The 115,343-nt window shown below is 58.4% G+C and carries 103 protein-coding genes, 1 tRNA gene and 1 pseudogene (2 of these 105 cut by a window edge); 45 read left to right on the top strand and 60 right to left on the bottom strand.

The genetic code is table 11. The features are described from left to right. The 3 genes in view from CLM58_RS02960 to cysQ are tightly spaced (each overlapping or abutting the next) and all read right to left on the bottom strand, a layout consistent with a single transcriptional unit that may run on beyond the window. Positions 1-13: the 5' end (the start) of a glycosyltransferase family 2 protein gene (locus CLM58_RS02960; protein WP_095594404.1), read on the bottom strand. It extends 1,163 nt beyond the left edge of the window; the window shows 13 of its 1,176 coding nt (coding positions 1-13); it begins with the start codon at positions 11-13; the stop codon falls past the left edge of the window. Beyond that, positions 10-810 carry a 3-deoxy-manno-octulosonate cytidylyltransferase family protein gene (locus tag CLM58_RS02955; protein ID WP_095594403.1) on the bottom strand — a complete coding sequence of 267 codons (801 nt, stop codon included), beginning with the start codon at positions 808-810 and terminating at the stop codon, positions 10-12. The genes CLM58_RS02960 and CLM58_RS02955 overlap by 4 nt, the downstream gene beginning before the upstream one ends. After that, positions 810-1,607 carry a 3'(2'),5'-bisphosphate nucleotidase CysQ gene (cysQ, locus tag CLM58_RS02950; RefSeq protein WP_095594402.1) on the bottom strand — a complete coding sequence of 266 codons (798 nt, stop codon included), beginning with the start codon at positions 1,605-1,607 and terminating at the stop codon, positions 810-812. Before cysQ ends, CLM58_RS02955 begins: the two co-directional genes overlap by 1 nt. Positions 1,608-1,724: 117 nt before the next feature. On the opposite strand from cysQ, the gene CLM58_RS02945 reads away from it, so the two are divergent. After that, the gene (locus CLM58_RS02945) at positions 1,725-2,570 is read left to right on the top strand and encodes an ABC transporter permease (RefSeq protein ID WP_095594401.1); all 846 of its coding nucleotides are present in this window, start codon (positions 1,725-1,727) and stop codon (positions 2,568-2,570) included. On the opposite strand, the gene CLM58_RS02940 is transcribed toward CLM58_RS02945, so the two are convergent. Beyond that, positions 2,571-3,164, bottom strand: coding sequence for an alpha-ketoglutarate-dependent dioxygenase AlkB family protein (locus tag CLM58_RS02940; RefSeq protein WP_373286813.1), 594 nt, complete (start codon positions 3,162-3,164; stop codon positions 2,571-2,573). 210 nt (positions 3,165-3,374) lie between these two features. Here CLM58_RS02940 and dnaK point away from each other — a divergent pair, with 210 nt between their 5' ends. The 3 genes from dnaK (at position 3,375) to radC (ending at position 7,311) form a co-directional block, all read left to right on the top strand. After that, on the top strand, positions 3,375-5,297 hold the full coding sequence (dnaK, locus tag CLM58_RS02935; protein WP_095594400.1) for a molecular chaperone DnaK: 1,923 nt from the start codon (positions 3,375-3,377) through the stop codon (positions 5,295-5,297). Positions 5,298-5,367: 70 nt separating this feature from the next. Next, positions 5,368-6,507, top strand: coding sequence for a molecular chaperone DnaJ (dnaJ, locus tag CLM58_RS02930; RefSeq protein WP_095594399.1), 1,140 nt, complete (start codon positions 5,368-5,370; stop codon positions 6,505-6,507). 42 nt (positions 6,508-6,549) lie between these two features. Continuing rightward, positions 6,550-7,311, top strand: coding sequence for a RadC family protein (gene radC / locus CLM58_RS02925; RefSeq protein ID WP_095594398.1), 762 nt, complete (start codon positions 6,550-6,552; stop codon positions 7,309-7,311). 6 nt (positions 7,312-7,317) lie between these two features. On the opposite strand, the gene CLM58_RS02920 is transcribed toward radC, so the two are convergent. After that, positions 7,318-8,166 (bottom strand): sulfotransferase domain-containing protein, encoded by an 849-nt coding sequence (locus tag CLM58_RS02920; protein WP_095594397.1) that lies wholly within the window; start codon positions 8,164-8,166, stop codon positions 7,318-7,320. Between the two features lie 69 nt (positions 8,167-8,235). Then, positions 8,236-10,896 (bottom strand): preprotein translocase subunit SecA, encoded by a 2,661-nt coding sequence (secA, locus tag CLM58_RS02915; protein WP_095594396.1) that lies wholly within the window; start codon positions 10,894-10,896, stop codon positions 8,236-8,238. Positions 10,897-11,084: 188 nt separating this feature from the next. On the opposite strand from secA, the gene CLM58_RS02910 reads away from it, so the two are divergent. From CLM58_RS02910 to mutT, 3 genes are read left to right on the top strand one after another with little or no spacing between them, the layout of a single operon-like run. Continuing rightward, positions 11,085-11,954: a peptidylprolyl isomerase gene (locus CLM58_RS02910; RefSeq protein WP_095594395.1), complete on the top strand. Its 870-nt coding sequence runs from the start codon at positions 11,085-11,087 to the stop codon at positions 11,952-11,954. Between the two features lie 15 nt (positions 11,955-11,969). Then, positions 11,970-13,316 (top strand): bifunctional glutamate N-acetyltransferase/amino-acid acetyltransferase ArgJ, encoded by a 1,347-nt coding sequence (argJ, locus tag CLM58_RS02905; protein WP_095594394.1) that lies wholly within the window; start codon positions 11,970-11,972, stop codon positions 13,314-13,316. Next, positions 13,313-13,711 carry an 8-oxo-dGTP diphosphatase MutT gene (gene mutT / locus CLM58_RS02900; protein WP_095594393.1) on the top strand — a complete coding sequence of 133 codons (399 nt, stop codon included), beginning with the start codon at positions 13,313-13,315 and terminating at the stop codon, positions 13,709-13,711. Before argJ ends, mutT begins: the two co-directional genes overlap by 4 nt. On the opposite strand, the gene CLM58_RS02895 is transcribed toward mutT, so the two are convergent. Next, positions 13,706-14,689, bottom strand: coding sequence for an AraC family transcriptional regulator (locus CLM58_RS02895; RefSeq protein ID WP_095594392.1), 984 nt, complete (start codon positions 14,687-14,689; stop codon positions 13,706-13,708). The genes mutT and CLM58_RS02895 overlap by 6 nt on opposite strands. A 107-nt stretch (positions 14,690-14,796) precedes the next feature. Here CLM58_RS02895 and CLM58_RS02890 point away from each other — a divergent pair, with 107 nt between their 5' ends. The 3 genes from CLM58_RS02890 to CLM58_RS02880 all read left to right on the top strand — a co-directional run bounded on the left by CLM58_RS02890 (position 14,797) and on the right by CLM58_RS02880 (position 18,157). Beyond that, positions 14,797-15,546: a 3-hydroxyacyl-CoA dehydrogenase gene (locus tag CLM58_RS02890; protein ID WP_095594391.1), complete on the top strand. Its 750-nt coding sequence runs from the start codon at positions 14,797-14,799 to the stop codon at positions 15,544-15,546. A gap of 14 nt (positions 15,547-15,560) precedes the next feature. After that, complete coding sequence (locus CLM58_RS02885) at positions 15,561-16,748, top strand: acetyl-CoA C-acyltransferase (RefSeq protein ID WP_095594390.1); 1,188 nt, start codon at positions 15,561-15,563, stop codon at positions 16,746-16,748. A 344-nt stretch (positions 16,749-17,092) separates the two neighbouring features. Then, the gene (locus CLM58_RS02880) at positions 17,093-18,157 is read left to right on the top strand and encodes an NAD-dependent epimerase/dehydratase family protein (protein ID WP_095594389.1); all 1,065 of its coding nucleotides are present in this window, start codon (positions 17,093-17,095) and stop codon (positions 18,155-18,157) included. Here the strand turns inward: CLM58_RS02880 and CLM58_RS02875 are convergent, their stop codons facing one another. Beyond that, positions 18,158-19,351 carry a TIGR03862 family flavoprotein gene (locus CLM58_RS02875; RefSeq protein WP_095594388.1) on the bottom strand — a complete coding sequence of 398 codons (1,194 nt, stop codon included), beginning with the start codon at positions 19,349-19,351 and terminating at the stop codon, positions 18,158-18,160. Next, positions 19,348-20,670, bottom strand: coding sequence for a mechanosensitive ion channel family protein (locus CLM58_RS02870; RefSeq protein WP_095594387.1), 1,323 nt, complete (start codon positions 20,668-20,670; stop codon positions 19,348-19,350). The genes CLM58_RS02875 and CLM58_RS02870 overlap by 4 nt, the downstream gene beginning before the upstream one ends. A gap of 93 nt (positions 20,671-20,763) precedes the next feature. Here CLM58_RS02870 and CLM58_RS02865 point away from each other — a divergent pair, with 93 nt between their 5' ends. Beyond that, on the top strand, positions 20,764-21,066 hold the full coding sequence (locus CLM58_RS02865) for an HNH endonuclease (RefSeq protein ID WP_095594386.1): 303 nt from the start codon (positions 20,764-20,766) through the stop codon (positions 21,064-21,066). Positions 21,067-21,125: 59 nt separating this feature from the next. Continuing rightward, positions 21,126-21,491 (top strand): SpoIIAA family protein, encoded by a 366-nt coding sequence (locus CLM58_RS02860; protein ID WP_095594385.1) that lies wholly within the window; start codon positions 21,126-21,128, stop codon positions 21,489-21,491. Here CLM58_RS02860 and CLM58_RS02855 read toward each other — a convergent pair. Beyond that, positions 21,488-22,117, bottom strand: coding sequence for an enoyl-CoA hydratase/isomerase family protein (locus CLM58_RS02855; protein WP_095594384.1), 630 nt, complete (start codon positions 22,115-22,117; stop codon positions 21,488-21,490). The two genes, CLM58_RS02860 and CLM58_RS02855, sit on opposite strands and share 4 nt — an antisense overlap. After that, positions 22,114-22,869 carry an SDR family oxidoreductase gene (locus tag CLM58_RS02850; RefSeq protein WP_095594383.1) on the bottom strand — a complete coding sequence of 252 codons (756 nt, stop codon included), beginning with the start codon at positions 22,867-22,869 and terminating at the stop codon, positions 22,114-22,116. Before CLM58_RS02850 ends, CLM58_RS02855 begins: the two co-directional genes overlap by 4 nt. A gap of 129 nt (positions 22,870-22,998) precedes the next feature. On the opposite strand from CLM58_RS02850, the gene CLM58_RS02845 reads away from it, so the two are divergent. The 6 genes from CLM58_RS02845 to lpxK all read left to right on the top strand — a co-directional run bounded on the left by CLM58_RS02845 (position 22,999) and on the right by lpxK (position 29,259). Then, positions 22,999-24,504: a DUF2125 domain-containing protein gene (locus CLM58_RS02845; protein WP_095594382.1), complete on the top strand. Its 1,506-nt coding sequence runs from the start codon at positions 22,999-23,001 to the stop codon at positions 24,502-24,504. A gap of 94 nt (positions 24,505-24,598) precedes the next feature. Next, complete coding sequence (locus CLM58_RS02840; protein WP_095594381.1) at positions 24,599-25,945, top strand: TldD/PmbA family protein; 1,347 nt, start codon at positions 24,599-24,601, stop codon at positions 25,943-25,945. After that, positions 25,932-26,702 (top strand): 3'(2'),5'-bisphosphate nucleotidase CysQ, encoded by a 771-nt coding sequence (locus tag CLM58_RS02835; RefSeq protein ID WP_095594380.1) that lies wholly within the window; start codon positions 25,932-25,934, stop codon positions 26,700-26,702. Before CLM58_RS02840 ends, CLM58_RS02835 begins: the two co-directional genes overlap by 14 nt. Positions 26,703-26,771: 69 nt before the next feature. Continuing rightward, positions 26,772-27,014 carry a DUF4170 domain-containing protein gene (locus CLM58_RS02830; protein WP_095594379.1) on the top strand — a complete coding sequence of 81 codons (243 nt, stop codon included), beginning with the start codon at positions 26,772-26,774 and terminating at the stop codon, positions 27,012-27,014. Between the two features lie 62 nt (positions 27,015-27,076). After that, a complete protein-coding gene (locus tag CLM58_RS02825; protein WP_158221837.1) occupies positions 27,077-28,255 on the top strand; it encodes a 3-deoxy-D-manno-octulosonic acid transferase in 1,179 nt (392 codons plus the stop codon). Next, the gene (gene lpxK / locus CLM58_RS02820; RefSeq protein ID WP_095594377.1) at positions 28,255-29,259 is read left to right on the top strand and encodes a tetraacyldisaccharide 4'-kinase; all 1,005 of its coding nucleotides are present in this window, start codon (positions 28,255-28,257) and stop codon (positions 29,257-29,259) included. Before CLM58_RS02825 ends, lpxK begins: the two co-directional genes overlap by 1 nt. A 126-nt stretch (positions 29,260-29,385) precedes the next feature. On the opposite strand, the gene CLM58_RS02815 is transcribed toward lpxK, so the two are convergent. From CLM58_RS02815 to CLM58_RS02800, 4 genes are all read right to left on the bottom strand, one after another. Next, positions 29,386-29,820, bottom strand: coding sequence for a lipocalin-like domain-containing protein (locus tag CLM58_RS02815; protein ID WP_158221836.1), 435 nt, complete (start codon positions 29,818-29,820; stop codon positions 29,386-29,388). Between the two features lie 106 nt (positions 29,821-29,926). Beyond that, entirely contained in the window at positions 29,927-30,817 is an 891-nt protein-coding gene (locus tag CLM58_RS02810) for an alpha/beta fold hydrolase (RefSeq protein ID WP_095594375.1), read from the bottom strand. Further along, complete coding sequence (locus CLM58_RS02805; protein WP_095594374.1) at positions 30,818-31,897, bottom strand: tartrate dehydrogenase; 1,080 nt, start codon at positions 31,895-31,897, stop codon at positions 30,818-30,820. Between the two features lie 342 nt (positions 31,898-32,239). Beyond that, positions 32,240-32,665, bottom strand: a complete 426-nt coding sequence (locus CLM58_RS02800; RefSeq protein WP_095594373.1) for a hypothetical protein — start codon at positions 32,663-32,665, stop codon at positions 32,240-32,242. Between the two features lie 163 nt (positions 32,666-32,828). Between CLM58_RS02800 and CLM58_RS02795 the strand changes: the two genes are divergently transcribed. Next, positions 32,829-33,464 (top strand): cation transporter, encoded by a 636-nt coding sequence (locus CLM58_RS02795; protein WP_095594372.1) that lies wholly within the window; start codon positions 32,829-32,831, stop codon positions 33,462-33,464. A 129-nt stretch (positions 33,465-33,593) separates the two neighbouring features. On the opposite strand, the gene CLM58_RS02790 is transcribed toward CLM58_RS02795, so the two are convergent. Together CLM58_RS02790 and CLM58_RS02785 are read right to left on the bottom strand one after the other, a co-directional pair. Beyond that, the gene (locus CLM58_RS02790) at positions 33,594-34,202 is read right to left on the bottom strand and encodes a thioredoxin domain-containing protein (protein WP_095594371.1); all 609 of its coding nucleotides are present in this window, start codon (positions 34,200-34,202) and stop codon (positions 33,594-33,596) included. Between the two features lie 11 nt (positions 34,203-34,213). Beyond that, positions 34,214-34,735, bottom strand: a complete 522-nt coding sequence (locus CLM58_RS02785; RefSeq protein WP_095594808.1) for a DUF721 domain-containing protein — start codon at positions 34,733-34,735, stop codon at positions 34,214-34,216. A gap of 83 nt (positions 34,736-34,818) precedes the next feature. Here CLM58_RS02785 and mutY point away from each other — a divergent pair, with 83 nt between their 5' ends. Genes mutY through CLM58_RS02770 form a run of 3 tightly spaced genes read left to right on the top strand, consistent with a single transcriptional unit; the run spans position 34,819 to position 37,941 of the window. Then, positions 34,819-35,871: an A/G-specific adenine glycosylase gene (gene mutY / locus CLM58_RS02780; RefSeq protein ID WP_095594370.1), complete on the top strand. Its 1,053-nt coding sequence runs from the start codon at positions 34,819-34,821 to the stop codon at positions 35,869-35,871. Positions 35,872-35,874: 3 nt separating this feature from the next. Beyond that, a complete protein-coding gene (locus CLM58_RS02775; protein WP_095594369.1) occupies positions 35,875-36,999 on the top strand; it encodes an alkane 1-monooxygenase in 1,125 nt (374 codons plus the stop codon). A 36-nt stretch (positions 37,000-37,035) separates the two neighbouring features. Then, positions 37,036-37,941, top strand: coding sequence for a glycosyltransferase (locus CLM58_RS02770; RefSeq protein WP_095594368.1), 906 nt, complete (start codon positions 37,036-37,038; stop codon positions 37,939-37,941). Here the strand turns inward: CLM58_RS02770 and CLM58_RS02765 are convergent. The 14 genes from CLM58_RS02765 to CLM58_RS02700 all read right to left on the bottom strand — a co-directional run bounded on the left by CLM58_RS02765 (position 37,911) and on the right by CLM58_RS02700 (position 54,562). After that, the gene (locus tag CLM58_RS02765) at positions 37,911-38,375 is read right to left on the bottom strand and encodes an RNA pyrophosphohydrolase (protein WP_373286812.1); all 465 of its coding nucleotides are present in this window, start codon (positions 38,373-38,375) and stop codon (positions 37,911-37,913) included. The two genes, CLM58_RS02770 and CLM58_RS02765, sit on opposite strands and share 31 nt — an antisense overlap. An 8-nt stretch (positions 38,376-38,383) precedes the next feature. Next, complete coding sequence (locus CLM58_RS02760; RefSeq protein WP_095594366.1) at positions 38,384-39,715, bottom strand: S41 family peptidase; 1,332 nt, start codon at positions 39,713-39,715, stop codon at positions 38,384-38,386. 6 nt (positions 39,716-39,721) lie between these two features. Next, positions 39,722-40,858, bottom strand: a complete 1,137-nt coding sequence (locus CLM58_RS02755; protein ID WP_095594365.1) for a murein hydrolase activator EnvC family protein — start codon at positions 40,856-40,858, stop codon at positions 39,722-39,724. After that, positions 40,855-42,375 (bottom strand): 2,3-bisphosphoglycerate-independent phosphoglycerate mutase, encoded by a 1,521-nt coding sequence (gpmI, locus tag CLM58_RS02750; protein ID WP_095594364.1) that lies wholly within the window; start codon positions 42,373-42,375, stop codon positions 40,855-40,857. Before gpmI ends, CLM58_RS02755 begins: the two co-directional genes overlap by 4 nt. A 167-nt stretch (positions 42,376-42,542) precedes the next feature. Beyond that, the gene (locus tag CLM58_RS02745) at positions 42,543-43,616 is read right to left on the bottom strand and encodes a BMP family ABC transporter substrate-binding protein (protein WP_095594363.1); all 1,074 of its coding nucleotides are present in this window, start codon (positions 43,614-43,616) and stop codon (positions 42,543-42,545) included. A gap of 32 nt (positions 43,617-43,648) precedes the next feature. Next, positions 43,649-44,581, bottom strand: coding sequence for an ABC transporter permease (locus CLM58_RS02740; RefSeq protein ID WP_095594362.1), 933 nt, complete (start codon positions 44,579-44,581; stop codon positions 43,649-43,651). Beyond that, positions 44,581-45,666, bottom strand: a complete 1,086-nt coding sequence (locus CLM58_RS02735; protein WP_095594361.1) for an ABC transporter permease — start codon at positions 45,664-45,666, stop codon at positions 44,581-44,583. The genes CLM58_RS02740 and CLM58_RS02735 overlap by 1 nt, the downstream gene beginning before the upstream one ends. Continuing rightward, complete coding sequence (locus tag CLM58_RS02730; protein WP_229666182.1) at positions 45,663-47,174, bottom strand: ABC transporter ATP-binding protein; 1,512 nt, start codon at positions 47,172-47,174, stop codon at positions 45,663-45,665. The genes CLM58_RS02735 and CLM58_RS02730 overlap by 4 nt, the downstream gene beginning before the upstream one ends. Continuing rightward, positions 47,152-48,111, bottom strand: a complete 960-nt coding sequence (gene xdhC / locus CLM58_RS02725; protein WP_095594360.1) for a xanthine dehydrogenase accessory protein XdhC — start codon at positions 48,109-48,111, stop codon at positions 47,152-47,154. Before xdhC ends, CLM58_RS02730 begins: the two co-directional genes overlap by 23 nt. After that, the gene (xdhB, locus tag CLM58_RS02720) at positions 48,108-50,381 is read right to left on the bottom strand and encodes a xanthine dehydrogenase molybdopterin binding subunit (protein WP_095594359.1); all 2,274 of its coding nucleotides are present in this window, start codon (positions 50,379-50,381) and stop codon (positions 48,108-48,110) included. The genes xdhC and xdhB overlap by 4 nt, the downstream gene beginning before the upstream one ends. Then, a complete protein-coding gene (xdhA, locus tag CLM58_RS02715; RefSeq protein WP_095594358.1) occupies positions 50,378-51,763 on the bottom strand; it encodes a xanthine dehydrogenase small subunit in 1,386 nt (461 codons plus the stop codon). Before xdhA ends, xdhB begins: the two co-directional genes overlap by 4 nt. Positions 51,764-51,976: 213 nt before the next feature. Beyond that, on the bottom strand, positions 51,977-52,741 hold the full coding sequence (locus CLM58_RS02710; protein WP_095594357.1) for an ABC transporter permease: 765 nt from the start codon (positions 52,739-52,741) through the stop codon (positions 51,977-51,979). Next, positions 52,741-53,547: an ABC transporter ATP-binding protein gene (locus tag CLM58_RS02705; protein WP_095594356.1), complete on the bottom strand. Its 807-nt coding sequence runs from the start codon at positions 53,545-53,547 to the stop codon at positions 52,741-52,743. The genes CLM58_RS02710 and CLM58_RS02705 overlap by 1 nt, the downstream gene beginning before the upstream one ends. A gap of 43 nt (positions 53,548-53,590) precedes the next feature. Next, a complete protein-coding gene (locus CLM58_RS02700) occupies positions 53,591-54,562 on the bottom strand; it encodes an ABC transporter substrate-binding protein (RefSeq protein ID WP_095594806.1) in 972 nt (323 codons plus the stop codon). 453 nt (positions 54,563-55,015) lie between these two features. Between CLM58_RS02700 and CLM58_RS02695 the strand changes: the two genes are divergently transcribed. Beyond that, positions 55,016-57,166 carry a malate synthase G gene (locus CLM58_RS02695; RefSeq protein WP_095594355.1) on the top strand — a complete coding sequence of 717 codons (2,151 nt, stop codon included), beginning with the start codon at positions 55,016-55,018 and terminating at the stop codon, positions 57,164-57,166. Here the strand turns inward: CLM58_RS02695 and CLM58_RS02690 are convergent. Next, a complete protein-coding gene (locus CLM58_RS02690) occupies positions 57,163-58,422 on the bottom strand; it encodes a urate hydroxylase PuuD (RefSeq protein ID WP_095594354.1) in 1,260 nt (419 codons plus the stop codon). The genes CLM58_RS02695 and CLM58_RS02690 overlap by 4 nt on opposite strands. A 102-nt stretch (positions 58,423-58,524) precedes the next feature. Here CLM58_RS02690 and CLM58_RS02685 point away from each other — a divergent pair, with 102 nt between their 5' ends. Continuing rightward, positions 58,525-59,427: a LysR family transcriptional regulator gene (locus CLM58_RS02685; RefSeq protein WP_095594353.1), complete on the top strand. Its 903-nt coding sequence runs from the start codon at positions 58,525-58,527 to the stop codon at positions 59,425-59,427. Here CLM58_RS02685 and uraH read toward each other — a convergent pair. Next, positions 59,424-59,777: a hydroxyisourate hydrolase gene (gene uraH, locus CLM58_RS02680; RefSeq protein ID WP_095594352.1), complete on the bottom strand. Its 354-nt coding sequence runs from the start codon at positions 59,775-59,777 to the stop codon at positions 59,424-59,426. The genes CLM58_RS02685 and uraH overlap by 4 nt on opposite strands. A gap of 148 nt (positions 59,778-59,925) precedes the next feature. On the opposite strand from uraH, the gene puuE reads away from it, so the two are divergent. Both puuE and CLM58_RS02670 read left to right on the top strand, forming a co-directional pair. Further along, a complete protein-coding gene (gene puuE, locus CLM58_RS02675; RefSeq protein ID WP_095594351.1) occupies positions 59,926-61,341 on the top strand; it encodes an allantoinase PuuE in 1,416 nt (471 codons plus the stop codon). Then, entirely contained in the window at positions 61,338-61,823 is a 486-nt protein-coding gene (locus tag CLM58_RS02670) for an ureidoglycolate lyase (RefSeq protein ID WP_095594350.1), read from the top strand. Before puuE ends, CLM58_RS02670 begins: the two co-directional genes overlap by 4 nt. Here the strand turns inward: CLM58_RS02670 and CLM58_RS02665 are convergent. From CLM58_RS02665 to katG, 9 genes and pseudogenes are all read right to left on the bottom strand, one after another. Continuing rightward, complete coding sequence (locus CLM58_RS02665) at positions 61,807-62,652, bottom strand: bifunctional allantoicase/(S)-ureidoglycine aminohydrolase (protein WP_095594349.1); 846 nt, start codon at positions 62,650-62,652, stop codon at positions 61,807-61,809. The two genes, CLM58_RS02670 and CLM58_RS02665, sit on opposite strands and share 17 nt — an antisense overlap. Positions 62,653-62,769: 117 nt before the next feature. Continuing rightward, entirely contained in the window at positions 62,770-64,104 is a 1,335-nt protein-coding gene (locus CLM58_RS02660) for an 8-oxoguanine deaminase (RefSeq protein WP_095594348.1), read from the bottom strand. Positions 64,105-64,269: 165 nt separating this feature from the next. Continuing rightward, positions 64,270-64,956: an ABC transporter ATP-binding protein gene (locus CLM58_RS02655; protein WP_095594347.1), complete on the bottom strand. Its 687-nt coding sequence runs from the start codon at positions 64,954-64,956 to the stop codon at positions 64,270-64,272. Continuing rightward, positions 64,953-65,084, bottom strand: coding sequence for an ABC transporter ATP-binding protein C-terminal domain-containing protein (locus CLM58_RS17460; protein WP_408608214.1), 132 nt, complete (start codon positions 65,082-65,084; stop codon positions 64,953-64,955). The genes CLM58_RS02655 and CLM58_RS17460 overlap by 4 nt, the downstream gene beginning before the upstream one ends. Positions 65,085-65,183: 99 nt before the next feature. Next, a pseudogene (locus CLM58_RS02650) lies at positions 65,184-65,702 on the bottom strand (ABC transporter ATP-binding protein); the annotation flags it as partial. Further along, positions 65,695-66,678 (bottom strand): branched-chain amino acid ABC transporter permease, encoded by a 984-nt coding sequence (locus CLM58_RS02645; RefSeq protein ID WP_095594345.1) that lies wholly within the window; start codon positions 66,676-66,678, stop codon positions 65,695-65,697. The pseudogene CLM58_RS02650 and the gene CLM58_RS02645, both read right to left, overlap by 8 nt. Next, positions 66,675-67,595, bottom strand: a complete 921-nt coding sequence (locus CLM58_RS02640) for a branched-chain amino acid ABC transporter permease (protein WP_095594344.1) — start codon at positions 67,593-67,595, stop codon at positions 66,675-66,677. The genes CLM58_RS02645 and CLM58_RS02640 overlap by 4 nt, the downstream gene beginning before the upstream one ends. A gap of 54 nt (positions 67,596-67,649) precedes the next feature. Further along, positions 67,650-68,780: an ABC transporter substrate-binding protein gene (locus CLM58_RS02635; protein ID WP_095594343.1), complete on the bottom strand. Its 1,131-nt coding sequence runs from the start codon at positions 68,778-68,780 to the stop codon at positions 67,650-67,652. 422 nt (positions 68,781-69,202) lie between these two features. Further along, complete coding sequence (katG, locus tag CLM58_RS02630) at positions 69,203-71,380, bottom strand: catalase/peroxidase HPI (protein ID WP_095594342.1); 2,178 nt, start codon at positions 71,378-71,380, stop codon at positions 69,203-69,205. Between the two features lie 119 nt (positions 71,381-71,499). Between katG and CLM58_RS02625 the strand changes: the two genes are divergently transcribed. Together CLM58_RS02625 and CLM58_RS02620 are read left to right on the top strand one after the other, a co-directional pair. Next, positions 71,500-72,411 (top strand): hydrogen peroxide-inducible genes activator, encoded by a 912-nt coding sequence (locus CLM58_RS02625; RefSeq protein WP_095594341.1) that lies wholly within the window; start codon positions 71,500-71,502, stop codon positions 72,409-72,411. Positions 72,412-73,096: 685 nt separating this feature from the next. After that, on the top strand, positions 73,097-76,510 hold the full coding sequence (locus tag CLM58_RS02620) for a DEAD/DEAH box helicase (protein ID WP_095594340.1): 3,414 nt from the start codon (positions 73,097-73,099) through the stop codon (positions 76,508-76,510). Between the two features lie 225 nt (positions 76,511-76,735). Here the strand turns inward: CLM58_RS02620 and CLM58_RS02615 are convergent, their stop codons facing one another. The 8 genes from CLM58_RS02615 to CLM58_RS02580 are packed head-to-tail and all read right to left on the bottom strand — an operon-like array spanning position 76,736 to position 87,038. Then, positions 76,736-78,109 (bottom strand): HEPN domain-containing protein, encoded by a 1,374-nt coding sequence (locus tag CLM58_RS02615; RefSeq protein WP_143226506.1) that lies wholly within the window; start codon positions 78,107-78,109, stop codon positions 76,736-76,738. A 10-nt stretch (positions 78,110-78,119) separates the two neighbouring features. Further along, positions 78,120-78,860: a M48 family metallopeptidase gene (locus tag CLM58_RS02610; protein WP_095594338.1), complete on the bottom strand. Its 741-nt coding sequence runs from the start codon at positions 78,858-78,860 to the stop codon at positions 78,120-78,122. Next, a complete protein-coding gene (locus CLM58_RS02605; protein ID WP_095594337.1) occupies positions 78,853-82,134 on the bottom strand; it encodes a type I restriction endonuclease subunit R in 3,282 nt (1,093 codons plus the stop codon). Before CLM58_RS02605 ends, CLM58_RS02610 begins: the two co-directional genes overlap by 8 nt. Next, positions 82,135-83,205 carry a serine/threonine-protein kinase gene (locus CLM58_RS02600; protein WP_095594336.1) on the bottom strand — a complete coding sequence of 357 codons (1,071 nt, stop codon included), beginning with the start codon at positions 83,203-83,205 and terminating at the stop codon, positions 82,135-82,137. A 3-nt stretch (positions 83,206-83,208) separates the two neighbouring features. After that, entirely contained in the window at positions 83,209-83,670 is a 462-nt protein-coding gene (locus CLM58_RS02595; RefSeq protein WP_143226505.1) for a hypothetical protein, read from the bottom strand. A gap of 1 nt (position 83,671) precedes the next feature. After that, positions 83,672-84,925 carry a restriction endonuclease subunit S gene (locus tag CLM58_RS02590; RefSeq protein WP_095594334.1) on the bottom strand — a complete coding sequence of 418 codons (1,254 nt, stop codon included), beginning with the start codon at positions 84,923-84,925 and terminating at the stop codon, positions 83,672-83,674. Then, positions 84,922-86,445 carry a type I restriction-modification system subunit M gene (locus CLM58_RS02585; RefSeq protein ID WP_095594333.1) on the bottom strand — a complete coding sequence of 508 codons (1,524 nt, stop codon included), beginning with the start codon at positions 86,443-86,445 and terminating at the stop codon, positions 84,922-84,924. Before CLM58_RS02585 ends, CLM58_RS02590 begins: the two co-directional genes overlap by 4 nt. Then, on the bottom strand, positions 86,442-87,038 hold the full coding sequence (locus tag CLM58_RS02580) for a restriction endonuclease subunit S (RefSeq protein ID WP_095594332.1): 597 nt from the start codon (positions 87,036-87,038) through the stop codon (positions 86,442-86,444). The genes CLM58_RS02585 and CLM58_RS02580 overlap by 4 nt, the downstream gene beginning before the upstream one ends. Positions 87,039-87,290: 252 nt before the next feature. Between CLM58_RS02580 and CLM58_RS02575 the strand changes: the two genes are divergently transcribed. The 4 genes from CLM58_RS02575 (at position 87,291) to CLM58_RS02555 (ending at position 92,871) form a co-directional block, all read left to right on the top strand. Continuing rightward, a complete protein-coding gene (locus CLM58_RS02575; RefSeq protein WP_095594331.1) occupies positions 87,291-88,457 on the top strand; it encodes a tyrosine-type recombinase/integrase in 1,167 nt (388 codons plus the stop codon). Between the two features lie 728 nt (positions 88,458-89,185). Then, entirely contained in the window at positions 89,186-91,477 is a 2,292-nt protein-coding gene (locus tag CLM58_RS02565; protein WP_095594329.1) for a VapE domain-containing protein, read from the top strand. Between the two features lie 315 nt (positions 91,478-91,792). Further along, positions 91,793-92,134, top strand: a complete 342-nt coding sequence (locus CLM58_RS02560) for a hypothetical protein (protein ID WP_095594328.1) — start codon at positions 91,793-91,795, stop codon at positions 92,132-92,134. Positions 92,135-92,310: 176 nt separating this feature from the next. Then, complete coding sequence (locus tag CLM58_RS02555) at positions 92,311-92,871, top strand: hypothetical protein (RefSeq protein ID WP_095594327.1); 561 nt, start codon at positions 92,311-92,313, stop codon at positions 92,869-92,871. A 326-nt stretch (positions 92,872-93,197) separates the two neighbouring features. On the opposite strand, the gene CLM58_RS02550 is transcribed toward CLM58_RS02555, so the two are convergent. The 4 genes from CLM58_RS02550 to CLM58_RS02535 all read right to left on the bottom strand — a co-directional run bounded on the left by CLM58_RS02550 (position 93,198) and on the right by CLM58_RS02535 (position 97,090). Then, positions 93,198-93,273 (bottom strand) — tRNA-Thr (locus CLM58_RS02550). A gap of 168 nt (positions 93,274-93,441) precedes the next feature. Next, positions 93,442-94,971 (bottom strand): heme biosynthesis protein HemY, encoded by a 1,530-nt coding sequence (locus tag CLM58_RS02545; RefSeq protein WP_095594326.1) that lies wholly within the window; start codon positions 94,969-94,971, stop codon positions 93,442-93,444. Between the two features lie 10 nt (positions 94,972-94,981). Further along, a complete protein-coding gene (locus CLM58_RS02540; protein WP_143226504.1) occupies positions 94,982-96,274 on the bottom strand; it encodes a COG4223 family protein in 1,293 nt (430 codons plus the stop codon). A 51-nt stretch (positions 96,275-96,325) separates the two neighbouring features. Beyond that, positions 96,326-97,090, bottom strand: coding sequence for a uroporphyrinogen-III synthase (locus CLM58_RS02535; protein ID WP_095594324.1), 765 nt, complete (start codon positions 97,088-97,090; stop codon positions 96,326-96,328). A 25-nt stretch (positions 97,091-97,115) separates the two neighbouring features. Here CLM58_RS02535 and tsaD point away from each other — a divergent pair, with 25 nt between their 5' ends. From tsaD to CLM58_RS02510, 5 genes are read left to right on the top strand one after another with little or no spacing between them, the layout of a single operon-like run. Then, the gene (gene tsaD / locus CLM58_RS02530; protein ID WP_095594323.1) at positions 97,116-98,210 is read left to right on the top strand and encodes a tRNA (adenosine(37)-N6)-threonylcarbamoyltransferase complex transferase subunit TsaD; all 1,095 of its coding nucleotides are present in this window, start codon (positions 97,116-97,118) and stop codon (positions 98,208-98,210) included. After that, entirely contained in the window at positions 98,207-99,166 is a 960-nt protein-coding gene (locus CLM58_RS02525; protein WP_095594322.1) for an NAD(P)H-dependent glycerol-3-phosphate dehydrogenase, read from the top strand. Before tsaD ends, CLM58_RS02525 begins: the two co-directional genes overlap by 4 nt. A 3-nt stretch (positions 99,167-99,169) precedes the next feature. Further along, positions 99,170-99,442 carry a YciI family protein gene (locus CLM58_RS02520; RefSeq protein ID WP_095594321.1) on the top strand — a complete coding sequence of 91 codons (273 nt, stop codon included), beginning with the start codon at positions 99,170-99,172 and terminating at the stop codon, positions 99,440-99,442. Further along, positions 99,442-99,861 carry an EVE domain-containing protein gene (locus CLM58_RS02515; protein ID WP_095594805.1) on the top strand — a complete coding sequence of 140 codons (420 nt, stop codon included), beginning with the start codon at positions 99,442-99,444 and terminating at the stop codon, positions 99,859-99,861. The genes CLM58_RS02520 and CLM58_RS02515 overlap by 1 nt, the downstream gene beginning before the upstream one ends. Before the next feature lie 47 nt (positions 99,862-99,908). After that, positions 99,909-100,304: a DUF1761 domain-containing protein gene (locus CLM58_RS02510; protein ID WP_095594320.1), complete on the top strand. Its 396-nt coding sequence runs from the start codon at positions 99,909-99,911 to the stop codon at positions 100,302-100,304. A gap of 51 nt (positions 100,305-100,355) precedes the next feature. Here the strand turns inward: CLM58_RS02510 and CLM58_RS02505 are convergent, their stop codons facing one another. The 3 genes from CLM58_RS02505 to ahcY all read right to left on the bottom strand — a co-directional run bounded on the left by CLM58_RS02505 (position 100,356) and on the right by ahcY (position 103,571). Further along, the gene (locus CLM58_RS02505; RefSeq protein WP_095594319.1) at positions 100,356-100,697 is read right to left on the bottom strand and encodes a DUF2853 family protein; all 342 of its coding nucleotides are present in this window, start codon (positions 100,695-100,697) and stop codon (positions 100,356-100,358) included. A gap of 151 nt (positions 100,698-100,848) precedes the next feature. Beyond that, on the bottom strand, positions 100,849-102,036 hold the full coding sequence (locus tag CLM58_RS02500; protein WP_095594318.1) for an amino acid aminotransferase: 1,188 nt from the start codon (positions 102,034-102,036) through the stop codon (positions 100,849-100,851). Between the two features lie 152 nt (positions 102,037-102,188). Then, the gene (gene ahcY, locus CLM58_RS02495; protein WP_095594317.1) at positions 102,189-103,571 is read right to left on the bottom strand and encodes an adenosylhomocysteinase; all 1,383 of its coding nucleotides are present in this window, start codon (positions 103,569-103,571) and stop codon (positions 102,189-102,191) included. Between the two features lie 173 nt (positions 103,572-103,744). Here ahcY and CLM58_RS02490 point away from each other — a divergent pair, with 173 nt between their 5' ends. After that, positions 103,745-104,341: an HD domain-containing protein gene (locus tag CLM58_RS02490; protein WP_095594316.1), complete on the top strand. Its 597-nt coding sequence runs from the start codon at positions 103,745-103,747 to the stop codon at positions 104,339-104,341. Here the strand turns inward: CLM58_RS02490 and CLM58_RS02485 are convergent. The 3 genes from CLM58_RS02485 to CLM58_RS02475 form a co-directional block, all read right to left on the bottom strand. Further along, the gene (locus CLM58_RS02485; protein WP_095594315.1) at positions 104,338-105,519 is read right to left on the bottom strand and encodes a glycosyltransferase family 61 protein; all 1,182 of its coding nucleotides are present in this window, start codon (positions 105,517-105,519) and stop codon (positions 104,338-104,340) included. The two genes, CLM58_RS02490 and CLM58_RS02485, sit on opposite strands and share 4 nt — an antisense overlap. A 7-nt stretch (positions 105,520-105,526) precedes the next feature. Further along, positions 105,527-106,078, bottom strand: a complete 552-nt coding sequence (locus CLM58_RS02480) for an ActR/PrrA/RegA family redox response regulator transcription factor (protein WP_095594804.1) — start codon at positions 106,076-106,078, stop codon at positions 105,527-105,529. A 72-nt stretch (positions 106,079-106,150) separates the two neighbouring features. Beyond that, positions 106,151-106,756 (bottom strand): SCO family protein, encoded by a 606-nt coding sequence (locus CLM58_RS02475; protein WP_095594803.1) that lies wholly within the window; start codon positions 106,754-106,756, stop codon positions 106,151-106,153. Positions 106,757-106,851: 95 nt separating this feature from the next. Between CLM58_RS02475 and regB the strand changes: the two genes are divergently transcribed. The 7 genes from regB to addA all read left to right on the top strand — a co-directional run. Then, positions 106,852-108,249 carry a sensor histidine kinase RegB gene (regB, locus tag CLM58_RS02470; protein WP_143226502.1) on the top strand — a complete coding sequence of 466 codons (1,398 nt, stop codon included), beginning with the start codon at positions 106,852-106,854 and terminating at the stop codon, positions 108,247-108,249. 98 nt (positions 108,250-108,347) lie between these two features. After that, positions 108,348-109,907 carry a PAS-domain containing protein gene (locus tag CLM58_RS02465; protein WP_095594314.1) on the top strand — a complete coding sequence of 520 codons (1,560 nt, stop codon included), beginning with the start codon at positions 108,348-108,350 and terminating at the stop codon, positions 109,905-109,907. 41 nt (positions 109,908-109,948) lie between these two features. Beyond that, positions 109,949-110,440, top strand: a complete 492-nt coding sequence (gene tsaE, locus CLM58_RS02460; protein ID WP_095594313.1) for a tRNA (adenosine(37)-N6)-threonylcarbamoyltransferase complex ATPase subunit type 1 TsaE — start codon at positions 109,949-109,951, stop codon at positions 110,438-110,440. Next, positions 110,440-111,447 carry an aminoglycoside phosphotransferase family protein gene (locus CLM58_RS02455; RefSeq protein ID WP_095594312.1) on the top strand — a complete coding sequence of 336 codons (1,008 nt, stop codon included), beginning with the start codon at positions 110,440-110,442 and terminating at the stop codon, positions 111,445-111,447. Before tsaE ends, CLM58_RS02455 begins: the two co-directional genes overlap by 1 nt. Further along, entirely contained in the window at positions 111,423-112,121 is a 699-nt protein-coding gene (locus CLM58_RS02450) for a nucleotidyltransferase family protein (protein WP_095594311.1), read from the top strand. The genes CLM58_RS02455 and CLM58_RS02450 overlap by 25 nt, the downstream gene beginning before the upstream one ends. Further along, positions 112,114-115,071 carry a double-strand break repair protein AddB gene (gene addB / locus CLM58_RS02445; RefSeq protein ID WP_095594310.1) on the top strand — a complete coding sequence of 986 codons (2,958 nt, stop codon included), beginning with the start codon at positions 112,114-112,116 and terminating at the stop codon, positions 115,069-115,071. The genes CLM58_RS02450 and addB overlap by 8 nt, the downstream gene beginning before the upstream one ends. After that, positions 115,068-115,343: the 5' end (the start) of a double-strand break repair helicase AddA gene (addA, locus tag CLM58_RS02440; RefSeq protein ID WP_095594309.1), read on the top strand. It continues 3,087 nt past the right edge of the window; the window shows 276 of its 3,363 coding nt (coding positions 1-276); it begins with the start codon at positions 115,068-115,070; the stop codon falls past the right edge of the window. The genes addB and addA overlap by 4 nt, the downstream gene beginning before the upstream one ends.

Below are 115,343 nucleotides of genomic sequence, written 5' to 3'. Positions count from 1 at the left end.
GCGTGTCGTTCATTCCAATCCCATCTCGGCCAGCATGGCCTCGATCCGTGGGACGTCTTCGGGGTTGTTCAGCTCCCAGAACTGGCGACCCCGTGCTTCGACCTCGACGCACAGAACCGGGCGCTCACGCTCCAGAAAGCGCAACTGCTCCAGCCCTTCCAATTGCTCCAGCGGGCCACTGTCCCAACGGGGATAGGCGGCAAGCGCCGACGGGCGGTAAGCATAGACGCCAACGTGGTGGAACACCGGCGTCGGCTCGTCATCGGCATAGTTTTTGCCGGTGTAAGGGATAACCTCTTTCGAGAAATACAGCGCCTTGCGATCATACCCGAAGACGGCCGTCGTTCCGCCCACGCGGCCCGCGCGGCGGTCGGCAAGAAGGGCCGTCAGCATTTCGCCTTCACACCGCAGAACCGGGGTCGCGACCTCGGCCACGGCATCATTGCGCAGGCCTTCGACAAGGTCTTCGACGAACCAAGCGGGCGTCAGTGGGGCATCCCCTTGCAGGTTGACCACAACATCGAAACCACCGCCCAGCTTGTCGAACGCTTCGGCGCAACGCTCTGTACCGTTCGCACATTCGGTAGAGGTCATCACGACCTCGGCCCCGAACGCCTCTGCCGCGTCCTTGATCCGATCATCATCCGTCGCAACCACCACGCGCGGGTTTCCGGCGACCTCTAAGGCGGCGCGCCAGGACCGTTCGATCAGGCTCATGGTTTTGCCGGTCGCGCCAGTCAGATCAACCAAGGGCTTGCCCGGATAGCGGGTCGAGGCGAAACGGGCGGGGATGACAATCAGGAAGGACATCAGGCCTCTTTCAGTTCCACACCGGGGGCGGTGACAATGAAGAACGGGTTTTCGTAGATCGGCTTGCCGTAGGTCAGTGGCGTGTGGTCGTCAAACCGCAAGACCTGACCACCAGCCCCCAGAACCACGGCGTGGCCTGCGGCGGTGTCCCATTCCATCGTGCGGCCCAGTCGCGGATAGAAATCGGCCTCACCCGTCGCAACCAGACAGAACTTCAGCGACGAGCCCGCGCTGATCGATTCCTTGGTCGCATACTGGTTTATATAGTCTTCCGTCGCCTGATCGCGGTGCGACTTCGACGCGACGATGGTCAGTGCGGAATTGTCCGGGGTCGAAACGTTGATCGGGGTGGTTTCTCCGACGGTCTCTAACGCCAGATCGCCGCTTTCCTCGACAGAAGACCCGTCAGCCAGCGTATAGAACAGGCGATCCTTGGCAGGGGCATAGACCACACCGCGCGTCGGCGTGCCGTTTTCGACATAGGCGATGTTCACCGTAAACTCGCCGCGGCGTTTTACGAATTCCTTTGTTCCGTCTAGCGGGTCCACAATCAGGAAGGTGTCAGCCTGCTGAGAATGGCTGTCAGCTTGTTCCTCTGTCACGATCAGCGTGTCGGGGAACGCCGCCTTCAACGCGGCAGAGATCAACGCGTCGGCGGCCTCGTCGGCTTCGGTCACAGGGCTTTCGTCAGACTTGGTTTTCACCTCGAAATCGTCGGAGTTGTAGATCTCCATGATCTTTGCGCCTGCCTCCAGCGCCGTGCGGCGCATGACCGTGGCCAGTTTGTCGTAGTCCAAATCGATCTCCTTCGCAGCGCGTGGCTGACATTGTAAGACTTCAGCAATGCTCTTATGCTTTGCTGAATGTCATACAGCAAGACGTGTCACAGGCAACCGGGATACACATTTAGGTAGATGATCGAGCACGACGCACAACCTAAGACGAAGCTTGGCGGAGCTTTCAATACGCTGCGGCTGATCCATGTCACGACCGCGCAGGCCGTTCGCGCCAAGTATCACCACCCGGCGACCGGGATCATTATATCAATGATCCAGACCCTGATTATGATCTTGCTTTTCGTGTTCGTCATCTCTGCCCTGCGGGGCAAAGGGGGCGGTCTGGATCGAACCTCTCCGGTAAATGGGGGTGACATCATCACCTTTGTTATGTCTGGGGTATTTCTGTTCCGCGCGCACAACAGTGCAATTCAGGCGATCTTCAGTTCACCCGGGGTGAACTCTCCACTGACAAATCACCAACCGATCAATTCGACGATCCTACTGATCAGTGCCGGATTGGGGGAGTTGTATACCCAACTTCTGGGGATGAGCTTTATTCTGGCGGTCTATCACTGCGCTTGGAAGCCGCTGAACTTCGATAACTTCATCGGGTTTTTCATATTCTTCCTGTTGGGATGGTTTGCTGGCGTCGGCATCGGATTGTTTGCCAAGGCGATGCAACCTTGGGCACCACGGATCATCGGGATTGCCCAGACACTGTATCAACGGATCAACATGTTCAGTTCCGGTAAGATGTTTCTGGCAAATTCGCTGCCCGGCGACCGGCGGGCGCTTTTTGATTGGAACCCACTGTTCCATGCCATTGATCAGGCACGCGGAGAGGCGTTTTTAAACTACACACCGCGCTATACCAACTGGGAATACCCGCTGATACTGGCGCTGGTGATGCTGACCATCGGCTTTATCGGAGAGTTCTACACCCGACAGCAGGTGTCACTCAGCTGGGGTGCCACGCGCTGATTACCGAACAACGCGAAGTGTCAGGTTGATGCGGCCACCCTTGGGCAGCAGGGTAGAGCTTTGCGGCCGGATGCGATCGACACCGTGATAGATCAGACGGGCATCACCGCCCATCACCACCACGTCGCCAGATTTCAGCCAGACGCTCTCGGTGGATCCGCCTCGGGTCACGTTGCCGATCCTGAACATCCCTTCATCACCCAACGAAACCGAGACAACCGGATAGTCGAAGCTGGCCTCATCCTTATCCTGATGCAGCCCCATGCGGGCGCCTTCCTGATAAAAGTTGATCAGGCAGCAATCGGGCTGGGTTTCTGTTCCCGAAACCAAATCCCAGATTGCCAGAACAGAAGCGGGGATCGGCGGCCAGCCCACGCCGCTTGGATGGCGCGGCTCGTACCGATATCCGGACCTGTCCGAAACCCACCCGCAGCTTCCGGCCGAGGTCATACGAACGCTCATCGGCTTGCCATAGGGCGTCATGGGCGAAAACAGTGGTGCGGCCCGAATGACCTCGCGCAGATCAGCCACCAGCGCCTCTTGCGCCGGGCGATTCAGCAACTGCTGGTACAGTTCTACCCCTCTGATCGTCAGATCAGGTGCCGTTTCCGTTTCTTTCCCTGATTTTTTCAACCCGAAACCTCATTTTCCTTCCGGAGTCCAACTTGCAGCCTCGTGGACCCCTCCTTATATACGCCGAGAAGCATTGCCGGGGAGGCCTCCGGCGCAAATTTTGGGATCGGTATCTGGCACGCCTTATCAGGGTCTGGATGCCACATCATCGCCGAAGAAGAGGTAAGTATTATGGCCAAAGTCATCGGGATCGACCTGGGGACCACCAACTCTTGTGTTGCAATCATGGACGGCTCGCAGCCCCGCGTTATCGAGAACGCGGAAGGTGCGCGTACCACGCCGTCGATCGTCGCCTTCAAGGATGAAGAGCGTCTGGTCGGCCAGCCTGCAAAACGTCAGGCGGTCACCAACCCTGAAAACACCATTTTCGCTGTGAAGCGTCTGATCGGCCGTCGTGCTGACGATCCGGCAGTCGAGAAGGATAAGAAGATCGTCCCTTACGCCATCGTAGACGGCGGTAACGGCGACGCATGGGTCGAAGTGAAGGGTGAGAAGTACTCCCCTGCTCAGATCTCTGCCTTCACCCTGCAGAAGATGAAAGAAACCGCCGAGTCCTATCTTGGCGAAGACGTGACCCAAGCGGTCATCACCGTTCCGGCCTATTTCAACGACGCACAGCGTCAGGCGACCAAAGACGCCGGTAAGATTGCTGGTCTGGAAGTTCTGCGGATCATCAACGAACCGACCGCTGCGGCGCTGGCCTATGGTCTGGACAAGCAAGAAACCCAAACCATCGCGGTCTATGACCTTGGTGGTGGTACTTTCGACGTGACCATTCTGGAAATCGACGACGGCCTGTTCGAAGTAAAGTCGACCAACGGCGACACCTTCCTGGGTGGCGAAGACTTCGACATGCGCATCGTTCAGTATCTGGCTGACGAGTTCAAGAAAGAGAACGGCGTCGACCTGACCGCTGACAAGATGGCTTTGCAGCGTCTGAAAGAAGCCGCCGAGAAAGCCAAGATCGAGCTGTCCTCGAGCCAGCAGACCGAGATCAACCAGCCGTTCATCGCCATGGACCCCAACAGCGGCACGCCGCTGCACATGGTCATGAAGCTGACCCGCGCCAAGCTGGAAAGCCTGGTAAGCGACCTGATCAAGCGTTCGATCAAACCGTGCCAAGCGGCGCTGAAAGACGCAGGCGTTTCGACCGACGAGATCGACGAAGTTGTTCTGGTTGGCGGCATGACCCGTATGCCGAAGGTCATCGAAGAAGTAACCAAGTTCTTCGGTAAAGAGCCGAACAAAGGCGTGAACCCGGACGAAGTTGTTGCCATGGGTGCAGCCATTCAGGCCGGCGTTCTGCAGGGCGACGTCAAAGACGTTGTTCTTCTGGACGTGACCCCGCTGTCCCTGGGTATCGAAACCCTGGGCGGTGTCTTCACTCGCCTGATCGACCGCAACACCACCATCCCGACCAAGAAGTCTCAGGTCTTCTCGACCGCCGAAGACAACCAGAACGCCGTGACCCTGCGCGTGTTCCAGGGTGAGCGCGAGATGGCAGCCGACAACAAACTGCTTGGTCAGTTCAACCTTGAAGAAATCCCGCCAGCACCGCGCGGCCTGCCGCAGATCGAGGTCACCTTCGACATCGACGCCAATGGCATCGTTTCGGTTGCGGCCAAGGATAAAGGCACCGGCAAAGAACAGTCGATCACCATCCAAGCCTCTGGCGGTCTGTCCGAGGAAGAGATCGAACAGATGGTCAACGAAGCCGAAGCCAACGCCGAGGCCGACAAAGAGCGTAAAGAGCTGGTCGAAGCCAAGAACCAAGCGGAAAGCCTGATCCACTCGACCGAGAAGTCGATGGAAGAGCATTCCGACAAGGTCGACCCGACCACCATCGAAGCCATCGAACTGGCTATCGCGGCTCTGAAAGACGATCTGGAGAAAGACGACGCCGGCAAGATCAAAGGCGGCATCCAGAACGTAATGGAAGCCTCGATGAAGCTGGGCGAAGCCATCTACAAGTCGCAGCAGGAAGCCACCGGTCAAACCGATCCTGAGTTCGACGGCGAAGAAGGCCCGCAGGGCGTGGACGATGACATCGTCGATGCCGACTTCGAGGACCTGGACGACGCTGACAAGCGTTAAGCGCAACCTTAACCAAGGGGCCGGTCCGATCACAGGATCGGCCCTTTGCGTTCTTACCTAGGGAGACCCCATGGCAAAGCGCGATTATTACGAGGTTCTGGGTGCCAGTAAGGGCGCGACGGCGGATGAGCTGAAGAAAGCCTATCGCCGCAAGGCCAAGGAACTCCATCCCGACCGGAACTCGGACAACCCGGATGCTGAAGCCCAGTTCAAAGAAGTGAACGAGGCTTATGACATCCTGAAGGACGAAGAAAAGAAAGCGGCCTATGACCGTTTCGGCCATGCCGCGTTCGAAGGCGGTACAGGCGCGGGCGCTGGTCGTGGCCATGGTCACGGCGACTTTGGCTCTGCCTTCTCGGACGTTTTCGACGATCTCTTCGGTGACTTCATGGGCGGCGGTCGCGGTGGCGGGCGTCAACGCGCGCAGCGCGGCTCAGACCTGCGCTATAACCTGCGCGTGACCTTGGAAGAGGCGTTCAACGGCGCCCAAAAGACCATCTCGGTCCCCGGCTCATCGCCCTGCGACAGCTGCAACGGCAGCGGGTCTGAAAGCGGTTCGGAACCATCGACCTGTCCGACATGTTCGGGCATGGGCAAGGTCCGTGCGCAGCAAGGCTTTTTCACCGTCGAACGCACCTGCCCAACCTGTTCAGGCATCGGCCACATCATCCAGAACCCCTGTAAGTCCTGCGGTGGTGAGGGGCGTGTACACAAGGAACGCTCGCTGTCCGTCAACATCCCGGCGGGTGTTGAAACCGGTACACGTATCCGTCTGGCGGGCGAAGGCGAGGCTGGTATGCGCGGTGGCCCGCAAGGCGACCTGTACATCTTCGTCAATGTCTCGGATCACCAGATCTTTGAACGGGACGGTGTGAACCTGTTCTGCCGCGTCCCTGTTTCGATGGTCAGCGCCACCCTTGGCGGCGACATCGAGGTCCCGACGATCGACGGCGGTCGCAGCCGGGTCAAGGTGCCCGGTGGCAGCCAATCCGGCAAACAGATGCGCTTGCGTGGCAAGGGCATGCCTGCCCTGCGTGGTGGCGGCGTCGGCGATATGTATATCGAACTGGCCGTGGAAACCCCGGTCAACCTGACCGGCAAACAGAAAGAGCTGCTGCGCGAGTTCGAAGCGCTCAGCGAAAACAACAGCCCCGAAAGCTCTAACTTCTTCTCGAAGGTCAAAAGCTTCTGGGACGGGATGACCAGCTGATCGGTTAACCCCCTGTTCACCATGATTTGCAAGGGTCGGCCTATGAGCCGGCCCGATGCATTTTCAGACCAGCCTTTACCACTTTTCGAAGGCGAAATTGCCGCCCCCAAACTGAAGCAGGGGGAGCGGCTTCCCTCTTACATCCGCGATCACCGCAAAAGACTGCGCCAGCGTTTCATGGAAGGTGGCGCACAGGCGATGCCGGATTACGAGATGTTGGAACTGGTCTTGTTCCGCGCCATCCCCCGGCAAGATGTGAAACCTTTGACACGGCTACTTCTGGACCGGTTCGGCGACTTCAACCGGGTGCTCTCGGCCCCCGAACACCGGTTGAAAGAGGTCAAAGGCGTCGGTGACACGGTGATATGCGAGCTGAAGATCGTCGAGGCCGCAGCGCAACGTCTGGCGCGGTCCAAGGTGTTGCAGCGCCACGTGGTATCAGGCTGGGACGCGCTGCTGGATTATTGCCACACCACCATGGCCCACCGAGAGACAGAGCAATTCCGGGTCCTGTACCTTGACCGCAAGAACGTGCTGATCGCCGATGAAGAACAGGCTCAGGGCACCGTTGATCACGTGCCGGTCTATCCCCGCGAAGTGGTGAAACGGGCGTTGGAACTGAACGCCTCGGCCATCATTCTGGTGCACAATCACCCGTCGGGCGATCCCACGCCGTCTGGTGCCGACATCGACATGACCCGCCAAATCGACGAGGCCGCGCAGGCGCTTGGGTTAACGCTGCACGACCACCTGATTATCGGGAAATCTCAGGAACTAAGCTTCCGCGCGGACGGCTACCTTTGAATCGAGTTAAGAAAGGTACTTCCAACCAGACCAATGGGTTCGGGTTTCAGGAAAATCTTTCTCAATAGCTTGATATGTCACCTTAAAATGCTGAGCGCACTCACAGAGCACCTCTTCACCAAGCGATAGCTTCTTCTTCGCGACGTTGGATCGAACTTTCACGAAATCCGGACGATCTGAAATCTCTAGAAAATCCTGAAGTCTTTGCTGTTCCGGTCGCGAAAAAAGCGTCTCATAAATGAAGACTGCCATCTGTTCCCGGTTAACTGCCATCTGCTCCCGGTTAAAAGACTCACGCATCGTGGATAACGTCTGCTCATAGCGGGTCCGAAAGGTGGCATGTGAAGAAACAAAGTAGTCGCGGAAGGCTTGGTCATGATCATCGTCACACAAGACTCCTTCTTGGCTCTTCCCCGCCCTCAGGCGTCCGTGGTTCATGTTGAACGCCGAGACACACCTGCTGACCGGGTCTCTCATTATGAAAATTGCTGAAAAATCGATCCCGCTGGCGGCAAACCGACTTTCAATATTCTTTAGTGTTTTCGAAGACAGGCCACTGTACGAGGGGGTAATATCTGCCGCCAACCCACCTTCCTGAAGTAAGGCGGAAAAGTAGTCAAAGTAGAACCCTTCGGTATTTTGCATCGACCAAAGCAGCCGATGCCGTCTTGAAGCGAAGAGTTTCTTTCTTACCAGACAATTGCGTTGCTCTGGAATCTCAAGGGCATCCCAAACATGAAGCTCCTTTTGGGTCAGCTTGCCAACTTTGTAATGCTCTTCAGCTCTCAGTCGCGCGGATAGCCACGATGTTCCCGCCTTCTGAGCTCCGATTCCCAAGACAAACTGCTTCTTCATTTCGGCCAACGACAAAAATGGGAACCTGCAGGAATCGCGCCGATGAGGCCGGGAAAGAACATCAGTTGACTAGATCTTGCCGTGGCAATGCTTGAACTTCTTGCCTGATCCGCAGGGGCAGACATCGTTCCGGCTTGGGTTGCCCCATGTCGTTTGGTCATTCTCGTCAAAGCCCGGGGCCGCGTCTCCTGCCGGAGCTGCGGTCGCCTGCGCCGCCATCTGTGCGACCATTGCTTGCTGTTCTTCCTCTGTCAGCATCCGCACCTGACCCAGCTTCTGGGTCACGTCAGTACGCAGGCTGTCCAGCATGCTTTCAAACAGGGCAAAGCTTTCCTGCTTGTACTCGTTCAGCGGATCGCGCTGTGCATAGCCACGGAACCCGATGACCGAACGCAGGTGTTCCAGCGTCAGCAGGTGCTCGCGCCATTTCTCGTCGATGATCTGCAGAAGGATCTGCTTCTCGACATTGCGCATCCGCTCGGAACCGAAATCGACAGCCTTCTTCGCCATCGCCTCATCCGACGCTTTGTACAGGCGCTCCGCGATGTCATCATCGTCGACCCCCTCTTCAGCGGCCCAGTCTTTCACGGCGGTTTCGATGTTCAGCTTTTCGCGGATCGCTTCATCCAGACCGTCGATATCCCACTGGTCTGCATAGGATTTCTCGGGGATGAACTGATCAACCAGATCGTCGATCACGTGGTGACGCATGTCGGTGACCATTTCCGAGACATCCTCGGATTCCATGATCTCGCGGCGTTGGCCAAAGACCACTTTCCGCTGGTCGTTCATCACGTCGTCGAACTTCAGCAGCTGTTTCCGGATGTCAAAGTTGCGGCCTTCGACCTTGGCTTGCGCGCGCTCCAGCGACTTGTTCACCCACGGGTGTTCGATGGATTCGCCCTCTTCCAGACCAAGCGTGGTCAGGACCTTTTCAAGACGGTCGGACCCGAAGATGCGCATCAGGTCGTCTTCGAGGCTTAGGAAGAAGACAGAGCGACCCGGGTCACCCTGACGGCCGGAACGGCCACGCAGCTGGTTGTCGATACGACGGGATTCGTGACGCTCTGTCGCCAGAACGAACAGGCCACCGGCCTCTAGCACTTTTTCCTTCTCGCCCGCGTGTTCGGCTTCGATCTTCTCGCGCAGCTCTTCGGGATCGGCTTCGGGGTCCGCGTTCAGCGCCTCCATCACCTTCATCTCGACGTTGCCGCCCAGCTGAATGTCGGTCCCGCGGCCCGCCATGTTGGTCGCGATGGTCACAGAGCCCAGACGACCGGCGTCTGCAACGATCTGCGCTTCCTGCTCGTGGTGACGGGCGTTCAGAACGTTATGCTTCACGCCAGCTTGTTTCAGCAGGTTGCTAAGCACTTCGGATTTCTCGATCGAGGTCGTACCCACAAGGATCGGCTGGCCGTTCTCGTTGGCATTTTTGATCTCTTCGACGATGGCCTGGTATTTTTCCTGCGCCGAGCGATAGACCTTGTCGTTCTGGTCTTCGCGCGCGATCGGGCGGTTGGTCGGCACTTCGACCACACCAAGACCATAGATTTCCTGGAATTCTTCCTGCTCGGTCAGGGCCGTCCCGGTCATACCAGCCAGCTTTTCATAAAGACGGAAGTAGTTCTGGAAAGTGACCGAGGCCAGCGTGACGTTCTCGGGCTTGATCGAAACGCGCTCTTTGGCTTCGATCGCCTGATGCAGGCCCTCGTTCAGGCGGCGCCCCGACATCATACGGCCGGTGAATTCGTCGATCAGAACAACTTCGTCATTCTTGACGATGTAGTCCTTGTCACGGGTGAACAGCTTGTGCGCACGCAGACCTTGGGTCGCGTGGTGCACGATCGTGGTGCTTTCGGGATCGTACAGCGACTGGCCCTCGGGCAGGATGCCAACCTCGTGCAGACGCGCCTCAAGGAAATCGTTGCCTTCCTCGGTGAAGGTCACGCTGCGGCTTTTCTCGTCCAGATCAAAGTGCTCTTCGGTGACTTCGGGGATGATCTGGTCGATCGCGATATACAGTTCCGACCGGTCGTCAGCAGGGCCAGAGATGATCAGCGGCGTCCGTGCCTCGTCAATCAGGATCGAATCGACCTCGTCCACGATCGCATAGTGATGCGGACGCTGCGCCATGTCGGCCAGCGACGAGCGCATGTTGTCGCGCAGATAGTCGAAGCCAAGCTCGTTGTTGGTCGCATAGGTGATGTCGGCCTGATAGGACGCCTTTTTTTCGTCCTCGGGCTGCTGCGGATAGATCACGCCAGTGGTCAGACCCAGCGCACCATAGACCTTACCCATCCAGTCGCTGTCACGCTTGGCCAGATAGTCGTTCACGGTAACGATGTGCACGCCCTTGCCGGTCAGCGCATTCAGATAGGCCGGGAAGGTCGCCACAAGGGTTTTACCCTCACCGGTTTTCATTTCCGAGATATTGCCCTCGTGCAGGAAGATCCCGCCCAGAAGCTGGGTATCAAAGGCACGCAGGCCCAGCGCCCGCTTCGCGGCCTCGCGGCAGTTTGCAAAGGCTTCGGGCAGCAGCGATTCAAGGCTTTCGCCACCCTTGGCGCGTTCCTGAAACTCGTGCGTCTTGGCAATGATGCCCTCGTCGCTCAGGGCTTCGAACTCTGGTTCCAGCGCGTTGATCTCGTCAACGATCTTACGGGTCGCTTTGACCTTGCGATCATTTGGGGTGCCAAAAACGGATTTGGCGAGTGTTCCTAGGCCCAGCATATTCTCTCCGATCGGACGCGACTGACGGCTTCTTTATCTGCGCTCTCTTGTCCTGATTCACGTGGACCCTTAGGTAGGTTCAGGAAAATAGTTCAAGCTCGGGCGCAAACTAACCCAAAGCGATGTAAGCGCCTGTCTATAGAGTGTCAACGCCGCCCCCCTGTCGGGCGGAAAAAGGAGTGGCCTATATGCCAAATCCCCTGAAATTCCTCGCTGTGCCTGCCGCGGTTTGCCTGATGGCCGTCCCTGCCTTGTCGCAGGACGCAGAAACGGCGACAGCCACACCTGATATCAGCATGGTCGTTGCCACTGTGGGTGAGACCGAAATCACCTTGGGCCACATGATCCTGTCCGCGGCGCAACTGCCGCAGAACTATCGCAACCTGCCAGATGACGTGCTGTACGAGGCGGTTCTGGACCAGTTGATCCGGGAAGAGGCCGTCGCCCAGACCTCGGCCGAGGATCTGTCGGTCGTCGCGCGTCTGGTGATTGAAAACCAAACCCGCGCGCTGCGCGCCGGTGAGGCCCTGTCGAAGGTCTCTGAGGGCATTGTCACCGACGAGAAAGTGCAGGCTCTTTATGATCAGCGCTTCGCCAACGTCGCGCCCGAGCCAGAGTTCAACGCCTCGCATATTCTGGTCGAAACCGAAGAAGAAGCCAAAGCACTGGTTGAAGAGCTGAGCGGCGGCGCCGATTTCGCAGAACTGGCAAAAGAGAAATCCACCGGCCCTTCTGGTCCGAATGGCGGCCAACTGGGTTGGTTCGGCAAAGGCATGATGGTTCAGCCGTTCGAAGCGGCCGTGATCGCGATGGAAAAAGACGCGATTTCTGCGCCGGTTCAGACCCAGTTCGGCTGGCACGTGATCAAGCTGAACGACACCCGCGATACCCCCGTGCCGACGCTGGACGAAATGCGCGACCAACTGGCTGCCGAGGTAGAGCAAGCCGCTGTCGAAGACGCGGTTGAAGACATCGCCGCCTCTGCGACTGTGACCCGAGTCTCTGCACAAGAGATTGACCCTGCCGCCATTCGTAATATGGAATTGCTGCAGAACTAATCAGGAGCGTCCCGCATGGCCAAGGACAGTGATACCCCGAAATCCGAGATCAAGAAGCTGAAGAAAAAGCTGCGCAAGTTGCGTGGCAAGCTGAAGGATCTGCGCAAGGAAACCTCGGCGAAACCGGCACCCCAAGTGTCGCCCTTGGCCCCGACAGAATTCCCGGAGCTTCCGCCACTGGCGGGGGTTCAGTTCAGCGCGCTTGCGGCAGGGGTGAAATACCAAGGCCGCAAAGATGTGATGCTGGCCAAACTGGATGCGGGCTCGACCGTCGCGGGCGTGTTCACACGCTCTGCCACGCGGTCTGCCAACGTTCTGGATTGCGAAGCCAAGATCGGGATCGACAGCAGCGAAGGCGCGGCGATCATCGTGAACTCTGGCAACTCGAACGCCTTTACGGGCAGTGCCGGAGACGGCTCTGTCGCCGCCATCTGCGAGGCCGTTGCCTCGGCCACCGGTCTTCCGGCAGAACGGGTCTTTACCTCTTCGACCGGTGTGATCGGCGTGCGTCTGCCGCATGATCGCATCACCTCGAAAGTGCAGGACTTGGTCGACACCCTGTCCCCTGACGGGATCATGGGCGCCGCAGAGGCGATCATGACCACCGACACTTTCGCCAAACTGTCGACAACAGAGGTCGATCTGGACGGCACCAAGGTGCGCATCAACGGCATCGCCAAAGGCTCTGGCATGATCGCGCCGGATATGGCGACAATGCTGGTCTATATCTTCACCGATGCCGCCGTGGACCGTGAACCGCTGCAGGCGATGCTGTCGCGCCTGACCGATGCGACCTTCAACTCGATCACCGTGGATGGCGATACTTCGACCTCTGACACGTTGCTGATGGCCGCAACAGGCCAAAGCGGGGCGACCCCGATCACCTCGCTTGACGACCCACACGCCGCCGCGTTCGAGGCCGGTCTGCGCACCGTCATGATGGACCTTGCGCATCTGGTGGTGAAAGACGGTGAAGGCGCCACGAAGTTCTTCGAGGTCTCGGTCACCGGGGCCGCAGACGATGCCGACGCCCGTCTTGTGGCGATGGCCACGGCAAACTCGCCTCTGGTGAAAACCGCGATCGCTGGCGAAGACCCGAACTGGGGCCGCATCGTCATGGCGATCGGCAAGTCCGGCGCCAAGGCAGACCGTGACGAGATCACCATCCGTTTCGGCGATATCCTTGTCGCCGAGAAGGGCTGGGTCGCGCAAAGCTATACCGAAGAGGCCGGTGCCGCCTACATGAAACAGCCGGAACTGGTCATCAACGTTGACCTTGGCCTTGGCGATGGCGCGGCAAAGGCATGGAGCTGTGACTTCACCAAACGCTACATCGAGATCAACGCGGACTATCGCTCATGAAAACGGTTCTGGTGTCAGCGGTTGCGCTGATCGACGTCGACGGGCGGGTGCTGTTGGCACAACGCCCCGAAGGCAAGTCGATGGCCGGCCTGTGGGAGTTTCCCGGTGGCAAGGTCGAGTTGGGCGAAACCCCCGAACACGCTCTGATCCGCGAGCTGCACGAAGAGCTGGGGATCGACACATGGCAAAGCTGCCTTGCGCCCCTGACCTTCGCCAGCCACAGCTATGACGACTTTCACCTGCTGATGCCGTTGTTTGCCTGCCGCAAGTGGGAGGGCACCCCCATGCCCAAGGAAGGGCAAACCCTGAAATGGGTCGCCCCCAAGGCGCTGCGTGACTATCCGATGCCGCCCGCCGATATCCCGCTGATCCCGATCCTGCGTGACTGGCTATAATCCACGCCGGAATTGGTCGGGCGTCTGTCCTGTCCATTTTCGGAAGGCCCTATAAAAGGCGCTCGGCTCGGAAAACCCCAACTCTGTTGCGATGTCTTCAACGGGTTGAGACGTCTCTTTCAGCAAGGCTCTGGCACGGCTGCGGCGCAAGGTATCCTTGATATCCTGATACGAGGTCCCCTGTTGCGCCAGATTGCGCCGCAGGGTCGGCACGCTGGTCTTCAACTGCGCGGCAAGTTCATGAAAGCGGGGCCAGTCCCGCGGAGGCGTGGCCCGTAAAATCCGTGTGACTTCCCCCTGAAAGCCGGTGTCATGCACATAGCCGACAAGGATGTTCGCAGGCGCTTTGCGCAGAAACCCCTTTAGCTCGCGTTCGGTCCGGGACAGGGCAATATCCAGATGTCGGGCATCAAACGCCAGCAGGCTTTGGCTTGCGTCGAACTGCACCGGAGCCCCGAAGAACTGGCGATAGTCCTCGTATTGCACGGGCTCTGGGCAGGCGAAATCGACCCGCAGCAGTGGCAACCTGCGCCCGGCCAGCCAGCAGGTCAGCCCATGCACGATGATCCAATAGGTACGATAGGCAAAGGCCGACCGATCCCGCGCATGGTCCGTCAATCGAATGACCGCCTGCCCGTCCTCGACCGTCAGACGCCCATAGGGTTCATCCAGCACCACGGCCATGAACTTCAGAATACGCTTCAGCGCGACCCGCAGGGTGGGGGCGCTAAGGGTGGATTGGCTCATTAACGCAAAGGCCCCGGGTCGCATCGGGCGGTCGCCCAGACAGAAGAACTCATCCCCCATCTCAACCGCCAAGGCCCGCCATAACTGCCCGAACTCTTCGGCGCTGTAATGACCCTTGGGCGGAAACCGCATTCCCACCGCGGCCATCAAAGCCGCCGTATCCACACCCGCCCGGACCGCGCAGCCCAACGCCTCGGTCACGAAATCGGCGGAGATGGGTTTCTTTGTCATGGGCCTGATACTTGCAAAATCGCTCATAGAATTGAGGCGAATTATCATCACTTGCAAGTCACTTCTGCCGTAGACTGATCCAAAATCACCGGTATCAAGGAGGCAACATGGATATCCGTGATCGCGTATTCATCGTGACAGGCGCAGCGTCAGGTTTGGGCGCAGCCGTAACAGAGGCTTTGGTGGCCGAGGGCGCTAAAGTCGTCATCGCCGACATCAACGCACCGGCCGAGATGGCAGAAAACACCGTTTTCCAGAAAACCGACGTCACGTCGGCCGAGGATGCACAGGCCTGTGTCGACGCGGCCGTGTCGACCTTTGGTGCCCTGCACGGTCTGGTCAACTGCGCCGGGATCGCGCCGGGTGAGAAGATCAACGGTCGCAAAGGCCCCCATGCGCTGGAAACCTTTGCCCGTGCGATCAACATCAACCTGGTCGGCACGTTCAACATGCTGCGCCTCGCGGCAGAGGCCATCGCCAAGAACGAACCGGGCGAGGACGAAGAGCGCGGCGTGATCATCAACACCGCCTCTATTGCCGCCTTTGACGGCCAGATCGGGCAAGCGGCCTATGCGGCCTCGAAAGGGGGCGTCGCCAGCCTGACCCTGCCGGCGGCCCGTGAGCTGGCCTCGTCCGGCATTCGCGTCATGACCATCGCGCCGGGCATCTTTGGCACACCGATGTTGGCTGGCCTGCCGCAAGAGGTTCAGGACAGCCTTGGCGCCAGCGTGCCCTTCCCGGCACGGCTTGGAAATCCTGCAGAATATGCTTCACTGGCCAAGCACATCATCACCAACCGCATGCTGAACGGCGAGGTCATCCGCGTCGACGGCGCCCTGCGCATGGCCCCCAAATAGGGAAAGGGACGAACATGTCTGCATCTGATCCGATTGTCATCGTTGGCTCTGCCCGTACGCCCATGGGCGGGTTCGACGGAGATTTCAAAACTGTCCCCGCCGCTGATCTGGGCGCCGCCGCGATTGCGGCTGCGGTGGATCGCGCGGGCCTTTCCCCCGACCAGATCGACGAGGTTGTCATGGGCTGCGTCCTCCCCGCAGGCCAAGGCCAGGCCCCGGCACGGCAGGCTTCGCTAGGTGCGGGCCTGCCGCTGTCGGCTGGCGCCACGACGATCAACAAGATGTGCGGCTCTGGCATGCGGGCGGCGATGTTCGCCCACGACATGATCCTTGCGGGGTCGACCGACATCATGGTCGCCGGCGGCATGGAAAGCATGACCCGAGCGCCTTACCTGCTGGACCGCGCGCGCGGCGGCTATCGTCTGGGCCACGGCAAGGTCATGGACCACATGTTCCTTGACGGGTTGGAGGACGCCTATGACCGCGGCCGCCTGATGGGCACCTTCGCCGAAGACTGCGCCGAAAGCTATCAGTTCACTCGCGAAGCGCAGGACGACTATGCCATCGCTTCGTTGGAACGCGCGTCGAAAGCGATCACCGACCGAACCTTCGAAGCCGAGATCGTGCCGGTAGAGGTCAAAACCCGCACGGCCCGCACTGTGGTTGACGATGAACAGCCCCTAAAGGCCCGTCTGGACAAGATCCGCCAGTTGAAGCCCGCCTTCCGCGATGGCGGCACGGTGACGCCTGCAAACTCTAGCTCGATTTCGGACGGCGGGGCGGCGCTGGTTCTGATGCGCGCTTCCGAGGCCGAAAAGCGGGGGCTGACACCCATCGCCCGCATCCTTGGCCACGCGACCCATGCGGATAAACCGAACCTGTTCCCGACAGCGCCCATCGGTTCTATCGAAAAACTAGAGCAGAAGATCGGCCTGTCGCGATCTGACTTTGACCTGTTCGAGATCAACGAGGCCTTCGCCGTCGTCGCCATGGCCGCGATGAAGTCGCTGGACCTGCCGCATGACAAGGTCAACGTCCACGGCGGCGCCTGTGCTCTTGGCCATCCCATCGGCGCGTCTGGCGCGCGGATCATGGTGACCCTGTTGGCAGCCCTTCAGAAATACGACCTGAAACGAGGCATGGCCTCGCTTTGCATCGGGGGTGGCGAGGCCACCGCCATTGCCGTTGAACTTATGAACTGATCCCTTTTCGGCGGGCGTTCAACGCGCCCGCCAGACCTTGTATTTCAGAATCCGGGCTCGTTCTATAGGGCCTTCCAAGGCTGTACCGGTCGCACCCCGGCAGACGTTCGCGACCAGTTGCTGAACTGATTCACCAGAAACACTCACCACAGCCTGGCGCCCTTCGATATACGGTTGGCACGATCCGCGCGTGAAATTCTCTGGGTTTGTCGTATAGTCCACTCAACGAAGGCGAAAAGAACAAGGATCAGGACCATAACCAACACCTCAGTGCTCCAACCGCGCGGCTTAAATCCTCGCGCATCTTTCCCTTCCCAAAACGTCTGCTTCTGAAGGATCCCGCTATGTTCACGATCGACACCTCAAAACCCGTCATGGTGACCGGGGCCACTGGTTATGTGGCTGGCTGGATCGTCAAAGGCCTGCTTGAAGCCGGGGCCACTGTTCACGCCCCTGTTCGCAACCCGGATGATGCCGCAAAGGTGAAACACCTGACCGAAATTGCAGAGGCCTCTTCTGGCACTTTGAAACTGTTCGCGGCTGATCTGCTGGCAGAGGGCTCGTACGCCGAAGCGATGGACGGCTGCGCAACTGTGTTCCACACAGCCTCGCCCTTTAACATCAACGTGAAGGACCCCCAGAAGGATCTGATTGAGCCTGCAGTCAAAGGCACCGAAAACATTCTGGAACAGGCCAACAAGACCCCGTCAGTCGAACGCGTAGTCCTGACCTCGTCCTGTGCCGCGATCTATGGCGACACGATCGACTGCGCCAATGCGCCGAGTGGTCGTTTGGACGAAAGCGTCTGGAACACCTCTTCATCGATCAATCACAACGCCTACAGCTATTCCAAAACGCTGGCCGAGAAGGCAGCGTGGAAAATCGCCGAAGCGCAAAGTCAGTGGAAACTGGTCGTCATCAACCCCAGCCTTGTAATCGGTCCGGCGCTGCAGGACAGGCCGACATCGGAAAGCTTTAATATATTGCGTCAGATGGGCGACGGCTCCATGAAAACGGGTGCGCCGAAATGGGGCATTGGCGTTGTCGATGTACGCGACCTTGCGCAGGCGCATCTGGCTGCTGGATTCCTCCCTCAGGCTAACGGGCGCAACATAATCTCGGCGCATGAGACAACCTTGTTCGACATGTCGCAAGAACTGCGTGACACCTTTGGCGCCGACTACCCTATCCCGACCCGCCCAATTCCCAAGTGGTTGGCCTGGCTGATCGGCCCAATGGTCGGCGACGGCGTCACCCGCAAAGCTGTCGAGCGCAATGTGAACGTGCCCTTCCGGGCCGACAATTCCAAAGCCTTGAAAGAGCTTGGCCTGTCCTATCGGCCCCTGCGTACATCAATGGAAGAGATGTTCCAGCAGATGATCGACTCAGGCCAGCTCAGGAAGGTCTGATCAGGAAACGGGCGTGCCGGGAACATCGGTTCCGGCCACCCTTGCGGCGGCGTGCTGCCCGGCCCAAAGGCCCGTCGCCAGACAGCCGGTCAGAAGGTACCCGCCGGTTGGCGCCTCCCAGTCCAGCATCTCTCCGGCGCAAAAGACACCGGGGCGGCTGGTCAACATCAGACCTGCGTCCAACCCGTCCCAAGACACACCGCCCGCGACCGAGATCGCCTCGTCCATCGGACGCGGTCCTTGCAGAGGGACAGGCAGGTGCTTCAGGCGCGCCACCAGGTCTTCGCCTTCTGGCAAAGGACGGGCGAATTCCTGCAACAGCGCAATGCGCACCGGATCAAGCCGCAAGGCCTTGCGCAGATGGTTCGACATGCTGGCCTTACCGCGCGGACGCGAAAGGCGGGCGGCAACTTGATCGGATGTCAGATCCGGCAACAGGTCCAGCGCCAGCGTCGCGCCTTCACGCAGGGGTTTCGAGATTGCGTAGATCCCGCCGCCCTCTAGCCCGCGTTCCGAGATGACAAACTCACCGCGATGGGCCTTGCCATCCACCAGCAGGGCTGCGGCTTTGACCGGCTGGCCAAAGTGTTTCTGCATGTGCGGGGACCAGTTGACCCGGAACCCCATGTTGGCCGATTGAAACTGCGCAATCGGCGCGCCCGCCAGATGATCGACCCAAACCCCGTCTGATCCCAACCGCGCCCAGCTTGCCCCGCCAAGCGCCAGCACTGTCACCTTCGGGCGCAGGGTCTGCCGACCGTCTGGCGTATCGAACAGGGCCTCGGCCCCATCCCAGCCCTGCCAACGCCAGCGGGTGTGCACCGTTACGCCAAGCCCATCCAGCCGACCCATCCACGCCCGCAGCAGGGGCGAGGCCTTCATCACCTTGGGAAAGACGCGGCCCGTGGATCCGGTAAACACCTCTTGCCCCAGATCGCGGGCCCAGTCCTGCACCTGCTTGGGGCCAAAAGCGTTTAGCATCGGAAGTAAAGGGCTTGCCGGATCAAACGCGGTGCAGAACGCATCGAAAGGCTCGTCCTTGGTCAGGTTCAGCCCTGATTTGCCCGCCATCAGGAACTTGCGACCGACCGAAGGCTTGGCCTCGGCCACGACGACCTTTCGGCCCGCTTTGGCCAAAGCCTCGGCCGCCATCAGCCCGGCGGGGCCTGCACCAATGACAAGCGCGTCGGTCAAGACGTTGCCTGCGGCGGCGTGCCTTTGAATTCGACCACGCGATGCGGATAGGGGATTTCGATATTGTTCTCTTTCAGGGCATTCCAGATGGCAAACAGCACTTTCGGCGTGAACTTGTTCTGGCCGTCGTCGATCCCTTCGACCCAGAACTCCACCGCAAAATCGATACCGCTGTCACCGAAGCCACGCAGTTCACAGTCGGGGCCATCAGGCTCTTGCAACACGAAATCCAGCTTGCCCACAGCGGTCTCGATGATCTCGGGAAGCTTGTTGATGTCGGTGTCATAGCTGACCGAGAACGGTGCCTCGTACCGGTTGGCACTGCCCGCATCGGAATAGTTCACGACACGCGTGGTGATGAAATCCTCGTTCGGGACGACGATCCACCGACCGTCGAAGGTCTCCAGAATGGTCGCGCGAGAGGTCATCTTCACGATCGTCCCGGCTTCGCCCCCGTCCAGCTCGACATAATCACCGACAGTGGCCTGCCCTTCCAGCAGCAGAATGATCCCCGAAATGAAGTTCGACGCGATCTTTTGCAGGCCAAAACCCAGACCAACACCAATCGCACCACCCAGAACCGCAAGGGTCGACAGGTTGATGCCCATGATGTTCATCAGCAACAGGAAGGCGACGCCGAAAATTGCGATCTCGCTGGCCTTGATCGCCAGTTCGCGCGTCGCGGGGCGCATCTGGTCCTGCGATTTGAGGTAAGAGGCGGATTGGTCGTTCGACCAGCGGCCCAGCCAGAACAGGATGCCACCCGCCACCGCGCCACGTATCAGCGCCATCAACGAAATGGTGATATTGCCCAAGGTGAACTTCAGCGAGTTCAGATAGGCGATCAACGGCTCCATCAGGCCAACGGCGTAGACAGCGGCCAAGGGCAACGCGACGTAGCGGCCCAAAAGCTTGAGGAATCCGTCGTTCAGGATGTCTTTGACCAGAATGCGGACCGCAAGGAACATGAACACCCGTTTGCCAAAGGCGATTACTGCACCTGTTTCAAAGATCGACCGGACAATCCCCTCACCGATCCCGGTGAAGACATAGGCCAGAAGCGGCATCAACAGGGGCAGGAACTGCAACAGGAACCGACGGCTGCGGGCAATGAAATGCGTCTGTTCTTCGGGCGGGGTCAGCCATTTGGAAATAATGGGCGAGGCCCGGCGCGTCAGCAAAAGTGCCGCGATGAACGCCACAACCAGCAACCCGAACTGCGACCAGGCGGCGGGGCTGGTCAGCCACTCTAGCGCGATCTCTTTACCTTGCTCGGCAAAGCCCAGCGCTTTCTGAATGATTTCAGGTTGGTTTTCCATCGAACAGAACCTCCTTGCCAGCCAGTGGGCCCACATCACTTATTAGGACGGGTGTTACACCCGAAACCGACTATCGCAAGAGTTCACCACCAGATGCCACAGGAAAACTTGCCTGCCTGCCCCCTTTGCGGCCGCCCGATTCCGCCCGAGGCCAAGCAAAGCCTGCATCACCTTATTCCGCGGCTGCGCGGCGGCAAGGGCGGGCCAACGGTCCTGCTGCACCAGATCTGCCACAACGAGATTCACGCCACCCTGACCGAAACGGAACTCGCCCGGGACTTTCATACGATCGAGGCGCTTCAAGCACATCCAAGGTTGGCCAAATTCATAAAGTGGGTGCAGAAACGCCCCCCGGCGTTTCATTCGAAAACCCCCGGGAAACGCCGCCAACGTTGAGCCAGATCACACCAGCCCAGAAAAATCCGCGCTAAGCTGACGGTCAGGAGGGCCGCAAAATGTCAGTCAGCTATACCGAGGACCACCCCAACAAGATGATCGCATTGATCGTCAGAGGATCGGTCACACGGCAGGATTTTGATGAGATTCTGCCCAAGTTCGAAGCCTTCATGGAAAGGCACGACAAGATACGCCTACTGGAGATCGTCGAATCCTTCGACGGGTTCGACCCCTCGATCATGTGGGACGGTATGATCTTCGACTTCAAAGCCATCCCGCACATCACCCACTGCGCTGTCGTGTCCGACATTCCGTGGATGAGCCCCATGGCCAAGGCCGCTGGGGCCATGACCCCGATCAAGATGAAGACCTTCAATCTGGATGAGGTCGAAGCCGCGCAGATCTGGCTGGCGAATGCTGTTTAGGTCAGTTCGGCTGCGCAAAGCGCCTTGATCCCGCGGCGGATATGCGGCTGACCGGCTGCACAGTCTGTGCACAGGTTCTGTACGCACTCTGCCAGCTCGTCTTTGGGGACCAGACGGTCGACAAGACCATAGGAAAGCGCCTCGTCCGCAGTCAGTTTCTGACCCGCCAAAAGCACCATCTTGGCGCGCGCCGGCCCGATCAGGGCCCGCATCCGCGCTGGATCAGATGGCTGCGGCAGGAACCCCAGCTTCATCACCGGATAGAAAAACTTGGCCTCGGGCACCGCGATACGCAGATCGCAGGCCAGCGCCATGCCAAAGGCCCCACCCGCCAGCGTCCCGTTCAGCGCGGCGATTGTCAGGGTTCCGTCAAGGCGGGCGATGGCACCCGAAAGACGCTCCCACACGTCATCGGTGGCCAGACCGGCGCGCGCCTCGTCCAGATCGGCCCCGGCGCTGAAGACCTTGCCCTCGCCGGTCAGGATCAGGGCGGCAATCTCGGCTTGCTGAGCCTCTTCTGCGATCACCGCCAATTCGGTGAGCATCGCCTTGGTCAAAGAGTTCGCCTTGTCCGGACGGTCGATGGTGACGGTCCAGATGTTGTCGGCCTTGTCCAAGCGGATCATGAGGTTACTCCCACACGGCTGCGAATGTCGGGGTCACGCAAAGAGATTTCCTGCCCCAGAAACTCGTCCGCCTCGGCACCACACATCCACAACAGCGCCTTCGCGGGCCATTCGGGCGGGATGTGATCAGACCATTCCAACTGGCTGACCGGGTTGATGCCACTGGCCTTGATTTCTTTCTGCATCTGGGTCGCGACGGTGCCCGGGGACAGGCCTATCGCGCGGATCCCGTTTTCACGCTCTTCCTTGTCGATGCAGCGGGTCAGCATCGCGGCCCCGGCTTTCGAAGAGCAATAGTGGCTCCAACCTTCGACCGGCCCATGCGCCGCGCCAGAGCTGACGCCCAGAAACGTCCCGCCCCCTTCGGCGCGCATCACTGGCAGGGCCGCGCGGACGCAGTTGAAAACACCCTTCAGGTTGATGTCGATGACATGGGCCCAGCCTTCGGGGTCAATGTCCTCTAGCCGCCCGATGGGTTCGACAACGCCTGCGTTGTTGATCACGATATCCAAGCGACCAAAGGTATCCAGCGTCGCCTGAACGGCGGCCTCGACTTCCCAGTAGCGGCTGACGTCGCAGGGAATGGCCAGCGCCGCATCGCCCAGCTCTCCGGCCAGCTCGATGATCGACTCTCGCGAGCGCGCCAAAAGCGCCACCTTCGCGCCAGCCTCTGCAAAAGTGCGGGCGGCGGCGGCACCGATCCCCCGGCTTGCGCCCGTGATCAGGGCTACTTTTCCTGTTAGGTCTGTCATAATTTCGTCCCCCTTACGCACCAATAATAACCGGCTGCGAAAACATGCTTAACACCGGAAACCACCCTTGACCATCTTGACCCGGACAGGGATGCTTTGACCCAGATTTAGAATTTATGAAGGTTCCTCATGACCAATCCAAAAACCCTTTTCACAAGCTCGGCTGCTATCGCGCTGTTGTCCGGGTCGGCCGCATTTGCCGACATTTCGGCCCAGGAAGCCTGGCAGAGTTTCCAGGATTTCGGCGCACGATACGGCCAGCGTGTAACGGGTGACGAAAGCATGAGCGGCGGCGTTCTGACCGTCTCGAATGTCGAGATGGCGATGACCGTTCCGGAGGCCGACATCAAAGCCACCATCGGTGACCTGATCTTCACAGAACAAGGCGACGGCACGGTCCTGATCGAAACCGGCCCCCAGATCACCTATAAGATGGACGTCGACCCGGAAGAGGGTGAATCCGTCTCGATGACGATTGTCGTGACGCAGGAAGGGATGAAAACCATCGCCTCTGCCGAGGGCGACAAAACCGCTTATGACTTTTCGGCTGACATGCTGACGATGGAATTCGTCGATTTCGATGTGGAAGGCGAAGAGGCAGAGCTGAACGGCTCTGTGACAATGTCCGGGCTGGACGGCAAATACGAGATGACCGACAGCGACATGGTCAACGGCCTCTCCGAGACCAACATCGAAGAGACCACCTATGCGGTCACCGTTATTGAGGATGGCGAGGGTGTGAACTTGTCGGGTTCGATCCAGAACCTGACCTCGGAAGCGGTCTTTGCTATCCCATCGACCATGGATCCGGCCGATTTCACCGCAATGCTGAAGGCAGGTCTGAATATTAAGGGCAGCTATGCCTACGACAGCTATGAATTAAACATGGATATCGAAAGCCCGACCGAGGCGGGCACCGTCGTCATGGGCGCGTCCAACGGTGCGCTGGATCTAGAGCTGAACGAACAGACCATCGACTATGGTGGAGCGGCCTCGGATGTAACCATGCAAATCTCGGGCATGCAGATTCCCTTCCCGCAGATCGACGTCGCGTTCGAGAAAGTCGGTGGTCGCTTCCAGATCCCCGTCGGCGCCGAAGAGGCAGGCGATTTCGCGATGAAGCTGGAACTGGTCGGCCTGACCGTCAGCGAACAGATCTGGGGCATGTTCGACCCCACCGCCGTTCTGCCGCGCGATCCGGCGACGCTGGTGATCGACACAACCGGCAAACTGCGCTGGCTGTTTGATCTCTTTGATCCCGAAGCCGCCGAGCTTGTCGAAGCCACCGGTGGTCAGCCCGCCGAGATCGAAGCGCTGGATATCAACGAACTGGTTCTGTCGCTTATCGGAGCAAACCTCACCGGCAACGGCAGCTTTACCTTCGACAATTCCGACACCACGACCTTCCCGGGCATGCCTGCGCCAAGCGGGTCGGTCTCGCTGAACTTGCAAGGCGCAAACGCCGTGATGGACAATCTGGTCAAGCTGGGCTTCGTACCACAGGATCAGGTCATGGGTGTCCGCATGATGCTGGGCATGTTCGCGCGTCCGGGTGCGGGTGCGGACGAACTGGTGTCTGAAATTCAGGTCACCAAAGATGGTCAGGTTCTTGCCAACGGCCAGCGTCTGCGCTGATCCTGCCTCAGTTTGAATGCTTCACGCCCCGCGCCACCTTGCGCGGGGCGTTTTGTTGACCTAGGTCCATTGGGACGCATTGAAGGGCCCCTTTATGACGCAATCGCTAGACACGCTTACCCAAACCCTGTTGGAAACCGCCAAACGCGCAGGTGCCGAGGCCGCCGATGTGCTGGCCGTACAGGGCACTGCGATTTCCATCGACGTGCGCGGCGGGGCGCTGGAACAGGCAGAGCGGTCAGAGGGGATTGATCTGGGTCTTCGGGTGCTGATCGGCAAACGTCAGGCCTGCGTGTCGGCCTCTGACACCAGCCTTGCCACGATGCAGGCGATGGCCGAACGCGCCGTGGCCATGGCGAAAGAAGCGCCCGAGGATCCCTATATCGGTCTGGCCGAGCCTGACCAACTGGCAAGCGACTGGGATGTCGCGGCGCTGGAACTGGCGGACCCGTCAGACGAACCCTCGCCCGCGGCCCTGCAGGATGACGCCCAACGGGTCGAGGCCGCGGCCCTTGCTGTTGATGGGATTTCGCAGGTCGAAGGCGCAAGCGCTGGCTATAGCCACCAGCAAATCCATCTGGCGACCAGCAACGGGTTTTCCGGCGGCTACGCCCGGACGGATCGGGGCATCTCTTGCTCTGCCATCACCGGCACCGGCGCGAATATGGAGCGTGACTTCGCCGGCGAGGCCCGCATCTATCAGAACGATCTGCCGTCGCCGGAATCGATCGGCCAGCAGGCCGCCGAACGCGCCCTGGCCCGCGCTAATGCGCGGCAACCGGCCACCGGCGCTTATCCGGTGCTGTTTGATGAACGTATCTCGACCTCGCTGATTGCGCATCTGACCTCGGCCATCAATGGCGTGTCGGTCGCGCGGGGATCATCGTGGCTGCTGGACGCGATGGGAGAGCAGGTACTGCCCAAAGGCATGTCGCTGACATCATCCCCGCATCGGGCACGGATCGCGGGATCAAAACCCTTCGACGGTGAAGGGCTGGCGACCCGCGAAGTAACATTTGTCGAAGACGGTATTCTGAAGAACTGGGTGCTGGATCTGGCCACGGCCCGCCAGCTTGGCCTGACCAGCAACGCGCATGCAGCACGCGGCACCACCGCCCCGCCCTCGCCCAGCGCGGGCAGCCTTAGCCTGACGCTTGGCGACAAGACGCGCGACGAGTTGATCGCCGAGATGGGCACGGGCCTTCTGGTGACCTCGATGATCGGGGCGACGATCAACCCGAATACCGGCGACTATTCCCGGGGCGCCGCTGGCTTCTGGGTTGAAAACGGCGAGATCACCCATGCCGTCAACGAATGCACCATCGCGGGCAACCTGCGCGACATGCTGAAGACGCTGATCCCCGGAAATGACGCGCGGATGCACCTGTCGCGCCCGATCCCCTCGCTTCTGGTCGAAGGTCTGACCCTTGCCGGAAAGTGACCTGCCCCTTCTGATCGAGGCTGCGAAAGAGGCCGGGCGCATTGCCACCCATTTTTGGGGGAACTCTCCGGAAGTCTGGGAGAAATCCGATGGCCAAGGCCCCGTATCCGAGGCCGATATCGCCGTGGACCGCGCCCTGCGTGAAATACTGACCGATGCCCGTCCGAACTATGGCTGGCTGTCCGAAGAAACCGAGGACGACCTTGCACGTCTGCAGGCCGATACGGTGTTCGTCGTGGATCCGATCGACGGGACCCGCGCGTTTCTGAATGGGGAACCAACCTTTGCGACCTCTATCGGCCTTGTCCAGAACGGGCGCGCCATCGCCGGGGTCGTTTACCTACCTGCGCTCGACAAGCTTTACACGGGCGCGATTGGGGCTGGCGCCGCGCTGAACGGAGCAGCTATCCAGACCTCGGACCGGGTCGCGCTGGACGGGGCCGACATTCTGGCCGCTAAACCCACGTTTCAGGCGCATCACTGGCGTGACATGCCGAACGTCCAACGCCATTTCCGCACCTCTCTGGCCTACCGTTTGTGCCTTGTGGCCGAGGGTCGCTTTGACGCGATGCTGACCCTGCGCGACACGTGGCATTGGGACATCGCCGCCGGGGCGGTGATTGTCGCCGAAGCTGGCGGGGCCGCCACCGACAAAACCGGGGCGGACCTGACTTTCAATTCGCCAGTTGCCCAATCTCAAGGCATCGTCGCCACGGCGGGGGCGCTTCACGCCGAAACCATCAAACGGCTGGCCTGACCCCTTTCCCCGGCCCGCCCCTTGGTCTAGGGTCCGCCGCGAAACGCGCCACCCGCGAGGAGTTAAAAAATGGCCCAACGACTGCACCTGGTCTTCGGCGGCGAACTGGTCGACCCGACCAAGTCTGTCTTCAAAGACGTGGACGATATTCACATCGTCGGCATCTTCCCGAACTATCAATCCGCCTATGATGCGTGGAAGGCCGAAGCTCAGCGCACCGTCGACAACGCCCATATGCGCTATTTCATTGCGCATCTGCACCGCCTGCGGGACGAAGAAGCCGCAGCCAGCTCGACCGAGGAACTCGGCTGAGCCTTCTAACCCGCATTCTGTCCAGCCTTGCGCTGCGACTGTCTCAGCTGCGCGCCCGACTGGTGCGCGGCCCCGACGCTCCTGCCCTGCAAGAGCGTCAGACCATCCTGTCCCCGGAAGAGGTTCTGGTCTGGATCCACGCACCAAAGGCCGGGGCAATTCCAGCGCAAGACGTCGCTGCGGATCTGATCAACGGCAACCCCGAACTGCCGGTTCTGCTGACCCACCCTGATGGGTTTGTGGCCGAAGATGCACCCCCAGACCTGCTGCGCCTCGATGCGCCCCTTGATGGCGCTCAGGCCATGCGCAATTTCCTGCGCGACTGGGAACCGCCGATCGCGCTGATCTTCGCCGAGCTGGCCGACCCCGGCCTGTTGCTGAAGCTGCGCGCCTCTGGGGCCTGCGTCCTGATCTACGCGCCGACCGAACAACCGGGCGATCACGGGTTTGGCGATGCCAGCCGCCTTGTGCTGCGTGGGTTGCTGCGGCAGGTGTCCACCGTTCTGACAGCGACGGACGCGCAGGCGCATACCCTGCATCTGGCGGGACTGCCCTCGGGGCGAAGCCTTGTCACCGGTTGTCTGCCCAACCGTCCGGCCCCCGACCCGGTCGATACCACCGCCAGTCAGGCCTTGGCCGCGCAACTGGCTGGCCGCCCAAGTTGGCTGGCATCTGATCTGAGCGAGGAAGAAGAAGACATCATCCTGACCGCCTATGAGCGCACTGCGCAAAAGGCACACCGCAGCCTTCTGGTTGTCCAGCAATCCTCGCCCGAGCGAGCCGCCGCGATGACCGAAAAAGCCCGAGCACAGGGTCGGCAGGTCGTTCAGCGCTCGACAGGTCAGAAAATCCAGTCCGAGACCCAGATCGTCATCGCCGATGTTCCGGCAGAGGACGCCCTTTGGGCGCGGATCGTCCCCCTGACCTTTATCGGCCAGACCCTGCGCGGCGTCGGTGGGTCCAGCGACCCGTTTGTCCCCGCGTCCCTTGGCGCCGCCATCCTGCACGGTCCCCGCTTTGGCACCTTTGCGTCCGACTACCAAGAGTTGGATCGGGCCGGTGCCGCGCGGGTGGTGCGCGACGTCGACCAGCTATCGCGCGTATTGATCGAGCTTCAGGCAGCTGACAAAGTGGCGCAGATGGCCCATGCCGCTTGGGATCTCGCCACCAAAAGCGCCGAGGCGACGGCGCTGATCTCTGACGTGATCCTGGCAGAGGTCGCCAAAAGGAAGGCATCGTGATGCAGCCGCCCCGGTTCTGGTACAAATCGCCGTCCTCTATCGACCCGCGTGCGCTGGCGCTGGCCCCATTGGGGGCGCTTTATGCGCGGGCAACGGCGCGGCGGCTTGCCAAGGGGACGCCGCTGAAGCTGTCGGTCCCCGTGATTTGCATCGGCAACCTGAATGCAGGCGGCACCGGCAAGACGCCCACTGCCATCTCGCTGGCCGAACGATTGATCGCGCAGGGCTACAACCCGCAGTTCCTGTCGCGTGGCTATGGCGGCAGTGTTGAAGGCCCAATCCAAGTCGACCCGCGCAGCCATACGGCGGCCGAGGTTGGTGACGAACCCTTGCTGCTGGCTGCTTTTGCACCGGTCTGGGTCGCCAAGGACCGCGCCGCCGGGGCTGTGAAGGCCGTAGAGGCCGGTGCCGACGTCATCCTGATGGACGACGGGTTCCAGAACCCCTTGGTTCACAAGGACCTTTCACTGATCGTGGTGGATGCGGCCAAGGGTTTTGGCAATGGCCGCTGCCTGCCCGCTGGCCCCCTGCGAGAGCCCGTCGCAGCCGGCATGGCGCGCGGCGATCTGGTTCTGTCGATCGGGCCAGACGATGCGCAGGACCGCTTTGCCGAAACATGGGGCTCGCAGATCGCATTGCCCCACCTGAAAGGTCAATTAAAACCGCTATTTACGGGGATGCCATGGGAAGGTCAGCGGGTTCTGGCCTTTGCTGGCATCGGCCACCCAGAGAAGTTCTTTGCCACCCTTCGCCTGATCGGCGCCGAGGTGCTGCACGCCGAGGCCCTGTCGGACCACCAACCCCTGACACCCGCCCTGATGCAGCGCCTGTCGAACGATGCGAAAACCCTTGGCGCACAACTGGTTACCACGGAAAAAGACGCCGTCCGCCTGCCCGATGCCTTTCGGATGAAAGTGCTGACCCTGCCCGTCCGACTAGACATTTCCAACCCCGACCCTCTGGATCAGGCGCTGGACCGGATCGGGCTGCCCACCAAGACCTGAGGCCCTGAAATCGACGTATGGAATGCGTACAAAACCTGTACAGAAACCGTACATACGATTTGGGTGGCGCCGGAAGTCCGGGGGCCTGAGAACCATGCGGGTCTGGTTTGTCGAGAACGCGGCCTGTTATCGCGCTGCCCGTTGCCAGTCCACGATCGCCGTAACTTGCTCTCCTTGAAAAAGCGCCCCTGACGCACTTAGCCTTAGGCCGTCGCCCCGGAACTCGACGTTGCGGCGTTGCTCTGTCCCAACCCAATTCGGGCAGGATGAATGGGTGACGCGGTGGATCACGTGGTCGCCAAAATATTCGAAAGGCCCGGCGTAAGTGATCTGTGACTTGATGGCAGCGGCGTCCTCGTCCGCGGTCCCCCCGAAAGGATCGTTCACAGCATAAGGCGTCCGTTTAGCCGCACTGAGGTGCACGAAGACAAACCCGTCGGGCGAATAACTTATGTAGCCCGTGGCGTATTCCCCCAGTGGATAAAGCCGTTTTCCGTCCGGTCTCTCATTATACCAAGCCACCAGCGCCCATGTTCCCGTCAGCGGAGTATGTACAGCCATTTTGCAGCCTTTCATTTGCGAACTTGGCCCAAAAACGTGACAGGCCCTTCGTCCACAATAGATCACCAGCGGCTGAAAACCGAATTCGGCACTGCCCAGAGCAGGTTCAGCCCGCTAGAAATCCAAGGATATGCTTGGCTAATTCTTCTGGTGCTTCTTCGGGGATCGCATGCCCACATGGCAGGCCGACACCCGAGACGTGGTTTGCTTTTTCCTGCCAAGTCGCCTTGACGTCATAAAGCTCTCCGACGACGCTTTGCTCGCCCCATATGGCCAACAGCGGCGCCTTGATGCGATTGGTCTGGGCTTCCCGGTCGTGCTTTAGATCAATGCTTGCGGAGGCGCGGTAGTCTTCGCAAATCGCATGGAGCGTGGCCGGATCACTGTAGCTGCGCAGGTATTCGGCGATCGCGGCCTCATCCACAGACCCTTCGATCTTCACTTGGCCCGAGATATGTCTGCGCAGGAAATATTCCGGGTCCGAGGCGATCATTTTCTCGGGCAGCCCATCTGGCTGTATCAAGAAAAACCACCAGAAATAGCGCGTGGCAAACTCCTGATTGGTGAGCGAATACATTGTCAGCGTCGGAGCGATATCTAGGACGACCAGCCGTTCGACCGCATCCGGGAAATCAAGCGCAAGGCGATGCGCGACGCGCCCCCCGCGATCATGACCAACAACCGAAAACGTTTCGTGGCCCAAGTGGTTCATCAAGGCGATCTGGTCGGCCGCCATCACCCTTTTGGAATAGGGGTAGTGCGACGGATCGCTATCAGGCTTGTCACTGTCACCATACCCCCTGAGGTCGGGCGCGATCACCTGATAGCCCGCCCCTACAAGGCGCGGGGCAACCTTGCGCCAGACAACATGGGTTTGCGGATGACCGTGCAACAGCAAGACCGGCGGCCCTGTTCCCGCACTGGCATAGTTGATGTCAAGATCGGGCAACTGGACCTTTTGGACCTCAAAGCCCTTCAGAAAGGCAGAGGCGGCCACTTACACCCCGTCCAGCACGGCGTCCGCGATGGCAGCGCCACAGGTTTTGGTGTCGGCCGCTCCGCCAAGGTCAGGCGTGCGCAAGGCCTCTTCTGACAAGACTTTTTCAATCGCAGAGACAATCGAGGTGCTGGCCTCTTGAGCGCCCAGATGTTCTAGCATCATGGCCGCTGCCCAAATCTGCCCGACCGGATTGGCGATGCCTTTTCCGGCGATATCCGGCGCGGACCCATGGACCGGCTCGAACAGCGAGGGGAACTTGCCTTCCGGGTTGATGTTTCCTGAAGGTGCGATCCCGATTGTGCCGGTGCAGGCGGGGCCAAGATCAGACAGGATGTCGCCAAACAGGTTGGACGCCACAACAACATCGAACCAGTCCGGGTGCAGGACGAACTGCGCCGTCAGAATATCGATATGGTATTTGTCGACCTTAATGTCGGGATATTTCGTCGCCATCTCTGCGACCCGCTCGTCCCAATAGGGCATCGTGATCGAAATGCCGTTGGATTTGGTCGCCGATGTCAGATGCTTGCCCCGTTTTGCGGCCAGATCGAATGCATATTTCAAGATGCGGTCGACGCCGACCCGGCTCATGACGGTTTCCTGCATGACGATCTCTCGATCGGTGCCGGGGAACATCTTGCCGCCGATGGACGAATATTCGCCCTCGGTATTCTCGCGCACAATCATCATGTCGATGTCACCCGGAGCGCGACCCGCCAGTGGCAGCGGAACGCCGGGCATGGCGCGCGCAGGGCGCAGGCTTACGTATTGATCGTATTCCCGGCGAAACTGGATCAGCGATCCCCAAAGCGAGATGTGATCAGGCACAACCTCGGGCCAACCAACGGCCCCGAAAAACAGGGCATCACTTCCGCTAAGCTGCTCCTTCCAGTCATCAGGCATCATTTGCCCGTGCTTTTGGTAGTAATCAGCAGAGGAAAAATCGTGATCGACAAAATCAAAGCCAAGATCGAACCGTTTCGACGCAGCCTCTAGAACGCGAACGCCTTCCGGGGTGGTTTCTTTCCCGATCCCGTCACCGGGGATGACGGCAATTTTCCAGCTGTTCTTTGGCATTGGCTTTGTCCTTATGTTCGCGCTCTGAGCACGCCAGTGTTGAGGTCAGGCATCAGAAGCACGGCGCAAATCTTTCGTGGACCTCAAGTGTTACGCGGTTGGACCGAAGAACTAAATGGAAAAGCGCCCTTGTGCTAAGTCGGTCCATTTTAAACCGCACAGAGTCTTTAGCTGCGGGCTACAATCGGCCATTTGCAAACTTTCCGCGAATTTATATCGAAGGTCGTAGCCACCGCGCACGGCTGGTTAGCAAGTTAATGGCTTAGAAATAAAAGATATTTGACCGATCCCGCGCCCTGCGGAGTCCGTCAGCAGACAAAAGAGCGCTCTCAACCGTTCGTGTCAGGAGTTCAGAAACGCTTCTACCTCGTCCATGCTATGACAGACTTTCGCGCGAATGCGTTCCCCGAATTTTGCAAGTGTGTTCGCCTCCCAATCGGTCACCCATGCAACGTCTTGTCCCGTCTCAGGCAAAGGTGGCAACAGAACAAATTTTCGCAACGTTGAGTTAATGATTTCTGATCGAAACTCATCTCCGCTGACCCATTGATAGTCGGTGTCAGATAACCCGCGTTGAGAAGTCGAAACATCCGCAACCCAGTGCTTGACGTTGTTGGTACGGACCCAGTTTAGAGCGGCCAGAACAGCCTCCCTTACACGCGTACCCTCATCATATTCATTGAACCACTTTAGATACACAGCCGCCAATTCCGGGCGGTAGGTGACGTCAACAAGATTTGGCGCTTGATGAATGAGCTCGCGATCCATGGTTCGTACCCTCTTGTCCTAAGGCCACACATTATTCCAGATTTGATAGTTTCGAACCAGAGTGCGCTAAGAAGGCCCGGCGATGGAAAAGGGGGATTGGCTATGAACTCTGGCCACTACAGACACGAGATTGTACTCAAGATGAAACTGAAGAGGTCTTGAGATGGCAGGATGCTGCGGAAATGACGCGAAGTTCGACGGAATGTCGGCCGAGTACAAGCGGCGGCTGTGGATCGTCATTGCCCTGAACGCCACCATGTTTTTGGTCGAGATGACGGCGGGCCACGTGGCCAAATCTCAGGCGCTTCAGGCAGATGCGCTTGATTTCCTTGGGGACGCGCTGACCTACGGTATCTCGCTTGCCGTTATCGGCGCTTCGATCCGCGCTCGGACAAACGCAGCACTGGCGAAGGGTATCAGCCTTTTCTTGATGGGCGCATGGGTTTTCGGCTCTACCGTCTACCGCGTTTTCTATGTCGGCGTACCCGAAGCCGAGATCATGGGCATCATTGGCGCACTGGCTTTGGCGACGAACGTCACAAGCGTCTTGCTTCTGATGAAATACAAGGACGGGGATGCAAATGTGCGCTCGGTCTGGCTCTGCTCTCGGAACGATGCGATTGGCAATGTCGCCGTCATGATCGCCGCTTTGGGCGTTTGGGGCACGGCATCGGGATGGCCTGATCTCATTGTTGCCGGGATAATGGCGAGCCTGTTCCTGTCGTCGTCCTTCCAGATCATCCGCCAAGCATTGGAAGAGCGGCGGATGGGAAATGCGCAGGAACATGAAGCTAACTGACTAGCAGGCGTTCGCTACAGCACGGTAGCAGGTATTGGTTCAGGCAACGAACCATCTGGACGAGTGCCGCCAAAAAACAACGGGCCCGAAGGCCCGTCATCCAAAGTTCGAATGCTAGGGCAGTCGCCCTTAGAGGTACCCGTCCAGCGTCTTGGCAAAATCGGCGTAGTTCATGTTGCCATGGGTATCGCCGTTGATGCGGAAGGTCGGGGTGCCTTCGATCTTGTCACGCTCGGCATTGGCTTTGTACCACTCGTGCAGGGCCTTGGCGCCCTCTTGGTCGGCAAGGCAGGCGTCCAGCTCTTCGTTGGTCAGGCCGGCGGTCAGGCCAATCGTGCGCAGGTTTGCAACAACATCCATTGGGGTGGCGCCGCTGACCCATTCCTTCTGCTTTTCATACAGCATGTCGTTGATGCCGAAGAAGCGCGACTCGCCACCGCAGCGGGCGACGATGCTGGCCCACAGGCCGTAACGGTCGAAATAGACCTCGCGGATGATGAACTTCACCTTACCGGTGTCGATGTAGTTCTTCTTGACGTCCTTGAAGACATTCTTGTGGAAATTGGCGCAGTGCGGGCAGGTGTAAGAGGCGTATTCGATCACAGTAAGCGGGGCGTTTTCGTCGCCCAGGAACATGTCTTTGATCTCGTGGCCCTCTTCGGCCCATGCGGTCAGGGGCATACCAGCGACGCCTGCGGTGGCGGCGGTGCTTGCCAGAAAGGTACGGCGATTGATCATATGTGCTCTCCTTAAGACTTAGAGCGGGTTAATACATGGCCCCCCAGACGCTCTAACGCCTGACGGAGGGTGTCGTCCTGGACCGAGCTTGCCAGCTTGGTCGCGTGTTCTTGTTCGGCCTGAGTGGGTTCGCGCCGTTTGGGGGCGGATTTGAACCCGGGCTTGTCCTCGGCAAAGCCCATGGCGGCGGTCTGGGTGAACCGTACGCGCGAGATCGCGGCATAGCCATAGCAGGCATTCACCTTGTCGCGGATCTGTTCCTTCTGCATCTCCAGCATTGGGCCCATGGCACCGGGGGTCAGCAGGGTCAGTGTCGCGCCAAAGCCTTCGCGGCTGTAGCTGACTTTGACGGGGCGGGCGTGGTCTGCAGTTTCCGGGCCGACGATCTCTTCCCAGTGGGTCAGAAGGCGAGACAGGGCAAAGCCGCGGGTTTCCCCGGCTTGCCGGATACGATCCGACAACAGGCCAGCGGCGCGCTCGAAGCCGCGCTTGCGCCGTTTGGGCGGCGAGTTCTGCTGTTCGGGTTTGCTCAAACCTGTCTTTTCCTTTTCTTCCACCTAACTTAGCTTGGCGACCGATTGGTAAAAAGGCCAGTGGGAATAGATAAAGATAAAGAATGCGTGAGAAGCCACAATCCGCTGATTTACTGCACTGGTATGACCGTCATGCGCGGAACCTGCCGTGGCGGGTGCCGCCCGGGGCCGAGGTCGATCCCGACCCCTATCGCGTGTGGCTGTCCGAGGTCATGTTGCAGCAAACCACTGTTGCGGCTGTAAAATCTTACTTTGAGCGGTTTACGACGCTTTGGCCCACGGTCTCTAATCTGGCCGATGCCGAGGATCAGGCCGTAATGGGGGAATGGGCCGGTCTGGGCTATTATGCCCGGGCGCGGAACCTGCTGAAATGTGCGCGGGTTGTGCGGGACGCACATGGCGGGCGTTTCCCAGATCAGCGCGAGGACTTGCTGAAACTGCCGGGAATCGGTCCCTATACGGCCTCGGCCATTGCGGCCATCGCCTTTGACCGGGCCGAGACTGTGGTCGATGGCAATGTCGAGCGGGTTATGGCGCGACTTTACGACATTCACACACCCTTGCCTGCAGCCAAGCCCGAACTCACAGAGAAAGCCGCCGGTCTGACGCCGGATTTGCGGCCCGGGGATTATGCGCAGGCCGTGATGGACCTTGGCGCCACGATCTGCACGCCTCGCAACCCGGCCTGCGGGATTTGCCCATGGTCGGCGGCTTGCATTGCCCGGGTCAACCGGACGGCCGCAGAACTGCCAAAGAAGACCCCAAAGAAACCCAAACCCATCCGCCACGGCATTGCCTATGTCGCCCGCCGGGAAGACGGCGCGTGGCTTCTGGAACAACGCCCCGACAAGGGCCTGCTGGGCGGCATGCTGGGATGGCCGGGCAGCGACTGGACCGAGGCCGATCCCCTCCCGGCGCCGCCGATTGAGGCCGACTGGCATGACCCAAACGCCGAGGTTCGCCATACCTTCACGCATTTCCACCTGCGTTTGACGTTACGTCTGGCCACCTTGCCGATGACGGCTGCGCCCGAACGTGGCACATTCCTTTCGCAAACCGAATTCCGTCCCGCCAACCTGCCGACCGTGATGCGCAAGGCTTTCGATCTGGCGCGGGACCCGTTGACCAAGGACTGACCCATGCCCTACCGGGCCGACCTTCCTGCTACTTTGCCCTTCTGGCTGTCGATTTTGACGGTGCCCCTTGCATGGGCCGGGGGTGCGAATGGCGGATTCTGGATCTGGATGCTGCCCATCTGCACGTGGGGCTTGTTCACCGTTTTGGACTTCGTCACCGGTCTTTACGAAGGCAATGCCGACCCTGAAACACCCGAACCCCAGCTGTTTTGGTATCGCGCGGTTACGCTGATCTGGTTCCCACTACAATTCATCACCCAATTCGGGCTGATCTGGTGGGTCACCCACAGCGACCGTCTTAGCACCGGAGAGGCCTGGGGCCTGTTCTTCGGCGTCGGCGTGATCTCTGGCACGATCGGGATCAACTACAGCCACGAGCTGATGCATCAGAAGAACCGCGGGGAACGGTGGCTGGGCGACCTGCTGCTGGCCTCGGTGCTGTACAGCCATTTCCGGTCCGAGCATCTGCGGGTCCATCACCTTTATGTCGGCACCCCACGCGACCCGGTCACCGCATTGTATAACGAGGGGTTCCACCGGTTCTTCCCACGTGTCTTGCTGGGATGTCTGCGCTCTGCCTTCCGGGCCGAGGCTGCGCTCTTGGCGCGAAAAAGCCTGCCGTGGTGGAACCGCGCCAACCCCTTCTGGCGCTATTGGACCTTGCAGGCCGGAATGGTCGCTTTGGCCATCGGGCTGGGCGGTTGGATGGGTCTGGGGCTATTCCTGTTTCAGGCCTTCGTCGCCGTATGGCAGTTGGAACTGGTGAACTACATCGAACACTACGGGTTGACCCGCAAACATCTGGGCGACGGGAAATACGAGCACGTGAAACCCCGTCACAGCTGGAATGCGGCGCAGCAGGCCTCTAACTGGCTTTTGATCAACCTGCAGCGCCATTCGGATCACCACTATAAGCCTGACCGTCGCTTCCCCGTCTTGCAGACCTATGACACGGACGAGGCGCCTTTGCTGCCTTATGGCTATCCGCTGATGACAATGGCCGCGATGGTTCCGCCCCTGTGGCGGCGGGTGATGAACCCGCGCGTCCGGGCGTGGCGGCGGCAATATTACCCCGAGATCGAGGACTGGGGTCCTTACAAAGCTGGGACCAACCCTCTGCCGCGCTGAACGAGTTGGTAACCAATTTTGCCCCAGTCTGGGGACATGACCCACGACTCGAAGTCCCATGTTACGATCCTGATGTGCACCCGCAACGGCGCACGGTTTCTGCCCTCTCAGCTGAACAGCTTTCTGGCCCAGTCCCATGAGGACTGGTCGCTGTGGGTCAGCGATGACGGGTCGGATGACGCAACGCTGAAGATTTTGCGCGAGTTTCGGGCGGCGCATCCATCCCGCATCGTGCGCCTGTTCCGGGGACCCAGACAGGGGATCGGCGCGAACTATCTGTCACTGATCTGCCGAAGCGACATTCCCAAGGGGATCGTTGCCCTGTCGGATCAGGACGATGTGTGGCTGCCCGCAAAACTGAAACGCGGGGTGCAGATGCTGGCCCGGCATGGGCACGGGCGGCCAACGCTCTATGCCAGTGGCTATCGACCGGTCGACCCGAACCTGATGCCGATCAAGATCACACAGCGTCCGGTTGGCCCGCTTGGGTTTCGCGCCGCGCTACAACGCAACCGGCTGTGCGGCGCGACGATGATGCTGCCGCCCCAGACCGTTGACCTTGCACGCCGGGCCGGGCCGCGGGCGGTGCCCTTTCACGACTGGTGGCTGAACTTGCTGGTGACGGGGGTGGGGGGCGACATCCTGTACGACACTCACCCAACGCTTCTGTACCGCCAGCACGAAAACAACGCATTGGGCCTGAACCACGGATTTCGCGCGTTCGGACAACGCGTCGGCATGGTCCTGCGAGGAGAGCACCGAAGCTGGCACCAGATCAACCAACGCGCCTTGGAAGAGATCTGGTACGAGCTGGACAGCCCCTGTTTTCAGCATCTGAAACAGGTGATGCGTGGGGCGCAGGGCTTCGCCAGCAACCCTCGTCGGACGCAGCACAAGACGCCGCTAGCGGATCAGGTCAGTTCCTTGACGACCGTCTCGTAAACCTCGCGCTTGAAGGGCACGATATTGGCGACCAGCTGATCGGCGGGCAGCCAGCACCATTCGGAAAACTCCGGGTGGTCTGTCTGAATATTGATCTGGTCGTCTGTGCCGGTGAAGCGCAGCCGGTACCAGATCTGCTTTTGCCCCCGATACTTGCCCTTCCAAACCTTACCCAACAGCTCTGGCGGCAGGTTGTAATAGACCCAGTCGCCGGTCTTGCCCTCGATCGTGACCAGATCGGCCGTGACGCCGGTTTCTTCCCACAACTCGCGCAGGGCGGCGGCCTCTGCCTCTTCGCCGTCATCGATCCCGCCTTGGGGCATCTGCCATGCGGCGACCTCGGAATCGCGGCGTTGGCCGACGAAGACATCCCCGTCGGCATTCACCAGCATCACCCCCACACAAGGGCGGTAGGGCAGGCTTTCAGGATTGATCGCCATGGTTAGTCAGCCGGGTCCAGCGCCGACAGGCCTTTCAGGATGTCGATGGCATAGGCCAGCTGGTAATCCTCTTCCCGCAGTTCGGCGGCCTCTTCGGCACGGGCGCGGTCTTCTTCGATCTGGCGACGCTCGTCCTCGGTCAGGCTGTCATTGTCGAGGCTACCGCGCAGGTCGGCCTCGGACCGCGAGTTGCGCGGTGTTTCTTCTTCGACCTCCTCGGTGACCGGAAGCGGCTGTTCGACGATGATATCGGGCGAAACGCCAAGCGCCTGGATCGAGCGGCCCGACGGCGTGTAGTAACGCGCGGTGGTCAGGCGCATCGCGCCATTGCCCCGCAGCGGCATCACGGTCTGGACCGAACCTTTACCAAAGCTCTTGGTGCCGACGATGATCGCGCGGCGGTGATCCTGCAGCGCACCCGCAACGATCTCAGAGGCCGAGGCAGACCCGCCGTTAATCAGCACGACAAGCGGCTTGCCCTCGGTCAGGTCGCCCTTGGTGGCGTTGAACCGGTCGCTGTCGCGCGGGTCGCGGCCACGGGTCGAGACGATCTCGCCCGCATCAAGGAAGGCGTCCGAAACGGCGATCGCCTCGGTCAGCAGACCACCGGGGTTGTTGCGCAGGTCGATGACAACGCCGTTGACATTGTCCAGACCGCCAAGCTCTTCCACGGCTTCGTTGAACTTCTCTTCAAGGTTGGGCGAGGTCTGGTCGTTGAACGTGGTAATCCGCAGAACGACGGTTTCACCCTGCACGCGCGAACGGACAGCGGTCAGCTTGATCGTGTCGCGGACGATGGTGACGTCAAAGGGTTCGTCCACGCCTTCGCGCACGACCGTGATCACGATCTCGGATCCGACCGGGCCGCGCATCTGTTCGACAGCTTCGTTCAGGGTCAGGCCCAGAACGCTTTCACCATCGACATGGGTGATGAAGTCGCCCGCCAGAATACCGGCCTCGTCCGCCGGGGTGTCGTCGATGGGCGAGACAACCTTTACAAAGCCCTCTTCCTGCGTGACCTCGATGCCAAGACCGCCAAATTCACCGCGGGTCTGAACCTGCATGTCGTCAAAGTCCTGCGGCGGCAGATAGCTGGAATGCGGGTCCAACGACTGCAGCATGCCATTGATCGCGGCCTCGATCAGCTCGCCGTCATCAACTTCTTCGACATACTGGGCACGGATGCGTTCGAAGATATCACCGAACAGGTCCAGCTGTTCGTAGACCGAGACCTCTTCCTTGGCTTCCTGCGCCAGCAGGGGGCCTGCGACCTGAGTGGTCATTACAGCCCCGGCGACGGTGCCGAGCATTGCGGCCATGACAAATTTCTTCATCTCATCCTAATCCTTGTTGAACCTGAACCACGCAGCCGGGTCCACGGGCATGTTGCCCTCTCTTACCTCAATATAAAGCGTCTCTGGGGTCGGGTTTCCACCATCTTGTTGTATTTTAGGGTCAAAACCCTGTGCATTTAGCGTGTCCTTGCTCATCAGACCCAGTGCATCGCCGGTTCTCAGAACCTGTCCGGTCTTCACGAAAACCTCTGCGATACCCGCCAGAACCACAAGATAGCTTTGTTCCGGCTCGACAATAATCACATTTCCGTAGTCCAGAAGCGGCCCGACATAGCGGATGGTTCCGCCCGAGGGGGCCGTGACCAGCGCTTGGGCCTCGGTCGACAGGATCACGCCCGGACGCGGGATACCCGCGGCATCCGCTTTGTTGAAACCGCGCAACAGGGTTCCACGGACGGGCAGCGGCAAGGTGCCTTTCAGCGCCTTGAAGGACAGGATCGGCCTGTCCCCGGCGGGCAGCGGGGTCGAAAGCAGACCGTCAGCAAAGCTTTGCATGGTGTCGCTGCTTTCCAGAAGCTGGCGCATGGCGGTGGGGTCGGCGGCGAAGCGCGGCGGCAGGTCCTTACGCTCGGCCACAGCAAAGGACAGGGCGGTGCGGGCCTCTTGCGCGCCGATTAGACCTTCGGTCAACTTGGCAGCGGCGGCCAATTGCACGGTGCGCAACTGCTGCAATTCCTGCATCTGGTCACGCAGCGCGGCCACGTCTGTCTGCAAGGCGGGCGCGGCCTGCGCCATCAGCATCCCCGCCCGGGCCGAGGCCACGGGACCAGCTGGATGCATCAAAACCATCGCCTCGGGCGAGGTTTGCTGGGCCTGAAGCGCGCCCAGAAGGCGGGACAGGCGAGCCTCTTCCTTGGACAAGGATTGGCTCAGCGCGGCTTCGCGCAGGGCGACCTGCCGCTGCCCTTCACGCAGGGCAGACAACCCGGCCTCATAGGCCTGAACCGTGCGGACCAGCGCCTTGACCCGGTCGCGCCCCTTTTGGGCCCGTGTCAGGGACAGGGCAGCAGCGTCCAGCTTTTCGGTGGCCAGACGCGCCTGCAAACCCGGATCATCCTGGGCAAGGCCTGCCCCCGCCGTCATTGCGGCAAGGGCAATGGTCAGGACCCAGCGCGCGATCATGCTTCGATCAGGCTTTCCCCGGTCATCTCGGCGGGTTTTTCCAGCCCCATCAACGCCAGAACAGTCGGCGCCAAGTCAGCCAGACGGCCCGTGCGCAGGCGGGCACCTTCGGGACCGCCGATCAGGGCGACAGGCACCGGGTTCAGCGTATGGGCGGTGTGTGGGCCGTTGGTCTCTTCGTCCCACATCAGCTCGCAGTTGCCATGGTCGGCGGTGACAACCATCGCGCCGCCAGCCGCTTTCAGCGCGGGCAGGACCCGGGCGAGCCCGGCGTCCACCGCCTCGCACGCCTTGATCGCCGCGTTCAGGTCGCCGGTGTGGCCAACCATGTCAGGGTTGGCATAGTTCACAACGATCAGGTCATAGCCTTTCTGAATGGCCTCGACGAACTTGTCCGTCACCTCGACCGAGGACATTTCCGGCTGCAGGTCATAGGTCGCGACCTTGGGCGATTTCGGCATGAAGCGGTCTTCGCCCGTCTCGGGGACCTCTTTGCCACCGTTCAGGAAGAAGGTGACATGGGGGTATTTCTCGGTCTCGGCCAGCCGGAACTGGGTCCGACCGTGTTTGGCCACCCACGCACCCAAAGTGTTCACGATCTCGCGCTTCGGGAAAGCCGTGGTCATATAGTCGTTATGGCCGTCCGAATATTCGACCATGCCCAAAAGCGCGGCAAGGTTCGGGCGGGGGCCGGTATTGAAATCGGTGAACCCCGGCTCGCCGATACCGCGCAGAATTTCGCGCGCGCGGTCAGCGCGGAAGTTCAGGCAGAAGATGCCGTCGCCGTCCTTCACGCCTGCAAAATCGCCAATCACGGTGGCGTTGATGAACTCGTCGCTTTCCTCACGAGCATAGGCCTCTGTCACGGCGGCGGTGGCCGAGCCTGCGCTAAGCCCCTCGCCCTTGATCATCGCGTCATAGGCTTGTTGAACGCGCTCCCACCGGTTGTCGCGGTCCATGGCATAATAGCGGCCAATTACCGTGGCGACGGTTGCGCCCTCGGGCAGTTTGGCGACCAGTTCGGGGATGAAGGCATCGGCCGATTTCGGGGCCACATCGCGGCCATCGGTGATCGCGTGAATGGAGACCGGTACACCCGCCGAGGTGATAACCTCTGCCGCGGCCAGAACGTGATTGATGTGGCCATGCACCCCACCATCCGAGATCACACCCATCAGGTGCGCGGTTCCATCGGTGGCCTTGAGCTTGGCAATGAAATCCTGCAGCGCCTCGTTTTTCGCGAAAGAGCCATCTTCGATCGCCAGATCAATCTGGCCCAGATCCATCGCAACAACGCGACCGGCACCAATGTTGGTGTGGCCGACCTCAGAATTGCCCATCTGGCCCGAAGGCAGCCCGGCATCCGGACCGTGGGTGATCAGCGTTGCACTGGGGCAATCGGCCATGATCGCGTCGAATGTCGGCGTATGGGCCTGAACCGGCGCGTTATACTCGGCCTCGCTCCGCGCGCCCCAGCCATCGAGAATACACAAAACAACAGGTTTGGGGGCGGCCATGTGGGGTCTCCTTCAAAGACGGCGTCGGCTTTCAGGGCTTGTTGACCCCATGTAAACTTGCGCTTGCCGCAGTTCAATCATTTGCGCCGACAATTCGCAGAACTGTCGCCCCTGAATCAAAAAAGGCCCGCACGACGGCGGGCCTTTCTATTGGGTCATCCGGAATATTAGTTCGGGATGTCGCCGGTCAGGCCTTCGACATAGAAGCTCATGCCGGCCAGAGTGCCGTCATCTGCTACTTCGCCGTCTGCAAGCCAGTCGCTGCCGTCCTGCTTTTTCAGCGGGCCGGTGAACGGGTGGTAATCGCCGGTGCGCATGGCTTCGATCATTGCCAGAGCTTCGGCTTTCACGTCGGCCGGAACCGCGTCGGTGATCTCACCGATTTCAACCATGCCGGTGGGGATACCGTCCCAGGTGTCGACGCTTTCCCAAGTGCCGTCCAGAACCGCTTGGGTCCGGGCAACATAGTAAGGCGCCCAGTTGTCGATGATCGAGCTGACGCGCGGGAACGGCGCGTATTCCGCCATATCCGAGGCCTGACCGAAGGTGACAACGCCGCCCGCCTGCTCTGCCGCGGCCTGAGGCGCGGTCGAGTCGGTGTGCTGCAGGATCACGTCGGCGCCCTGTTCGATCAGCGCTTTGGCTGCGTCAGCCTCTTTCGCCGGGTCGAACCATGTGTAGGCCCAAACGATCGAGAACTCGACATCGGGGTTCACTTTCTTGGCGTGGATATAGGCAGAGTTGATGCCACGGATAACTTCCGGGATCGGGAAGGAAGCGATGTAACCAATCTTGTTGGTCTTGGTCATCTTGCCTGCGATGTGGCCCTGAACCGCACGGCCTTCGTAGAAACGCGCCGAATAGGTCGAGACGTTGTCCGCGCGCTTATAGCCAGTGGCGTGCTCGAATTTCACATCGGGGAACTTGGCCGCAACGTTGATGGTCGGGTCCATGTAACCAAACGAGGTGGTGAAGATAAGCTTGGCGCCGGACAGGGCCATCTGGGTCATCACGCGTTCGGAGTCTGCACCTTCTGGGACGCTTTCCTGATAGATGGTTTCGACCTTGTCACCCAAGGCTTCTTCCACGGCCAGACGGCCTTGATCGTGTTCGTAGGTCCAGCCGCCGTCGCCGACGGGGCCCACATAGACAAAGCCCACTTTCAGTTTGTCTTGGGCAGCAGCAGCGCCTGCCAGACCAAGGGCAAGGGCGGCCCCTGTCAGAATGGTGGTGATTTTCATGGATTACTCCCAGGTTGGTTAAGCAGTTGCCCCTAGTTAGAGGCGTGGAAACTTCGGCCCAAAGACGCCGGGGCGTTTAGCGCAGCCCGACTCTTATCGGCAGAGATGATGACCAGAACGATTATAGTGATCAAGTAGGGCGACATCGACAGATATTCGACAGGAATTGCAACACCTGCGGCCTGTAGGTTCAGCTGCAATACCGTAATTCCGCCGAACAGATAGGCGCCAAGCAGGACGCGGCCCGCTTTCCAGCTGGCAAAAACCACCAGCGCCAGCGCGATCCAGCCAGCCCCTGCGGTCATGCCCTCGGTCCATTGCGGAACACGGATCAGGCTGAGGTATGCCCCGCCCAGCCCTGCGCAGGCCCCGCCAAAAGCAATCGCCATCAGGCGGATGCGCACAACCTTATAACCCAAAGCATGGGCCGCATCGTGGTTTTCCCCCACCGCGCGCAGGATCATCCCGGCGCGGGTATATTTCAGCCCGGCCCAGACCCCGGCGACCAGAGCCAGCGACAGATAGACCATCAGATCATGGGAAAACAGGATCGGCCCAAGGACCGGAATGTCAGAGATGACCGGGATATCCAGCCGAAATACCTCGGGTGCTTTGATCCCGATATAGCCCTGCCCCATCAGCGCCGACAGGCCCAGACCGAACAGGGTCAGACCCAGACCGGTGGCCACTTGGTTCGACAAAAGGAACTGGGTCAGCACACCAAAAAGCAACGACAAAAGCGCGCCGCCCAGGGCCGCGCAGATGAAGCCAAGCGTCGGGCTGCCGCTTTCCACCGCGACGATGAACCCACAGACCGCGCCGGTGATCATCATGCCTTCAACACCAAGGTTCAGGACACCGGCTTTCTCGACCACCATCTCGCCCAATGCGGCCAGAAGGATCGGGGTTGCCGCCACCATTAGTGAGGCAATCAGAAAGACGGGGTTGATCGAAGAAAGGTCCATCACGCGACCTCCGTTTTGCCGATGCGGATGCGATAATTGGACAGCACGTCCATCGCAAGCAGGAAGAACAACAGCATGCCTTGGAACAGCTGGATCGCGGCCGAGGGCAGGCCCAGCATCAGCTGTGCAAGCTCGCCGCCGATATAGGTCAGCGCCATCAGAAGACCCGCCAGCAGGATGCCGATCGGGTTCAAGCGACCTAGGAAGGCCACGATGATCGCGGTGAAGCCATAGCCAGAGCCGAAGTCGATGCTGATCTGACCGGCGGGGCCAGAGACCTCGAACAAGCCTGCCATCCCGGCCAGAGCACCCGAAAGGCCAAGGCAGATCAGGATCAGACGGGTCGGGTTCACACCAGCAAACCGTGCCGCACGCGGGCTTTCCCCGGTCAGGCGGATCTGGAAGCCAAGGATGTGGCGCGTCAGCATGACATAGGCGAAGATCACCACGATAAACGCGGTCACGACGCCCCAATGCATACCGGAATTCACGAAAATCTCGGTGTTGGCCGCGGCAGGCCACTGACCGAAGTTCCGGCTGCCGGGGAAGCCCATGCCATCGGGGTTTTGCAACAGACCAGAAGAAACCGAGGCCAAGATGTTCTCGGCCACATAGACCAGCATCAGCGAGACAAGGATTTCATTGGTCCCGAACTTGGTTTTCAAGACCGCCGGGATCATCGCCCAGGCCCAACCCCCAACGGCCCCTGCAACCACCATCAGCGGGAAGATCAGGAAGCTTTCCGACGGGTAAAAGGCCAGACCAGCCCCCGCGCCAAAGATGGCACCCATGATGTACTGACCCTCGGCCCCGATGTTCCAGATGCCAGCGCGAAAGCCCATCGACAAGCCGATGGCGATCAGGATCAGCGGCCCGGCTTTGACCAGAAGTTGTGGGCGGGAATAAGCGGCAAAGCTTTCATGGAACAGCGGGTCCCAGAAAATGGTGCGAATGGCTTCGAACGGGTTCTTGCCAAGGGCCGCGAACAGGATACCGCCCGCGATCATCGTCGCGATAACGGCCAGAACCGGGGTAGCTGCCGCCCAGAAGCGTGACGGCGAGGGGCGTTTTTCCAGACGGATCATGATGCCACCTCCATGTCATGGGCGCCGCCCATCATCAGGCCGATCTCTTCCATGGTCAGGCCGCGTGCCGGTTGCGGCTTAGACATGCGCCCTTCGTTCAGGGCCGCGAAACGGTCCGAGATTTCCATAAGCTCATCCAAATCCTGCGAGATTACGACGATCGCCGCGCCGGCCTCGGCCAGATCTAGGATCGACTGGCGGATCGCTGCAGCGGCAGAGGCGTCAACGCCCCACGTCGGCTGGTTCACCACCAGAACCTCGGGGCGCTGCAGGACCTCTCGTCCGATCACGAATTTCTGCAGGTTGCCGCCCGACAGGGACCGCGCCGCGTTTTCGGGGCCCGGCGTGCGAACGTCGAATTCCTTGATGATCAGTTCCGCAAAGGCGCGGGTATCGCCCCACTTCAGGAACCCGTTCTTGGTCAGACCCTGCCGGACTGCGCCGGTCAGCAAGGCATTTTCGGTCAGGCTCATCCCCGGCGCGGCAGCATGGCCAAGCCGTTCTTCGGGGGCGGCCAGAACCGCGATCTGGCGACGCTGGTTGGGGCCCATATGCCCGATCTCTTCCCCACCGATCTTAACCGCGTGGCGGGCGGCAGGGCTTTCACCCGACAGGGCCGACAGCAATTCGTCCTGCCCGTTGCCCGCAACACCACCGATGCCCAAAACCTCACCCGCGCGGACAGTAAAAGAGATATCCTTCAACGCCGTCCCAAATGCCGAATGCGAGGCCTGAGAGAGGTTCGAGACCTCTAGCACCACGTCACCCGGTTCATGGGCGTCGCGTATGGGCGGTTGCAGCTTGCTGCCCACCATCATCTCGGCCAATTCGGCGGCCGATTTCTCGCGCGGGTCGCAGCGGCCGACCACTTTGCCAAGCCGCAGAACCGTCGCACCATCACAAAGCGCGCGGATTTCTTCCAGCTTATGCGAGATATACAGGATAGAGGTGCCTTCGGACTGTAGCTTGCGCAGGGTTTGGAACAGGATTTCAACCTCTTGCGGGGTCAGAACACTGGTCGGTTCGTCCATGATCAGAAGCTTGGGGTCCTGCAGAAGGCAGCGAATGATCTCGACCCGCTGACGCTCGCCGGCGCTAAGGTCTCCAACGGTGCGATGCGGGTCCAGCGGCAGGCCGTAAGCCTCGCTAACCTCGCGGATACGGGCGGCCAGTTCGCGCTGCGACGGGGGGTTTTCCATCCCCAGGGCGACATTCTCAGCCACGTCCAGCGCCTCAAACAACGAGAAATGCTGGAACACCATCGCGACGCCGGTGGCCCGCGCCGCGCGTGGCTCGACCGGGGCGAAGGGCACGCCATCGAACTCCATCTGTCCACGGTCGGGTTTGACCAGCCCGTAGATCATTTTCACAAGGGTCGATTTGCCAGCGCCGTTCTCGCCCAGCAAGGCATGAACCTCGCCCTTACGAATCTCGAACGAGACATCGTCATTGGCCACGACACCGGGATAGGCTTTCGTCAGCCCTTCAAGTTTCAACAGCGCTGTCACCCGGCAATTCCCCTGTTGTTTGTTCTGGTTGACCTTTTAGTAACTCGGAGGTGACGCCGACGGCAATTGCCTGCGGGTGTTTTCCAAGCTCTGGTTGCCCAATTGGACAACAAATGCGTGAAATTTGGGCTTCAGAGTGGCCCAGATCACGCAGCCGTTTCCTAAAGCGCGCCCATTTGGTCGCCGAGCCGATGACTCCGGCGAAGGAAAAACCGTGGTGCAGCACCTGATGACACAGCTCTAGATCCAGCGGATGGCTGTAGGTCAGGATCAGGTGTTCGGCGTTTCGGGGGGCAAATCGGACCACATCAGCAGGCTTGGCGGCGACCAGTTGGTTCACTCCCTTAGGGATGTCCGCCGGGAAACGGTCTGCGCCGGTATCCACCCACGTCACCGCGAAATCCGGCAGTGGTGCCATGACCTGCACGATAGCTCGACCCACATGGCCCGCACCCCAAACCCATATCGGGCGAGAGGGGTTGGCCAAAGGCTCTACCATCCAACCATCCAGCAGTTGCGGGGCCAGCGGTGTGGTTCCGTTGCGCATCTGGGCCAGCAGCTTCTGAACCCGCAACGGCATCACCGTGTCGCCAGAAACGGATCGGGCGACAATCGCGCCGGTTTCGGCGAGCGCCGCCTCGTCATAGGCCTCGGACAACAGGCTGACCGATCCCCCACAGCATTGCCCGCGTGCCGGGCCAAGCGGGATCTTCTGCAAAGACTGCTTGCGGCCAGATTCCAGCATCGCCCGGGCCAAAGTGGCCGCTTCGAATTCAAGCGCGCCGCCGCCGATTGTGCCCGACTGACCGTCCGCCCAGACAACCATCGCTGCGCCGACCTCGCGTGGGGTGGAACCCGCAACTTGGGCCACAACCACGCGGACAACGGGGCCGTGAACTTGGATCAGGTCCAGCAGGGTGTCCCGATCGAAGCTCATCGCTGCGCCCTTCCGATGGCTGCCAACACCTGTTCGGCGGTGGCGGGGGCCTGCAGGTCTGGATAGGTGTCACCGCAGGCGCTGACCGCATCGCTTAACGCCATGAAGGCCGAGATGCCCAGCATGAAGGGCGGCTCACCCACAGCTTTTGACCGATAGATGGTTTCTTCGCGGTTCTCACGGTTCCAAAGATCGACGTTGAACAGATCGGGCCGGTCCGAACAGGCCGGGATCTTGTACGTCGAAGGCGCGTGGGTGCGCAGGCGACCGTCATTGTCCCAGACAAGCTCTTCGGTGGTCAGCCAGCCCGCGCCCTGCACATAGGCCCCTTCGACCTGCCCGATATCAAGGGCGGGATTCAAAGAGTTGCCCGCATCGTGCAGGATATCAGTGCGCAGGATGCGGTTTTCGCCGGTCAGCGTGTCGATGACCACCTCGGTCACGGCCGCGCCATAGGCGAAATAGAAGAACGGGCGGCCTTCGCCCTTGATCCGATCCCATGCCAGTTTCGGGGTCTTGTAGAACCCAGTAGCGCTAAGGCTGATACGCGCCTCATAGGCGCTTTTCGCGGCGTCGCTGAAGCTGATCGTGCGATCACCCACCCGAACCTGACCGTCAGCGAATTGCACCGTTGCAGGGTCGGCCTGATGGATCTCGGATAGATGCTCTGCAATCCGGGTGCGCAGGGTCTCACAGGCGATCTTGACCGCCATGCCGTTCAGATCGGCCCCGCTAGAGGCCGCTGTGGCCGAGGTATTCGGCACCTTGGCCGTATCTGTTGCGGTGATTTTCACGACGCTCGGGTCCACCCCGAACACACTGGCCGCGACCTGTGACACCTTCTGGAACAGGCCCTGCCCCATCTCTGTCCCACCGTGATTCATGTGGATCGAACCGTCCTGATAGACATGCACGAGGGCCCCCGCCTGGTTCAGGTGGGTCAGCGTAAAGCTGATCCCGAACTTCACCGGGCTAAAGCCGATCCCCTTCTTCAGAACCGGGTTCTTGGCGTTCCAATCCGCCACGGCCTGTTTTCGGGCGGCGTATTCGGAAGAGGCCAAAAGCGCCTCTGTTATCCCGTCGAGTTCAAAATCCTCAACCGTCTGACCATAGGGCGTTGTTGACCCTTCCGAGGAATAGTAATTCCGCTGCCGCACCTCGACCGGGTCGGCCCCCAGATGGTGGGCGATGTGGTCCATCACACGCTCGACACCGATCATCCCCTGCGGCCCGCCGAAGCCGCGAAAAGCGGTGGCGGATTGGGTGTGGGTCTTCATCCGGTGGCTTTCGATCCGGACATGCGGCAGCCAATAGGCATTGTCCGCATGCAGCATAGCGCGATCGGCAACCGGCAGTGACAGGTCCTGCGCCCAGCCGCATCGCGCCCAGTGCAGGAACTCTATCCCTTGCACACGGCCGTCATCGTCGAAACCAACGCGATACCCCAGCCGGAAGTCATGACGCTTACCGGTGATCATCATGTCGTCATCGCGGTCATAGCGCATCTTGCAGGGCTGGCCCGTGGCCCGCGCGGCCATCGCGCAGGCAATCGCCAGCGCGTTGCCCTGACTTTCCTTGCCGCCAAAGCCACCGCCCATACGGCGGGTTTCGACCCGGACCGCATGCATGGGAACCTCTAGCGCATGGGCCACCTTGTGCTGAATCTCGGTCGGGTGCTGGGTCGAGGAATGAACGAGCATATCGTCCCCCTCTTGCGGCAGGGCCATAGCGGCCTGACCTTCCAGATAGAAATGCTCTTGCCCGCCAATCTCTAGCTGACCTTCCAGCATATTCGGGGCCGAGGCGATAGCGGCCTCTGCATCCCCGCGTGCCCAGATGCGCGGGCCGTCTTCGAACCGGCTGTTCGCCGCAAGAGCGTCGTCGATCGTCAGGATGGCCGGGGCTTTTTCATAGCTGACCTTGGCCAGACGCGCCGCGCGCCGGGCTGCCAGATGGCTGGTTGCCGCGACGATGAACAGGGGTTGGCCGAGGTACTTGACCTCTGGCCCGCCAAGCAGCGGCTCGTCATGGATCGACGGCGAACAATCGGGCATCGGGATCAGATTGTCCGGGGACAGAACCAGCCGAACCCCCGGCGCGGATTTCACCGCAGAAAGGTCCATTTCGGTCACTCGGCCATGCGCGATCTCTGACAGGCCAAAGGCCAGATGCAGGCACCCGACGGGAACCGGAATGTCATCGACATAGCGGGCCGCACCCGTCACGTGCCCGCGCGCTGAATCGTGGGGAAGGGGTTTAGCGACGCTCATACCGACACCTCCAACACGTTTGTGGCTGTACCCTGATCCTCTAGGAAATACCGGCGCAGCATGTTCTGCGCGGTTTGCAGGCGATAGTCAGCCGAGGCCCGCATGTCAGACAGCGGCGTGTAGTCCTGAGCGAATTTCGGCAAGGCGGTACTCACAGTGGCCTCTGTCCAGTCCTGCCCGATCAAGGCAGCCTCGACAGCATTGGCCCGTTTGGGGGTGCCTGCCATGCCGCCAAAGGCGATGCGGGCGGCGGTGACCTTGCCACCCTCAACCGTGATATTGAAACAGCCGCAAACCGCCGAGATATCCTGATCGAAGCGCTTCGACAGCTTGTAGCATTTCAGGCGGTCAGGCTGGCGCGGGATAGAGATCGCCTCGACGAACTCTCCGGGTGCGCGATCCTGCTTGCCATAGTCGATGAAGAAATCTTCCAGCGCGATCTCGCGCCGGGTGTCGCCTTTGCGCAGATGCAGACGTGCACCAAGGGCGATCAACGCGGGTGGGCTGTCGCCGATGGGCGAGCCATTCGCGATATTCCCGCCAATCGTCGCGGTCGAACGGACCTGCTGGCTGGCAAACCGGTCCAGCATGTCGGCAAAGTGGGGGTGCGCCGTGGCGATATGGGTGCGCAGCTCTTCGATCGATACCATCGCGCCAAAGCGCATCTGGTCACCAGAGAAATCAAAGCGGTGCAGATCCCAGCATCGGGTCAGGAAGCAGGGCTTGGGCAGGTCGCGCAGACCTTTCGTGACCCACAGACCCACGTCGGTAGCCCCGGCGATCAGGGTGGCATCGGGGTTGGCCGCGTACCAATCGGCCAGCTCGTCCGACGATTCAGGGGCGCAGGCAATGGACCCGCCCAGGTCATCGGCGGGAAACTCGTGCAGCCACTTTGGGATGTCTCTTTCGGGATCATCGCCAACGCTTTCCGCCGCGCGGATGATCGGCGCATAGCCGGTGCAGCGGCACAGGTTGCCCGACAAGACACGGTCGAAACCGCGATCCCCCCGGATTTGCGCCGCGACAAGCGAATTCACAATGCCCGGCGTGCAGAACCCGCATTGCGAGCCATGCTCGTCAATCATCGCCTGCTGGATCGGATGAAGCGCCCCGTCAGGCCCGCTGACACCTTCGATGGTGCGTACGGCTAACCCATGAAGCTGCGGCAGGAAGGTAATACAGGCATTCACCGCCTGCGCACCCTTCTCGGTGCCGGGCGTATGAGTGACCACGACCGTACAGGCCCCGCAGTCGCCTTCGTTACACCCTTCCTTGGTGCCCTTCAGGCCGCGCTCTTCCCGCAGCCAATCCAGTAATGTGGTAGTAGGAGAGGCACCACTGACGCGCACCTCTTCGCCATTCAGAAGAAATATGATCTCCATGAACGAGACCCGCCGCTTTCTCTGCATTCAGCCCCGGCGCCCCCACCCGATGCGACGTAAAGCGGAGACGCGGCTGTCGCCCTATTTGACGGAGTATTTTGGCAAATCGCCACTCTCACCCGTCGGGCTGTGTTAATTTTATACCATTCGATCAAATATTAATCGACTGGTAAGTCGCCCTACCCACATCGCGGACAAGGCTGGAAGCTTTTCCTATTGATGCGGCCGTTCAGCCCAGCCCGCGAAGATGCGTTCCAGCGCGACCACGCAGTAGTACAACAGGATGCCAAGCACCGCCAAAGCGATCAAGACCGCGAACATCAGCGGATAGTTAGAGTTCGTCTGCCCCGACAGGAACAGCGCCCCCAAACCTTTGCCATGCGGCGAGATGATCTCGACCAGGTTGGTGCCGATGAAGGCCAGCGTGACCGAGACCTTAAGGGCCCCGAAGAACTCTGGCAGGGTCTTGGGCAGGGCGATCTTGCGGAAGATCGTGAAACGGCTGGCACCAAGAGAGGCCAGAATGTCCCTGTATTCAGGCTCTAGCGTCGACAGGCCGATGCCAACCGAAACCGCGATCGGGAAGAACGAGATCAGAAAGGCCATCAACACGGTGTTGAAGTTGTGCTCGCCAATGAACAGCAGGGCCAGAACCGGCACCAGCGTCGCCTTCGGGATGGCGTTGAAGCCGACCAGAAGCGGGTAAAGCCCGTCCCGCGCCACGCGCGAGAAGCCCATGATCATGCCCAGTAGCGTGCCAAAGAACACGGCCAGACCCAGCCCGGCGACGGTGCGCCACAGGGTTTGCCAGCTGCCCGACAGGAACAGGTTCCAGAACTTGCTATAGGCGGCAGGCAGGTCGGACGGCGATGCCATGACATAGTTGGGCCAGCCATTGAACCAGACGATGAACTCCCAAAATGCCACGAAAAGGCCGATGGCGATCATGGGAACAGCGATCTTTTGAACTGTCTTCATCACGCGGCCCCCGCTGCTGCAGGCACGCGGCCTTGGGCGATCTTGATCTGGTCCCGCAGGGTCGCCAGCATCTCGGCGCATTCAGGCGAGTACAGCCCGTCGAGCTTCCGTTCGCCGTCTTCCATTGGGTAATGCACGTCCAGCACGTATTGCGTTGTGGCGGGGCGGCCGGACAGGACGATGACCTGATCGCCCAGATAAACGCTTTCGCGAAGGTCATGCGTGATCAGCACGGCGGTAAAAGGTTCCTGCGCGCGCAGTTTGTGCATGGTCTGCCACAGATCCTCACGCGTGAAGGCATCAAGGGCACCAAACGGTTCGTCCATGATCAGCACGTCAGGCTTGTGCACGATGGACCGGCACAAAGAGGCCCGCTGGCGCATCCCGCCCGACAGTTCTGACGGGCGTTTGTCTTCGAAACCGGCAAGACCCACCAGTTCCAGCAATTCTTCGGCGCGGGCGATACGATCGGCGCGCGGCATAGAGGGGGCCACGATTTCCAGCGGCAGGATCACGTTGTCCAGAATGGTCCGCCATTCCAGCAGCACCGGGTTCTGGAAAGCCATCCCAACGGTTTTGCGCGGGGATTTCACCAGCTCGCCATGCAGCCAGACCTCACCCTCATCGGGTTTCATCAGCCCCGCAACAAGGCGGGTCAGGGTAGACTTGCCACAGCCCGAGGGGCCGACGACGGCAGCGAATTCGCCCTCTGGCACGGTCACGTTCAGATCGTCCAGAACCGGCAACAGGCCGTTCGGGGTCTTATAGGCGTGGGTGACGCCTTTTATTTCAATGAGATTTTCCATGTGGAGGAAGGACGCCGGCGACAAACGCCGGCGTCTGTCACCTTTACTTCAGCATACGCGCGTCAGCGGCAGGCAGATAGCTGTCGTCGAAATACTTCGACGCATCAGGCTCCGAGTTGAACTCGTAGACCGACTTGGTCTGTTCGATCGCGGTGGCCATGCGGTCCGCGTCGATCCCTCCCATACCGTTCGCCATGACATAGTCGGTCAGGACGTTGGCATCGATTGCCATCTGCAGGCGCTCGGTCTCCAGATCGGGATCCGCGGCCGGGTTGCGTTTGATCAGCGCTTCAACGGCGGCACCCGGGTTGGCGATCGCCTCTTTCCAGCCGGCAGCAACCGCTCCAAGGAAACCGGTGATCACCTCGGGATTGGCACTGGCAAAGTCGGTGTTCACGATGATCGCGTTACCATAAAGCGCAACGCCATAGTCAGCCATCAACAGAACGCTTTGATCGTCCATCGGCACGCCAAGACGCTTCAGGTTCAGGGTCGACGAGAACGAGAACCCGGTGACAGCGGCCACTTTGCCCTCGGCTAGCATCGGCTCGCGGGTTGGGAAGCCAACCGGCTCGACCGTGATCGCATCGACATTCAGGCCGTTTTCGGCGGCGAAGATCGGGAATTGCGCCCAGGCACCATCGGGGGGCGGAGCGCCCAGAACCTTGCCCTCAAGGTCTTTCGGGGCTTCAATGCCCAGCGATTTGCGGCCAACAACGGCAAATGGCGGCTTGTCATAGACCATCATGACGGCCTTCACCGGCGCGTCAGGGTTTTGATCCAAAAAGCGCATCAGGCTGTTGATATCCGCAAAGCCGATTGGGAACGCACCGGTCGCGACCTTCGGGATCGCGTCCAGCGACCCTTTGCCTTCCGAGATTTCCACATCCAGACCGGCAGCCCCGAACAGGCCCGCATCAACGGCGTGGAAATAGGGGGCGGATGGGCCTTCGAACTTCCAATCAAGGGCGAAGGGAACTTTGGTCTCTGCCGAAGCGGGCGCGGACACGCCCATGACAGCAACAGAGGCAGCGAAAGCTGCAGAGATGAAACGGTTGAACAAGTGGACCTCCTACGTTGGGTACGTTCAAATTCTTAGGGCTGCGGTTCCAGACAGTGGATAGGATTAACAATTTCCCGGTTCGATTGCTGTTCCGCGCTTATTTTTTCCCCAATGCGGGGCATTTTTGATGAATTTACGATCAGTTGCTAGCCAAACTTACGCGTGCTGCACGGTCCTTACTGTTGTCCGCCTATTTCGCACCCGGTCCCTTGCGCCCACCTCAAATCGCCGTTCAGGCGACAGCTTAATCCGCTTTCCGTAGGCGCGGTCTATCAAAAAAAGGCGAAAGACCTTTCGGAATAGCCTTATGCCAAAGGTGTTTCTGTGCGCCTACGTGGGGTGGACCAAGTCAAAGGCGCTTCTATATGGTGTTTTCACAATAATTCCGGAACTGCAGGGATAAAGATGGCGCTTCTAACGAAAAGTGGTCTGTCGGTTGCCGACGACCTTCATGAATTTGTCGAGACAGAGATGCTCGAAGGCACAGGAGTGTCTGCCGAGGCCTTCTGGGACGGTCTTGCGAAACTGGTTGCCGAGTTCGCTCCGCGCAACAAGGCATTGCTTGCCAAACGCGAGGACATTCAGTCCGCGATTTCGAACTGGCACAAGGACCCGTCGAATGGCGCGGACCCGGCGGCCTACGAAGAGTTCCTTCGTGAGATCGGGTATATCGAGCCCGAGGGCGGCGACTTTAAAATTTCTCCGGAAGGGGTCGATCCCGAGGTTGCCCAGATCTGCGGACCGCAGCTGGTGGTTCCGATCTCGAACGCGCGTTTTGCACTGAACGCAGCGAATGCGCGTTGGGGCAGCCTGTACGATAGCCTTTATGGGACCGACGCCATTAGCGGCACACCGAAAGCGGGCGGGTTCGACGCGGAACGCGGGGCCAAAGTCATCGCCTGGGTCCGCGCGTTTCTGGACGAGGCTGTTCCGCTGGCAGGCGCAAGCCATGCCGATGTCAGCAGCTACACTGTCGAAGACGGGCAGTTCGTCGCCACCGTGAATGGCGTATCGACTCCGCTGGCAACACCTGCCGCTTTCGCAGGCTACACTGGTGCGCCTGATGCTCCGCAGTCGCTGGTGCTGCAGAACAACGGGTTGCACATCATCATCGAGATCAACCCAGATCACACCATCGGGCAGATGGACAAGGCCGGCGTCAGTGACGTCAAGATGGAGGCCGCCCTGACCGCCATCATGGATTGCGAAGACAGTGTCGCCGCCGTTGATGGCGAAGACAAAACGCTTGTCTACCGCAACTGGCTGGGCCTGATGCGCGGCGATCTTTCGGTGTCGTTCAAGAAAGGTTCTCAGACCGTCGACCGCAAACTGGAAGACGATCTGCAGTTCACGACCCCCGACGGTGGCAGCGCCATCCTGAAGGGCCGCGCGCTGATGTTCGTGCGCAACGTGGGTCACCTGATGACGACCCCGGCGGTTCTGGACCCCGAGGGCAACGAAATTCCCGAAGGCATCATGGACGCGATGTTCACCGTCGCGATTGCGATGCACGACCTGAACGGCGCGCGTCTCAATTCTCCGGCTGGATCGGTCTATATCGTGAAGCCCAAGATGCATGGCTCGGCCGAGGTTACCTTTACCAACGAGCTGTTCGGCGCGGTCGAAGATATTCTTGGCCTGCCCCGCAACACCGTGAAAATGGGTGTGATGGACGAGGAGCGCCGGACCAGCGTGAACCTCAAAGAGTGTATCCGTGCCGCAAAACACCGGATCATCTTCGTCAACACCGGCTTCCTGGATCGGACCGGGGACGAGATTCACACTTCGATGGAAGCCGGGTTGATGGTGCCCAAGGCCGATATGAAATCCGCCAAGTGGCTGTCCACCTATGAGGATCGCAATGTCGATATCGCGCTATCCTGTGGCTTTGCCGGCAAGGCGCAGATCGGCAAGGGCATGTGGGCCATGCCCGACCTGATGGCCGACATGCTGGAGGCCAAGATCGGTCATCCGATGTCGGGCGCGAACTGCGCATGGGTGCCCTCGCCCACCGCCGCTGTCTTGCACGCGACGCACTATCACAAGGTGGACGTGGCCGCGCGGCAGGCTGAACTGGCCGCAGGCGGTCCGCGAGGCAGCCTAAGCGATCTGCTGACCTACCCGGTTCAGCGCGGGCGCAACCTGACCGATGAGGACATCCAGCAGGAACTGCGCAACAACGCGCAGGGCATTCTGGGCTATGTCGTGCGTTGGGTGAACCAAGGTGTTGGCTGTTCGAAAGTGCCCGATATCAATGATGTCGGCCAGATGGAGGACCGTGCAACCTGTCGGATCAGCGCCCAGCTTCTGGCCAACTGGCTGCATCACGGGCTGGTCTCAGAGGATGACATTCTTGCGGCCCTGCACGAGATGGCACAGGTCGTGGATCGTCAGAACGAAGGCGATCCGGGGTATATTCCAATGGGGGATGGCGAAGGGTCCTTTGCCTTTGCCGCCGCGCGTGATCTGGTGCTGCAAGGCGCCACCCAGCCGTCGGGCTATACCGAGCCGCTGCTGCATAGCTATCGCTTGAAGCTTAAGGCCGCCGCGACCTAGTTCGCGCTGATTCGGAAGGGAAGGTCTTTTGCGGCGTTGCGATACCAGTTGATGATCGCGCGCCGCTCATCCTCTTCCATGTAGGACACGTTGGCGGGCGGCATCGCGGTGCTGACGCCGGATTGCAAATAGATCAGCCGGGCGGCATGAGCGATGTCGGCCGGCGTTTCCAGCAAGATACCCTTTGGCGCACGGCGGATGCCATCATAGAAGGGTTCGCGCGCGTGACACATCGCGCAACGGCCGGGGACGATCGACGTGATGTCTTCAAACCCCTCGGCGCTTGCAAAGACCTGTTCGGTTTTGGTCAACTCACGCGCCTCGGATTCCTCGTAAGTGTCCTGTCGCAGTGGCAGGGTCGAAATCCACATCACCAGCAGGAACAGGATGACGGTGGCCAGCCACGTCCACGTCGGGTTTCCCGCGCGGGCGTGACGGGTGTTGAAGTAATGCCGGATCGTGACCCCCATCAGGAAGACCAACGCCGCAATGACCCAATTGTACTCTGTGCCAAAGGCCAGCGGATAGTGGTTCGATAGCATCAGGAACACGACCGGCAGGGTCAGATAGTTGTTATGAGTTGACCGCAGCTTGGCGATTTTGCCGTATTTGGCGTCGGGCGTGCGGCCCTCTTGCAGGTCTTTCACCACGATGCGCTGGTTCGGCATGATGATGAAGAACACGTTGGCCGTCATGATCGTGGCGGTGAACGCCCCCAGATGCAGCATGACGGCGCGGCCCGTGAAGATCTGGTTATAGCCATAGCCCATCGCCACCAGCAGCACGAACAGCAGCACCATCAGAACGGTTGGGTTCTCGGCCAGCCCCGATTTGCACAGCCGGTCATAGACGATCCAGCCCACGGTCAGCGACAGGGCCGAGATCAAAATCCCTTGCCAAAGCGCCAGATCAGCCTTGCTGGCGTCGATCAGATACAGCTCTCCGCCCGCCCAGTAGACGATCATCAACAGCGCCGCGCCTGACAACCAGGTCGAATAGCTTTCCCATTTAAACCAAGTCAGATGGTCGGGCATGTTCTCGGGCGCCACGAGGTATTTCTGAACGTGGTAGAACCCCCCGCCATGCACCTGCCATTCCTCGCCATGGGCACCAACCGGCAGGTTGGGCGTTTTGCGCAGACCCAGATCAAGCGCAATGAAGTAGAACGACGACCCGATCCACGCGATTGCAGTGATGACGTGCAGCCAGCGCACGGCAAATTCCAGCCAGTCCCAGATGATCAGAAGGTCTTGCATTGGCGGTCTCCGAAAACTCTTGCCCCTCTATAGCGTAGCCGGGGATTGTCTTGTATTTTGAAAAAGGACTCAGGTACTTCAAAAAAATCAGAAAAATCCCGCATGGCCTACCTTGATAACGTAAAAACCTTCGTGCGCGTCTTTGAGCTGCGGAATATGTCGGCAGCGGCGCGGGATTTGCGCATTTCGGCTGCGGTTGCCTCGTCCCGGATTTCGCAGCTGGAAGAGCATCTGGGCGTCCGCCTGTTTCAACGCACAACCCGTCAACTGAACCCAACAGAGCAAGGAAATACCTTCTACAAGGGCGCGACCAAAATTCTGGATGCAGTTCAGGATGCCGAGGCCGATATCAGCAATATCACCAGCGTTCCACGCGGGTCGCTGTATATCGCGGCGCCCTTGGGTCTGGGCCAGAAGATCATCGCGCCTTTCGTGCCAGAGTTTCACGCCGAATACCCCCATGTTCACATCCGTCTGCGGCTGTCGGACCGGCGGTTGGACTTGGCGGCAGAGGGTCTGGACGCCAGCTTTTTCCTTGGGGTGCCCGAGGACAGCACGCTGAAGCTGCGCAAGATCATGGATTGTCCGCGGCAGCTATATGCGTCGCCTGACTATCTTGCCAAACATGGGCAACCCGAAACCAGCGCCGATCTGAAAGGCAAACATGCCTGTCTGAACCTGCGCTATCCCGGCGCGCGAGAGTTTCAGTGGCCGCTGGAAACATCCGAGGGCGTCAAACGCGTCACCGTCACAGGGCCGTTTGAATCAGACCACGGCGAGGTTCTGACCAACTGGGCGCTAGAGGGTCACGGGATCATCCTGAAACCGATGTTCGAGGTCTCGGACCACGTGGCCTCGGGCGCTTTGGTCCCGGTGCTGGAGAACGAACCGCCCACGCCGATTCAGCTGGCCTGCCTGTTCATGCACCGACGCATGCAGGACCCCAAGGCGCGCCTGTTCATCGACTTCATGGTGAAGAAAATTCAGGACGCGCTTGCGCCCTAGCTGCCGCGATAGGTGGAATAGCCGAAGGGCGAAACCAGAAGCGGCACGTGGTAATGCGCGGCCTCAGACATGCCAAAGCGGATCGGGACCTGATCCAGAAAGCGCGGATCTTCGGGCGGCGTTCCGTTCGCGTCCAGATAGGCGCCGACATGGAACATCAACTCATAGGTGCCGGTCTGAAACTCTTCCGCAGGCAAGATCTGCTGATCAGTGCGCCCATCGTCGTTGGTCACCAACGACCGGATGTGTTCACGGCTGTCACCATCGACCCGGTAGAGGTCAATCTTCAACCCCTGCGCCGGGCAACCGCGCGCAGTATCCAGAACATGGGTGGTCAGGTAACCGGTCATTTCACGCTCCTAAATTCATCACACCCAGTTATGTCGGGGCTTTTGGCAGGAAAACAGAGCCTAGCACCAACTAGCTCTTTCAAAAATATATTAAAAGTTGGCAGAATTCATTTGATCTATAAGACGCAAAAAGACAGGAGCCGTCCGCTTGAATAGATATGCTCGCAACATGCGGGGCTATGGCCCTGACCGCCCCGATCCGAAATGGCCCGGCGGGGCCAAGGTCGCCGTGCAATTCGTCCTGAATTACGAAGAGGGCGGCGAGAACTGCCTGCTGCATGGCGATACCGCATCCGAGGCGTTTCTGTCGGACATTCCCGGCGCGGCCCCGTGGCAGAACCAGCGTCATTGGAACATGGAATCGATCTATGAATACGGCGCGCGCGCCGGGTTCTGGCGGCTGCACCGTCTGTTCACCGGAGCGGGTATTCCGCTGACGATCTACGGCGTCGCCTCGGCCCTTGCCCGCAACCCCGAGCAGGTTCAGGCGATGAAAGACGCCGGCTGGGAGATCGCCAGCCACGGTCTGAAGTGGGTCGAACACAAGGACATGTCCGAACGCGAAGAGCGCCACGCCATCGCCGAGGCAATCCGCCTGCATACCGAGGTGGTCGGCACCCCTCCACGCGGCTGGTACACGGGACGTTGCTCGGAAAACACGGTGCATCTGGCATCCGAGATTGGTGATCTCGACTATATCTCGGACACCTATGACGACGACCTTCCCTATTGGCTGGAGCTGGAAGACCATGACCAGTTGATTATCCCCTATACGCTGGAAGCCAATGACATGCGCTTCGCAACCGCCCCCGGTTGGGTCACGGGGCGCGATTTCGAAGACTATCTGACCGACGCGTTCGACACGCTTTATACTGAGGGTTCAGAGGGTCGCCCGGCCATGATGACTATCGGTCTGCACTGCCGCCTTGTGGGTCGCCCCGGCAAAATCGCCGGGCTGAAACGGTTCATCGACCATGTTCAGTCGCACGCAGATGTCTGGTGCCCGCGCCGCATCGATATCGCCGAACATTGGGCCGCGACACACCCGCCGAAACGGTTCGAACGCCCCAGCAAGATGAAGCGCGAAAGGTTCGTGGCGCTTTACGGCGGGATCTTTGAACACTCGCCATGGGTCGCAGATCGCGCGTGGGAATTGGAACTTGGACCCGCCCATGACTGTGCGGCCGGGGTTCACAATGCGCTTTGTCGGGTTTTCCGCACCGCGAGCCATGACAAACGTCTTGGTGTTCTCAACGCCCACCCGGACCTTGCCGGGAAACTAGCGGCGGCGGGTCAACTGACCGCGGAAAGCACATCCGAACAAGCCAGCGCCGGATTGGACTTTCTGACAGATGAGGAACGCGCGACCTTCACCCGCCTGAACAAAGCCTATGTTGAAAAACACGGCTTCCCCTTCATCATCGCCGTCCGCGACTACGACAAGGCCTCGATCCTTCAGGCCTTCCACCGCCGGATCGACCACACAACCGAGGTAGAGTTCGAAGAGGCCTGTCGCCAGGTCGAACGTATCGCGCAATTCCGCCTGCAGGACTTGTTGCCATGACCATCACCGCGAAACCCATCTCGGCGCAGGCCTTTGCACCCTACGGAGACCTGATTCAGGTCGATGGCACCCCCGACAAGCTGATCAATCAGGGGCTTTGCGGGCGGCACCATGACAAGGCGAGGCTTGATTTCGGGGATGGTCGTGCCGGGATCAGCCTGTTCGACGCACAGGCCCGGCAGTTTCCGCACATTGTCGATATGGTCGAACGCCACCCCGATGGAAGTCAGGCTTTTATCCCCGTCTCTGGCGTCCCGATGATCGTGGTCGTCGCGGATGATCAGGACGGCACGCCGGTCAACCTGCAAGCCTTCGTGACCGCGCCGGGGCAATCCATCAACCTGTTCCGCAACGTCTGGCACGGGGTGCTGGCCCCGCTTGGGTCAGGCGGCCAGTTCATCGTCGTCGATCGTATTGGGGACGGCCCGAATCTGCAGGAACATTGGTTCGAAACGCCCTATACGGTCACCGCCCCGGAATAGCCGTGGGCCCACCAAAGCCCATGTGCCGGTTGACGTCTTTATAAAGCAGATACCGAAACGGCCCCGGCCCCCCGGCATAGCAGGCCTGCGGGCAGAAAGCGCGCAGCCACATGAAATCGCCGGCCTCGACCTCGACCCAATCCTGATTCAGGCGATAGACCGCCTTACCTTCCAAGACATAAAGCCCGTGCTCCATCACATGGGTTTCCGGGAAGGGGATCACGCCACCGGGCTGGAAAGTTACGATGGTGACATGCATGTCGTGCCGCAGATCTTCGGGGTCGACAAACCGCGTCGTTGCCCAAACCCCGTCGGTGTCAGGCATCGGCGTTGGAGCGACGTCCTTTTCGTTGGTGATCAGCACATCGGGCAGTTCCAGCCCCTCGACCCGCTGAAACCGCTTTCGAACCCAATGAAACCGCGCCACCGCATCCGAAGTGTTGTGCACGGCATAGGGTTTATCCGGCGGCAGAAAGGCGTAGCCGCCCTCCTCCAGTTCATGGGTCGCGCCGTCGACGGTCACGGTGATCTGTCCCTCAACCACGAACAGCACCGCCTCGACATCGGGTTCGGTTTCGGGCCGGTCGCTACCGCCACCCGGCTGCACTTCGGCAATATATTGCGAGAACGTCTCAGCGAAACCGGACATGGGCCGCGCGATTACCCAGAACCGTGCCTTTTCCCAGAACGGCAGATAGCTGGTGACAATATCGCTGAACGTGCCTTTGGGGATCACCGCATAGGCATCGGTGAACATGGCGCGGTCGGTCAGCAACTGGCTTTGCGGTGGCAGACCGCCTTTCGGCGCGTAGTAAGAAGTCTTTGACATATCGGTCCTCTGCCTTTGGGAACCAATGCATTGAACCGCGATCCATTGGCTTTTCCAATGTCAAACCGGCGCTCAAAATCCTGAAAGATTAGCTTGGTTTTTTTGACAAAGACCGGGTTAGCCCTGAAGCCCGCGCGCCAGTTGGTTCTGCCGCTCGATCACCCGGGGCAGGTCGATCGTGGCCATGTGTCCGTCGCGGACAACCTGCCGTCCTTCAACAAACAGGTGCTTCACCCGCGTCGGCCCCGCCAAGAGCAGCGCGGCCGGATCCCAACTGCCCGCACTTTCAATACCGGTGACATCCCAAACCGCGATGTCGGCGCGTTTGCCCACGGCAATCTGCCCGCAATCGGGGCGGTTCAGCACCTCGGCCCCGCCGCGCGTCGCAATCTCTAACACTTCGCGGGCAGACATCGCATCGGCCCCCAGTGCGACCCGCTGCAACAGCATCGACTGGCGCGCCTCTAGGATCATGTTCCCGGCGTCGTTACTGGCCGAGCCGTCCACCCCCAGACCCACCTTAACCTTCGCGTCGCGCATCGCCCGAACCGGTGCAATTCCGCTGCCCAGTCGGCAATTCGAACAGGGGCAATGCGCGACCCCGGTCCGGCTTTTGGCAAAGAGGTCGATTTCCTGATCGTTCAGCTTCACGCAATGGGCGTGCCAGACGTCCGCACCGGTCCAGCCAAGATCCTCGGCATATTGACCCGGACGGCACCCGAATTTTTCCTGCGAATAGGCGATATCCTCGTCGTTTTCGGCCAGATGAGTGTGAAGCATCACACCTTTGTCACGCGCCAGAAGCGCGGACTGTTTCATCAGCTCTCGCGACACCGAGAAGGGCGAACAGGGGGCCAGACCAACCCGCACCATGGCCCCGTCAGTGGCATCGTGGAACCGGTCGATGACACGGATCGAGTCCTCAAGGATCGCGGCCTCTTGTTCGACCAGACTATCGGGCGGCAGACCCCCGTCACTTTCGCCAATGCTCATCGAGCCGCGCGTTGGATGAAAACGCAACCCAACCTCGGACGCAGCCGCGATCGTATCGTCCAGCGTGGATCCGTTTGGATACAGATACAGGTGATCTGAACTCAGCGTACAGCCCGACAAAGCCAGCTCTGACAAGCCGATCTGGGCCGAGACGAACATCTCTTCCGGACCAAACCGCGACCAGATCGGATAAAGCGTCTGTAACCAGCCGAACAGCAATGCATCCTGCCCGCCGGGGACGGCCCGGGTCAGCGACTGGTAGAGATGGTGGTGCGTGTTCACCAACCCTGGCGTCACTACGCAGCCCTTGGCGTCGTGCACTTCTGCCGATGCGGTCAGTTTGCGGCCAACTTTGGCGATGGCGCCATCCCGGATCAGGATGTCGGCCCCCGCCAGTTCTTGCCGGTCATCATCCATCGTCAGAATGGCATCGGCGTTTTTGATCAGGATTTCGGACATGGAACACCCCTATGTGACCCGCCTCAACAGAGTGTTCGAACCGGCGGAAAGCGGGGCAAAGAACCGGTCAGGACGGTTCTAGCGAGCCTGCTAGGACTAAGTCAACAATTGCCGAAAGCGCCATAAACCGTCTGAAAACACGCGTCACCCATCAGGCTGAGGCGCCTAAACCCCCACGAATTTTTCCGAGATTTCTTTCGTCAAATCAGTGATGTTTCCGCTCCACGCGGTTTTGCCACGCTCCAGAATGACCGCGCGGTCCGACACTTTGGAAAGCTCTTTCAGCGACTTGTCGACCAACAAAATCGCCACGCCAGAGTCCCGCTTGATGCGTTTGATCGCGGCCCAGATTTCCTGACGGATAATGGGCGCAAGGCCTTCGGTGGCCTCATCCAAGATCAGAAGCTTGGGATTGGTCATCAGGGCCCGTCCGATGGCCAGCATTTGCTGCTCGCCCCCGGATAGGGATCGCGCGCGCTGTTGGCGTCGTTCGGTCAGCCGGGGAAAGAGATCTCCGATCGTGTCTTCCGTCCATTCGCCCGGACGCGCCGAGGCGATCAGGTTCTCATAGACTGTCAGGTCCCGGAAACAGCGGCGGCCCTCGGGTACCAGCCCAATACCAAGACGTGCCACGCGATGGCTTGGCTGTGCATGAAGATCAGTGCCGCCGAAATTCAGCACGCCTTGCGATGCGATCATCCGGCAGATCGACTTGACCGTGGTGGACTTACCCATGCCATTGCGCCCCATCAGGGCGACGACCTGTCCTTCTTCGATGGACAGGTCCACCCCGAACAAGGCCTGGGACACGCCGTATGACGCCGTCAGGTTTTCAACGCTCAACAGGCTCATGCGTCTTCTCCAAGATAGGCTTCGCGCACCTCGGCGTTTGATCTGATCTCATCGACTGTGCCGGTGGCGATCAGGCGGCCATAGACCAATACGCTGATCCGGTCGGCCAATGCGAAAACGGCATCCATATCGTGTTCCACCAACAGGATCGGCGCCTCGGACCGAAGGCCATCAAGGAAGCGCGTCATGGTCAAGGACCCTTCCGCACCAAGGCCTGCCATGGGTTCGTCCATCACAAAGACCTTTGGGCGCAGGGTCAGGGCAACGGCGACCTCTAGCTGGCGGCGCTGTCCGTGGCTAAGTTCAGCCGTTCGCTGGTTGCGCGCGTCAAGCAGCCCGACACGGTCAAGCGCCTCTTCCGCGCGCGTGACAAGCTCTGCATCGCTTAACACCGGTTTCAGGAATCGCCAGACCGAACCAGAGGCGCCCAGGGCCCCCAGAACGGCATTCTGAAGTACCGTGTCTTCCATCGCCAGTTCAGAGATCTGAAAGGTGCGCCCCAAACCGGCCCGCGCGCGGGCGCGCGTGGTTTGCTGGGTCACGTCCGTGCCTGCCAGAAACACCTGCCCCGCATCCGGGCGCAGCTCTCCTGAGATCTGTTTGATCAGGGTCGATTTACCTGCCCCGTTCGGACCGATGATGGCGTGAATTTCACCCGGGCGCAGGTCAAAGTCGATGCTGTCGCTGGCTTTCAAAGCGCCAAAGCTTTTGGTGATCCCGCGGGTTTCCAGAACAAGGTCAGTCATGACCACCTCCTCGGCCGGAAAGCAGCCCAACGATACCACCACGGGCAAACAGCACGATGATCACTAGAATGACACCAAGGTAGATGTGCCAAAAATCTGTGATCTCTCCTAGGAAATGTTCCAGCGTCACGAAGATGACCGCACCAATCACGGGGCCGAACAGTCGCCCGACACCGCCCAGAATGATGAACAGCATGATCTCGCCCGAGAACTGCCAGCTGAACATGGTCGGGCTGACAAAGCGATTGAGGTCGGCAAAAAGCGCCCCGGCCAGCCCAGTGATTGCCCCTGAAATCACGAAGGCCACCAGTTTCAAGCGTGTCGGGTCAAGGCCAACGGTCTGCGTCCGCATCGGCGTTTGTCGCGCGGCGTTCAAGGCAAGGCCGAAGGGCGATTTCGCCAGCCGCGCATTTAAGAAGAGAACCGCGCAGAGAATGACGAAACAGATGCCGTAAAACTGGATCGGAACCAGAGTATTCAGGCCCGGGAACCCGTTTCGCACATAGATCGACAACCCGTCTTCACCGCCATAAGCGGCCCATGAGATGGTGAAGAAGAAGAACATCTGACCGAAGGCCAGCGTGATCATAATGAAATACACGCCGCTGGTACGAAGCGAGAGCATCCCGATGACCACCGCCACCAGCGATGACAAGATGATCGCCACAAGCCAGATGATCGGCATCGACTTTGTGCCTTCGATCGTGAACAGGCCCAAATCCAGCGCCGTATAGGTCTGTGCGTGATAGGCCAGCACCCCCATCGTATAGCCACCAATCCCGAAAAAGGTCGCGTGGCCAAAGCTGACAAGTCCGCCAAGCCCAAGGGCAAGGTTCAGGCCAACCGCGGCCAAGGCCAGAATGACAGCGCGTGTGGCCAAGGTGATGGTGAACAGCTCTTCCGTGGCCATTGCATAAAGCGGCACGGCGATCAGGCCGAACAGGACCAGCGCATTGAGATAGCGTTCCTGAATCATGGGCGCGCTCCGAACAGGCCGGTGGGTTTCCAGATCAACACGATGCTCATCAGGATGTAGATCGACATCGAGGCGACGGCCGATCCGGCGTTTGTGGCGGCGGATTGTTCCATGAACAGCTTGAAAAGCTGGGGCAGAAAGATGCCACCCAAAGTGTCTGTCAGCCCAACCAGAAGCGCGCCGACAAAGGCCCCTTTGATCGAGCCGATGCCACCAATGACGATGACCACGAATGCAAGGATCAGGACGGGCTCGCCCATGCCAACCTGCACCGACTGGATGGCACCAACCAGTGCGCCTGATAGCCCGGCCAAGGCCGCGCCAAGGGCGAAAACCAGCGTATAAAGCTTCGAGATATCCACGCCCAAGGCGGCAATCATCTCGCGGTCGTTCTCACCCGCGCGTATCTGGATGCCGACCCGCGTACGCTCGATCAACGCCCACAGTCCAAGGCCAACGGCAAGACCCGCACCAATCAAGGTCAGGCGATACAGCGGGTACTGGATGCCGCCGGGAAGGGTGACCGGGCCCGACAGATAACCGGGGATATCCAGAAACAGCGGGAATGAGCCGAAAATCCAGCGGGTTCCTTCGGAAAACACAAGGATCAGGGCAAAGGTCGCCAGAACCTGATCAAGGTGATCAGTGGCATAAAGCCGTCGGATCACGACCATTTCGACAATCGCCCCCGCCGCGGCCGCCGCGATCAGCGCCGCGATCAAGGCCAACAGGAACGACCCGGTCGCTGCGGCAACTGCTGCCGCTACGAACGCGCCAATCATGTAGAACGACCCGTGGGCAAGGTTGATCAACCCCATGACGCCAAAGATCAGCGTCAGCCCGGCCGCCATCAGGAACAGCATGACCCCGAATTGCAGACCGTTCAGGACCTGCTCGATGATGAGAACAGTAGACATGGAAAATATTGTGTCTGTCTGACCCGAAGACCTCGGGTCAGACAGGTTCAGTCATTACATTTTGCACTCGGCTGCATAGGCGTCAGAGTGGTTTTCCAAAGCAACGCCGATGATCTTGTTGGTAAAGACATCGCCTTCCTTGATGACCTCACGCGCATAGATCGTCTGAACCGGGTGGTTGTTCGGACCGAAGCTGAAGTCACCACGGGTGCTGTTGAAGTTTGCCGCAGACAAGGCTGCGCGGAAGGCGTCGCCATCATCCGGAGAAGCAGTTTCCAGCGCACTTAGCAGCAGGTTTGCAGTGTCAAAGCCCTGGCTTGCATAGAGCGAGGGAAGACGACCGTATTCCGCCTGGAAGCTTTCGACGAACGCCGCGTTGGTTGGGTTGTCGATGTCCTTGTTCCACTGCGAGGTGTTCACAACACCCAGCGCAGCACCGCCAACGGCCTGCAGGATACCTTGGTCAAAGCTAAACGCCGGACCGACAACCGGCAGATCAATACCGCTGTCCGCATATTGCTTCAGGAAAGAGATCCCCATGCCGCCCGGCAGGAAGAAGAACACGCTGTCCGCACCGCTGGCACGGATTTGCGCCAGTTCTGCCGCATAATCGGTCTGGCCAAGCTTGGTGTACAGCTCGCCCGCCAACTCGCCCTCGAAGAAGCGCTTGTAACCGGTCAAAGCATCTTTGCCCGCCGGATAGTTCGGCGCGAGGATGAAGCTGTTCTTGTAACCGGCCGAGTTTGCATAGGCACCCGCCGCTTCGTGCAGGTTATCGTTCTGCCATGCCACGTTGTAATAGTTCTTGTGGCATCCCTTGCCAGCCAGCGCAGATGGGCCGGCGTTTGGCGACAGATAGATCACATCCTGATTAACCGCTGCGGGCACAACCGCCATCGCAAGGTTGGACCAGATGATCCCCGTCAGAACGTCAACCTTTTCAGACTGGATCATCTTGTCGGACAGCTGCACGGCGATATCCGGTTTGCGTTGATCGTCTTCGATAACAACTTCTACATCAGTGCGACCCGATTGATTGATCGCCAGCATAAACCCGTCACGCACATCGATCCCAAGTCCGGCGCCACCGCCAGACAGGGTGGTGATAAGGCCGACTTTGACTTCCGCCATACCAGCCGAAGCGGCCATCGCAAGAGCCGCTGTTGTCGCCAAGATTTTCTTCATCTCTTTCTCCCTGGTTGAGAATTATTTGAACTCTTGTCCATTTTTATAGTTTCCCATTGGCACCTTTGCAGATTTTCAGCCGGTGTGAAGCTTTAGAGTTCATTTAACCGCATTCAATCAGATCGCGGTTGCCCTTTCAAAGCCTCGATGCTTGAACTGTCCAACTAATTGCCGCGCATCATTGTCGGCAACATTCGATAGGCGTCGGAATTGCAAAGGCTTGCGCATCTTCAGCCTGCCATGATGCAGAGTAAGGGCCGAAACCAAGTTAAATTTTGGAAGAGTAATCCCGTGGCGATCACGCAGTCTGCGCCGAAGCTTGGCCTGCACATCTGTGTGTCGGTCCGCCAATTTTTGCGGAGGGTGTAAGCCTTGCGGGAAAAAGAATGGGCGGCCCGTGAGGGGCCGCCCAAAAAGGTTTGTTATGCGACCAGGTCGAAGCGGTCCGCTTCCATGACCTTGGTCCAGGCGGCAACGAAGTCGCGTACGAACTTCTCTTTGTTGTCGTCCTGAGCATAGACCTCTGCGTAGGCGCGCAGGATCGAGTTCGATCCGAACACCAGGTCAGCGCTGGTTGCCGGCCATTTGACGTCACCCGTAGCGCGGTCGCGCAATTCGTAGGTGCCGTCGTCAAGCGGGTGCCAGCTGTAGGCCATGTCGGTCAGGTTCACGAAGAAGTCCGTGGTCAGTGCGCCAACATTGTCGGTGAACACGCCATAAGAGCTATCCCCATAGTTGGTACCCAGAACCCGCAGACCACCAACCAGCACTGTCATCTCAGCAGCGGTCAGTCCCAGCAGTTGCGCCCGATCCAGCATCATCTCTTCAGCAGAGACGGCATAGGCTTCTTTCTGCCAGTTGCGGAACCCGTCGGCGACCGGCTCCAGCACGCTGAAGCTGTCTGCGTCGGTCTGTTCGGCAGTCGCATCACCACGACCTGGCGTGAACGGCACCTCTACAGAATGGCCGCCTGCCTTGATGGCCTGTTCCAGACCTACGTTGCCTGCCAACACGATGACGTCAGCAACAGAGGCACCGGTTTCGGCTGCAATCGGCTCTAGGATGCCAAGCACTTTAGCCAGACGCTCAGGCTCGTTGCCGACCCAGTCCTTCTGCGGCGCAAGACGGATGCGCGCACCATTGGCGCCACCACGCTTGTCCGAGCCACGGAAGGTCCGTGCGCTGTCCCAAGCGGTGGCGATCAGCTCTGCCGAGGTTAGGCCGCTGTCTGCGATCTTGGCTTTCACTGCCGCAACATCGTAGTCGGTGTTGCCGGCCGGAACGACGTCCTGCCAGATCAGGTCTTCCGACGGGACATCCGGACCGTAGTAGTTGGCCTTCGGGCCCATATCGCGGTGGGTCAGCTTGAACCAAGCGCGCGCAAAGGTGTCGGCGAAATACTCGGGATCTGCGCGGAACTTCTGGCAGATCTCGTTGTAGATCGGGTCTACACGCATCGCCATGTCCGCATCGGTCATCATCGGCATCTGCCCTTTGGTCGGGTCAGACGGATCACGCGGCATTTCGGATTCCGGCATGTCGATCGGCTTCCACTGGTTCGCACCGGCGGGCGATTTGGTCAGTTCCCACTCCCAACCGAAGAGATAGTCGAAGTAACCCATGTCCCACTGGGTCGGGTTTTTCGTCCATGCACCTTCGATACCAGAGGTGAAGTTATCCGATGCCTTGTCAGACTGAGCCGGGTTCGCCCAGCCAAAGCCTTGCATGTGAACCGGGCAGCCTTCAGGCTCTGCGCCGATGTTGGCGTGATCGCCGCCACCATGCGCCTTGCCAACAGTGTGACCACCACAGGTCAGAGCCGCGGTTTCTTCGTCGTTCATCGCCATACGGGCAAAGGTCTCACGCACGTGTTGTGCAGTACGCGCGGGATCAGGATTGCCGTTCACGCCTTCGGGGTTCACATAGATCAGACCCATGTGGACAGCGGACAGCGGGTTTTCCAGCGTGCTTGCGTTATCCAGATCGTCGTACCGGTTTTCCGACGGCGCCAGCCATTCGTTCTCGGAACCCCAGTAGACGTCGGTTTCCGGACCCCAGATGTCTTCGCGGCCAAAGCCGAAGCCAAAGGTTTTCAGACCCATGGATTCATAGGCCATGTTGCCCGCCAGGATGATCAGGTCAGCCCAGGACAGGGCGTTGCCGTATTTCTTTTTCACCGGCCACAGCAGGCGACGCGCTTTATCAAGGCTTGCGTTATCCGGCCAAGAATTCAGCGGTGCGAAACGGATGTTGCCCGACCCGGCGCCCCCACGACCATCCTGCAGACGGTAAGAACCGGCAGAGTGCCACGCCAGACGGATCATCAGGCCACCATAGTGACCCCAGTCTGCTGGCCACCAATCCTGATTTTCGGTCATCAGCGCCTTAAGGTCTTCTTTGACCGCGTCATAGTCGAGGCCCTTAACCGCGTCGCGATGGTTATAATCTGTGTCCATCGGGTTGGTACGCGCACCGTGCTGGTGCAGGATGTCTAGGTTCAGTGCGTTGGGCCACCACTTGGTCACGGGTTTGTCCATCGACGTATTGCCACCGTGATTCACGGGGCAGCCGCCGAGACCTGGGAATTTGTTTCCGTCCATGGCTGGATCTCCTATCGGTTTAAAATGGGCCTTCGCCCAAGTTTATTATGATTCTAAACTAGCCGAGTCTCTCAATTAACTCTAATTGAATTTTCTAAAAGTTTTGATAACCTGAGGTTATGATAAATTTCACCTTGAAACACTTCCGCTATTTCGACGCCTTGGCCCGCATCGGCCATTTTGGGCGCGCGGCCGAGGCGTGTTCTATCTCGCAGCCGGCCTTGTCGGTGCAGATAAAAGAGCTGGAGACGATGCTTGGCTCCCCACTTGTAGAGCGCAACGCACGCCAAATCCGCCTCACGACCTTGGGTGAAGAGTTCCTTGTCCGGGCACGCAGGGTTCTTAACGAAGTCGAAGAGATGTCGGAGCTGGCCCGCAAGCCGGATGGCCCGCTACGGGGTAAGTTGCGCATGGGGATCATTCCGACCGTCGCCCCATATCTGCTGCCAGAGATCATCCGAAATCTGTCGGTCGCCTTGCCAGAGCTAGAGCTTCGCCCCCGCGAGTCGATCACTGAATCCCTGCTGGCCGATCTCATGAACACCCAGCTTGATTTCGTGATTGCAGCCCTTCCCGTTTCGGAGCCCAGCTTGCGTGAATTCGCATTGTTCGACGAAGAGTTTGTCCTGATCCGGCCGTCGGATGAGGCTGACCAACCTGTGCCAGAGCCCGAGCGCCTGCAGGAAATGAAGCTGCTGCTGCTGGAAGAGGGTCACTGCTTTCGCGATCAGGCGCTTTCGTTCTGCGACATCAAAAAGTCCGACCCCAGCTTGCTTATGGAAGGATCGTCGCTGGCAACGTTGGTGCAAATGGTCGACGCCGGTCTTGGTCTGACCCTCATTCCAGAGATGGCTGTCCCGCTGGAAACAAAGGGAACGACAGTTTCGATCTCGCGGTTCGAAAACACAAAACCAAAGCGCACCATCGGTATGGTCTGGAGAAAGACCAACCCGCTTGAGAAACAGCTGATGGGTCTTGGCGCGACGATACGCCAATTGGGCCAGGCACAAAGAGATAAGTTCGCCGCCTAGGACGCTCCAATGGGCCGATCAGAGTTGCCCAATGCTTCAAGCCAAAATGTGTTTGAACTGGTGCCGCTGAAGGGACTCGAACCCCCGACCCCATCATTACGAATTTTGAAGTCTGCTCTTTGGATAATGTTGGAGCATGCAGCTCATTGCTCCATAACCCCTTATGATTGCTTTATAAATATTGACGGTGATATTGGACGACGTCGGACAGAACCTACGAACGTTTGACGTACATCCCCTACTAATCCCCTACTAATAGTCAGATCAGCGCCCTACTAACAGACCCCACCCCATCGACGGGTCTCAAGACCCTCAGCGTACTAGCCATTCCCGCTCCGACGGAGTTGGAGAGCAATCTCATAGTTTCAAAGAAGAACAAAGGGGTCCTGCAGTCTTTATGGGGATGCTGACCTTCGTTACTGGTACGACCAATGCCCACTGTGCAGACTTTTTAAACCATCAGCCAACTGGCCGAATGGTCGCGACCGGACGAATCTGTTGAAAAACTTCGGTTTCGGGCATGATCGTCAAACCTGCCATTCGCTGCGCACGCGAGGCTCATGCTCTGCCGGAAGCTGGTTTGCTAAATCTTTTGAAACTGCCTTTGGCGATGAAGGCGATGTCATTGACTTCTAAATAGCGATCGGATTGCCTTTTAGGTGGCCCTTACTACTGCAATAATAAAGTGCTACGCCTTCAACTAGCGGGCGAGCTAAAGCGTATCGCTGTTGCGTATCTGGATAAGAAATTGAACTTAAGAAACCTTATTGCTGACGGGCGAACTACATTGCGTGAGGATGTGATTGACGCACAAGCGTTCTGTCAGGACATCCGACGGCTACAATCTTACGGCTTTTGGGAAGCGGCGGAAGGTGCCCCTGGTCTTTGGGAACATCAGCAAGCAGCCATCGCGACAGTGGTCGCTTATCTAAACGGTGATAAAACTATTCCTGAGCGTGCCGAGCAAATTGAAGCCGCTCTTCTAAAGTTACCAACCGGAACAGGGAAATCTGGGATTGTTGCTGTCTTGGCGCGCTGCTTACCAAACGTGCGGCGCGTACTTGTTCTAACGCCTCGCACAGCACTCACAAAACAATTGATCGCCGATATCCGCCATCGCTTTTGGAAGCACATGGGTTACGAAGTTGATGGAACGGCCCTCTTTACCGGTGATGCACAAACCATGGGCGCGGAACTCGACGATGTTTATGTTGAGCAACTTCTACCAAGCAGTGCCCGGCAAATTGTTCATAATCTTTGTGAGGATGATGTCGATAGGGCCATTCTGGTTGGCACGCATCATGCCCTCGGGGCCATTCGAAAAGCGGCGTTCGATCCCGATGTGCCTGACTCAGATGATTGCCAACGTATTCTTGCAGAAATAAGCAAAAACTTCGATTTGGTCGTTGTAGATGAAGGCCACTACGAACCTGCAGTATCATGGTCTCGTGGTGTTCGGGATTTCAACTTGCCGACGCTTCTTCTAAGTGCCACACCCTATAGAAATGACTACAAGTCGTTCAGGGTGCGCGGTCGCTATCTCTTTAACTTTCCGCATGCACAAGCCATTGAGCGAAACATCATACGTCCTGCCGAAGTAATTCTTCCAGATGTCGAACCTGAGGGCGACCGGCAAGCTGCAGTAGCACAGTTTGTCGAAATCTTACATCAAGAACTTCCCAACAGGCTCGCCGCCGCAAGAAACTGGTTTCGCGATGCCACTAAACCGAAAGTCATGGTTCGTGGCGATGACCTTGATACGCTGTATATGCTTCAGTCCGAGGTTAACCGCGTCTTTGAAACTCGGTCAGTAGTGATTCACGACCGCGCGCAAAAGATACCTCAAAACCAGGACCGTTTTACCAGTGTAGCATCTGCCCAGCACAATCGTTCTGATGCCACTTTTTGGATTCATCAGTACAAGTTGATGGAAGGCATCGATGATCCCACATTTGTTGCCGTGGGCATCTTTGATCTCATGGGTAACGCGCGTCAACTTGTGCAGCAGATTGGCAGAGCCACAAGGCATTCAAAGGGCGATGCGCGCTTTCGGCAAACGGGCTGGGTTCTTGGCTCCCCGGCAAACGCCTCACGAATTCACACGGCCTGGGAACGCTATAAGGGCTATGAAGACTATGCCGCACGAAATACTGAGCACATTGTTAGCAACGAAGTGACGCTGCCTGACCGTTTGCTCGAATACATGGCCGAGTACCAATATATCAGCGGTGAGTTTCGAGGGCGATTTGAGTTTGAGAAACCGCTTGCAGCAGCAGATATCCAGCTTCCCCAAACCGCCGCTGTTCTAAAAACAATAGAGCCCTTATCTAATATTCAGGCCTTTGGATCGGTTATCGAAGAAGCGATCATGGATAAGGATCGTTTCAAGATTACGCCCGTAGACGGCATGCCGGATAATGTTTTGGGGTTCTCTTACTACGCTTGGCGCAATTCACCGTATCTGATTGACCGTTTCTTCTCCGAATGGAAGCTCGGGATATTTGTAGCCGTCCAACAGGGCGAGTTTGTGTTCATGCACGATACCGAAGGGCTTGTTGTTGATATGGCTGGCCTCAAACTAAAGCGTGCTGGTCGCTCACTCATGGAGAAGGCTTTTCCTGAAGACGGCGAAGACAACCCTTCTCGCCTTTCACGTATGTCTTTCTCTTCACTCGATATGTCGCAGCACGCTATTCGGGGCATGGCTATGCGAACACGCTCCTTTGCCGATGTATTCACTGACTTACTTGATCCATCGCTGGTCCCTTCGACTGCGGCTGGCTTTGTAGGGGGTAGCGCGAGGTATGTTGGGTTCGGGCGGTCGCGTTTGCGAGATGGGTCTGAGCGCTTTGTTCCTATAGCCGATTATGTTGGATGGACGGCGGAAGTTGCAGCCGAGCTAGGCGACAATGGTCGCGCGCGAAGCTCCGTGTTTGATCGCTATGCTGCAATCATTGAAGATGTCACCACTGACGATGCCCAGCCGGTATCCATCCTCCTTGATCCGTCTCTGGATGAAATGCGTGACGATGACGCTGGAGGGGCGGCATTCGTATTGCATGAGGATGTCAATTATTTCGATCTCTGTTCTGATGTTGATGATGTGAACGGAAACTTCACAATCGAAATCGATGATCAAGAACTTCAATGCTCAGTCGAATTCGTGGAAGAAACAGGCAATTATCGGATTGAAAGCGATGATTTGAACGCGCGTTTTCCGGTGCAAGAACGGGATGATCGACGTCAAGGCCAAACGCTGGTTCAGCGACTTAATCAGCGGAAGTCGTTTCGCATACTCACCTCTCGCGAAGGCGTAATTTACTCTGAAGGAAACTTCTATGAACCTCGCGTTCGTTGGCGGCTTGAGGACGGAAGCACTCCTATTTTGGATTATGTGTTTGCCTCTCCGTCTCTCGATAAGGTGGATTCTGAGAAAGGCGAAAACTACTTCTCAACTAACAGAGCAAATTGGCACCGGAAATCAATTTTTGGCGTTATTTCAGCGACTTGCGAAGGAAGGCTTGCCACCGACGGCATTCCCGGCGATGACCTGACAGCTGCAATTGAAGCGCTCCCCATCTGGTTGTGCGATGATGACGGTCAAGAGGTTGCAGATTTCATAGGGCTTGATCCAGACAAAAAGAAGATAGTTCTTCTTCACGCGAAGGTCGGAAGTCAGGGGCCAGGTGGGCGCGGGTTCAACGTGGGCGGTCTTCAGATCGTTGGGCGTCAAGCCCTTGCTAGCGTCGGCTTCATTTCGCTTGGAAGACCTTCACCTGTTTGGACAGCTGACCGTTGGCGGGATGACGTCCAGGCGAACGCCGTTCCCCTTGCTGGCCGAAACCGAATGTTTCGCCATTCCGCTGGTTTGGACGCGGCGGGCGTCAATGATCTACTGATTTCCGCATGCAGAAATCCTTCGTTTGAAAAAGAAATCTGGATTGTTGGTGCCAAGATGACAAGGCGACAGGTACTGGAAGATGGGCTCGCGCAAGCCCAGCAGCAGAACCGACTCCGACAGTTCCTCATGCATTGGGACGCCATGCAGACCGCTTGTGCACGAGCGAATGCCAGACTGAAGTTCTTTTGTTCTGATTAGGCACGTCCTGCATGCAGGAGCACGCTCTCGTTGACCAAGCTCGCCCTCTGCGCGGTCTTTGCGATGCTGCATCGATCCCTCGCGCGTTGGTCATCTAAAAGTCCAATCCAGTATCCGCGACTCTGATCGTAAAGCAGACGCCGTTGATCCGGTTGCTGATGCCGTACCAGCCTCCAGATTTGTGCCCCACTAAGAACCAATCAACACCTCGCAGGTCAGGTCTCTCTACTCGAGTTTCAATAGCAGTGCCTCTCGTGCTAGTTTTGCGCCTTCCAACCAAGCTGGTTCGACTTCTCTTAGAAGCCTCTCTTTGCGATTATCTAGGGGTCCATGAATGATGGCCGAACGCACATTATAGAAATGCGCCACGCTGTCTTTGATGCGGCATTTATCTTCTTCACCTTTCCCGAGTAGTTCGGCGAGCTCACGTTGGAGGGCTTTGCTTATCTGTCTGTTGCCCGGCTTGAACATGCGCTCGAAAACGATCGCAAGATCCAAGACTCTATCATGTGCTGCAAAGCGCCCGTCCCGACTATATGCTTCCGCCAGTCGATACATTGCAGGCGCAAGGTCGGCATAGTCCGTTTTTGCCCGGCGCGAGAATAGGGACTTTGCTCTTTCGATCTCACCAACGTCCGCTTCCTCAAACTTTGCAAACGAGCTGAACAGGTGGCCGATCGGCCGACCCTTTTGAGGCGAGTTTGGCCCATGATGCTGCCCAAGCAAATCTGACGCCACTCTAGAAATGCAGCCCTCAAACGTCATAACTCGAGTCGTTCGCGCTCCAAGAGCTACAGCTAGCAAATTGGAGAACTCCTCCGTCCAGCGGTGAAACAACGGTGGGAACGTCCTATAAGTGCGTTCGTCAAAGGAATGTTTGTTGCGGATGTATGGACGCCACGCAAACCTGTGGATAATTGCGAACATTGCTTCCGTGCGACGCCATTCGACGTGTTCAGGAGCAACTCCCCGAAGCCATTCAGGATCAACGTAGTTTTTTAGGAGCGCTAGCGGGATAAGAGAATACCCTTCACCAAGGTCAATCTCATGGGGAACACGCAGGCCAAAAAACAGTGCAACGTCCATCCCGGTGTTTAGATTGTTTGCCTGGCTAAGATCAGGTTTCACCTTTGAGGACAAGAGTAGGGCGTTCAGTCTTGACGCAGTTTGTAGGAACCCGTCTCTCAACCCCGATTCATTTTGGGCCATTTGACCCACAATCATCTGGCTAAGGCTTGTGAGTGTGGTTGAGTTTAAAATGCCAATCTGAACTTCGTCGCCATCAATCCGCTGGCCAAGCGCTCGAGAAATGACAGGGTGATCCCTTAAAACCCCGCGCACGGGATCGAGCGCAGCTTTTAATTCCGAATAGTACTCAGCATTGCCTAATCGAATTGAATGCCGCGTGTCCTCGTAGATCATGTATAGATCGTCGGCCGGAAACGGAGTTTCATCTTCCCCGTTATACGTTATCTGAGCGGGAAAGCCGTGGGATTGCCAATAACGTTGCAGATAGGGTTTTTGTGCAGTCGAAAGCCCAAGGAGGCGATCCGCCAGTCTTTCTACCCACATCAATTCATCAAACTGTTCCAGACCCAAAACTCAAACCCTACCGTACTAGGATTGCCTCAGCCATTCCATCAAGCCGACCTTTGATGCTCCGCCAGTTCGGCAGCAATTGGTCCAGTTCCCGGTAAAAACGCTGACTATGGTTATGCTCTCGCAAATGACAAATTTCGTGTGTGACAACATAGTCGATACATTCTCTGGGCGCCTTAACAAGGCTTGGATTGAGGATAATTTTGCCGGTTGCCGAGCAGCTTCCCCACTGTTTCTTCATTGCAAGCAACTTCATTGAAGGCGTGTCGTTGAGCCAAGGCACTGCTTCAGACACAGCTTCTAACCTGGAGCAAAGAACGTCGAGAGCCCGACTTCGGTACCATCCATCTAGCAATGATCGTACGTTGCCTGTATTTGGGCTATGACTTTCAACTTGGAGCTTTCCGCGAAGCAGTTTGACCGATTGCTTGTTGCCAGAGACGGGCAGAACCTTGAGCAAATACCTGCGACCAAGGTAGTAGTGGCTTTCGCCGCTCACATACTCTCGCGGAAGTATATGCTTGAGGCGACTATTGGCGTCTTCCACGTGACCCACTATCCAGCGGGCTCTTTTCAAAACAGCTTCCTTAATTTCAGAGTCTTGTGCATCCGCAGGCGCATCCACCTGAATTGAGCCATTCGGATGAACGTGGATTGAAATCTTCCCTTGTTTCTCCGTCAGATGAAACATGGAGTACTTGTAGGATTCACCGCCGTAGGTGAAAGATTGCCTACCCGTTAGACTAGCCATCCCTACTGAGTCCAATCCGAGTAATCTGTATCACCTGCTCAATAACTTCTTTCGCATCATCCAAACCGATGAGACCGAACAAGCGTGGCAACAGGGCTTTGCGTATCTCCGTCTCAATGTTTTGTGGATTAAGCGAGTTTTCTGCAACGGCATTGCGAACGATCACATCGATCTCTAACGCTTCGGTGGCGAACCGGCCTTGCTCCCCTTCGTCTAGGTTAGTGAAGTAATCTTCTCCTTTGGCCAACTTGAATAGTCCAAAAAATGCTGCCGCGTGTCGGTTTTCGCTGAGTGCAGAGGGGGTTTGGTCGACCTGGCGTTCGTTCACCTTCTCTTCGAGGTTCTTGAACAGTAGGTATTGCTTTATTGGATGCTCAAACAGTGCTTCAGCTTCCGAAATCGCTTCCCTAAGCAACTCGGAGAACACCTTCTGAGCGTAGGGGTCTTCTCCAAGTGCCTGATCAATGGTCTTTGTGACGCGGCTCCTAATCACATCAGCTTCATTCCGCGCTTGTTCCTCGTCCCAGGTTTCTGGGTCAGTGCTACCGATGTCAGTTAGTGAGATAACGCCGTCAGGGTCTTTGACCTCTTCACCGACAACATGTTTGTCGACCAGGTTTCTGATCTGCTGTTCGTAAACACTAAAGTCTACAGTCTCTTGCGCGTCTTGTTTTGCAATTTTTCGTAGGTTCGAGAAGAATTTGAGATCCCTCTTATACTGATCGATTTGCGCTTCTGAAAATCCACTGTCCTCAAAGAAGCTTCGCGTAGAAAGAGCGATTTTTAGGCACATCCCAAATTCGGCAAGGCTCGCATAGAAATCTTCGCGAATCTTTTGGCGCACATCATAGGGTTCGCCATCGTCGTCGTTTTGGTACTGGGGAACTAGTATCTGTCGATACTGTTCCAAGTCCTGCTTGTTCTGAACCGTCGCGAAGTGCGCCCAAAGCGCGTCATGTAAGGAGGGCAATCGCTTATATTCTGTGTCAACCTGATGATACAGACCCTTAATGTCCTCGATATCGTAGCCACCTTGGGTCTGCTCCGCCAAGTCTTGGTAGTCTCTGATTGCCGTATCGAGTTCCTTAAGGATGCCTCGATAGTCTATCAGGAGCCCGTACTTCTTGGCCTCGTGAAGTCTGTTTACACGAGCTATGGCCTGGATAAGATTGTGCTTTTCAAGCTTCTTATCGATATAGAGGACACCGTTTCGCGGTTCGTCAAAGCCAGTAAGTAGCTTGCTGACGACGATTAGAATATCTGGGCGGCCGTCCGTTCCGAAATCTTCTAGAACTTGACGCTCATACTCTTCTGGGTCGTTCCCGACAGTGTTTTTCCACCATTCCTGAATTTCCGGAAGCTTAGCATTGTCTACGTCTGAGTGGTCTTCGCGCGTATCAGGAGGCGACATTATGACAGCGCTGGTGACAAGCCCAGTTTGGTCGAGCGCTTCCTTATAACGGATGGCGGAAATCTTGCTATCTGTCGCTAGCTGACCCTTCAAGCCACCGCCCAGAGATTTAATGTTTTCGCTGAAGTGAACCGCGATGTCCCATGCAATTAGGTCAATGCGATTGGCCGAGCCATAAACCGGGCCTTTGTTCCCGTACTTCTTCTTTAGGTCATTCTTTTGGTTTTCAGTTAGGCCGAGAGTGATTTTCTCAAACCAGTTGTCGATTGCCTTCTCGTTGACATCAAGAACCGGTTTTCGCTCTTCGTACAACAGCGGCGTGACTGTTCCATCCTCAACTGCACGCTGCATTGTGTACGCGTGAATAATCGGGCCAAACTTGCTGGTGGTCTTATCTTTCGTGAGAAGTGGCGTGCCAGTAAACGCAACGTAGGCTGCATTTGGTAGCGCCTGTTTCATCCGCTCATGGTTTTCACCACCATGACTACGGTGCCCCTCGTCGACAAGAACGATAAGGTCGCTGCTGGTGTTCTTGCACTCCGGAAACTTAGAAGCGCCATAGAATTTGTCGATGATCGAAAAGATGATCCGCTCTTTGCCTTGGCCGATACGATTAGCGAGGTCGCGCCCGGACTGAGCTTTGGCTTTCTCACCATCTTTCTTGGTACCAATCTCCGACCCAAAAGCCCCTCCGGACATGAAGGTTTTGGAGAGCTGCCTTTCCAGATCGATACGGTCAGTTACAACGACTATGCGACAGCGTTTTAGTTGCTCATGCAGCAACAGTGCCTTGGTGAGAAAGACCATTGTGAAGGACTTTCCAGAGCCCGTGGTGTGCCAAACAACACCACCTTCTCGGCCTCCGTCGGCGCGCTTCTGTGTGATGCGTTCAAGCAGCGCTTTGATACCAAATGCCTGCTGATAACGAGCAGCAATCTTGCCCACCTTTTTATCAAATAAAAGGAAGTAGCGAATAAACTCTAGGAGTCGGTCATGCCGCAGCAAGCTAATGATCAGTCTGTCTTGCTCTGTGGACAGGTTGTGCCCGCCCCACAAGTTCTCAAAGTATTGACGCTTCCAGAGTGGCTTGTCCGCAAACAGTGTTTCAATCGATTTTGCATCTGGTACGTATGACTTGATGTTGGAGAATTCGCTCTCCTCAATCTCTTCCTCGCGCCAGTTGGCCCAGAACTTTGAAGGTGTCTTGGTCGTGGCGTATTTGCCGTCGATCCCGCTAACGGACATCAGAAGCTGCGAGTAAGCAAAAAGCTGGGGAATCTCGTCAGTTCGTTGATTGCGAATGGACTGACTGATCCCTTCGACGACCATAGATTTGTTTGGGTTTCCGCTGTCCGGTCGTTTGGCTTCAATCACCACCAGAGGCAGGCCGTTAACATAACAGATAACGTCAGGTCTGCGCGTATGCGTGCCGCCAGCAGATAGGACCTCAAGCTCTTCTGTAACGACAAAGCTGTTGTTGCTGAGGTTGTCCCAATCGATCAATTGAATGGTTGGGCTGTAGCGGTTACCCTCAACAAACTCGGTAACGGTTATTCCCAAAGTGATCTGATCGTAGAGCCGTTCGTTTGCAGTCTCCAAACCTTCGTTCAGGGCGGGCGAAGTCACCTCGCGCACAATTTGGTCGATCGCATTCGTCGAAAGCGGGTATGAGCGCCCCTTGTACTCAAAAGTGCGTTTCTTGAGCTCTTCGATAAGAACGCCCTTCATCACGACACCGGTGTTGCCACCACGGGCGGCCAGGCAATCGGCCTGTGACATAAACTGCCAGCCCATCGCCATAAGGATATGAAGCGCCGGAATGTGGGAGGCATACGCCTCAGACGTTTCGGGTGTTTGTGTCATTTATCCCTCCACCACCTTGAGCATGAAGGCCGCTTGGAGGTCGTTCTTCTCGGACTCTGAAATGTTCTTTTTGGTGAAAGCCCCTACCTTCGTCTCTCGGCCAGATTTCTTGTTTGTTTTGAAAGTCGTTAGATCAAATTTGCCGCGGCTTTTTGGGGTAGCCTCAAATCTATATTCGTGTTTGCTATCGCACCCGATCAGCTCACCGCCTGCGTTCGTCGTCCAGCGCCCTTGATAGGCGAGTTTTTCCAGAGCACGACGCATATCGAGCGCGGATTGAAAGCGTTTTGTAGGGTCATGGTGGATTGCCTTCTTGACCACACGGATCAGCATGGAAGGCAGATATGGCTGGTAGTCGGCTTTCCCGATCAAGCGTCCCTTGGTAGCGGCGTCGAGGAAAGCAGCGCGACCAAGACTGCTGTGTTTGGCCTCCAAAGTCCCAATGCCGTTCAGGAGACGGAACAAGGTAAGCCCAACCTGATAAACGTCTGTTTGGGCATTTATGTTTCCACTAGCGGTGACTTCTGGGGCTTGGTGCAAAACATATGACGCCCGCGCCGCAACCGACTGCCCATTCTGCGCTTGAGCCGAGATACCGTAATCTGTCAGCTTGGCTTCACCGTTTTCGCCCAACAGAATGTTCTGCGGTTTGATGTCGTTGTGATAGATGTCCAGCTCATGCAGATACTCGAGCCCTCGGAGGGTATCGATTGTGATCCTTATCGCATCACCCAATGGCATGAAGTTTCCCGAATTCAGCAGAGTCAGAACCGAGCCTTTGGGCAGGTAATCCATCGACAATGTGACCACCGAGCTTCCCTTAAACTGGCCAACGTCGGCTCCGTGCACCTTCACCAGGTTGTCATGGTCCATCTTATGACCCACGCGCGCTTCCTGGAGTTCGCTGTGAATCGAAGTTTTCGATGGGTCCAGCAGCTTGACGGCGAAATCTTGGTCCAACGCTTCGTCGTGGGCCAACCAGACCTCGCCAAAGTTTCCGCCGCCAAGTTTTAACTTCAGGGTGTGTTTGTAGACGCGGTCACCAGCATTTGCATTGAACTTACTCGCCATGTCTCACTCCCGCCCCGAGTAAGCTGCAAGAATGGCGTCGGCCATGTGGTCGTTCCAGTAAACCGGGGTGGCACCGACACGTGCTTCAGCGTGCTCCTTCGCCTGGGCTTTTCGGGAGGCGAGCGACGCGTAAATCTTCACTTCAACCGGCTTCTGGTTTTCTGCTGCGACCACTTGGGCAACCGCGTCCAGGTATGCGGCCTGGCGCGACTTGCCGGTTTCTCCACCACGGTTGGTGTACTCGTTCGACTTAATCACAACCTTGCTCACATCCGGGTAGTTACGCAGGACGCGCTCAAGCTCTGACTTGGCCCAGCACAGCTTTTCTGCTGGGTCTATGATGGCCGGTGGGAACTTAAGCTTGGTCTCGTCGTTCGCGTTTACCAGGGTGGCGTTGGTACCATCCCAATCCACTACGGCGTAGCGAATTTCCTTGGGTGCGTTTCTGATACCGAGGATTTGCATGTTACGCACCCCCATCCAATTTGACGCGGCGCTTACCTGTCAAAAGTTGCTGCATCAGCGCTGTCTTTTGCTTAAGCAAAGATGCTTTAGTCTTATTAAGGCTGAGCAGTTCCGAGTTTATTGTTGCGAAGGCTCGGCCAAGTAGTCGTTCTTTCTCTTGGTCCACCTTGATGAAAGGAAACTGTCTGATGTCTTCCATCGTAATATGGGCGATAGCTGTAGCCGTTTTGCGCCGTTCACAGTGTCTAAAGAACCTCTCTGAGCTCACCAGTGCGTACAGATAGTCAGGGTCAATTCCAGTTGGCCGTAGACGAGCGACGCGTTGCACTAGCAAAGCTTTGTTGGCTGTTTCGTCGTCAATTTGAGCGTGGCTTCGACCTACATAGCCGTCCATCGCGATAACTACGTCTCGCTGCCGGAGGAGGTACTTTTCCAGACCTTGAAGCGATGGCCAAAAAACCGTCAGTTTGTCAGACCAGTCCAACTCACCGCGTTTTATGTTCGAGCCGCGAAGCAATTTCAGACCACTTTCGGCGAAATTGTCACTTTCAAATGCTGGGCCCGAAAGAAATTCACAAACGTCGCGCAGATACGAAAGGCCAGCACCGCTATCTTTTGCTGTCTTCATCTCGGCTTCAGACGGAAACAAGCCCTGCAACAACGCTTTTTTCTGGGCGTATGCCTTCTTGATCAATTGCTCGTTGGTGTCGATCGCCTGATCCCAGGTGGACAAGATCTTAGCGATTTTTTTCTGTTCAGCGAGCGGCGGGACATTGAAGTTCCATTTTAGCCACTGGTCGACTTTGAAGATGAGCTTTTCGACATGAACACCGATGCTCGAATGGAAGCATGTCTGTTGAAAATAGACAGAGTGCGAAAGGTACTTAAGGAAATTCAAGTCAAACGTATCACGGCAGTTGAAGACTGAGTACTCGTTTGAAACGATGGAGCCAGCTAGCTCTTTTGGCACAACACCACAAGCGCCGTGCACAATCTGCCGCTTGGATACTAGGAAGTCATTCGGCTCCAGATAGAACTGGGATTTGACCGAAATCTCCTTCCCAGTCATGTCCCCGCGCTTCACCACGCCACCTCGAGCGCGCTTCACTGTGACCAAGCTGTAAGTGTCATCATCCGCCAACTTTGCAGGGCGACGAATTTCGGTCAGGTGATTACCCAAAGGAGACTGCGCCCAGCCGCTTGGAGGCTCTGGAAGCTTTGGCTTACCTGGCTGGACTGTCTTGGGCAGGCTCATTGGGCAGTCTCCAGATAGCCCAACTCTTGAAGGTATCCCTGCATCTGAGCATCCAGATCGGCGAGTTCCTTTTTCAGCGCTTCGCGTTCGGCACGCACAGCCATCAGGTCGATTTCTTCCTCTTCTTCGAAAGTGTCTACGTAGCGAGGAATGTTCAGGTTGAAGTCGTTTTCCGCCATCTCGCCGAACTGGGCGAGATAGGAATACTTATCCGTTTCAGGTTCCCTTGCCCGGTAAGTTTCGACGATCTTCTTGATGTGCTTTTCGGTGTCCAAGCGGTTCTGGTTTGTGCCTTTGATAAACTCTCGACTGGCGTCGATGAAGAGAACCGACCCGTCTTCCTTGTCCTGTTTGAAGATGAGGATGGCGGCGGGGATGCCGGTTCCAAAGAATAGCTTCTCGGGCAACCCAATGACTGCATCGAGCTTGTGCTCCTCGACTAACTTGCGCCGAATTTTGCCCTCTGCCGCACCTCGGAACAGAACGCCATGCGGAACCACTACGCCCATCCGGCCTATGCCGGGTTTCATGGTTTCGATCATGTGCAGGATGAAGGCATAGTCACCCTTGGTTTTAGGTGGGACACCCCGGCGAAAGCGGCCAAAGCGGTCATCTTGGGCCGTCGCATGACCCCATTTGGCCAAGCTGAACGGCGGATTGGCTACAACCACGTCGAAGTGCTTAAGCCGGTCATCACCATCTAGCAGTTTAGGATTGCGGATAGTGTCACCCCATTCCACGCGGTGGTTATCCTCTCCATGCAGGAAAAGGTTCATTTTCGCCAAGGCCCAGGTACTACCAATCGCTTCCTGGCCGTAGAGCGCGTATTTCTTCGATCCCTTTTCCCTGATCTGACGACCACATTTCATTAGAAGTGAAGCTGAGCCACAGGTTGGGTCACAAATCTCATCGCCTTCTTGCGGGTCTACCAGTTCGGCAATAAGTTCGGATACTTCGGCTGGGGTGTAAAACTCGCCTGCGGTCTTACCCGCCTCGGACGCGAATCGCGAAATCAGGTATTCATATGCGTTGCCGATAACATCCTGATTTCCGATGTGCGCCAGCCGAAGGTCTAAGCGTTCATCCGCAAAGTCTTCCAGCAGGTGAGCCAGAATATCGTTCTTCTGCTTCTCTTCTCCCAGTTTGGTACTGTTAAAGCTGATATCCTGGAACACATCGCGTAGCTTGGTAATGTTGGCTTCTTCGATCGCATGCAACGCTTTGTCGATGCGCTCACCGTTGCCGGGGGTATGGCGCTGCCTGTATAGATCGTAGAAACTAGCGCCTTCGGGCAAAACAAAGCGTTCGTTCTTCATCATCTCAGCAATGAGCTCCGGCGCGTCTCCGTATTCAGCCTCGTATAGCTCGTAATGCTCCCGCCAAACGTCGCTAAGAAATTTCAGGAACAGCATCGTCAGAACGAAGTCCTTATAGATGCTTGGATCGACCGTTCCGCGGAAGGTGTCGCAGGCAGCCCAAACGGCTTGGTTGATCTCTGCTTGGTTCACTTGATTAGTCATGATGTCTTTCCTGACAGAATGGTTGCCGCGAGAGCGCGCATTTCTTTTTCACGGTTCGCGATTAGGGCCATCAGCGCCCGCTTCTCAGCCATGGCAGCACTTTCGTAAGCCGCAACCTTTAGCTGCTCTTCAATTGGCGGGATAATGATCGGCAGGTGTTTTAGTGCGCTGATTTTAATGTTTCTGACGGTGACGCCAGCTGACGCGTTCTCGAGCCAGGCTTGAGCCTTTGGCTGATTGATCTGCCAGGCGAGGAATGCGGGATCAATCTGCTCCGACCGAATAGTAAAAACATGAAACAGTGAATTGGCCACGGCGAACTCAGGCTCGACATCGATGTGCCAAGCAAAATTCCGAGTCCCCTTGGCAGAAAAGATGAGCATGCCACGTCGTAAGCGTGCCTCATCCATCATGCGCCCTTTGGCAACGCGAGCGCATTTGCTCCAGGCGATAGATTCCCGCGCCTGCAAATCTTTGATCTGAACAACCGCGACGTCACCCGAGGGATCTACCGGCAAAGCGCCCTTGAACAGGTATCCAGACTTGATTTCGGCCAGCTCACCCAGGCTTTTCATGTGAACAGTATGCGTCATACTTCTGATATAGGAAGCTAAAATCGAAACGTCAAGAGCATATCAAAAGTATCATTCATACTAACATATTGCGAGGTGCGCGCTGAACAGCTGAAGCAATTCTGCAATTGGGTGAAGGTGGGTAAGTTTCTTACCATTGGGAACTGGCGCAGCGAGTATCAGTGTTTTGGAGGAAGCCACATAACTCAATGAAAAGTCGAGCTTTTCCTCTGGATGTGCTTATAATGATTTGTGGCCAGAAGGAGGGTCACAATGCCAAGCCTACGTCTTACGCGCCGCGCGGTTGATGAAATTCCGCATCCCACGAGCGGTCAAGTTTTCTATCGCGACACCATGCTGTCAGGTTTCGGATTGCGGGTCGGGGCCAACTCCAAGGTATTCTTTGCTGAAGGGCAGGTTAATCGCCGTACACGACGAGTTACGATTGGGCGGGCCGACCTATTCGCACCGGAAATTGCTCGCAAGAAGGCGCTGGTCATTCTGGGCGAGATGGCGGAAGGGCGTGACCCAAATGCAGAGAAACGCAAAGAGAAGCAGGATCGCGTCACCTTGGAAATGGCCTTCGACCTATTCTTCGAGGCCCGAAAGACACTGTCTCCCCACACGGTCAGCAACTACCGTCGAACGGAACGTCTTTACCTTAAGGTCTGGCGCAAGAAGACGATAAAGGAAATCACCCGCCAGATGGTTCTTAAGAAGCACCAGCAGATTGGTGAGAAACACGGCGAGACCACCGCCAACAACGTGATGCGCCACTTCCGGTCGGTCTACAACTTCGTCTCCGCCACGCAGGACGACTATCCGCCCAATCCGGTGCAAATCCTGACCCAAGCGCGGGCATGGTTCAAAGAGCGCCGCCGCCAAACTGTTGTGCCCGCTGTCGATCTGCCCAAATGGTGGAAGGCGGTCATGGTGGAGCCAGACTATTCCCGGGATTTCCTGCTGACCGCTCTGTTCACAGGGATGCGCCGCAGCGAGGTGATGCAACTGCGCTGGGAGAACATTGACCTTTCGGCCAAGACCCTTCACCTGCCGACCACCAAGAACGGCGATCCTCTGACCCTCCCTCTGTCGGAGTTTCTGGCGGATCTGCTGGCCCAACGGCGCGAGGCGAACCATGGCTCCCCGTGGGTGTTCCCCGGACCGGGTCGAACCGGCCATCTGGTCGAAACCAAAAAGTTCCTGCTGCGCGTTTCGGCCGGGTCCGGCGTCAGCTTCACCCTGCACGACTTGCGGCGCACCTTCATCACCATCGCCGAGAGCCTCGACGTACCCTACTACGCGCTCAAGCGCCTACTGAACCACCGCACCAATGGGGATGTAACGGGCGGCTACATCGTAGTGAATGCCGAGCGACTGCGGGAACCTGTCGAACTGGTGGCGAAACGCATCTTGGAACTGAAAGAGCCGCACAACTGAGCCTTGGGCAACCCCACCCCATCGACGGCTCTTAGGGTGAGAGCGTGCCACCGGCCACCGGTTCAGATCGAATCCACGAGTGCTGTTCAATTCTCGAACCGAAATGCTCTACTGCCAATGAAGTGTTTATGGTGTAATCCTGCGGTTGCGCTTTCGCGCGGGCGCGTGTTGGAAAGGCTTGGACAGCATTGGAATCACAACAAACTTTTCTTGACGTGACGGGTTTGGTTAGTGCACCGGTAGTTTAAAGAAAGATATCCCAAAAGCGGTGTGGCGACCGTGGGGCGGTGAAAGTCCGCGATCTCCGGGTGGGGATTTACACATTAGGTGTACTTGACCGGTCAAACGGACCCCACAAGCAGGTAGTCCTGCCCGAGGCCGATGGCCTGCAAGGAGAAGCGCGCGCGTTAGCGCTGCTGTCTCTGGCGTTCTCAATAATTTTAAACTTATGAGAAAGGCTAAGCCTATGCCCCGTCACGAAAACCCGTGCGCACAACCGACACATTCCGAAAGCGCCATTTCGTTAAAACGATCCCGCAACCTAATGAATTTGCTGACCACCAAAGAGGTAGCAAGCCTCACCGGTTTCAGCACCTCATACTTTGAAAAAGGTCGTGTATACGGATACGGTCCGAAATTCTTGAAAATTCGCGGAAAGGTGCTCTACCGCCTCACTGAGATCGACACTTGGGTGGAAGCCCACGAGTGCGAACCTAAAGGAGGCGCAGATGTCCTCTAAGCTCTTTGCCGATCCCAAAAAAGCCATCGAATATGTAAACTGGCTCTCTCAAGATGCACCGCTCTATCTGGAACAGATGAGCAGCCAAGGCAACGCCAACCCAAAGCACAAGCTCTATCCGGCCAATGAATCCGCTTCCGCTGTACGCTTTGTGGCTGGCAACAACAACGACACCTACCAGCGGAATATGTACTTTGTTCCTAATGCTGAATTCCTCATCGGAAAGCGCAACAAAGACAACCTCAGCGCCGTGCGCTTCCTGCATGTTGACCTCGACTGCAAGGACTATCCCGGGGACTTGAAGCAGCAAGAGGAACGTATTCTCGCTCTGCTGTTTGATGAGCCAATCCGCCCGAAGGGTATTCCGCAACCGTCGGCTATTTGGTTTACCGGAGGCGGTTTCCAGGCGGTTTGGAAGTTGAATGAACCGATTTCTGTCGAATTGGCTGAAGAATTGAATCATGCGCTTCTTGTTGCCTTCCAAGGCGGTTTAGGGACTCACGACGCCAGCCGCTTGTTGCGCTTGCCGTGGACGATGAACTGGCTGAATGACAAGAAACGAGCTGATGGCCGGGTGCCCAAATTAGCACGTCCGTTGCACCCGTTTAATCTGAACTCGCCACCCGAATCTTTCTCGGTGGGTGATTTCCAGATGCGCAGGACTAAGTCCGAATCGAAGTTTCCGGTTGCCGCAACAGGTACGCCTAACCAATCGCTTGAATTCGATCCCCTACCTTTGCCGGACGATTTGAACTCGATCATTCCGCTGGATCAGAAATGGGCAGAGGTGATCTTGACCGGAGAAAACCCGCCGGACAAGAACTATAGCTCGCGGTCAGAGTTGGTCTTTGCCGCAACGCTTTGGATGCTAGGCAAAGGGATGGAACCCGGCCACGTTCTGTCCATTCTTATTGATCCTGAGATCGGCATTAGCGCCCATGTTCTCGATAATCCCAACCCCACGAAATACGGACGCCGCCAAATCCAGCGCGCCCATGCACTTCTAGAAATGAAGCAAAACGGATGGCCCATTACCAACGACGAAGGTAATCCGGTCCCTCGCATTCCTGAGAACATCCGCTACGCGTTTTCCCTATTAGGCGTCGATGCACAGCGAAATTTGTTCACCCAAACGAACGAAGTGACTGGATATCAGTTGGACGAGCGTGACTTGAACGAGATCGGCGATATCTTGTGGAGCGCCTTTAGCAGAAAGCTGAAATTCAGCGCCAGCCCAGAGGTGATTAAACGCGAACTGGTAGCAGTCGCTCACGAGAATACTTACCACCCAGTTATCGACTATCTCGATGGGCTAGAATGGGATGGTGTTCCGCGTATCGACCAGTGGCTGGCAACTTACACAAGCGCAGCGGATAACGAGTTGAATCGCGAGTTCGGCAGCAAGTTCCTTGTTGCCGCCGTTCGCCGGATCAAACAGCCGGGGGTTAAGTTCGACACGATGCTGGTGCTCGAAGGCAGCCAAGGAGCCGGTAAATCCCGACTGGCAGCTACGCTGGCGAAACGAGATGAATGGTTCTGTGGCAGCCTCGATTTGAAGAGCGACGACAAGGCCAAGGCAGAACTGCTATCGCGGGCATGGATTGTCGAATGTCAGGAACTGGATGGCCTAAACAAAACCACCAGTCAGAACCTGAAGAAGTTCTTGAGCACTTCCATCGACCTGTTTCGCCCTGCGTATGGCCGTACTGTACTGTCGTACAAGCGTCATTGCGTCATCCTAGGCACAACAAACGAAGGCACCTATCTACGCGATCTGACGGGCAACCGTCGGATGTGGCCGGTCACAGTTGGGAAGATCGACCTAAAGCGAGTCTCGACAGATGTTGATCAGATCTGGGCCGAGGCTGTTGTTCGCGAACGTGAGGGCGGCTCCATCGTCTTGTCCAAACACCTTTGGGATGAGGCCCGCAAAGTGCAAGGCTATCGCATGGTTGAGGATGATTTTGCCGAAGTTATGCAAGACAATTTCGCAGAGCGCACCGGTAAAGTCTCAATGGACAGCATTAAGCTGTTACTGAACCTCGATGCCTCGCGCATGTCGCCGAGCAATGCTCGCCGGATCAAAGCCGCCATGGGCGACTTGGGCTGGGTGTATGGCACTTACCGTATGCGCGATCTTGCAGGCAGTGAACCCCGGCCCAGGAAGGGTTTTGCTCGTGGCGCCGACTTGGAGCGCAAAGAAGAAATATTCGCAGTCCGCAAGCATGGTGGTACCGTTGTTCTCGACACCAAGTTTGCGCCGCCGGATACACCCTTTTGAACAGACAGTGCTGTGGCGTTACCTGCAGCCCGCACCTATACCGCCAACACTTCTGTTGGCCTTTCCGGGGGGTTTACTACCCCCCTTTTTTGTTTGCCCTTGTTCGACCAAAGTTACAGTTACAGGTTACATCGTTGCTGGTGCTATGGCGCTACGCTGGGCACCTGCTGCGCGTTTGGCTGGGCAACCGCCGCCATGGGCCAAAACAGCCCCAAGCGGACACCTGCGGACGTGTGGTGATGCCTTTGGGCTTTGCACACCCCCTCCGTCTTCCAGCTACTTGCAGTTTTGCTACTGCACTGGAATGATCGCGAGATGAATCATTTTGGAGACGATTTTCCCCAGTTCAGAAACCCATTGGCGGAACTGTTTCAGGCTTTGCGTGAAGGACCAGATTACAGTGTGCAGATCATGAAAACTCAGATCATGGTGCGGTTTCGTGGCGAGAAGGTAGGCGGTCTGAACCATATCCTCTGGCATTTCTACATTTCCAAAGTTTTTGTGCGCGGGCACGGAACACCTGAACTACTTAAGAGTTACGGATTCGAATGGATAAGCCACAATGAGACTCACCAATATTGGAAACTGGAGGGGGTCGAACACCATCAGTCTTTCAAAGGTGCCATAGAGGCCATGACAGGTTGTTCGGTCATGTAGATGTAGTTTGCTATTCCCGCCGAGTTGGACAATTGGACTCGTACTAGGTGAGGTCGCAGCGAACGAACTTATGACTACAACGAGACCAGAGTGTAATGTGATGTAGTTGTTCTAGTGCAGGCTCATAACAGTTGCTCAATACGGAATGCATGGCCTCTTTGAAAATGGATTGAATTATGCCTTTTGATTTTTACGAGCTGGAATGTAACATCTTCGGGGATTTTAAAGCTGGCGACAACGCCGGTTACAACTCTGAGCTTCTGAGTAATTTGGTGGAAGCGAACGAAAACGGCAAGTTCAACAAGCCTATTCTTCTTCAAGCGGCCTCCTTGATTGAGGTCGCCGCCATTCAAATCTTCTACCGAGCTCAAAACTATAATCTTGAAGGTGTCCCAAACGTGTCGGAAGCAGATCGACAAGAGATCGAAGATAAGCAAATCGACAAATTTGCGGTGGTGATCGATAACCTGCGAAAATATCACATCTTAGATGGAATGGGTGTGGACATTTATGACGACCTGCACAAGCTCCGAAAATACCGAAACAAAATCCACATCCAGTTGGACGTGAACATTCCGAACGTTCACCGAGACGAGGATCGTGTGTTCACAAATGCCAAGACAAGATGGGCGGTCGATCTAAATTGGCGAGTGCTATCGCACCTTGCGGAGCATTATCCTCGCCCAAATCAGATTCAAGGATTTGTTCAGCCACTCAGATTGCCCAAATTAGCTTGATCTCGGCATAAGGCAAAAAGGTAAACGATCTACGTTCAGCCCGCGGAATGAAATGGGCCGAACGGCTATATGGATGTTTGAACTTCAAGCACTCTTGGTCCCGCAGTCTGCTCGTTCGACTCTTCACCCATTTTGCGCTCGCAGCGAATGTTTAGAAAGCGGGTTGCGACCGCAGCATCTCGAAGGCGGTTCGAAGGTCCGCTTGGGGCCGTTCTTCTCAAAGATCGAGGATGATTCTAGCGATCGATCTAGCTACTGTCATCACCTTCCGGCATTCCGAAGATGTTGATTCCAGATCCAAATTTTGAGGTGTTGTCGAAATTGTGTGGTGCCGCTGATAGGACTCGAACCTACGACCCCATCATTACGAATGACGTGCTCTACCAGCTGAGCTACAGCGGCATCCTTGGCCCTACTATGGCCCTACTAGTTCTACTCCTGTGCCTCGAACTCCTTGGTTTTGCAAGTCATTCTAGCGGGGACCCGCTAATTACGAATGACGTGCTCTACCAGCTGAGCTACAGCGGCGTGAGGCAGGTCTTTATCATCCTGCCCCAACCTTGTGTAGGCCTATTTTTCCACCACGTGAAGGGCGGGCGGCTCTAGGATTTCGGGCTCTTCCGGGGTCTCGTCTTCAACAGGTTCTACCTCGGTGGCTTCCTCTGTTTCTTCGACTACTGGCTCTACGACCTCGATGGTTTCGGCCGCTGGTTCCGATACTTTCGGCGCATCAACCAGAAGCGGCATCATTGCGCTTGGGGACAGGCCCGCGATCTGGGTGTCTGCCGGTTTCTTCCACGAGAGCGTGTCAAAGCTAGAGCAATTGTCACAGACCGAGGCCCAGACCGCATGTGCTGTACCGCAGTTGTCGCAAACCCATTGCGGACCACGTGGTGCGGTGAGTGCGCGGGTCAGGTAGCCGCGTACAAGGCTGTCTTCAGCGCCTTGACCCCGTTCAATCGCGGCCATCAGGGTCAGTGCACGGGCAGACGGGTCATTCTCGGCCAGATCCCCCAAGGCTTTACGCGCTGCTTCAAAGTCTTCGGCTGCGATGCTCAACTCTGCCAACATCATCCGGGTTTCCGGGTCGTTGGGGGTTTGTTTGGTCAATGCCTCGAACCGCTTGATCCGGGCTTTCGGGGTTTCGTCCGGTTCGATCTCGGCGAAGGCGGCAGCCAGTTCAGGGTGCGGCTGCACAGCCCAGGTCTTTTTCAGAACCCGCGTCGCATAGCGTTTCTTGCCCTGCTCGATATATCCACGCGCGGCCATAGCGGCGGCAGGGATCAGATCGGGCGACAGGCGGTTGGCCTCGATCGCGGCTTCACGGGCTTCGATGCTTTTGCCATCTTCCAACACCCCGCGCGCCTCGGACAGGGCCAGCACCGCATCGCGGCGCTTGTGCACGTTACGCGGCAGAGATCCATGTTTCAGCTTTGCATTCAGCGTTTTGCGGGCACCAGTCCAGTCGGCGTGCTCTGCCTGCAGCTTCAGCAGGATATCCTGCGTTTCGGTATGCGCCGGCTTCAGATCAAATGCTTTCTCGGCCAGCTTAAGCGCAGTGGTATGCTCGCCCTCTTCCAGCTTTTGCTTCATCAACCCACGCACCCCGACAAAGCGGGTTTTGTCGTCGCCAAGCAGCTGTTTGTAAACAGCCAGCGCCTTCTTGCGATCGCCGGTCATCTCGGCGGCCTGCGCGGTCAGCAGATTGGTCAGCTCGGGCTTGTTCAGGTATTTCTCGGCGCGGGCCGCCTTCGCCAAGGCCAGATGCCCTTCGCCCGAGGCCAGCGCCAGCATCCCTTCGGACAGGGCCTGAAACCCACGGCGTTCGCGGTTACGATTGAAATAGCGTGTAACGGCGGTCTCATCGCCCGCGATGAATTTCAGCACCGCAACACATAGGCCGGCCAGCTTCAGAAGAACCCAGACCAAACCCATAAGAACCAACCCAAGGATCACCGCCTGCAAGGGCGCAACCGTGATTTCAGTGTTCATAAAGGCGATACGGATGCCTTCTTCGCTTTCCATCAGCAACCCGGCCCCATAGGCCAGCGCCGCGACGATTACGACGAAGATCAGAATTTTCAGAAGAGACCAGAGCATCGGGTGTTCCTTACTTCGCGGTCAGGGCTTGCGCCAAGGTTTCAATCGCCTCTTTCGCGGCCAGTCGGGCCTGCGCCAGTGCGGTCCAGTCTGCCATCGCTGCCTGCCCGCTTTCGGGAAGGGCTGCGATTTCAGAAAGGGCAGCGGCCAGATCACCGGTCGCAACGGCCCCTTGGGCGCGCGACAGAACCGCATCAGGGTCATCCCCCTCACGTGGGGACAAAGAGCGGATGTTCAACTGGCTGCGCAGGAAGGATCCGACCCGGTCCTGCGTGCTCGTTCCGGGTGCGTTCTCCAACGAGGCCGACAGGGCCTGCCGGGCGTATTCGTCGAAACTTGCTTTCAGCTCTGGCAAGGTTGCCACGCCAGTCTCAGCAGAGGCGGTCAAAGCTTCGGGGATGTCCCCCGGCAGCGATGCCAGAGAAGCGGCATAGCTGGTGCCAGTATCCAACGCCGACTGAACGGTTTGCACGGCCGCTTGCGCCTCGATCGCGCGGGCGCGGGCGCTTGCCGCATCAATCTCTGCCTTGGCGGCTTCGGCGGCGGCACCGACTTCAGCGCTCATCTCGTCGTTCTTGGCCTGTTGAACAGCCAGTTCTTCGCGGATCGCATTCAATTCCCGCTCATACGCGGCAACCGCGCCAGAGGTGTCTGATGCGACGGCGGGACGCTTTTCAACCTCGGTCAGGCGGGTTTCCAGCGCAGCCATTTGGGCGGAAAGGTCCGACACATCTGTTCCGACTGCGGCAATCGCGTCCGACAGGCTGGAATTCAATTCCTCCAGCGGGCCAGACAGATCCGGTGCTTCGGCTGCCGGGGTAGCGGCAAGCGCTTCGATGGCTTTGCTCAGGGCGGCAAGATCACGCGACTGCTTGTCCAATGCGGCCTCAAGCTCTGAGGTGTCTGCCTCGGGTGGGGTCGCATCGGTGAACAGGAACTGCGACACGCCAAATCCCAGACCCGCGGCCAGAACGCCGCCCAGCAAGGTTGGCAGAAAGCCGTTGCCGGACTTTTCGGGCGCAGGTGCGGCAACAATGGGTTCTACCGGATCGGGCGTGGGTTGTTCGTCTTCAGAAGCCTCGGCCAGATCATCTTCGGCAGGCGCTTCGTCGTCGATCTCTTCAGAGACCGGATCGTCAGCATCCGCTTCCAAGTCCTCAGAAACCTCTGTCACTTCTTCGGCGTCCTCAACCTTGGTCTCAGACACTTCAGCACCCTGACTCTCCAAGGTTTCATCTAGTTGTTCGGACGGCTCTTTCGGATCAATCTCTTCAATCTCATCCGGTTTTTTTGACGAAGCCACTTTGCCCACCCTGTGATTCCCTGCCGCCGTAATTGCGGCACTGCAGCTATGCTATCGCTGCGCGTCGTGGCCCTCAAGCTGAACTGCTGTGGCAATAGCGCCCAAAACAGCCTTTCGAAGCGCCTCTGCATCCGGATGATCTGCAACAGCTTCGGCCATCGGCTTGGGTCCAACCCAAGCCGCGCGAACCGCCTCGCTCATCCATCCGATGATCAATGAGGCTTGGGTGTTTTGACACTGGTCTGCCAGCAGGCGCGCCGACCGAGGTGAAAAAATCGGTAATATAATCAAATCATTAGATGACAGTGCCGCCTGAGCTTGGGCTGTCAGCTCCAAGGGTTTCTGCCGATAGATCACCTGCTCTTGGCACATCAGTCCGCTGTCGGTCAGCCGCGCGGCGACATCACCGACAGAATGCTCTCCGCGTAGGTGAAGCAGGGGCGTGGGCGGGTTTTCGCCGTGTAACGTTGAGACCAAGGTCTCTGCATTGTGGCCGACCTGCGTGGCCTGCAACCCGATGTCACGCGCAGCCTGAGTCGTACGCTCTCCAAGGCAGAAGGCCGGAATGTCCCGAACGGTCGAGCCCTGCGCAAACAGATGCACCCCGTTCTGCGACGTAAAAACAAGCCCGCGAGCCCCTTTCAGCTCAGGTGCCTGCGCCGGGACAATCTGCAGAACCGGGGAATAAATGACCTTCAGATCGGGCAGCTCCTCTTGCAAGGCCGCTGCAAAGGTCTGCGCCCCGGGCAGAGGCCGGGTCATCAGCAAGGTCATGGTGCGGGATTGTTTCATCACGATCACAGTGTTACCTGCCACGTGTTTATGGCACAACGGCAATCAAATGCAGGCACAACGGACCCTTCTTGGTATCGAAAGCAGCTGTGACGACACGGCCGCCGCTGTTGTGCGCGTTGCTGATGGTGAAGCAGAAGTCCTGTCCAGCATCGTCGACAGCCAAACCGACCTACATGCCGAGTTCGGCGGGGTTGTCCCCGAACTGGCCGCGCGCGCCCATGCAGAAAAGCTGGATCTATGTGTCGAGGCCGCCTTGGCCGAGGCCGGGTTGGGCCTGTCCGATCTGGACGGGATCGCCGTGACGGCGGGGCCGGGGCTGATCGGCGGGGTGATCTCGGGTGTGATGTGTGCGCGGGGGATCGCGGCGGGGGCAGGGCTGCCCCTGATCCCGGTGAACCACCTTGCAGGGCACGCGCTGACACCGCGCCTGACGGATGATCTGACGTTTCCCTATCTGATGCTGTTGGTTTCGGGCGGACATTGCCAGTTCCTGCTGGTCTCGGGCCCGCAGGAATTCAAGCGCCTTGGTGGCACGATCGACGATGCCCCGGGAGAGGCCTTTGACAAGACCGCCCGGCTTCTTGGCTTGCCGCAACCCGGTGGTCCCGTGGTCGAGGGCCGCGCCAAATCGGGTGACCCGAAACGGTTTCGCTTTCCGCGCCCTCTGCTGGACCGGCCCGGCTGTGACATGTCTTTCTCGGGGTTGAAGACCGCGGTTCTGCGCGCTCGCGACGCGCTGGTGGCAGACCAAGGCGGATTGTATGAGATCGACCGCGATGATCTTTGCGCGGGCTTTCAGGCCGCCGTGGCCGATGTGCTGGCCGAAAAATCGCGCCGTGCACTGGCCGAATACATGGCCCTGAACCCCGCCCAGCCCATGATCGCCGTCGCAGGCGGTGTTGCGGCCAATACCGCGATCCGCGAGGCATTGCAGTCCGTCGCGGCAGAGGCCGGGGCTGGCTTTACCGCGCCGCCGTTGCGGCTGTGCACAGACAATGCCGCGATGATTGCTTGGGCTGGGATAGAGCTGTTGAACGCGCAGGTCCCGCCCACCGATGATTTTTCGGCCCGCCCACGCTGGCCGCTGGATCAGACCAGCCCCGCACTTTTGGGCTCTGGCAAGAAAGGAGCTAAGGCATGATCTCTGTTCTGGGGGCCGGGTCTTTCGGCACCGCCTTGGCCATCGCGCTGGCGCGTTCTGGCACCGATGTCAAACTGTGGAGCCGCGACGCCAACCATCGCGAGACAATGCGCAATACCCGGCACAACGACCGTTACGTTGCAGGGATCGAATTTCCGGCCAGCCTGACCATCGTCGAACAGCCCGAGGATACCCTGGACGCAGACGCCATTCTTCTGGTCGTCCCCATGCAGGCCTTGGCAGGGTTTCTGGCCCAGCATCCCACGCTGGACGGTCACCGCCTTGTGGCCTGCTGCAAGGGGGTGGACCTGTCTTCTGGCCTTGGGCCGACCGGAGTGATCGCCAAAGCCTGCCCCTGTGCCACGCCCGCTATACTGACCGGCCCCAGCTTTGCCGCCGACATCGCGCGCGGACTGCCAACCGCCCTGACGCTTGCCTGCGCCGATGCAGACGCCGGTCGCGAACTGCAGCAACTTTTGTCCACCGACACGCTGCGCCTGTACCGCAGCACGGACGCGGCGGGCGCGGAATTCGGCGGCGCCCTGAAAAACGTCATCGCCATTGCCGCCGGTATCGTCATTGGTGCGGGCCTTGGCGATAGCGCCCGCGCCGCATTGATGACACGGGGTTTCGCAGAATTGACCCGTTTTGCCAGCGCCCGTGGGGCAGAGCCCGAAACACTGACCGGCCTGTCCGGTCTTGGCGACCTGATCCTGACCTGCACCTCGGACTTGTCGCGTAACTTCCGCCACGGGGTATCGCTTGGCCAAGGGCAAGAACCTGACGCGCGCTACACCGTCGAAGGGGTCGCCACAGCGATGGCTGTACACAAGCTGGCCACCGAACAGGGGCTGGACATGCCCATCACCGCCATGATCGCCGCGGTTGTCAGCGGCAAGATGAATGTGAATGATGCCGTCAGCGCCTTGCTGGCGCGCCCGTTGAAAGAGGAATAACCTATGCCGCTGTTCGCCGTGATCTGCACCGACAAGCCCGACCACCTGCAAACCCGCCTAGACAACCGCCCCGACCACGTCGCCTATCTGAAGGACACCGGCGCGGTCATGGCAGGCCCGTTCCTGAACGGCGACGACACGATGTACGGGTCATTGGTGGTGATCGAGGCTGACGATATGGCCGGCGCAGAGGCTTGGGCCACGAACGATCCCTATGCCAAGGCGGGTCTCTTTTCGGACGTCCGGATCGAGAAATGGAACAAGGTGATCGGCTGATGCAGTACTGGCTGTTCAAATCCGAGCCCAACACCTGGAGTTGGGACCAGCAAGTCGCCAAGGGCAACGCGGGCGAGGAATGGGACGGCGTCCGCAACTATCAGGCCCGCAACAACATGCGGGCCATGAAGATCGGTGATCGCGGCTTCTTTTATCACTCGCTGAAAGAGAAGGCGATTGTCGGCGTGGTCGAGGTCTGCGCCGAGGCTCATCCCGACAGCACCACTGACGATGATCGCTGGGAATGCGTGGACATCAAGGCGGTGAAACCGGTGCTCACGCCTGTGACCCTGCAGATGTGTAAGGACGACCCGCGTCTGGCCGATATGGTTCTGGTCAACAATTCGCGCCTGTCCGTGCAACCCGTGACAGAAGCAGAATGGGCAGTGGTCTGTCAAATGGCCGGGATTGATCCGTAAACAACGCTCTGCCAAGCTTCTTTGCAGGAAATCAAAGGAGCGCCTTCATGGAATTTCTCTCGGTAATTTTCGCCGCCGTCGCCAGCTATGCTTTCGGCGCCATCTGGTACATGGTCCTTGCCCCGAAGTGGGTCGCGGCCTCGGGTGTCGAGGTCGGTGAAGACGGGCAACCCGCCAACCGCAAGGACCCCAAGCCCTATATCATCAGCTTTGTCGCATCAGTCGTCGTGGCGGGCATGATGCGCCATATCTTCAGCCTAAGCGGAATTGATACATTCGGCGTGGGACTTATAGGTGGTCTGGGCCTTGGCCTGTTCATCGCGACTCCATGGATCGCCACCAACTATGGTTTTGCAGGCAGACCCAAGGAACTGACCCTGATCGACGGCGGTTATGCCACCATTGGCTGCACGATCATGGGGATCGTACTGGGCGTTCTCTAAACGCAAAACGCCCACCAAAATGGTGGGCGCCTCACACAAACTGTCTTGGGGTTAGCCGTAAACGGACTCTTTCCCGAAATGTTTGGTCAGCATGTAATAGACAACGGCGCGGTACTTGTTGCGCTCTGACTTGCCATAGGTCTCGATCACCGCGTTGATGCCTTCCATCAGTGCCGGGCTGTCAGCCAGACCCAGTTTCTTCTTCAGGAAGTTCTCTTTGACAGTGTCCAGTTCGCTCTGCTGGCTGGAGGCGACGGTCGAGGCGTCGTCGTTATAGATCGACGGACCACAGCCAATCGTGACCTTGGTCAGCAGGTCCATATCGGGGGTCATCCCGCATTTGTTCTTCAGGTCGTCCGCGTATTTAGCGATCAGATCGTCGCGCTTACCCATGTTCAATCTCCCGTTTGTGTGACGTTCTCAGTCAGCGTTTAAGTACAAGCGCCCCTAAAGCCGGGGCTCTTGCACAATGACTTAGACACGACAAACGGTCGAACAAAGGTAAATTATGCGCGGATTTTCCCCGCAATCGCCTGAACTTAGGTCAAACGCCCACGACTTCGGCGACGGCTTTCGCAAGAATTGGAACCGTCTTGGTGTTCAGACCCGCAATGTTGATCCGGCTGTCGCTGACCGCATAAATCCCATGCTCTTCGCGCAAAGTGACGATCTGATCTTCGGTCAGACCCAGCATCGAGAACATGCCTCGGTGGCGCGCGATGAAGTCGAACCGATCCGTATTGGTCAGGCGGCGCAGCTCATCTGCCAGCTGTTGGCGCAGCTCCAACATGCCCAGACGAACCTCTTCCAGCTCTGCCTTCCAGTCGGCCAGCAGGGCATCATCGGTCAGGATCATGCTGACCAGACGCGCACCGTGATCGGGCGGGAAGGAATAGTTCTGGCGGTTCAGATAGGCCAGGTTCGCCTGCGCAGGACCTACTTTGCCCTTGTCTGCCGAAACGGCCATCAGGATGCCGGTGCGTTCACGATAAACACCGAAGTTCTTCGAGCAGGATGCCGCGATCAGCGTCTCGGGAACAGAAGAGGCCACCAGACGCAGGCCCGCCGCATCCTCTTCCAGACCATCGCCAAAGCCTTGATAAGCAACGTCGATCATCGGCAGCAGCTCTTTTGCCAGCAGCGTGTCGACAACGGTCTGCCACTGCTCTGCGGTCAGGTTGGCGCCGGTCGGGTTGTGGCAGCAGCCATGCAGCAGAACCACGTCGCCCGGCTTGGCCGAGTTCAGATCCGCAATCATGCCGTCAAAATCAACGGTGCCAGAGGCCGCATCGAAATAGCGATAGGCTTTGTTCGCCACGCCCAGGTATTTCAGAATACTAACGTGGTTGCCCCATGTCGGGTTCGAATACCAAACAGTCGCGTCCGGATTCACCATTTTCACCAGCTCAAAAGACTGGCGCACCGCCCCCGTACCACCCGGGGTCGCAACACTGGCCACCTGATCGCGGGCAACCGCGTCGCCCAGCACCAGCTTGACCATCGCATCGTTGTAGTCCGGGGCACCGGCCAGCGCGACATAGGATTTCGTGGTCTCTACTTCCCACAGCTTCTTCTCGGCCGCTTTGATCGCCCGCATCACCGGGGTCTGGCCTTCGGCGTTCTTGTAAACACCGACACCCAAATCGATCTTGTCCGTCCGCGTATCCTCGCGGAACATCTGCATCAACTGCAGAATTTTATCAGGAGCATGCGTAGGAAGATCAGAAAACATGGGGAAATCCTTCGTATAAAGACGTCGCCTAACCCTGTACTCCCATCCCGACAGGGAATCCAAGCCCCCCAAACGCGAAAACGCCCGGCAAAAAGGTCTAACCTTCCTACCGGGCGCCAAATTAGTCTTCTGCCCCTTCAGGGGCAGGCCGCTTAGTAACGGTAATGCTCGGGTTTGAACGGACCATCGACCTTTACACCGATATAGTCAGCTTGCTCTTTCTGCAGTTCGGTCAGCTTCACGCCGATACGGGCCAGGTGCAGACGGGCGACTTTCTCGTCCAGATGCTTGGGCAGCAGGTACACGTCGTTCTTGTACTCTTCACCCTTCTGCCACAGCTCCATCTGCGCCAGAACTTGGTTGGTGAACGAGGCCGACATCACGAAGGACGGGTGGCCGGTCGCATTGCCAAGGTTCAGCAGGCGGCCTTCGGACAACAGGATCAAGCGGTTGCCCGAGGGCATCTCGATCATATCAACCTGATCCTTAATGTTGGTCCACTTGTGGTTCTTCAGGTTCGCCACCTGAATCTCGTTGTCGAAGTGACCGATGTTGCCAACGATCGCCATGTCCTTCATCTCGCGCATGTGCTCGATGCGGATGACATCTTTGTTGCCGGTGGTGGTGATGAAGATATCCGCGTCGCTGACGACATCTTCCAGAACCACAACTTCGAACCCGTCCATTGCCGCCTGAAGCGCGCAGATCGGGTCGATCTCGGTAACCTTCACACGCGCACCTGCACCGCGCAAAGATGCGGCAGAGCCTTTGCCCACGTCGCCATAGCCGCAAACTACGGCAACCTTACCGGCCATCATCGTATCGGTGGCGCGGCGGATGCCGTCGACCAGCGATTCTTTACAGCCGTACTTGTTGTCGAATTTCGACTTGGTGACCGAGTCATTCACGTTGATCGCCGGGAAGGGCAGCTGGCCGTCGCGCACCAGTTGGTACAGGCGGTTCACACCGGTGGTGGTCTCTTCCGAGACACCTTTGATCTGATTACGCACCTTGGTGAACCAGCCGGGGCTTGCGGCCATGCGCTTTTTGATCTGGGCCTGAATGACCTCTTCCTCTTCCGAGGTCGGAACGCCAAACTCTTCGCCTGCCTCAATGCGTGCGCCCCACAGGACATACAGTGTCGCGTCGCCGCCATCATCAAGGATCAGGTTCGGGCCGTCTTCGAACAGGAAGGATTTATCCAAGTAATCCCAATGCTCTTCCAGCGTCTGACCCTTGATCGCGAAGACCGGGATATCTGCAGCCGCAATCGCCGCCGCCGCGTGATCCTGCGTCGAGAAGATGTTGCACGACGCCCAACGCACGTCCGCGCCTAGGGCCACCAGCGTTTCGATCAGAACCGCAGTCTGAATGGTCATGTGCAACGAGCCAACGATGCGGGCTCCGGCCAGCGGCTTGCTGTCGCCATACTCGGCACGCAAGGCCATCAGGCCCGGCATTTCGGTCTCGGCGATGTCCAGTTCCTTGCGGCCGAAATCGGCCAGCGAAATGTCTTTGACGATGTAGTCGGTCATCTTCGGGATGCTCCGTCACGAAAGGGAAAAGTTGCGCAGGTGCCTATCACCCTGTGTTAGTTGGTGCAATCGTCGGAAAGGCAAGAGATTGCACAGCAGAATTGTTTTCCTGCCTTGGCAATACTTACACTGTTGGGCCATACCCGTTGGCACCACCAGACCGGAGCCCTCTAATGCCCACACCTCCCCGCGCCTGGCAACGGATGTTGTCCGGCCGCCGCCTTGATCTTTTGGACCCCACGCCTGTCGATATCGAGATCGAAGATATCGCCCATGGGTTGGCCTTTGTGGCGCGCTGGAATGGGCAAACCAAAGGGGATTTCGCGTATTCCGTGGCCGAGCATTCCTTGCTGGTGGAAGAGATTTTCGGACGCATCTCACCCGACGCGCCGATCAAGTGGCGGTTGGCGGCCCTTTTACATGACGCGCCGGAATATGTGATCGGTGATATGATCTCTCCGGTGAAGGCCGCTGTCGGTCCGGGCTACGGCGAACTGGATGATCGACTGGCCGCCGCCATTCACGTGCGCTTCGGCCTGCCCGCAGCGGTTCCCAAAACCGTAAAGCAAAAGATCAAACGCGCCGACCGAATCTCTGCCTGGCTGGAAGCCACGGAAATCGCCGGCTTCACCAAGGCCGAGGCCGACAAGTTCTTTGGCAAGCCAAACCCAAAGCTGATTGCCGATCTTACGATCAGGCTGCGCCCCCCGGTTGAGGTACGCAACGATTACACCGCGCGCCACAACAGCTTGTTGACGCAGTTAGGTTAATCTTTCTGGTCGGCTTCGGCTGCACGACGAGCGCGACGTACCCGGCGCATTTCCCGGATTCGTTCGCGCTCTACGTCTTCTGCCCCGACCTTCACATAGGCATTTTCCCCGGTCAGACCCTTGGCCTGAAACAGCATATTGCGCTCTTCCAAGGTCATTTCAGGCCACAGGCGGTCACCGTCGATAAAGCCTTTTTCGATCAGCCCTTTGCTTAGATCTTTCAGGTTCAGCTCACCAAACGACTTCCGGGACGACGTTGCCTTAGCCTTCGGGGCCCATTCCGCATCAAGGCAGGAAAACACATCTGGGTCGCGCCCCATGAAAGAGGCCAGATGACGCTCCAGCCCCTCGGCCACTTTTGAACTGCGCCGGTGGATCATCCCCACCTGCTGATCCGGCCTGCCCACCATCGCGAACATATGCAGCGCCGAGCCATCCACAGCGATCACCTGTTTGGCCGCCTTGTAGCGGGCGATCTGGGTATCCATCGAATGTTTCTGTGGATGAAAGATCTCGTACCCGTGTTCGCGCAGGTGGCGTTCCAGCTGAAGTTCGCCCAAAACGCTGCCCTTGCCCAGTTGCAGGGCCGAGCGGGAAAGATAGATCTTCTCGGGACCGTCCGGCGCAATGTCATGGCCAAAACGATGGTGGATAGCGTTGCGAAAGGGTTCTGTCCCGGCGGACAAACGGCCCAGACCAAAACCCTGGCCCGGGACAATCAGTTCTTCAACCTGCGTCGGCTCTGCGACCACCTTGATTGGCAGATCGCATCCCATCAACTCGATGAAGCGCTGCTGAAACCCCTGAACCTTTTCGCCCAACTTGGGGCGCTTCGGAATGAACAGGATGCCGTCGATTGGCCCGTTGATATGGTCCAACGCCCAAAGCCTAGAGGTGCTTTCCGCAAGAAAATGCCCGAAATGAACCCACATGACCCCACCCCAAAGCCACCGACCGGACAGCTTGGCAGTTGGTGTCGGCGTTTCGGGTTCCGTGGTGATGGGATGCCACCCACGCCACAGGGCGCCTTCGGGGCAATAATCTCCGTTGGAATGCGCGACACCGGCTGGCTGGCGCAAATGGCTGATCTCGGGTGGATAGACGCGCGCATCCGACAGTTCGACAATCTTCGTCGACCAACCACCCTCGGGCATTGGTGCCTGTGTCGGATCTTCCATAGCGGGTTTACCTCGGGCTGCGTTTCGCGAGGATGCGTTGTAACGTGCGGCGATGCATATTCAAGCGCCTTGCGGTCTCGGATACGTTTCGGTCGCATTGCTCGAAAACACGCTGGATGTGCTCCCAGCGGACGCGATCCGCCGACATCGGGTTTTCGGGCGGGGGCGGCAGAGTGCCACTCTGTTCCAGCAAGGCCGCGGTCACATCGTTGGCATCAGCCGGTTTTGACAGGTAGTCGGTCGCGCCAACCTTTACCGCAGCCACGGCCGTTGCGATCGCGCCATAGCCGGTCAGGACAACGATTTTCGCGTCGGGACGATTGGCGCGCAGTTCTTCCACCACGCTCAAGCCATTGCCATCTTCAAGTCGCAGATCGACAACCGCATAGGCCGGAGGATCGGATTTCGCGATCGCCAGACCAGCTGCAACGGTTTCTGCCGTCTTCACGTCGAAACCGCGTTTTTCCATTGCACGTGCCAAACGTCTCAGGAACGGCTCATCGTCATCAACAAGCAGCAGACTCGGGTCTTCACCGATTTCCTTGGTCTGCTCAGTCATGTGCATGCCTCCCGCGCATCAAACCTATTTGTAAGTTTTAGGTTCCTGTTTCGGTCGGGTCAAACTGACACATTACATATCCAAAAAACAGCCCACTTTTTCGGCCAATTCCTGCGCCGGTACCTCGCGCCGGAAGAAATCCAGAAACCCGTCTTCGGGCGTTACCAGATAGGTGAAGGTCGAATGGTCCATGAGATAGTACTCTTCGTCACCATCCTGCTTCTTGTAATAGGTCTTGTAGGCTTGCGAGGCCGCCTTGACCTGCTCGGGTGTGCCGGTCAGACCGATCATGTCAGGGTGCAGGTAATCCGTGAATTCAGCCAGTGCCTCTGGGGTGTCGCGTTCGGGGTCGATCGAGATGAACAGACCCTGCACGTCATATCCCTTCTCTTGCAGAAGCGAGATCGCTTCGCCATTGCGGCCTGCGTCCATCGGGCAGACATCGGGGCAGAACGTATAGCCAAAGTAGACAAGGCTGGGCCGGGTGATGACATCTGTGTCCGTGACGGTTGTTCCTGTCTCATCCACAAGTGTGAACGGCCCACCGATAGAGCCTCCTCCGCCTGCGACCGCACCCGAACGGCACTCGTCTTCCTCGCCCAGAAGAACGAACCCAGTTGCCACCGCAAGGGCGATCACTGCGGCGCTTCCCGCCAGAAAAGCGTAGGTCTTGGTCATCATCGACTTCCTGTCTTATTCGTCGGGCGCATTGATCGACCGTTCAGGCGCGATATACAAGGGGACGGCGTGTCACAGCGGAAATAGGGATCATCTTGCAGGAAACAAGCAATAGCGGGGTCTACAAGTCCCGCGACCGCAGCCAGTGGGTCCGATTACAGACGTTGACCGGGCTGCGTTGGGTTGCAATCTGCGGCCAGATGATCGCCATCGCGATCACCAGCAGTCAGTTCGGTATTCTTATCGATCTCGGGCTGACCACCATCGCGATCGGTGCTGCGGTCTGCATGAATCTGGTCACACATCTGGTCTACCCCGAGAACAAACGCCTGACCGAGGCCGAGGCCATGGGCATGTTGCTGTTTGATCTTCTGCAGCTGGCCTTCCTAGTGGCCCTGACCGGCGGGCTTCATAACCCCTTTGCGCTATTGGTTTTGACCCCCGTGGTCATCTCGGCGACCGCCCTGCGGTTGCGATCGACGGTTCTTTTGGGGCTTGTCGCCATTGGGATCATCTCGGTGATGGCCTTCGTTTATATCCCGATGCAGCTGGAAGACGGCACGATCCTAAAGATGCCAGAGATCTTCCTGTTCGGTTTCTGGGCCGCAATCGTGATCGGCGTGGCCTTCCTATCGGCCTATGCCGGGCGGGTCACGGCCGAAATCAACTCTATGACCGACGCGCTTTGGGCCACGCAAAACGCCTTGGCCCGAGAGCAGAAGCTGACCGATCTGGACGGTGTGGTCGCCGCCGCCGCGCACGAGCTTGGCACCCCTCTGGCCACAATCAAGTTGGCCAGTTCCGAACTGGCAGACGACCTGCCCGAGGGATCTGACCTGCGCGAAGATGCCATCCTGATCCGCGATCAGGCGGATCGCTGTCGGGATATCCTGCGCTCGATGGGTCGCGCCGGAAAAGACGACAAACACATGCGGCAGGTCCCGCTTGAAACGCTGGTCAAAGACGCCGCGAACCCACATCTGGATCGCGGAATTGATCTGCACTTCGATTTTCACCCCCTTCCCGAGGGCTTGGACCGCCAACCCACCGTGGTGCGAAGCCCCGAGATCATTCACGGCTTGCGCAACCTGATCCAGAACGCCGTCGACTTTTCAAAAGGAAATGTCTGGGTGCTGGGCCGTTGGGACGAGCAGGAAATCAGCCTTGCCATTCTGGACGACGGGCCTGGGTTTACGGCAAACGACATCGCCAGAATTGGCGATCCGTTCATGCGGCGCAGGCGGTCTGGTACCCCCAAGCGGCGTCCGGGCTACGAAGGCATGGGCCTTGGCCTGTTCATCGCCAAAACTCTCCTGGAAAGGTCCGGCGCCGAACTGACCTTCGTCAACGCGCCTGAAAACAGCTTGGCAGTTGGCGATCTTCCTGACGCTAAAGGCGCGCTAATTACGGTTGTCTGGCCCGCCGAATTGATACAAAGAGCTGATCCGGAGGACAGCGAACCACTTGGCGAAAACATTCGTTTCGAGGTCTGACGGGGTAAGGTTTTCCGCTGCGTTAACCAATCATTAATCACCAATCCATACCGCTGAGATGGGGAGGAAGGGTTAATTGACCAATGAATATATAAAGCGTGGCTGATTTGACTGATCTTCTCGTTTTCTCGGCTATTGCGGCAGCTGCGGTTTGCGCATTTCTTTACCGGGCTGGGCTGTTTCGGCTTGGCCTGTCGAGTGAAATTCAACCCAGTGAACAGGAAAAGGCGGTCTTCCTGTTCGAAGGCCAGACTCTGGTTGATGCGACAATCCCCGCGCAACAGCTGATCAGCGGGTCGTCAGACACCACCGATGATTGGCACAGGTTGGCCATTGCCCTGTCAGACCGGTTTGAAAACCTTCTGCAAAACCTGTCCAAGCTGGATGTGGAGCCAACCATCGCCCTTCGCGAAACCAAGGGTTCTTCCAGCCTGATTGCCCGACGCACCGGGTCACGGACAAGGGTGGTGCTGTTAGAGGCGGGCGCCGAACGCCCGATGGCGCCAGTTGATCATGGGCTTCTTATGCCCCCGGTCGAGACGACAGTCCTGCGATCCATGTCTCAGGCCGCGCCCTTCGCGATGTGGAAACGGGAAAGCGACGGACAGATCAGTTGGGCCAACCAAGCCTATCTGGATTTGGTCAAAACCTATCGCAACTCTGGCGACACACCCGTCTGGCCAATACCAGCACTGTTTCGACAGCCCGATCTTGGTGAGGCCGAAGATCAATCGATCCGCCGCATCCATTTGACCCGCCCCAACGGTGAAAAAGCGTCTTTCACGGTCACAACCCTGGCCCACGAAGGCGCACATCTTTGTTTTGCAACCTCGGCCGACGAACTCGTCCGTGCGGAAGAGCATCTATCGAACTTCGTTCAGACGATGACCAAAACCTTTGCCGATCTGCCCGCTGGATTGGCTGTCTTCAATCGCGAGCGTCAGTTGACCCTGTTCAACCCGGCTCTGACCGACCTTTTACAGCTTGATCCCGCCTACCTGATCACCCGCCCGCGCCTTCAGGACTTCTTTGATCACCTTCGGGAAAATCGAAAGCTGCCAGAGCCGAAGAATTATCGCGACTGGCGCGAAAGACTGACGCGATTGGATACCGAGGCACAGGAAGACCGGCTTCGGGAAACATGGACGCTGGACAACGGGCTGACATATCGGGTGTCAGGGCGACCCCATGCCGACGGGGCGCTTGCCTTTCTGGTCGAAGACATCAGCAGTGAGGTCACTTTGACCCGACGCTTCCGGCAAGAGCTTGATCAAAGCCAGTCAGTGCTGGACGGGCTGGAACAGGCGGTCGCGGTCTTCTCGCCCGCAGGCGTCCTGACCCAGTCGAACCAGGCCTATACAATGCTTTGGGAAACAGACCCGCTGACCTCTTTAAACGACCTGACCATCACGGACGCAACCCGCCATTGGCGAGATCTCTGCCGACCTTCCCCGATTTGGGGAGAGATCCGGGATTTCGTCCATACGATTGAAGAGCGGGCTAATTGGCATGATCAGGTTCAGATGCAGAATGGCCAAAACCTGACACTGCGATGCACCCCTCTGTCCGGCGGCGCGACCATGATCACCTTTCTGGAAGAACCCGTTATTCCAAACCAGAGTGTCATCCCAAGCACCAACCTTGTTAAGAGCGACTGAATTGGCTTGCGGCACCGGGGGCGCAGGGTAAAACTGCGGGCATGAGTGCCGCCCCTTTTTTGACCCTGACATCAGATACACCTGAAACGACCACCGCCCTTGCAGAAGCAATTGCACAGCGATTGCGGGCCGGGGACGTATTGCTTTTGACCGGACCGATCGGGGCCGGTAAGACGCATTTCGCCCGTGCGCTGATCCAGTCCCGCATGGCCGCGTCAGGGCAAATCGAAGACGTCCCGTCGCCAACTTTCACGCTGGTGCAAACCTACGAACTGGACCCTGATGAGCTGTGGCACGCCGATCTTTATCGACTGACAGACCCGACCGAGGTGATCGAACTGGGTCTGGAAGAGGCTTTTGAGACAGCAATCTGCCTTGTCGAATGGCCTGACCGATTGGGAGAACTGGCACCAGATACAGCCCTGTCGCTGACCTTTAGGCCGGACCCGAAAACCGACAGTCGGGTATTGGAGTTTGCCGCCAAAGGCCCAGATTGGCCGGACCGGCTTTCTGACTTGGGGGGCACCGCGTGATGACCGACCGCGCAACTTTGGCCGATGCCTTCCTGAAGGACGCCGGGTGGGGCACCGCCCTAAAACGTCCCTTGGCAGGGGACGCTTCTAACCGGCGATACGACCGGCTGACCCACCCAGATTTTGGGCCAGCCGTTCTTATGGACGCACCGCCAGAGAAGGGCGAAGATGTGCGGCCCTTCACCCGGATTGCCCGGCTTTTGTTGGAACAGGGCTTTAGCGCGCCCGAAATCTACGCCGAAGACACCGACAACGGGTTCCTGTTGCTCGAAGACCTTGGCGATGACCTTTACGCCCGCGTTCTGGCGGATCAACCGGCTTTGGAGCCTCTGCTCTACGAAGCTGCCGTTGACCTGCTGGCAGAGCTTCATCAATCCCCGGCCCCAGAAGATCTGCCCGCCTATGACAGCGCAATGATGGCCCCCTTGGCCGATCTGGCTGTCGAGTGGTACGCACCGACTGCGGGGACCAAAACCGCCCTGTCCGAAGTTCTTGCGCCGCTATTGGATCAATATGCACCCGGTGGATCGGCACTGGTCATGCGCGACTATCACGCCGAGAACCTTCTTTGGTTACCCGATCGAGATGGGCTTGCCCGGGTCGGGCTGCTGGACTTTCAGGACGCGATGCGTGGTCACCCCGGATATGACCTTGTGTCCTTTTTGCAAGATGCCCGCAGGGACGTTGACCCGACGCTGCGCGACCAGATGTTGGACCGTTACATTGACCGAACCGGGGTCGAAGGCCCCGCGTTCCGCGCCGCTTGTGCGGTGCTAAGCGCCCAGCGAAACTTACGGATCTTCGGGGTATTCGCCCGCCTTTGCCTGCGCGACAGCAAGGCGCATTACGTCGACTTCCTGCCGCGGGTCTGGGCTCATTTGATGACCGATCTGTCTCACCCGGCCCTAGCACCGCTTGCCAAAACTGTCGCGAAACTGCTGCCCGAACCCACCCCTGAAATCCAAGCCGACTTGAAAGCCCGATGCGCCAGTCTCCAGACGCGATAATGCTGTTCGCGGCCGGGTTTGGCACGCGGATGAAGCCACTGACTCTGTCGCGGCCCAAGCCCTTGATCAAGGTCGCGGGGAAAGCCCTGCTGGACCACGCGCTGGATCAGGTGGATGCCGCTGGTATGGGTCGCATCGTCGTAAACAGCCACTATCTGTCCGACCAGATTGCCAATCATCTGGCCCCACGCCCAGACATCGCGATCTCAGACGAACAGCCCGATATCTTGGATACCGGGGGCGGATTGCGCAAGGCGCTGCCTTTGCTTGAAGCGGGGCCCGTGCTGACCATGAACACCGACGCCGTCTGGACCGGCGCTAATGCCATCGACCAGCTGCGCGCCGCGTGGAACCCTGACCTGATGGACGCGCTTTTGCTGTTGGTGCCCACCGAAAACGCGATTGGCCACACAGGGAGCGGCGACTTTGTGCCCGATGACAAGGGGCGGCTGACCCGAGGACCCGGGCTGGTCTATTCCGGCGTGCAGATCGTCAAGACGGACGGTCTTGCCGCGATTGAAGAGGACAGCTTCTCTCTCAATTTACTGTGGAACAAGATGATTGCCGAAGGACGGCTTTATGGCACCGCGCATACTGGCGGCTGGTGCGACGTGGGGCATCCGGGTGGCATAAAGCTGGCTGAAACCATGCTGGCCGAGGTGCGCGATGTTTAAGGAAAGCGGCCCCCGCGTTTTCGGCGTCGCACCGGGCGTCGACTTTCCCAAAGCGCTGATCGCAGGGCTGGAGGAACGGCTGACAAGCACCCCGCCACAGGACTGGGCAAGGGTCGAGGTCTTCGTGAACACCCGCCGCATGGCGCGCCGCCTGACTGATCTTCTGGCCGAGGGCCCCGCCCGCATCCTGCCGCGTATCCGGCTGATCACCGATCTGGCAACGGACCCGACCCTGACAGACTTGCCCAAAGCGGTCTCTCCACTACAGCGACGGCTGGAACTGACACAGCTGGTTGCTGACCTGATCGAACGACAACCCGATCTGGCCCCACGCGCTGCCGCCTTTGATCTTGCTGACAGCCTTGCTGATCTGATGGACGAGATGCAGGGCGAAGGTGTCGACCCCGCCGCGCTGCACGCGCTGGATGTCAGCCACCTGTCCGCCCATTGGGCCCGCAGCCTTGCGTTCATCAATATTATCGAGCGTTACTTTGGCCCTCAGGCGATGACGGCGCCCGACAAAGAGGCGCGCCAACGACAGGTCGTCTCGGCACTGATTGAACGTTGGAAGATCGCCCCGCCAGACCATCCGATCCTGATCGCAGGTTCAACCGGGTCGCGCGGCACTACAGCGCTGTTGATGCAGGCTGTCGCACAGCTGCCGCAGGGGGCGCTGGTGCTGCCGGGATTCGACTTTGACCAACCCGCCCCGGTCTGGGCGAACCTGTCGAAACCTCCAGAGAAACGCAGTCTGGCCGCCGAAGATCACCCGCAGTTCCGTTTTGCCAAGCTGCTGCGCGACCTTGATCTGACCCATCAGGACGTCCCTCGTTGGGAAACCACCGAGGCCATCCCAAACCCGACCCGGAACAAGCTGATCTCTCTCTCGCTGCGTCCCGCGCCTGTGACCGACCAGTGGATGGTCGAAGGCGCAGAGTTGACCGACTTGCCCAAGGCTTGTGCGGAAATCACTCTGCTAGAGGCCGACAGCCCCCGGATGGAAGCGGGCGCGATTGCCCTGCGCCTGCGTAAAGCGGCTGAAGACGGACAAAAGGCGGCCCTGATCACACCGGATCGCGGTCTTGCCCGCATGGTCGGCGCAGCACTGGATCGCTGGAAGATCGAGCCTGACGATTCTGCCGGCACCCCGCTGCAACAAACCGCCCCGGGAAGGTTCCTGCGTCATGTGGCGGCTTTGTTTGGCGAGCGCCTGACCACCCTTATGCTGCTGACCTTGTTGAAACACCCCCTTTGCCACGCTGAAGAGGGGCGCAATCAGCACATGCTTTGGACGCGCGAGCTGGAACTTTACCTTCGTCGCAAGGGCTGTGCATTTCCCGACGGGGACATTCTTCGGCTTTGGGCGTCGACACATCAGAAAGACGACGGTCGACAGGCGTGGGCCGACTGGCTGGCAGGCAAGCTGGACGGTTTAGAGCAGATCGGGTCCCGTGACCTGTCTGACCATATCGCACAGCACCGGCAACTGACCGAAGCCTTGTCCGCAGGGCCGGGCGGGCAATGCACCAAGCTCTGGTCCAAGAACGAAGGCGAAAAGACACGTCAGGCCGTCGAAGACCTGGCCGAGCAAGCTGCATACGGTGGTGCGATGTCGCCCCGAGACTATGCTGACCTGTTCCGCGCGGTTCTGGCCCGGGACGAGGCGCGTGACCCCGTCGCCCCGCATCCCGACATCATGATCTGGGGGACACTTGAGGCGCGCGTTCAGGGTGCCGATCTGGTCATCCTTGGCGGGCTGAATGAGGGCAGCTGGCCCTCTGGCACCTCTCCTGATCCGTGGCTGAACCGAGAGATGCGCCAGACCCTTGGCCTGTTGCTGCCGGAACGCCAGATCGGGCTGTCGGCGCATGACTATCAGCAGGCGGTCACGGCGCCTCAGGTGGTCCTGTCCCGCGCCATCCGCGATGCCGAAGCGCAGACCGTGCCGTCACGGTGGCTGAACCGATTGGTGAACCTTCTGGGCGGGTTGCCGGATCAGGGCGGCAGGGATGCTTTGGATCAGATGAAAGCGCGCGGGACACAGTGGCTCGACTGGGCCGCGCTTGTGGATCGGCCCGAACATAAGGTTGATCCGGCACCACGGCCTGCGCCACGACCCCCGGAAACGGCGCGCCCAAGCAGCCTTTCGGTTACCCGCATTCAAACCCTGATCCGCGACCCCTATGCGATTTACGCCCGGTATATACTTGGCCTAAAACCTTTGGACCCATTGCACCCACAACCGGACGCGGCGCTGCGCGGAACGATCCTGCACAAGGTGATGGAAGAGTTTCTGAAGCAGAACCCTGACCCGAGTGACCCGGATGCGATCCACCGACTGCTAGACACCGCAGATCAGGTCTTTGCCGAGCACGCCCCATGGCCTGCCAACCGTCGGATCTGGCGCGCCCGTCTGGCCCGAGTGGCCGAAGGTTTCATGGCTGACGAGGTCGCCCGCCAGACCCTTGGCCATTGGATCGCGCTCGAACGCGGTGGCCGTCTGAACCTGCCCAGCGGTTTCACCCTGACGGCCGAGGCCGACCGGATCGATCAGACCGACGAGGGTCGTTTAGTGATATATGATTACAAAACCGGCAAGCCGCCTTCAGCCAAACAGGTCGAGACCTATGACAAGCAGCTTTTGCTAGAGGCGATCATGGCAGAAGCTGGCGCGTTCCACGATCTGGGTGCGGGCCCTGTTGATCACGCGGCCTATATCGGGCTTGGCGCCTCTGCCGGTGAACAACGCGTTGAAACGCCTGCCGATCTTCTGACCCAGACCCGCGACGATCTGATCAAACTGATCGCGGCCTATGCCCAGCCCGATCAGGGCTATCTTGCGCGTCGTAGCCTTGAGAAACGCGAAGACGTCACCGATTACGACCACCTCTCGCGCTATGGCGAGTGGAACGAGGGCGATGCCGCCCCCGAACAGGAGGTCGGGAAATGATCCGCGACGATGCCACACAGGCGCAGGTGACCGCTGCACGCCCCGATGCCTCGACCTGGCTGTCGGCAAACGCGGGATCGGGCAAGACACGGGTGCTGACCGACCGGGTGGCGCGACTGTTGCTGGATGAAACCCCACCACAGCGCATCCTGTGTCTGACCTATACCAAGGCCGCCGCGTCCGAGATGCAGAACCGCCTGTTCGAACGTCTTGGCGAATGGGCGATGATGCCCGACAACAAGTTGCGCAAGGCACTGGACGAACTTGGCATT

Origin of the sequence: Actibacterium pelagium (assembly GCF_002285415.1) — a bacterium.
Taxonomy (GTDB): Bacteria; Pseudomonadota; Alphaproteobacteria; order Rhodobacterales; family Rhodobacteraceae; genus Actibacterium_B; species Actibacterium_B pelagium.
This window is presented reverse-complemented; position numbering and strand designations above follow the sequence as displayed.

Excerpts from the sequence above, each read along its gene's own strand:
- CLM58_RS02745 (WP_095594363.1), bottom strand. The coding sequence starts at position 43,616 with ATGAAAATCACCACCATTCTGACAGGGGCCGCCCTTGCCCTTGGTCTG.
- CLM58_RS02695 (WP_095594355.1), top strand. The coding sequence starts at position 55,016 with ATGGCGCTTCTAACGAAAAGTGGTCTGTCGGTTGCCGACGACCTTCAT.
- tsaE (WP_095594313.1), top strand. The coding sequence starts at position 109,949 with ATGAGTGCCGCCCCTTTTTTGACCCTGACATCAGATACACCTGAAACG.
- CLM58_RS02850 (WP_095594383.1), bottom strand. The coding sequence starts at position 22,869 with ATGACAGACCTAACAGGAAAAGTAGCCCTGATCACGGGCGCAAGCCGG.
- CLM58_RS02610 (WP_095594338.1), bottom strand. The coding sequence starts at position 78,860 with ATGGCTAGTCTAACGGGTAGGCAATCTTTCACCTACGGCGGTGAATCC.
- CLM58_RS02685 (WP_095594353.1), top strand. The coding sequence starts at position 58,525 with ATGGCCTACCTTGATAACGTAAAAACCTTCGTGCGCGTCTTTGAGCTG.
- dnaJ (WP_095594399.1), top strand. The coding sequence starts at position 5,368 with ATGGCAAAGCGCGATTATTACGAGGTTCTGGGTGCCAGTAAGGGCGCG.
- CLM58_RS02705 (WP_095594356.1), bottom strand. The coding sequence starts at position 53,547 with ATGGAAAATCTCATTGAAATAAAAGGCGTCACCCACGCCTATAAGACC.
- CLM58_RS02690 (WP_095594354.1), bottom strand. The coding sequence starts at position 58,422 with ATGCAAGACCTTCTGATCATCTGGGACTGGCTGGAATTTGCCGTGCGC.
- CLM58_RS02775 (WP_095594369.1), top strand. The coding sequence starts at position 35,875 with ATGCCCTACCGGGCCGACCTTCCTGCTACTTTGCCCTTCTGGCTGTCG.
- CLM58_RS02585 (WP_095594333.1), bottom strand. The coding sequence starts at position 86,445 with ATGACTAATCAAGTGAACCAAGCAGAGATCAACCAAGCCGTTTGGGCT.
- CLM58_RS17460 (WP_408608214.1), bottom strand. The coding sequence starts at position 65,084 with ATGGATGCCGTTTTCGCATTGGCCGACCGGATCAGCGTATTGGTCTAT.
- secA (WP_095594396.1), bottom strand. The coding sequence starts at position 10,896 with ATGCTGGGCCTAGGAACACTCGCCAAATCCGTTTTTGGCACCCCAAAT.
- xdhC (WP_095594360.1), bottom strand. The coding sequence starts at position 48,111 with ATGAGCTTCGATCGGGACACCCTGCTGGACCTGATCCAAGTTCACGGC.
- katG (WP_095594342.1), bottom strand. The coding sequence starts at position 71,380 with ATGGACGGAAACAAATTCCCAGGTCTCGGCGGCTGCCCCGTGAATCAC.
- CLM58_RS02560 (WP_095594328.1), top strand. The coding sequence starts at position 91,793 with ATGAATCATTTTGGAGACGATTTTCCCCAGTTCAGAAACCCATTGGCG.
- gpmI (WP_095594364.1), bottom strand. The coding sequence starts at position 42,375 with ATGGCCGCCCCCAAACCTGTTGTTTTGTGTATTCTCGATGGCTGGGGC.
- CLM58_RS02455 (WP_095594312.1), top strand. The coding sequence starts at position 110,440 with ATGACCGACCGCGCAACTTTGGCCGATGCCTTCCTGAAGGACGCCGGG.
- CLM58_RS02480 (WP_095594804.1), bottom strand. The coding sequence starts at position 106,078 with ATGACTGAGCAGACCAAGGAAATCGGTGAAGACCCGAGTCTGCTGCTT.
- CLM58_RS02945 (WP_095594401.1), top strand. The coding sequence starts at position 1,725 with ATGATCGAGCACGACGCACAACCTAAGACGAAGCTTGGCGGAGCTTTC.
- radC (WP_095594398.1), top strand. The coding sequence starts at position 6,550 with ATGAGCCGGCCCGATGCATTTTCAGACCAGCCTTTACCACTTTTCGAA.
- CLM58_RS02885 (WP_095594390.1), top strand. The coding sequence starts at position 15,561 with ATGTCTGCATCTGATCCGATTGTCATCGTTGGCTCTGCCCGTACGCCC.
- CLM58_RS02710 (WP_095594357.1), bottom strand. The coding sequence starts at position 52,741 with ATGAAGACAGTTCAAAAGATCGCTGTTCCCATGATCGCCATCGGCCTT.
- CLM58_RS02625 (WP_095594341.1), top strand. The coding sequence starts at position 71,500 with ATGATAAATTTCACCTTGAAACACTTCCGCTATTTCGACGCCTTGGCC.
- CLM58_RS02655 (WP_095594347.1), bottom strand. The coding sequence starts at position 64,956 with ATGAGCCTGTTGAGCGTTGAAAACCTGACGGCGTCATACGGCGTGTCC.
- CLM58_RS02500 (WP_095594318.1), bottom strand. The coding sequence starts at position 102,036 with ATGTTTTCTGATCTTCCTACGCATGCTCCTGATAAAATTCTGCAGTTG.
- CLM58_RS02735 (WP_095594361.1), bottom strand. The coding sequence starts at position 45,666 with ATGATCCGTCTGGAAAAACGCCCCTCGCCGTCACGCTTCTGGGCGGCA.
- CLM58_RS02580 (WP_095594332.1), bottom strand. The coding sequence starts at position 87,038 with ATGACGCATACTGTTCACATGAAAAGCCTGGGTGAGCTGGCCGAAATC.
- CLM58_RS02910 (WP_095594395.1), top strand. The coding sequence starts at position 11,085 with ATGCCAAATCCCCTGAAATTCCTCGCTGTGCCTGCCGCGGTTTGCCTG.
- CLM58_RS02845 (WP_095594382.1), top strand. The coding sequence starts at position 22,999 with ATGACCAATCCAAAAACCCTTTTCACAAGCTCGGCTGCTATCGCGCTG.
- CLM58_RS02880 (WP_095594389.1), top strand. The coding sequence starts at position 17,093 with ATGTTCACGATCGACACCTCAAAACCCGTCATGGTGACCGGGGCCACT.
- CLM58_RS02840 (WP_095594381.1), top strand. The coding sequence starts at position 24,599 with ATGACGCAATCGCTAGACACGCTTACCCAAACCCTGTTGGAAACCGCC.
- CLM58_RS02755 (WP_095594365.1), bottom strand. The coding sequence starts at position 40,858 with ATGATCGCGCGCTGGGTCCTGACCATTGCCCTTGCCGCAATGACGGCG.
- xdhA (WP_095594358.1), bottom strand. The coding sequence starts at position 51,763 with ATGGAGATCATATTTCTTCTGAATGGCGAAGAGGTGCGCGTCAGTGGT.
- CLM58_RS02830 (WP_095594379.1), top strand. The coding sequence starts at position 26,772 with ATGGCCCAACGACTGCACCTGGTCTTCGGCGGCGAACTGGTCGACCCG.
- CLM58_RS02870 (WP_095594387.1), bottom strand. The coding sequence starts at position 20,670 with ATGGAAAACCAACCTGAAATCATTCAGAAAGCGCTGGGCTTTGCCGAG.
- CLM58_RS02760 (WP_095594366.1), bottom strand. The coding sequence starts at position 39,715 with ATGAAGAAATTTGTCATGGCCGCAATGCTCGGCACCGTCGCCGGGGCT.
- CLM58_RS02605 (WP_095594337.1), bottom strand. The coding sequence starts at position 82,134 with ATGACACAAACACCCGAAACGTCTGAGGCGTATGCCTCCCACATTCCG.
- CLM58_RS02525 (WP_095594322.1), top strand. The coding sequence starts at position 98,207 with ATGATCTCTGTTCTGGGGGCCGGGTCTTTCGGCACCGCCTTGGCCATC.
- mutY (WP_095594370.1), top strand. The coding sequence starts at position 34,819 with ATGCGTGAGAAGCCACAATCCGCTGATTTACTGCACTGGTATGACCGT.
- CLM58_RS02770 (WP_095594368.1), top strand. The coding sequence starts at position 37,036 with ATGACCCACGACTCGAAGTCCCATGTTACGATCCTGATGTGCACCCGC.
- CLM58_RS02805 (WP_095594374.1), bottom strand. The coding sequence starts at position 31,897 with ATGCCAAAGAACAGCTGGAAAATTGCCGTCATCCCCGGTGACGGGATC.
- CLM58_RS02660 (WP_095594348.1), bottom strand. The coding sequence starts at position 64,104 with ATGTCCGAAATCCTGATCAAAAACGCCGATGCCATTCTGACGATGGAT.
- CLM58_RS02740 (WP_095594362.1), bottom strand. The coding sequence starts at position 44,581 with ATGGACCTTTCTTCGATCAACCCCGTCTTTCTGATTGCCTCACTAATG.
- CLM58_RS02565 (WP_095594329.1), top strand. The coding sequence starts at position 89,186 with ATGTCCTCTAAGCTCTTTGCCGATCCCAAAAAAGCCATCGAATATGTA.
- tsaD (WP_095594323.1), top strand. The coding sequence starts at position 97,116 with ATGCAGGCACAACGGACCCTTCTTGGTATCGAAAGCAGCTGTGACGAC.
- CLM58_RS02555 (WP_095594327.1), top strand. The coding sequence starts at position 92,311 with ATGCCTTTTGATTTTTACGAGCTGGAATGTAACATCTTCGGGGATTTT.
- CLM58_RS02890 (WP_095594391.1), top strand. The coding sequence starts at position 14,797 with ATGGATATCCGTGATCGCGTATTCATCGTGACAGGCGCAGCGTCAGGT.
- CLM58_RS02515 (WP_095594805.1), top strand. The coding sequence starts at position 99,442 with ATGCAGTACTGGCTGTTCAAATCCGAGCCCAACACCTGGAGTTGGGAC.
- CLM58_RS02485 (WP_095594315.1), bottom strand. The coding sequence starts at position 105,519 with ATGGAAGATCCGACACAGGCACCAATGCCCGAGGGTGGTTGGTCGACG.
- CLM58_RS02640 (WP_095594344.1), bottom strand. The coding sequence starts at position 67,595 with ATGTCTACTGTTCTCATCATCGAGCAGGTCCTGAACGGTCTGCAATTC.
- CLM58_RS02450 (WP_095594311.1), top strand. The coding sequence starts at position 111,423 with ATGCGCCAGTCTCCAGACGCGATAATGCTGTTCGCGGCCGGGTTTGGC.
- CLM58_RS02815 (WP_158221836.1), bottom strand. The coding sequence starts at position 29,820 with ATGGCTGTACATACTCCGCTGACGGGAACATGGGCGCTGGTGGCTTGG.
- dnaK (WP_095594400.1), top strand. The coding sequence starts at position 3,375 with ATGGCCAAAGTCATCGGGATCGACCTGGGGACCACCAACTCTTGTGTT.
- CLM58_RS02790 (WP_095594371.1), bottom strand. The coding sequence starts at position 34,202 with ATGATCAATCGCCGTACCTTTCTGGCAAGCACCGCCGCCACCGCAGGC.
- CLM58_RS02955 (WP_095594403.1), bottom strand. The coding sequence starts at position 810 with ATGTCCTTCCTGATTGTCATCCCCGCCCGTTTCGCCTCGACCCGCTAT.
- CLM58_RS02475 (WP_095594803.1), bottom strand. The coding sequence starts at position 106,756 with ATGACCAAGACCTACGCTTTTCTGGCGGGAAGCGCCGCAGTGATCGCC.
- argJ (WP_095594394.1), top strand. The coding sequence starts at position 11,970 with ATGGCCAAGGACAGTGATACCCCGAAATCCGAGATCAAGAAGCTGAAG.
- CLM58_RS02545 (WP_095594326.1), bottom strand. The coding sequence starts at position 94,971 with ATGCTCTGGTCTCTTCTGAAAATTCTGATCTTCGTCGTAATCGTCGCG.
- uraH (WP_095594352.1), bottom strand. The coding sequence starts at position 59,777 with ATGACCGGTTACCTGACCACCCATGTTCTGGATACTGCGCGCGGTTGC.
- CLM58_RS02920 (WP_095594397.1), bottom strand. The coding sequence starts at position 8,166 with ATGAAGAAGCAGTTTGTCTTGGGAATCGGAGCTCAGAAGGCGGGAACA.
- CLM58_RS02860 (WP_095594385.1), top strand. The coding sequence starts at position 21,126 with ATGTCAGTCAGCTATACCGAGGACCACCCCAACAAGATGATCGCATTG.
- CLM58_RS02700 (WP_095594806.1), bottom strand. The coding sequence starts at position 54,562 with ATGGGCGTGTCCGCGCCCGCTTCGGCAGAGACCAAAGTTCCCTTCGCC.
- CLM58_RS02895 (WP_095594392.1), bottom strand. The coding sequence starts at position 14,689 with ATGACAAAGAAACCCATCTCCGCCGATTTCGTGACCGAGGCGTTGGGC.
- CLM58_RS02490 (WP_095594316.1), top strand. The coding sequence starts at position 103,745 with ATGCCCACACCTCCCCGCGCCTGGCAACGGATGTTGTCCGGCCGCCGC.
- CLM58_RS02595 (WP_143226505.1), bottom strand. The coding sequence starts at position 83,670 with ATGCAAATCCTCGGTATCAGAAACGCACCCAAGGAAATTCGCTACGCC.
- ahcY (WP_095594317.1), bottom strand. The coding sequence starts at position 103,571 with ATGACCGACTACATCGTCAAAGACATTTCGCTGGCCGATTTCGGCCGC.
- CLM58_RS02590 (WP_095594334.1), bottom strand. The coding sequence starts at position 84,925 with ATGAGCCTGCCCAAGACAGTCCAGCCAGGTAAGCCAAAGCTTCCAGAG.
- CLM58_RS02855 (WP_095594384.1), bottom strand. The coding sequence starts at position 22,117 with ATGATCCGCTTGGACAAGGCCGACAACATCTGGACCGTCACCATCGAC.
- CLM58_RS02645 (WP_095594345.1), bottom strand. The coding sequence starts at position 66,678 with ATGATTCAGGAACGCTATCTCAATGCGCTGGTCCTGTTCGGCCTGATC.
- CLM58_RS02575 (WP_095594331.1), top strand. The coding sequence starts at position 87,291 with ATGCCAAGCCTACGTCTTACGCGCCGCGCGGTTGATGAAATTCCGCAT.
- CLM58_RS02520 (WP_095594321.1), top strand. The coding sequence starts at position 99,170 with ATGCCGCTGTTCGCCGTGATCTGCACCGACAAGCCCGACCACCTGCAA.
- addB (WP_095594310.1), top strand. The coding sequence starts at position 112,114 with ATGTTTAAGGAAAGCGGCCCCCGCGTTTTCGGCGTCGCACCGGGCGTC.
- CLM58_RS02600 (WP_095594336.1), bottom strand. The coding sequence starts at position 83,205 with ATGGCGAGTAAGTTCAATGCAAATGCTGGTGACCGCGTCTACAAACAC.
- CLM58_RS02505 (WP_095594319.1), bottom strand. The coding sequence starts at position 100,697 with ATGGGTAAGCGCGACGATCTGATCGCTAAATACGCGGACGACCTGAAG.
- lpxK (WP_095594377.1), top strand. The coding sequence starts at position 28,255 with ATGCAGCCGCCCCGGTTCTGGTACAAATCGCCGTCCTCTATCGACCCG.
- CLM58_RS02865 (WP_095594386.1), top strand. The coding sequence starts at position 20,764 with ATGCCACAGGAAAACTTGCCTGCCTGCCCCCTTTGCGGCCGCCCGATT.
- CLM58_RS02510 (WP_095594320.1), top strand. The coding sequence starts at position 99,909 with ATGGAATTTCTCTCGGTAATTTTCGCCGCCGTCGCCAGCTATGCTTTC.
- xdhB (WP_095594359.1), bottom strand. The coding sequence starts at position 50,381 with ATGAGCGTCGCTAAACCCCTTCCCCACGATTCAGCGCGCGGGCACGTG.
- CLM58_RS02635 (WP_095594343.1), bottom strand. The coding sequence starts at position 68,780 with ATGAAGAAAATCTTGGCGACAACAGCGGCTCTTGCGATGGCCGCTTCG.
- CLM58_RS02665 (WP_095594349.1), bottom strand. The coding sequence starts at position 62,652 with ATGTCAAAGACTTCTTACTACGCGCCGAAAGGCGGTCTGCCACCGCAA.
- CLM58_RS02670 (WP_095594350.1), top strand. The coding sequence starts at position 61,338 with ATGACCATCACCGCGAAACCCATCTCGGCGCAGGCCTTTGCACCCTAC.
- CLM58_RS02795 (WP_095594372.1), top strand. The coding sequence starts at position 32,829 with ATGGCAGGATGCTGCGGAAATGACGCGAAGTTCGACGGAATGTCGGCC.
- CLM58_RS02800 (WP_095594373.1), bottom strand. The coding sequence starts at position 32,665 with ATGGATCGCGAGCTCATTCATCAAGCGCCAAATCTTGTTGACGTCACC.
- mutT (WP_095594393.1), top strand. The coding sequence starts at position 13,313 with ATGAAAACGGTTCTGGTGTCAGCGGTTGCGCTGATCGACGTCGACGGG.